This window comes from Terrirhizobium terrae (assembly GCF_030323265.1).
In the GTDB taxonomy this organism is placed as follows: domain Bacteria; phylum Pseudomonadota; class Alphaproteobacteria; order Rhizobiales; family Rhizobiaceae; genus Neorhizobium.
In genome coordinates this window covers 3528609-3642198 of sequence record NZ_CP104992.1, presented here as the reverse complement: position 1 = coordinate 3642198, position 113590 = coordinate 3528609, and the positions used below count along the sequence as shown (strand labels likewise).

Genomic DNA, 113590 nt, shown 5'->3' with positions numbered 1-113590 from the left:
TGCCGCGACCGATGGCTCGGTCAGCGCCGAGGCTCTGATCCGCTTCTCGCTGCTCTCGGCTCTGTCGACCCAGAATGATCCGCCGGAAAAGGCGTCCAAGCCGTTCAGCAAGGACCGCGACGGCTTCGTCATCGCCGAAGGCGCCGCAACGCTGGTCCTGGAATCGCTGGAATCGGCGATCGCCCGCGGTGCAAAGGTGCTCGGCATCATCAAGGGTCTCGGCGAAAAGGCCGACCACTTCCATCGCACACGCTCGTCACCGGATGGTGGCCCGGCGATCGCAACCATCCGCGCGGCGCTCGAAGATGCGGGCATGGACGAAGGCGGTATCGGCTATATCAATGCGCATGGTACCTCGACACCGGAAAACGACAAGATGGAGTATGGCTCCATGCTCGCCGTCTTCGGCGACAGCCTGAAGAGCATTCCGGTCTCGTCAAACAAGTCGATGATCGGCCATACGCTGACCGCGGCGGGTGCCGTCGAGGCGGTATTCTCGATCCAGACGATGCTGACCGAGACCCTGCCGCCGACCATCAACTACACCAATCCCGATCCGACGATCGAGCTGGATGTGGTGCCGAATACGAAGCGCAGCGGCTCGCCCAAGGCAGTTCTTTCCAACTCCTTCGGCTTCGGCGGCCAGAACGCCAGCCTTGTCATGACGCGGGAACCGGTCTAAAGGCCAGCGCGATCTGGAAGGAGCGGCCCTCACTTGCTCCCTCAGCCCTGTGGCCCTAGGGCTCTGCCCACGGAATGTCACAGGGGTCCAGCAGCGCCGCGTCTGCGGCGCGAAGGAGTCTTTTCAGCCCAAGGATTTGGGCTGGCTGGATTCCTGTGACAAGCACAGGAATGAGGGATCCTACGACAAGGAAACGAAAACATGCGCGCGCTGCAACTGATCGATGACCGCAAGCTCGAAGCCGTCGATATTCCCGAGCCCGAAGCTCCGGGCCCGGGCGAGGTGACGTTGCGCGTCAAGGCCGTGGCGCTGAACCATATCGACGTCTGGGGCTGGCGCGGCATGGCATTCGCCAAGCGCAAGATGCCGCTGACGATCGGTGCTGAAGCATCCGGCGTCGTCGAGGCGATCGGTCCCGGCGTCTCCAACGTGCTGCCCGGCCAGCTCGTATCGATCTACGGTGCGCGTACCTGCGGCCTCTGCAAGCCCTGCCGCGAAAAGCGTGACAACCTCTGTGAAAACGTATCCGGCGTTCACGGCTTCCATCTCGACGGCTTTGCCCAGGAAAAGGCGAACCTGCCGGCGCGTCTGCTGGTTCCGGCACCTCCGGGCGTCGATGCCGTCGCCGCCGCCCTTGCGCCGGTCACCTTCGGCACCGTCGAGCACATGCTGTTCGACAATGCCAAGCTCGAGGCGGGAGAGACCATTCTCATCCATGCAGGCGGCTCGGGGATCGGCTCGGCGGCTATCCAGCTTGCCAAGAAGACCGGCTGCACCGTCATCACTACCGTCGGTTCGGACGACAAGATCGAGGGGGCCAAGGCGCTCGGCGCCGACCACGTCATCAACTACCGGACCGACCGCTTCGAAGGCGTGGTCCGCAAGCTGACCAAGAAGAAGGGCGTCGATGTCGTGTTCGAGCATGTCGGCAAGGACACGTTCGCCGCCTCGATGTTCTGCCTGAAACGCGGTGGACGACTGGTGACCTGCGGCTCTACCTCGGGTGTCTCGACCGATGTCAACCTGATGATGCTGTTCCAGCAGCAGCTGAAACTGCTCGGCTCCTTCGGCTGCCGCATGGAAAACATGGCCGACGCCATGCAGAAGATGGCGCGGGGCATCGTGCATCCGGTCATCGATACCGAAGTTGCCTTCGACGAGATCTACAAGGCGCTCGAGCGCATGGAGAGCCGACAGGTCTTCGGCAAGATCGTCCTGCGGATGGACTGACACACGTGAAGATGTTCATCACCCGGATTGTGCTGGCGCTCAGGAACTTCCAGCAATGGCTGGTGGCACAGGCGACCTTCGGTCTCCTGAATTCCCTGAAGATCCTGCCGGCCGATCCGGCCATCCGATATGCCGACCGCTTCGCCCGTTTCCTCGGGCCAAAGCTCTGGCGTCACAAGCTGATGATGACCAATCTGCGCAATGCTTTCCCGGAGAAAGCTGAAGCGGAGCTTGAAGAGATCGCTGTCGCCAGCTGGGGACATATGGGGCGGCTCGCGGCCGAATATGTCTTCCTCGACCGCTTGTTCGATTTCGATCCCGAACAGGATAAGCCGGGTAGGGTGGAGGTGTCGGGCATCCCGATCTTCCTCGATCTGCGTGACAATCCGCGGCCGTTCATCGTCTTTACTGCCCATACCGGCAATTTCGAATTGCTTCCCGTCGCCGGCAAGGCATTTGGCCTTGAAGTGATGGTGCTGTTCCGGCCGCCGAACAATCCCTATATCGCCGAGAAGGTCTTCTCCTTCCGCTCCTCTCGCATGGGGCAGCTCGTTCCCTCGCATGCCGGTTCGTCTTTCGCGCTGGCGCGCAGGCTTGAGGCCGGGGGCGGGGTCGGCGTGCTGGTGGACCAGAAATTCCGCAAGGGTCTCTTGACGCTGTTCTTCGGTCGACCGGTCAAGACCAATCCGCTGCTTGCCAAACTCGTCCGCCAGTTCGATGCTGACGTCTATCCGGCGCGCTGCATAAGGCTACCGGACAACCGGTATCGGCTTGAGATCGAGCCGAAGATAGAATTGCCCCGCGACGCCAAGGGCAATCTGGACGTCCAGGGGACGTCGCAGGTTCTCAACGACAAGGTGGAGAGTTGGGTTCGCGAATATCCAGAACAATGGCTCTGGTATCACGACCGCTGGCACATCAAGAAAGAAGTCGAACGCTGAGTGCCGCTCTTTGCCTTGCACACTCCCGCTATGGTAGATTAGGCGAATATTTGCGTCGCAACTTGATAAATTGTTTAGCCAGAATCGTGTTTGATCGGATCAGTATAGTCTTCAATTGGAAGACGCCGCTTCTCGCATCTTCGGAGAGGGGTCAGTTGTGAAAGCATTAGTTGATCTGTTCTGGGCCAAGTATGGCGATCTTCGCCAGGCGGTAGAACGTGAGGATGATGACGCCGTGGAGCGGCTCGATCGCGAGCTAGATCCTTTGATCAAGGCTATTCTCAGTGGTCAGGGGCAACAGGATCAGGCTGCGATCCGCATCCAGTTCCGCTTTGCTCTCGATCTTCTCAACGAGGAAGCCGATGACCGTGGCTGCGTTAGGCGCAATGCGCATTTGCTGCAGATGCTGGTGGAACGCTATCTGGTAACCGACCAAAGCCTGTCCTCTCCGACCGAGAACGCATCCGACGACACGACCGGGCCGCCGGATGTCGCCCAGGCGATTGTCGATGGTTCGCTCGACGATTCCCTCCTCAACAAGCTGCCGGAACGGGTTGTCGTTGTCGCGCCGGGATACAGGATCTTCTATTCGAACGAGACGAATGCGCGGCGGATGGAAATGCCCCGGGAGGAGCTGATCGGGCGGCATTTTGCCGAGTTCGTCGGCCTGCATCATTTCCGGCACGACCTGCAGCCGAGCCTCGATCGCTGTTTCGAAGGCGACAACGTGACGCTGACCTACGCGGACAAAGTGGAAGGGCAGACCGTGGTCGTGCATTGCCGCATGTCGCCGATCACCCGCTCTTCGACATTGATCGGCGCACTGGTCGTGATGCAGGAAACGTCCGACCGCAGGCGCCGCCCTGCCGCCTGATGTAGTTCCGGCCAAAACAATCAGTCGCTGATGCCATGGGGTCGGCTCTCGGAGCTGAGTCCCTAGCCCATTTTCAGCGGTCGTCTGCTAGATCTCCCCAAAGTAAAAAGCGGCGAGGCGCGCGCTTTGCTGTGCCGGATCACTCTTGATTCAAGTCAAGGCGATCATCGCTGGCTGCTGCCATTTCTCCAGTTGATCGCGGCGGTGCGAGGGCAGGGGATTCGTTGTTCGGGCACCACCGCGGCGTGCAAACACGTCGTTGGGGAAACCAACAATGAACTACCCTTTGGAAACAGCAGCACTTGTTGTCGGGACTTTCCTGGCGCTGCTTGGCGCGGCCTACGCGCATGATAGCCTATTCGCAGCCCATATGTGGGTGCTTTTCTTCACGCTCGGCATCAGCAGCATCGTCATGCTGCGCCGCGTCTCCTTCGCGCCCGCAGGGGCTCCCCGCACGGTGCCGGTAAAGTCGGAATATTTCGACGAGGTCATCAAATACGGCACGATTGCCACGGTGTTCTGGGGCGTCGTCGGCTTTCTGGTCGGCGTCGTCGTGGCACTGCAACTGGCCTTTCCCGATCTCAACATCGAGCCGTGGTTCAATTTCGGCCGGACCCGGCCGCTGCATACCTCGGCAGTCATCTTCGCCTTCGGCGGCAACGCGCTTCTCTGTACATCGTTCTACGTCGTGCAGCGCACCTCGCGGGCACGCCTGTTCGGCGGCAATCTCGCCTGGTTCGTCTTCTGGGGCTACCAGCTGTTCATCGTCATGGCAGCCACGGGCTACCTGCTCGGCATCACCCAGGGCAAGGAATATGCCGAGCCGGAATGGTATGTGGACATTTGGCTGACCATCGTCTGGGTCGCCTATCTGGTGGTCTTCCTCGGCACGATCCTGATGCGCAAGGAACCCCATATCTACGTGGCGAATTGGTTCTACCTGGCCTTCATCGTCACCATCGCCATGCTGCATATCGTCAACAACCTGGCGATGCCGGTGTCGTTCCTCGGCGTGAAGAGCTATTCGGCCTTTGCCGGCGTTCAGGATGCGCTGACGCAGTGGTGGTACGGCCACAATGCCGTCGGCTTCTTCCTCACCGCAGGCTTCCTCGGCATGATGTATTATTTCGTGCCCAAGCAGGCTGGCCGCCCGGTCTATTCCTACCGGCTGTCGATCATCCACTTCTGGGCCCTGATCTTCATGTATATCTGGGCCGGTCCGCACCACCTGCATTACACGGCGCTGCCCGACTGGGCCCAGACGCTCGGCATGGTGTTCTCGATCATGCTCTGGATGCCTTCCTGGGGCGGCATGATCAACGGCCTGATGACGCTCTCGGGCGCCTGGGACAAGATCCGCACCGATCCGATCATCCGCATGATGGTCATCGCCATCGCCTTCTACGGCATGTCGACATTCGAAGGCCCGATGATGTCGATCAAGGCCGTCAATTCGCTCAGCCATTACACGGACTGGACAATCGGTCACGTGCATTCGGGCGCGCTCGGCTGGGTCGGCATGATCTCCTTCGGCGCGATCTACTTCCTCGTTCCGAAACTATGGCACCGCAACCGGCTCTACAGCCTCGCCATGGTCAACTGGCACTTCTGGCTCGCCACGCTCGGCATCGTCGTCTACGCCGCCGTCATGTGGGTCGCCGGCGTCCAGCAGGGCCTGATGTGGCGCGAATACGACGACCAGGGCTTCCTCGTCTACTCGTTCGCGGAAACGGTCGCGGCCATGTTCCCCTACTACCTGCTGCGTGCCGTCGGTGGCGGCATGTATCTCGCAGGCGGGCTGATCATGGCCTTCAACATCACCATGACCATCCTCGGCCATGAGCGGCAGGAACGCACCCCCGGTGTCGCGCCCGCTGCCCTGCAGCCGGCCGAATAAGGAGCCGAGCCATGTCACTTCTCGACAAACACCATTTCATCGAGCGCAATGCCACGCTCCTCCTGGTCGGTTCGCTGCTGGTCGTTTCCATCGGCGGCATCGTGGAAATTGCACCGCTCTTCTATCTCGAAAACACCATCGAGAAAGTTGAGGGAATGCGGCCCTACACGCCGCTGGAGCTTGCCGGTCGCAACATCTACATTCGCGAAGGCTGCTACACCTGCCACAGCCAGATGATCCGTCCGTTCCGCGACGAGGTGGAACGCTACGGCCATTACAGCCTCGCGGCGGAATCGATGTACGACCATCCGTTCCAGTGGGGCTCGAAGCGGACGGGGCCGGATCTCGCCCGCGTCGGCGACCGCTATTCCAACGAATGGCACGTCCAGCACCTGACAGAACCGCGCGATGTTGTGCCGGAATCGGTGATGCCGAGCTATGCCTTCCTCAAGCATACGCCGCTCGAGATCACCGACGCATCGATGGAGTTGAAGGCCAACCGTGTGGTCGGCGTGCCTTACAGCGACGAGATGGTCGAACAGGCCAATGCCGACCTCAAGGCTCAGGCCGATCCGAACGCCGATACCAGTGCTCTGCTGGAGCGCTATCCGAAGGCCAAGGTCGGCGATTTCGATGGCGATCCGAAGACACTGACGGAGATGGATGCGCTCGTCGCCTATCTCCAGATGCTCGGCACGCTGGTCGACTTTTCCACCTATGACGACGCAACCGGTTATCGCTGAGGAGGCTGAACATGGAAGCCTATACGGCAATGCGCCACTTCGCCGACAGCTGGGGCCTTCTCGCGATGACCCTGTTCTTCATCGGCGTACTGATCTTCACCCTTCGTCCCGGCGGCAAGGCACCGGCCGACCGGGCCGCGCAAATTCCCTTAAAGGAAGACTGAAATGGCTGACAAACATATCGACGAGATCAGCGGTGTCGAAACAACCGGTCACGAATGGGATGGCATCCGCGAATTGAACAACCCGCTGCCACGCTGGTGGTTGTGGACCTTCTATGCCTGTATCGTCTGGGCACTGGGCTACACGGTCTTCTATCCGGCATGGCCGATGCTGAACGATGCGACGAAGGGCGTGCTCGGCTATTCGAGCCGCGCCGAATTCGCGGCCGAGGTGGATGTCGCCAGGACTGCCCAGGGTGCGATGCTCGAACGGATCGCGGCGGCGACACCTGACGAAATCATCGCCAACCCGGAACTGAACCAGTTCGCAACGGCCGGTGGCGCAGCGGCGTTTCGCGTCAACTGCACCCCTTGCCACGGCACGGGCGCCGCGGGCGGACAGGGCTATCCGAACCTCAACGATGACGATTGGCTCTGGGGCGGCAGCGTCGATGCAATCTACCAGACGGTGGCGCACGGTATCCGCGACAGCGTCGACGAGAAAACCCGCGTGTCGGAAATGCCGGCCTTCGCCGACATTCTCCAGCCCGACGAGATCCGCCAGGTCGCAGCTTACGTCGTCAGCCTGACGGGAACACCGCGCGACGCCTCGATGGTCGAGCCCGGCAAGCAGCTCTTCGCCGACAACTGCGCTTCCTGCCACGGCGACAATGCCGAGGGCAATCGCGACATGGGCGCTCCGAACCTCGCCGATGCCATCTGGCTGAAGGTGCACGGCGAGGACGAGATCGCCGCTCAGGTCCGCGGCCCCAAGCATGGCGTCATGCCCGCCTGGACGACGCGCCTCGGCGACGTCACCGTCAAGCAGCTCGCAGTCTATGTCCATTCCCTGGGCGGCGGGGAGTAGGGTTCGATATCTGGCTAGGAACCATATCGAAAACATGCGGCCAAGCCTCAGGGCTTGGCCGTATTTGTTTGAGCGTCTGGCGCGCGAAGAGCGCCATCGTCAGGCGCCCTCAAGCAGGCCTTTCAACGTCTGCAGATCTTTTGTGATCGCGGCCGTATCTCTTTCAAAAGCTTCGTCATCGATGTCGGGGGCCCGAAGCAGAGTGAACATCACCTCCGCGCCATCGCCATTCGGCACGACCCTCAGAGCATTCTCAAAACGGGCGCCGTTTTCCAATGTCACCGTGTGGTCAATAACGCCGAGATCATTCTGTGGAGCGAAGCGGACACGGATCTTGCCGATCGGGCCACCGTCGCCGATCCAATCTTCGCCCTCGCGGGTCAGGCCCGAGGCCAGGCCGGCCGCCCATTGCGGCATGTTCTCCGGCTGCGACGCGAAGGCGTAAACCTCCCGCCAGGGCCTCTCGATCGGAGCGTGGACAATTCGTGCGAACATCGTGCTCAAGGCTTGTTCCTCCGTAACCATACACAGGCGCCGGCTGTGCAGCTGCACCAGATGTCGCAGCTTGACTTAAGTCAAGGAAGCGGGACCCGCGCGGTGGGAGAAGGCAGGGAACAAAGGAAGGTTCCGATGAATCTTTACTCCGCTCCCGGCGTCGGCCCGACTGACGCATCCGTTGAACGCATTGATGTGAAATCGGTTCATCCGCCCGGACAGGGCCGTGAGCCGCTCTATGAAAAGCGGAAGAAGATCTTCCCGAAACGAGCCGAAGGGCGCTTTCGCCGGCTGAAATGGCTGGTCGTGCTGGTGACCCTCGGCATCTACTACCTGACGCCGTGGATACGCTGGGACCGCGGGCCTTACGCTCCCGACCAGGCCGTATTGATCGATCTTGCCGGCCGACGCTTCTATTTCTTTTTCATCGAGATCTGGCCGCAGGAATTCTTCTTCGTCGCGGGCCTTCTGGTCATGGCCGGTTTCGGCCTGTTCCTGCTGACTTCCGCCGTTGGGCGTGCCTGGTGCGGATATGCCTGTCCCCAGACGGTCTGGGTCGATCTGTTTCTCGCGGTCGAGCGTTTCGTCGAAGGGGATCGCAACGCGCGGATAAAGCTCGATGCGGGTCCATGGACCACGGACAAGGTCGTCAAGCGGACTGCCAAGCATTCGATCTGGATTGCAATCGCCGTCGCGACCGGCGGCGCCTGGATCTTCTACTTCGCCGACGCACCGTCTCTGGCCTTCGACTTCGTTACGGGGCAGGCTCCCTATGCGGCCTATTCGACCGTCGCCATTCTGACGGCAACGACCTACCTGCTCGGCGGCCTGATGCGCGAGCAGGTTTGCATCTACATGTGTCCCTGGCCGCGCATTCAGGGTGCGATGCTCGACGAGCATTCGCTGACCGTGACCTATAACGACTGGCGTGGGGAGCCGCGCAGCCGGCACGCCAAGAAGGCGATCGCGGCCGGCCAGTCGGTCGGCGACTGTGTCGACTGCAACGCCTGCGTCGCAGTCTGTCCCATGGGCATCGACATCCGGGACGGCCAGCAGATGGCCTGTATCACCTGTGCGCTCTGTATCGATGCCTGCGACGGGGTGATGGACAAAATCGGCAAACCGCGCGGCCTGATCGCCTATGCAACGCTCGACGAATACGATTCCAACATGGCGCTGGCGACGGCTTCAGGGACGGCTGCGATCGATCCGAAGCGTGTACGCAAGCCGGACGGCGCCTTCGCGGATGGCGTTCGCCATTTCAACTGGAAGATCCTGCTGCGGCCGAGAACGCTCCTCTACATGGGCGTATGGACGGCCGTGGGCATTGGCCTCATCTTCGCGCTTCTGTCGCGCGACCGGCTGGAAATCAACGTCCTGCATGACCGCAATCCGCAGTTCGTGATGGAGTCTGACGGTTCGATCCGAAACGGATACACGATCCGGCTGCTCAACATGATCCCGGAGCCGCGCACCGTGCTTTTGTCTCTCGACGGCATGCCCGACGCGACGATGAAGATCATCGGCGTCAGCGATGTGCCGGGCCGCGTCTTCGCCATCGAGGTCCAGCCCGACAAGGCCATGGCGCTCAAGGCCTATGTGACCCTGCCCAAGTCGTCCGCGAAGAGTGAGAGCCGTTTCCACTTCATCGCCGAGGACCGTTCGAGCCATGAGCGTGACAGCTATTCGGCCAATTTCTTTGCTCCCGGAGGAAACAGATGAACACCGCATCGAACAAGGGTTTTGTCTTCACCGGCTGGCATATGGTGGCCGTCATGGTGCTCTTCTTCGGCACGATCATTTCGGTGAATTTCTACATGGCCTATAACGCCTTCACCAGTTGGAGCGGCTTCGTCGTCGAGAACACCTATGTCGCCAGCCAGCAGTTCAACGGCAAGGTGGCGCAGGCACGCGCGCTGGCTGCGACCGGCGTGACCGGCAAGCTGACGATTGCGGCGGATACCGTGCGGTATGAAATCATCGGCGCGGACGGCGCTGCCATGCCGGCCGATCACTTGATCCTGAATTTCAAGCGGCCGGTCGGCGAACATCAGGATTTCCAGCTGGAGCTTACACCTGACGGCGAGGGCGTGTTCACCGCCTCGCACCAGGTCTTGCCCGGCCACTGGATCGTCGAGGCGATTGCGGAAGATGCCGGCACCCGCATTCTGCATCACGCGGAGCGCATCTCGGTCCATGGAGCGAAGTGATGAGCTGCTGTGCCCCCGGTTCGGAAGGTGACGTGACCAGGTCGGCGCCATCCTCCGAAGAAATGCTGCTGGCCAGCCGCGACCTCGGCGAGGGCAGGAAGCAAATCGATCTAAGCGTGCCGGGCGTGCATTGCGGCGCCTGTATCGTCTCCATCGAAAAGGTGCTGCGGGCATTGCCAAGTGTCGAGAAGGCGCGGGTCAATCTTTCCACCAAGCGGGTCTCGATCGTTTGGGACAAGGGCCAGGGCAATGGCATGGTCGATCCGGCCGAATTCGTCGAAGCGATTAGCGCCGCGACGGGCTACGATTCCTATCTTTTCGACGCCTCGCTGGATGATGGTGACAGACTGCAGAGGGATCTGTTGCGCGCGGTCGCACTCTGCGGTTTCGCCGCCGCCAACATTATGCTGCTCTCGGTCTCGGTCTGGTCCGGCGCGGATGCAGCAACGCGCGATCTCTTCCACTGGATTTCGGCGATGATTGCAGCGCCGGCGCTGATCTATGGCGGACGATTCTTCTACGCCTCGGCCTGGGCGGTACTGAAACGAGGCCGCACCAACATGGATGTGCCGATCGCGCTGGCGATCACGCTCTCCTATGCGGTTTCGCTCTGGGAAACCCTGCATCACGGCGAACACGCCTGGTTCGACGCGACGGTCTCGCTCTTGTTCTTCCTGCTCATCGGCCGCACGCTGGATCATATCATGCGCGATCGGGCGAGGGCGGCGGTCAGCGGGCTTGCCCGCCTGTCACCGCGCGGTGCCATGGTGGTGCCAGCCGACGGAACGCGCGAATACCGCCCGGTCGAAGAGGTGAAGCCGGGCGACCGGGTGGCAATCGCCATGGGTGAACGGATCCCCGTCGATGGCGTTGTCGAGTGGGGCGCAAGCGATCTCGACGTCTCGATCGTTACCGGTGAAAGCGTACCGCAGGCAGTTGCTGCGGGCGCCACCGTGCACGCCGGCACGCTCAGCCTCACAGGCTCGATGATCATCAAGGTCACAGCGTCCGCAAAGGATTCCTTCCTCGCCGAGGTGATCTCGCTGATGGAGGTGGCCGAGGGGGCGAAGGCTGGCTATCGGCGTCTGGCGGATCGCGCCGCACAGTATTATTCGCCCGCCGTGCATCTCCTGGCACTTACCGCCTTCTTCGCATGGGGATTTGCCGGTGGAGACTGGAAGCGGGCGATGCTGATTGCCATTGCCGTCTTGATCATAACATGCCCATGCGCGCTCGGACTGGCGGTCCCGGTCGTCCAGGTGGTCGCGGCCGGACGACTGTTCAGGAACGGCATCATGGTCAAGGACGGCTCGGCGATGGAGCGGCTGGCGCAGGTCGACACTGTGCTTTTCGACAAGACCGGCACCCTGACCCTCGGCCGGCCGAAGCTCATCAATGCCGCGGATATCCCGGCGCAGATCCTTGCGCTCGCGGCGGGCCTTGCGGCCCATTCCCGTCACCCACTCTCGCGGGCGATCTGCTCGGCGGTCGCCGGGCCATTCCCGCTTTTCGACGATGTGATCGAGATACCGGGAAGCGGCCTGGAAGCCCGTCGAGGGGATAGTCTTTATCGGTTGGGTAATCGACGTTTCGCTTGCGGTGACGAGCGCGTCGGCAAAGACACAAGTCTTGAGGCGGTGCTTTCGCGCGACGGGATCGAAATTGCAGTCCTCCGCTTCGAGGACGCGCTTCGGGAAGATGCCGCTTCGGCCATTCGCACGCTTGCGGAAGAGGGAATGGAGCTCGGCGTGGTATCGGGCGACCGTATTCCGACGGTTCAAGCGCTTGCCGGACAACTGGCGATCGCGCAATGGAAGGCAGAGGTTTCGCCCAAAGGCAAGGCCGAGCATTGCGCTGCGCTGGCCGGGGAGGGGCGCAAGGTGCTGATGGTTGGCGACGGGATCAATGATGCACCGGCGCTGGCCGCCGCGCATGTGTCCATGGCGCCGGCCACCGCGGCGGATATCGGGCGGCAGGCCGCCGACTTCGTCTTCATGCATGAGAGCCTGAATGCGGTGCCGCTGGCGATCGGCATCTCCCGCCGCGCAGGAAAGCTGATCTGCCAGAATTTTGCGCTGGCGATCGGCTACAACGTCATCGCCGTTCCGATCGCGCTTGCGGGCTATGCGACGCCGCTCATCGCCGCCGTTGCGATGTCGACCTCATCCATCATTGTCGTGGCAAATGCGCTCAGGCTGAACCACGTCGGTGCGGAGGGCCTATTGTCGCAGCCCAGCGCGGCGGTACAGGCCGCCGAAGAGGAGATCCGCGCCGCATGAACATGCTGATCTACCTCATACCGGTCGCGCTTTTCCTCGGCGGGCTCGGACTTGTCGCATTCCTCTGGTCCCTGAGAAACGGCCAGTATGAGGATCTCGATGGCGCAGCCTGGAGGATCATGGACGACGGGGAAGATCGCCCTAGTTGAAGCGGTTCTTCCGGGTGCTGCGGAATATGGCTGAATTGGCCAAACCTCGGCTTGCTCCAGCGACATCCGGATGCCAAAAGAAGGCGCAACAAATTCGGAGGCTTCCCCGTGGAACAGGCAGAAATCGGCCTAATCGGTCTTGGCGTCATGGGCGCCAACCTTTCCCTCAATATTGCCGAAAAAGGCAACAAGATCGCGGTCTTCAACCGCACGCCCGAAGTCACCAAGAAATTCTATGCGGATGCCGGCGAACTGCAGGGCCAGATCATTCCCTGCGAGACGCTGGAAGACTTCATCAAGGCCATCCGTCCGCCGCGGCCGATCATCATCATGATCAAGGCCGGCGAACCGGTCGACCAGCAGATGGAACTGCTGAAGCCTTACCTTTCTTCCGGCGACATCATGATCGACGCGGGCAATGCCAATTTCCGTGACACGATGCGCCGCTTCGAGAGCCTGGAAAACAGCGACCTGACCTTCATCGGCATGGGCGTTTCCGGCGGCGAAGAAGGTGCACGTCACGGACCGTCGATCATGGTCGGCGGCTCGGAAGACAGCTGGAAGCGCGTCGAGAAGGTGCTGACCTCGATCTCGGCGAAATTCAACGGCGAGCCCTGCGTCGACTGGCTTGGCCCGAACGGTGCCGGCCACTTCGTCAAGACCATCCATAACGGCATCGAATATGCCGACATGCAGATGATCGCCGAAATCTACGGCATCCTGCGCGACGGTATGGGAATGAGCGCATCGGAAATCGGTGATGTCTTCGGACGCTGGAACGGCGGGCGTCTGAATTCCTACCTGATCGAGATCAGCGAGAAGGTGCTGAAGGCAGTCGATCCGATCTCCAAGAAGCCGATGGTCGACGTGATCGTCGATTCCGCCGGCCAGAAGGGCACCGGCAAGTGGTCGGTCATCGAGGCCCAGAACATGGGCGTCGCCGCAACGGCAATCGAGGCGGCCGTCGCCGGCCGCGTCCTGTCGTCGCTGAAGACCGAGCGTGAAGCCGCCGAAAAGATCTTCGGCAAGCCGGTCACCCCGGAAAAGCCGAAGGACGGCATGGCCTTCCTCGCCGATCTGGAGCTCGCGCTTCTCGCCGCAAAAATCGGCGCCTATGCGCAGGGCTTTGCAGTCATGGCCGCAGCGTCGAAGGAATTCGACTGGAACTTGCCGATGCCGACCATCGCCAAGATCTGGCGCGACGGCTGCATCATCCGCTCGCAGTTCCTCGACGAGATTACCTCGGCCTTCACCAAGGATCCGAAGGTGGCCAATCTCATCGTCACCCCGGCCTTCTCGCAGATGGTAAAGGACACAGACGCTCCGCTGCGCCGCATCGTCTCCTATGCGGCCTTGAACGGCCTTCCGGTTCCGGCACTTGCTTCCGCGCTGAACTATTTCGATGCCTACCGTCGGGGCAGGGGCACGGCAAACCTGATCCAGGCGCAGCGCGACTTCTTCGGCGCCCACGGCTTCGATCGTCTGGACGGTGTCGACAAGCATCACGGCCCCTGGGGCAGCGGCCTTGCCGATTTTGCCTGATCGGCTGGTCCTTCTCGGATCGAAGGGCGGCCCGGCTATCCGGCCGGGCGGCCCATCCCCGACCTCGATGCTGCTCGACCTTGCCGGTCGGCGCATCGTCGTCGATTGCGGCCTTGGCGTAACGCGGGGCCTCGTGGAAGCCGGCATGACGCTTCGCGAACTCGACCTCATCTTCATCACCCACCTGCATTCCGACCATGTGCTCGAACTCGGCCCGCTGATCCACACCGCATGGACATCCGGGCTCGCTCACACTGTCACCGTCTATGGGCCGCCCGGCATCGGGGCGCTCTGGCAGGGTTTTCTCGCCTCGCTCGCCTATGACATCGAAACCCGAATCGACGACGAGGGCCGCCCGGTTCTCACCGATCTGGTAATCATCCGCGAATACGGACCGGGCAGGGTGGCTGATCTCGATGGTGTCGAGGTCGAGGCGCTGCGCGTTGATCACCCGCCGGTGACTGAATGCTTCGCGCTGAAATTTAAGGCCGGCAGCCGATCCGTCGTCTTCTCGTCGGATACCGCCTATTTTCCGCCGCTGGCCGATTTCGCCCTCGGCGCCGACCTCCTGGTACACGAGGCAATGCTGCCGGCCGGGATTGACAGTCTGGTCGCGCGCACCGGCAACGGTGCGCGGCTGCGCGAGCACCTAGTCGCATCCCACACATTTGGAGCCGATGCGGGGCGTATAGCGACGGACGCAGGTGTTGAGCGGCTGGCGCTCAATCACCTCATTCCCGCCGACGATCCGAATTTCACCGAGGATGACTGGCGGCGCGCATTGGCCGAAACCTACGCAGGCGAACTGATCGTCGGGCGCGACGGCCTGGTCATCCCGCTCTAGCTTACGTGTCGTCGTGGTCGGTGGATACCTGCGTACCGGCCAGTAGTGCGAGCATCGGATCCGCGTCGATTTGACCGAGATTGTCTGGCGAGTCACCACCGCCCGCTTGCCCTGTAGATCCCGCTTCGCCTTGCGAAGACAGGTATTTTCCGAAGGCCGCGTCGTACTCGTCGTCATCCCAGCCCAGCGCCGCCATGATCATGTGGCGGATTTGGTCTTCGATGGCTTGCCGATCCTTTTCGCTCATCGCCTTGAGGTCGTCTTCGGTCATTTCCCTGTCCTCGAGGAAGAAAAAACGAAGGCGCTCTGCAATCGTCATCTCCGAAAGTTTCAGGAACTTCTCACCGAAATCGACACCCGATTTCTCGACGAGCCATGTATTCTCAGCCTTCTGGTCGAGAACGATGCCATGATCCTCCATGGAGAAACGCTCCTCCTTGAGCCCTGCTCTCTGCAACCTGGCACTATTCGACAACTCGGCAGGATCGAGGGCGAAAGCGAGCTCTCTCTGGTGCAGATCGAAATACGTTGTTTCCCCTTGCACACGCAGGGATGACTGGTGTGCCTGCGCGCTAAAATTTCTATCACCCACTATGAGCATAAGATCGGTCTCCCAAATTTCCCGCATTTTGAGGTGGCAACCTTTCTTCAGGCTTGCAACCATTGCGGCAGGGGCTTCCGGGCTTAAACGCCGCTCTCCTTCTCGCGTAGCATCGATTATCGAAGGCGTTGCATTGCGCCGGTCTCTGGTAGACGGCCTTGCCGGCTTGTTGCGTGACGTGGAGCAGCAACACAGGTCCCGTGCAGTCACCCCCTCGGCCCGATCACCGACCATGACGGCCCGTCCATGCTCTGCAGCATTTCCGGCGCGACACCGTCGATTCTTGCCAGTACCGCCTTGGCGAGTTCGCGGCCGGCATGGCGCACATCTTCGGTCACCGTCAGGATTTCCGGACGTATCCAGTTCAGGAATTCCGCCGATTGCTTGGAGACGAGATCGACGTCCTGGCCAACCTTGCGGCCGGCCGCTTCGATCCCTGCAATCATCGCGATCGAGGATGAACCGCTGAGGGATATGATCCCATCGGGCGGCTCGGGCAGGCGGGACATCCGCTCGGCATAAGCCCTTATCTCGTCGAGCGAGGTCTCGGTCGTCGTCCGTCCCATCGAAACTTCCGTCGCCTTAAAATCGACGAGACCGCGCTCGAAACCGATACGGCTATGGATGTGATAGGAAAAACGGCTCTGGGGCGCGAGCAGCGCGATGCGCTTGCGGCCGCGCTTCACCAGTTGCTCCACCGCCTGATAGGCATAGGCCTCATTGTCGAAGTCGTGGAATGGATGGGCGAGCCCCATGTCCGTGCGACCATGGGTGACGAAGGGCAGGTTCCGTTCCGTCATCAGCCGCACGCGCGGATCCTCCGGTTCGATACGCGAGATGATCACACCGTCGGCCGACCCCGTGTCGAGAATATAGCGGATCGGCACCATCGGGTCCTTCTCGAAGGAATGCGGCGTCACCACAAGGTGATACTGCGTGCCGCCCAGAACTTCCGTAATGCCCTGAACCAGTTGGTTGGTGAAACCCATCAGCTCCTGCTCTATAGAGAGGACCAACGCGATGACATTCGTCTTGCCGGTTCGCAGGCGCACACCGGCGCGGTTCGGCTGGTAGCCGAGTTGGCGGGCGACGAGGCGAACACGCTCCTTGGTGTCGGAGCCTATGTCGGGGGCATCCTTCAAGGCGCGCGACACGGTCGTGATACCGAGCCCGGTCATGTAAGCGATCGTCTTCAGGGTAGGGCGCTCGGCTGGTGCCGTCGCCGGGATTCTTTTGGTTTTCTCGTCCATCGTGCCGCTCGCACTGAAATGCGCCTGTTTAGCTCGTCATGCTCGATATCGCTACATACGGTAAAAATCTGAAACGTTACAGGTAAATTTCAAGCGCCTTTTTTACGATATTTGAGCGTGTACACAACCAATCGTTGGGATTACGCAGATGCACATATTTTTTGCACTGCAAAATAAAAGATTCTATGGATCGATCCATATCCCGAAATCGTGGAAATATTATCCTCCCATCGCGCCATTCGAACTCGACCTTTGGTTGCGCATCATTGTTGTGAGTTGATATTTCAACCATGTGGGGTTGCCACCCAACAATCTTTGCCCTAGCTTTTTACTGCAACGTTTCAGTGAGGGAGGAGACTCATGGGATTTCGTGCTTTTGCAGCTGTAATGGCTGCCACCGTGGCACTGCCGTGCATCACGCAAGCCGCAGACTTAGAAGTCACGCATTGGTGGACGTCGGGAGGCGAAGCCGCGGCGGTCAAGGAATTGGCAACAGCGTTCGATGCCACCGGCAACAAATGGATCGACGGCGCGATCGCCGGATCCGGCAGCACGGCGCGGCCGATCATGATCAGCCGCATCACCGGTGGTGATCCGATGGGCGCCACACAGTTCAACCACGGCCGCCAGGCCGAGGAACTGGTTCAGGAAGGGCTGATGCGCGACCTGACCGACGTGGCCGAGAAAGGCAAGTGGAAGGACGTCATCAAGCCGGTAAGCCTGCTCGACAGCTGCACCTTCGAGGGCAAGATTTATTGCGCGCCGGTCAATATTCATTCCTGGCAGTGGCTGTGGCTTTCCAATGCCGCCTTCGAAAAGGCCGGCGTGCCGGTGCCGAAGGACTGGAACGAGTTCGTCGCGGCCGGTCCGAAGCTGAGAGAGGCCGGCATTCAGCCGCTCGCGGTCGGTGGCTCGGCCTTCCAGGTGAACGGCCTGTTCGACACGCTGGTCATCTCGCTCGGTGGCACGGACCTCTACAACAAGGTCTACAAGGACAAGGACGAGGAGACAGCTGCCGGACCGGAGATCGCCAAGATCTTCGCGGCAGCCGACGATGCACGAAAGCTCGCCAAGGGCTCTAACGTACAGGACTGGAACCAGGCCACCAATCTGGTCATCACCGGCAAGGCCGGCGGGCAGATCATGGGTGACTGGGCGCAGGGCGAGTTCCAGCAGGCGGGACAGACCGCCGGCAAGGAATATAGCTGCCTTCCGGGCCTCGGCCTGAACCAGACCCTGACCACCGGCGGCGACGCCATCTACTTCCCGCTTCTCGACGACGAGGAAAAGTCGAAGGCGCAGGAAGTGCTGGCCGAAACGATTGTCGATCCCAAGGTTCAGGTCGCATTCAACCTCAAGAAAGGCTCGGTTCCGATCCGCAGCGACGTCGATCTTGCAGCCGCCAATGACTGCATGAAGAAGGGCATCGAGATCATATCCAACGGCAGCACTGCGATCAGCACCGACCAGCTCGTTTCTGCCGATACGCAGAAGCAGAAGGAGGACCTGATGGCCGAGTTCTTCGCCAATGAATCGATGACGCCGGAACAGGCGCAGGAGCGCTTCGCCTCGATCATCGGCTCGGCGGACTGATACCCGCCCCATCACGATCATGAACCGCACTGGCCCCGAGTGATCGGGGCCAGCAGGAAAGCCTGCGCCCGCCGCATGCCGATCGAGGAGGAACCATGGCAAATTCCGTGCCGTCACCCGCGCGGTCATCCGTCCCGCCCAAAGCCCCATCCGGCCGACCGAACCAACTCTTCCGCAATCTCCATTCCAAGATTGCGCTGACCCCGATGATCCTCGTGGCCACCGTCATCTTCTTCGGCGGCACGATCTGGACCGTGGTCTATTCCTTCACCAGTTCCAGGCTTCTGCCGCGGGCGAATTTCGTCGGACTGACCCAGTATGACCGCCTCTGGGCATCGTCGCGCTGGTGGATCTCGATCGAGAACCTGCTCGTCTACGGCATTCTCTCGCTGATCTTCTCGCTGGTGATCGGCTTCGTGCTGGCGGCGCTGATGGACCAGAAGATCCGCTTCGAAAGCGCCTTCCGCACGATCTTTCTTTATCCCTTCGCGCTGTCCTTCATCGTTACCGGCCTTGTCTGGCAGTGGATCCTCAATCCTGAATTCGGCGTGCAGGGCATCGTCCGCTCGCTCGGCTGGACGAGCTTCACCTTCGATCCGCTCTATAATCCCGACATCGTCATCTATGGCATCCTGATCGCGGGTCTCTGGCAGGGGACAGGGCTCGTCATGTGCCTGATGCTGGCTGGCCTGCGCGGCATTGACGAGGACATCTGGAAGGCCGCACGCGTTGACGGAATCCCGATGTGGCGGACCTATCTCTTCGTCGTCATCCCGATGATGCGGCCTGTCTTCATCACTACGCTCGTCCTGATCGGTAGCGGCATCGTCAAGCTCTACGATCTCGTGGTGGCGCAGACGTCCGGCGGCCCGGGCAATGCGTCCGAAGTGCCGGCGAAATATGTCTACGACTACATGTTCCAGGCGCAAAACCTGGGGCAGGGCTTTGCCGCCTCCACCATGATGCTGCTCACGGTCGCGATCATCATCATCCCCTGGGCCTATCTCGAATTCGGAGGAAGAAGCGTGGCTAACGTCTCCACTCTCAATGCGACAGGCGCCGGCATGGACGCCGTCAAGACCGAGCTTGCATCCGGGCCGCGGGGCAAGAGGCCCAAGCGCGTCCTGTCCGGCCGCAACATCATGATCTACGGCATTCTCGGCCTTGCGGCACTCTACTATCTATTGCCGCTCTACGTGATGGTCGTGACGTCGCTCAAGGGCATGCCGGAAGTGCGCCTCGGCAACATCTTTTCGCCGCCGATGGAAATCACCTTCGAACCCTGGGTGAAGGCGTGGTCGCAGGCCTGCACAGGCCTCAATTGCGACGGTCTTTCGCGCGGTTTCTGGAACTCGGTGCGCATCCTCGTGCCTTCCGTCGTCGTGTCGATCGCGGTCGCCTCGGTCAGCGGCTATGCGCTTGCCAACTGGCGGTTCAAGGGTTCGGAACTGTTCTTTGCAGTGCTGATCGTCGGCGCCTTCATCCCGTATCAGGTGATGATCTACCCGATCGTCATCATCCTTCGGGAAATCGGCATCTACGGCTCGCTGACCGGCCTCGTTATCGTCCACACGATCTTCGGCATGCCGATCCTGACGCTGCTCTTCCGCAACTATTTCGCCGGCCTGCCGGAGGAATTGTTCAAGGCAGCCCGCATCGACGGCGCCGGCTTCTGGCAGATCTACGGCCGCATCATGCTGCCCATGTCGCTGCCGATCTTCGTCGTGGCGATCATCATCCAGGTCACCGGCATCTGGAACGACTTCCTCTTCGGCGTCGTCTTCACCCGGCCCGACACCTATCCGATGACGATCCAGCTCAACAACATCGTCAACTCCGTCCAGGGGGTGAAGGAATATAACGTCAACATGGCAGCGACGCTGCTCACCGGCGCTGTTCCGCTCATCGTCTATTTCGTTTCCGGCCGGCTGTTCGTTCGCGGCATCGCCGCCGGCGCAGTAAAGGGTAAGCCTTGATGACCGACCTCTCCAATCTTTCCAACAGTGTTTCCATCCGCGATCTGTCGCTGTCCTTCGGCGCAGTAACGGTTCTCGAAAATCTCAATCTTGACATCAAGGACGGCGAATTTCTCGTCCTGCTCGGGTCATCCGGCTGCGGCAAGTCCACGCTTTTGAACTGCATTGCAGGCCTTCTTGAGCCGACCGAAGGACAGATCTTCATCAAGGACCGTAACGTCACCTGGGAAGAGCCCAAGGACCGTGGCATCGGCATGGTGTTCCAGTCCTACGCGCTCTACCCGCAGATGACGGTGGAGAAGAACCTCTCGTTCGGCCTCAAGGTGGCCGGTGTGGCGAAGGATGAGATCGACAGGCGCATCGCCCGCGCGGCCGGCATCCTGCAGATCGAGCCGCTCTTGCAGCGGAAGCCCGCGGCACTCTCCGGTGGCCAGCGCCAGCGTGTCGCAATCGGCCGTGCACTGGTGCGCGATGTCGATGTCTTCCTGTTCGACGAGCCGCTGTCCAACCTCGATGCGAAACTTCGCTCAGAACTGCGCGTCGAGATCAAGCGCCTGCACCAGTCGCTGAAGAACACCATGATCTACGTTACCCACGACCAGATCGAGGCCCTGACACTGGCGGACCGCATCGCGATCATGAAGAGCGGCGTCATCCAGCAGCTCGACGATCCGATCACAATCTACAATCGCCCGAGGAACAAGTTCGTCGCCGGCTTCATCGGCTCGCCGTCGATGAATTTCCTGACCGGCGAACTGGCGGAGGAGGGCGGTCGCCCGGTCTTCCGCACCAATGGCGTCAGCTTCTCGCTCGCCGGCTACGAGGCCTCCGAGGCGCTTGCCGCTAGACGAAAGGTCGTACTCGGCGTCCGTCCCGAACATATCAGGGTGGATGGCGATCTTTCCGACGAAGAGGTCCACGAGGCGATCGTCGATATCGAGGAACCGATGGGCGCAGACAACCTCATCTGGCTCAAGCTTGCCGGCCACACGATCTCGGTCCGCATTGGCGGCGCGCGACGCTATGCGGTCGGCTCGAAAGTCCGTCTCGGCTTCGACATGACGATGGCCTCGCTCTTCGACGCACAGACGGAGGAAAGGATTTGATTACCTGCGGCGGGATGTACCCCTCTCCCTGCTGCCGGTCCCTTGTCCCCGGCCTGACCGGGGACAAGGGACGTGTTTCCTCGATTTTTAGGGGCCATCCATGACGATCGTAAATATCAGCGAGCCAATTGGGACTGAGCAAGGCATGAGCGAGACAGGCATGATCGATCTCGCCGGGAGCTGGCACCTGTCGTCGCCGGACAGTGCCCACGCAGCGGACATGTCCATTCCCGGTGACGTGCACACGGCTTTAAAGCTCGCCGGCATCATTCCCGACCCGTATTTCGGCCGCAACGAGAACGACGTCCAATGGGTTGCCCATCAGGACTGGCAGATCGAGCGGAGCTTCTTCATCGATGAACCGGATGGCAGCTGGTATCTCGACATAACCTATCTTGACACGGTGGCGATCGTCTTCGTCAATGACGTGCCCGTTCTCTCCGCCGACAACTGCTTCCGCCGCTACCGGCCGGATGTGACGCAGGCATTGAAGCCCGGCGAGAACGTCATCCGCATTCTCTTTCATTCCAATGCGGCTGCGGGCGCAGAACGTCAGGCCAAGCAGCCCTTCTACATCCCTTTTTCCAAGAACTGCCCGATCCCCGACGGCAACATGCTGCGCAAGCCGCAATGCCATTTCGGCTGGGACTGGAATATCGCCATCGCGCCGCTTGGACTTTATGGCGATATCGCGCTCAAGCGACTCGATACGGCGCGCATCGAGCATGTCATCACCGAACAGAGACACCATGATGACGGCTCGGTCGACCTGACCGTCGCGATCACGCTGTTTGCCGATGCGCAGGGCGTCGTGCCGATCCATCTTGCTCTTGGCGATGAAAGCCTGCGTCTCGACTGCGGTATGCGGCCGGGCGAGAATGTCATCACCCATGTCTTCCATGTCGAAAAGCCGGAACTCTGGTGGCCGGCGGGCAGCGGTGCGCAGGCACTCTATGCGCTGGCCGTCGAGATACCGAGCGAGACCATCACTCGGCAGATCGGTTTCCGCACCGTCGAACTTCTGACCGACAAGGACGCGGCGGGCAGCCGCTTCGCCTTCCGCATCAACGGCCGCGAGATCTTCTGCCGTGGCGCCAACTGGATCCCGGCGGATGCGCTCTTCTCGCTGTCCAGTCCGGAAAAGACCGAGGACCTGCTGCAATCGGCGGTCGACGCCAACATGAACATGATCCGCATCTGGGGTGGCGGATTCTACGAGGACGACCACTTCTACGACCTCTGCGACCGGCTCGGCCTGATGGTCTGGCAGGATTTCCAGTTCGCCTGCAACATCTATCCCTCGACGCCTGATTTCCTCGAGAATGTCGAACACGAAGTCGAATACCAGACGAAGCGGCTGATCTCTCATCCTTCGATCGTACTCTGGTGCGGCGACAACGAACTTGTCGGGGCGCTCCTCTGGTATGAGGAAACCCGTACCAATCGCGATCGATATCTCGTCTCCTACGACCGGCTGAACCACACGATCGAGCGGGCGATGAAGAAATCGGTGCCGCAGGCGATCTGGTGGCCGTCGAGCCCGGCCTCTGGCTATCTCGACTATGGCGATGCCTGGCACGCGGATGGTTCCGGCGACATGCACTTCTGGTCCGTCTGGCACGAGAACAAGCCGTTCGAGCACTATCGCGACGTCAATCCGCGCTTCTGCTCGGAATTCGGCTTCCAGTCCTATACGTCGCTGCCCGTCATCCGCACCTATGCGGCGGAGAAGGACATGAACATCGCCTCGCCGGTGATGGAGCTTCACCAGAAGAATGTCGGCGGCAACGAGCGCATTGCCGGCACGATGTTCCGCAATTTCCGCTTCCCGACGGATTTCGCCAATTTCGTCTATCTCAGCCAGGTCCAGCAGGGCGTCGCGATCCGGACAGCCGTCGATTACTGGCGATCGCTGAAACCTCATTGCATGGGCACGCTCTACTGGCAGCTCAACGACACATGGCCCGTCGCGTCCTGGTCCAGCCTCGACTACGGCGGCGGCTGGAAAGTGCTGCATTACATGGCGAAGCGCTTCTTCCAGCCGGTCGCCGTGGCTGCCATTCCGTCGGAGGATGGCAAGGAAATTCGCCTGTCACTGGTAAACGACACGCTCGACGACGTGACCGTTACGCTCAATGCTTCGCTCCTGACACTGTCCGGCGAACGGCACTCGATCGAAAGCATAGAAGCCGTCTGCGGGCCCGATGCGGCCGTGACGGCACTGACGATCGCCTCGGACAGGATCCCCGCGGATTGCCTGCTCGCCTGGAACTTCACCGCCTCGAACGGCTCGGGCGGGGAAGGGCACCATGTCATGGATACCTACAAGGCGCTGGAGCTCGAGCCGCCCGGCCTCGAATTCTCGGTGTCTCCGGCTGGTGATGGTGCTTTCGACATCCTCGTCCAGTCGAGCGGGCTTGCGCTCTTCGTGCTGATCGAGAGCGAAACGCCCGGCCGCTATTCCGACAATGCCTTCGACCTTGCGGCTGGCGAAAACCGGCTCGTGCGCTTCACGCCGAGTGAGGCGGCAGGCGAGGCGGGGCGGCTCCGCCGACCTTCCGCATCTACGACCTTTACTCCTGCCAGTCGGCAGGCTGAGTTTCATTTCAAGGAGGATGATATGACGACGTTAGGTTTCCAGCTTTACAGCGCCCGCAATTTTCCGCCGCTGTCCGACGTGCTGAAACTGGTGGCAAGTCACGGCTACAAGGAGGTTGAAGGCTATGGCGCGCTCTATGCGACGCTGGACGAGGCAAGCCTCAAGGCGATGAAGGCAGAACTCGACGGCAATGGCCTGACCATGCCGACCGGCCATTTCGGCATCGATCTTCTGGAAAAGGAGCCGGATCAGGCGCTGCTGATCGCCAAGACGCTGGGCGTGAAGGCGATCTATTGCCCGCATCTGGTCGCCGATCAGCGCCCGACGGACGAGGATGGTTGGTTCGCCTTCGGCAAGCGCCTTCAGGAAGCCGGCAAGCGCTATCAGGACGCCGGCTACATATTCGGCTGGCATAACCACGACTTCGAATTCAAGGCGCTGCCGGACGGCTCGACGCCGCAGGAGCAGATCTTTGCCGGTGGGCCGGATCTCACCTGGGAGGCTGATATCGCCTGGGTCATCCGCGGCGGCGCTGATCCTTTTGAATGGATCGAGAAATACGGTTCGAAGATCACCGCCGTCCATGTCAAAGACATCGCCCCGGTCGGCGAAAACACGGACGAGGACGGTTGGGCCGACGTCGGTCACGGCACGGTTCCGTGGAAGGATCTGGTCTCCGCGTTGAAGGCTAAGACCTCGGCGAAGTATTACGTTCTGGAACACGACAATCCCAAGGACATCGAGCGTCTCGCTTCGCGTTCCATGGCCTCCTTCAAGACCTATTGATTTTCGAGAATTCGATCGGAGTTTCTCATGACCAAGGAACTTGGCGTCGGCATCCTGGGATGCGGCAACATTTCCACCACCTATTTTTCGCTGTCACCGCTGTTCAAGGGGATCAAGGTTCTCGCCTGCGCCGACCTCAATCCCGAGGCGGCGAAGGCGAAGGCCGCTGAATACGGCGTCAAGGCGCAGACAGTCGATGAACTGCTCGCTAATGACGAGCTCGACGTGATCGTCAACCTGACGATCCCGGATGCACATTTCGCCGTCTCCAAGGCGATCCTGCTGGCCGGCAAGCATGTCTATTCGGAAAAGCCCCTGACGGTGACGCTGGAGCAGGGCAAGGAATTGCAGGCGCTCGGCCGCGAGAAGGGTCTCGCCATCGGCTGTGCGCCCGACACCTTCCTCGGCGGCGCTCATCAGCTCGCCCGTGCTTACATCGACGAGGGCAAGGTCGGGCGGATCACATCCGGCACTTGCCATGTGATGAGCCCCGGCATGGAGATGTGGCACCCGAACCCGGGCTTCTTCTTCCTCAATGGCGGCGGCCCGATCCTCGATCTCGGCCCTTATTACATCGCCAATCTGATTAACTTCCTCGGCCCGGTAAAGCGGGTCGCGGCACTGACCTCGATGGCCAACCCGACGCGGACGATCACAAGCGAGCCGCTGAAGGGTCAGGTCATCCCGGTCGAGACGCCGACCAATATCCACGCGCTCTTGGAGTTCACAGAGGGGGCGACGATCACGCTCTCGGCAAGCTGGGATGTCTGGTCGCATCGCCATGCCAATATGGAGCTCTACGGCACGGAGGGCTCGATCTACGTGCCGGACCCGAACTTCTTCGGCGGCGTGGTCGAGGCGAGCGGCCGCGACAAGGATATCCAGCCGCTGAAGGACTGGGACCATCCCTTCGGCAAGGCCAATCAGGAGCACCCGAACGGCCCGCGCGCCAATTATCGCACGGCGGGCCTTGCCGACATGGCCATGGCGCTGATCGAGGGGCGCGACATCCGCTGCTCGATCGACCGCGCACTGCATGGCGTCGACGTCATGACTTCGATCCTGAAATCCGGCGCGGAGGGCAATTTCGTCACGACCACCACGACCTGCACCAAGCCTGCGGCGCTCGGCATAGACGAGGCTCTGGCGCTTCTCGCCTGACGCGATAAGAATGCGCCCGGCGCCGATCCGTCTCGGGAAGACATCAGGTTCGGCGCCGGTTTCATTGGAGGAATTTTCATCATGACCTGGTTCCCGGCGGAAAACCGCTACGACAGCATGACCTATAACCGCTGCGGCCGTTCTGGCCTGAAGCTGCCGGCGATTTCGCTCGGCCTCTGGCACAATTTCGGCGACGACACGCCGCATCAGCGCAAGGTCGATATCTGCCGCAAGGCCTTCGATCTCGGCATTACCCATTTCGACCTCGCCAATAATTACGGCCCGAAGCCCGGCAGCGCCGAAACCGCTTTCGGACGCATCCTGAAGGACGAGTTCGGCGGGCTTCGCGACGAGATGATCGTCTCATCCAAGGCGGGCTACGACATGTGGGCCGGCCCCTATGGCAACTGGGGCAGCCGCAAGTACCTGATCGCCTCCTGCGACCAGAGCCTGAAGCGTATGGGCCTCGACTATGTCGATATCTTCTACTCGCACCGCTTCGACCCGGATACGCCGCTGGAGGAGACCTGCGGGGCGCTGGATCACATCGTCCGCTCGGGCAGGGCGCTTTACGTCGGCATCTCCTCCTACAATTCCAAGAGGACGCGCGAAGCAGCGGCGATCCTGAAGGATCTCGGCACGCCGGTGCTAATCCATCAGCCGAGCTATTCGATGATCAACCGCTGGGTCGAAGAAGACGGCCTCCTCGACACGCTGGAGGATCTCGGGATCGGCTCGATCGTCTTCTCGCCGCTGGCACAGGGCATGCTGACGTCGAAATATCTCGGCGGCATTCCGGATGACAGCCGCGCCGCGCAGGGCAAATCGCTGCGCCCAGCCTTCCTTAACGAGAAGAATGTCGGAAACCTCAAGGCGCTCAATGCCATCGCTGAAAAACGCGGCCAGACGCTGGCGCAGATGGCGCTCGCATGGGTTCTGCGCGGCGACCGCGTGACGACCGCGCTGATCGGCGCCAGCCGGCCGGAGCAGGTGGAGGATTGCGTCAAGGCATTGGAGAAGCGCGACTTCACCGCCGAGGAACTGGCCCAGATCGACGTCCACGCCAAGGAGGCCGACATCAACATCTGGGCCGCATCCGCCGAGCGCCAGGGGCCTGCCCGCAATAAATAAGCTGCGATCTGAACCCGGCGGGTTTCCGCCGGGTATTTTTCATCTTAAGCTTGAGTTACGTACCTCAAGGAGGAATATTGTGATCCGCAACCCGATTTTACCTGGCTTCAACGCCGATCCATCCATCTGCCGCGTCGATGATGACTATTACATCGCGACCTCCACGTTCGAATGGTATCCGGGTGTGCAGATCCACCACTCCCGTGACCTCGTGAACTGGACGCTGGTCCGCCGTCCGCTGGAGCGGGCCGCTCAGCTTGACATGCGCGGCAACCCGGACAGCTGCGGTGTCTGGGCGCCGTGCCTCTCCTATGCCGACGGTCTGTTCTGGCTGGTCTATACCGATGTCAAACGGCTCGACGGCAATTTCAAGGATGCTCACAACTACATCGTCACCTCGCCGACGATTGAGGGCGAGTGGTCGGATCCGATCTATGTGAATTCCTCCGGCTTCGACCCATCGCTGTTTCATGACGAGGATGGCCGCAAGTGGTTCGTCAACATGCAGTGGAACCATCGGACAGAAAGCTATGGCGGCGCGCCCAAACATCCGGCCTTCGACGGCATCCTGCTGCAGGAATGGGATGCAGAGGCGAGGGCGCTGAAAGGCCCCATCACCAACATCTTCCCTGGTAGCCCGCTCGGTCTTGTCGAGGCACCGCATCTCTTCAAGCGCAACGGCTACTATTATCTGACCACGGCCGAGGGCGGCACGGGATATAACCATGCGGTGACAATGGCGCGGTCACGGGTGATCGAAGGCCCTTACGAGCTTCACCCGGACACCCATCTCATCACATCCAAGGACGCGCCGGATGCGGTGCTGCAGCGTTCCGGCCACGGACAGTATGTGGAGACGCCAGACGGGCAGTTCTATCACACCCATCTCTGCAGCCGGCCGTTGGCACCGCATCGACGTTCGCCGCTCGGCCGCGAAACCGGTCTGCAGAAATGCGTCTGGCAGGACGACTGGCTCTATCTCGCCCAGGGCGGTGTGGTACCGGATGTCGACGTGCCCGCTCCGGCAGATGTCGAGACTGTCACCCAGCCTGCCCGGATCGGCTACCGCTTCGACGGCAGGACGCTTCCCGCCGACTTCCAGTGGCTGCGCACGCCGGAACCGCAGCGCATCTTCAGTCTCTCGGATCGCCCAGGCCATCTGCGGCTGACCGGCCGGGAAAGTATCGGCTCCTGGTTCGAGCAGGCGCTCGTCGCCCGACGGCAGGAGCATCACAGGTTCCGCGCCGAGACGGCGGTGGAGACATTCGATCCCGATACCTACCAGCAGGCCTGCGGCCTGACTCACTACTATAACCGCCACAAGTTCCATGCCCTGGTCGTGACGCTGCATGAAAAGCTTGGCCGCGTGGTGACGATCTTTTCGTGCCCCGGTGATTTTCCAAATTCCCGAATGGTGTTTCCGGCGGGGAGCGGCGTCTCGATCCCCGATGGACCGGTCGAGCTTGCGTTGGATGTCCGTGACAACGATCTGCAGTTCTTCTGGCGCCCTGGCGGATCGAATGACTGGGAGACAATCGGCCCCGTTCTCGATGCCGGCGTCATCTCCGATGAGGGCGGTCGCGGCGAGCATGCGTCCTTCACCGGCGCCTTTGTCGGGATGTTCGCCTTCGACACTTCGGGCCGTGCACAAACCGCCGATTTCAGCCGCTTCGCTTATGAGACGATTCGATAGCGGACCACGAGAGGCTTTGCCAAATCGTTAATTTCGGTTGTAAGCGAAGCCTCTCAACTCACTAGTTTCATTACGCATATTTAATCTTGCATTCATATGGCATTCATCGTGCGCGCCCTAGTTTCCGGGTGTGTTCAATACGAGGAAACAGCCATGAAGAAGTTCGTTATTGCTCTTGTTGCCGCCACTGTTCTGGCTGGCCCGATCGCAACCACTGCCCAGGCGCAGGACTGGCGCCATGACCGCAGCCGCCACGTCGAGAAGCATGTCGACAAGCGGGTGGACAAGCGCGTCATCGTGAACAAGAAGGTCGTCGTTCACAAGCACCGCTGGTCGAAGGGCCACCGTATGACGGCTGCCGAGCGTCGCCGCATGGCCGAGATCCGCGACTACCGCCGCTATCGCCTGTCTGCTCCGCCCCGCGGTCAGCGCTGGGTCAAGGTCGATAACGACTTCCTGCTGGTCAGCATTGCCAGTGGCGTCATCGCCGGTATCGTCGCCGGCCGATAAATTGAGAAAAGCCGGCGGATGTTGGAGAACCAACGTCCGCCGGCCCGCTGCCGGAAGAATGGCCGTCAGGTGTTCCGCCCCGGCCATTTTTTGTCTCACTGAGACAGGCAGGTCTTCATCGAGGTCGCAAGGCCGCGCATCAGCTCGAAATAGAGATCCGGCCCGGCCGTCAGCGTCGCAGCTTCCGGATCGAGCGTGCCGGATTTGGCCGGTGTTCCTTCCGTGACAACGGAGACGAGCTTTGGTTCGAACTGCGGTTCGGCGAAAACGCAGGTCGCTCCGAGATCCGTCACCTTCTGATGGATCTGCTTGACCCGCTCGGCGCCAGGCATGGTTTCGGGGCTGACCGTGATGGATCCTGCAACCTTTACCCCGTAATGGTGCTCAAAGTACTGATAGGCATCGTGGAAGACGACAAACGGCTTGTCCTTGACCGGTGACAGCGTCTGCTTGATCTCGCTGTCCAAGCCGTCGATCTTCTTCATCAGCTCGGCACCATTCGCCTGATAGGTCTCCGCGTTTTCAGGATCGGCCTGCACGAGAGCCTTCTCGATCTCGGCGGCAAGGGCTTTGGCGTTCATCGGGTCTAACCAGAGATGAGTATCGAAGGCGCCATGTTCGTGGCCTTCGTGCTCATGGCCTTCATGATTATGTCCATCATGATCAGCATGGCCTTCGCCTTCATCATGATGATGCCCATGATCGCCGTGATCATGGGCTTCGAATGCTCCACCCTCGCGGAAGGGCAGTTTTTCGAGGCCCGGTGCATCCTCCAGCGTCACGACGGTTGCGTTCGAGGCCAAGGCTTCCAGAGGTTTTTCGAGAAACGCTTCCATGCCATGGCCGATCCAGAACACCATGTCAGCCCCTTGAAGGGTGCGGGCGTTCGATGGCTTCATGGTGAATGTGTGGGGGAGGCTGCACCATCGACAATCAGCTTCGGTTCGGCCACACCCTTCATGATGGAGGCGACTAGAGAGTGGATCGGCTTGATCGAGACGACCACGTCGGGAGCTGCTGCGTATGCGCTCGGCGCGGCAATCATGGCGGCCGAAGACAGGAGCAGGGCGGCGGCAAGTTTCATGGGAAGACTTCCTTGTAGGCCGACGTAATGTTATTACATCAATTGAGTTATGCTATAACGTGTGCCATGACGGGTGACAACAGGAAAATTCGTCGATCATGCTGATGACCAGCCAAGCTGCCACGGCCCCGAAAAATCAGGTAACCACCGCTGAAACGCTCGTGTCACTGTCGAATGCCGGCATCCGACGCGATGATCGGTGGTTGGTGCGTGGTATCGACTTTTCAATTGCCCGCGGTGAGGTCGTGACGCTGATCGGCCCGAACGGCGCCGGCAAATCAACCACCGCCAAAATGGCAATTGGCGTGTTGAAGTCCGACGAGGGGTCCGTCACCCGCAAGCGCGATCTGCGCATCGGCTACGTACCGCAGAAGCTCGCGATCGACTGGACCATGCCGCTTTCCGTCCGCCGGCTGATGACGCTGACGAGCCCGCTGAAAGAGCCCGACATAATGGCAGCGCTGGAAGCGACCGGCATCCCGCATCTCGCCGGATCGGAAGTTCGCCATCTCTCCGGCGGCGAGTTCCAGCGCGCGCTGCTTGCTCGGGCGATCGCCCGCAAGCCCGACCTGATGGTGCTCGACGAACCGGTCCAGGGCGTCGATTTCGCCGGCGAGGCAGCGCTCTACGATCTCATCCGCACGATCCGCAACGCCACCGGCTGCGGCATTTTGATGATCTCGCATGATCTCCACATGGTCATGGCCGGCACGGACACGGTGATCTGCCTCAACGGCCATGTCTGCTGCCGCGGCACGCCGGAAATGGTCAGCCAGAGTTCGGACTACGCAAGGCTCTTCGGCGGCAATGCGCGGTCGCTTGCGGTCTACAACCACCATCACGACCATACCCATCTGCCGGATGGCCGCGTGCGCCACTCGGACGGATCGATCACCGACCATTGCCATCCCGAGGACGGGCATCACCATGACCACGATCACGGTGCTCACGACCATGACCATACCGCTCATGATCACCATCATGCCCATGAGCACGGCGACCACGCCCACCACCATCACGATGTGACTGCAAGCAATGGGGGCGGCCGCCATGCTTGACGACTTCTTCATTCGTGCACTGATCGCCGGTATCGGCGTCGCACTGACTGCCGGCCCGCTCGGCTGCTTCGTCGTCTGGCGCCGCATGGCCTATTTCGGCGACACGATGGCCCATTCGGCGTTGCTTGGCGTTGCTCTGTCGCTGTTCTTCGAGGTCAACCTGCTTCTGTCGGTTTTCGGCGTCGCAGTCCTGGTCTCCGGCCTTCTGCTTCTCCTGCAGAGGCGCCAGTCGCTGTCGGCGGATGCGCTGCTCGGCATCCTTTCCCATTCGGCGCTCGCGATCGGGCTCGTTCTGGTCGCCTTCATGACCTGGGTGCGGATCGACCTCATCGCCTTCCTGTTCGGTGATATCTTGGCCGTGACCCCGTCGGATATCGCGCTGATCTGGGGCGGCGGCGCGCTCGTCGTCGCGGCCATGGCCTTCCTCTGGCGGCCACTGATCGCCTCGACCGTCAGCGAAGACGTGGCGGAGGCCGAGGGCATGAAGCCGGCGCAAGCGCGGCTGTTCTTCATGCTGCTGATGGCGCTTGTCATCGCCATCGCTATGAAAATTGTCGGCATCATGCTGATTACTTCGCTCTTGATCATCCCGGCCGCTACCGCACGACGCTTTTCGGCAAGCCCGGAATGGATGGCGGTGTTCGCCTCGCTGATCGGGGCGCTGGCCGTCATCGGCGGCCTTTTCGGCTCTCTCACCTATGATACGCCGTCCGGCCCTTCCATCGTGGTCGCGGCGCTCCTACTTTTCATCGTAAGTCTAGTCCCCGCCTTCGGCCGCAATACCGCCGAGCGGGCAGCCAATAAGGAGTGCGAGGATGAACGCGCCAATCGTCAATCCGGCCCTGACCAAGAACCAGGCTCTCGTCTTCGACGCGCTGAACCGCGCCGAGGGGCCGATGAGCGCCTATACGATCCTCGACAAGCTGCGCGACCACGGGTTTCGCGCGCCACTGCAGGTCTATCGCGCGCTCGACAAGCTCACCGAATTCGGCATGGTGCATAGGCTGGAAAGCCTGAACGCCTTCGTCGCCTGCGCCCATCGGGAAAGCGAATGCTGTGGTGCCGGGCATGGTCACGGCCATGGCACGGTCGCCTTCGCCATCTGCGAGAGCTGCAATCAGGTCCTGGAATTCCACGACCACGCAGTCGATCATCTTCTCAACGACTGGGCTAAGGGCAAGGGTTTTAAGCCGTCGAAGACGACCATCGAGATCCGCGGTGTCTGCGAGAAATGCGCAGCCTGATCAGTTCCTAGATCTCTTTGAGATCTCGCGAAAACCGTTTCCAGTTCTCGACGTAGCGCGCGGCGGATGCCGTCAGCTTCGCGGCCGCGTCATCATCCAGCACGCGGATCGCCTTCGCCGGCGAACCGACGATCAGTGAGTTGTCGGGAAATTCCTTGCCCTCGGTAACGAGCGCATTGGCGCCGACCAGGCAATTCCTACCGATCTTCGCACCGTTCAAAATCGTCGCCCCCATGCCGATCAACGAATTGTCGCCGATCGTGCAGCCATGGACGATTGCGTGATGGCCGATGGTACAGTCGGCACCGATCGTGACCGGGAAGGCAGGATCGGTATGGATCATCACGCCCTCCTGGATATTGGAGCGCGCGCCGACAGTAATCGGCTCGTTGTCACCGCGCAGTGTTGCGCCAAACCAGATGCCGACATCCTCGCCGAGTTCGACCTTGCCGATGACATTGGCATCCGGCGCGACCCAGAATCGGTCGGCGGCAGGGAGTGCCGGTGCGAATTCTCCGAGCGCGTAGATTGGCATCCGAAATCTCCCCGTTTCTTCGTTTCAGGCCACCGAAAGCGACAGATCGCCGACGCCGTCGACGCCGCAGGTGATCTTGTCGCCCTTGACGATGGGGCCGACGCCAGCCGGCGTACCGGTCATGATCACGTCGCCCGGTGCAAGCACGAAGAGCTTCGACAGCTCAGCGATGATTTCCGGCAGCTTCCAGATCATCTGGTTCAGGTTGCCGTCCTGCTTACGGGCGCCATTGACGTCGAGCCAGATCGCAGCCTCCTGCGGATGGCCGATCTTCGAGGCCGGCACGAGGGCGGAAACCGGCGCGGAGTTTTCGAAGGCCTTCGCCACTTCCCAGGAACGGCCCATCTTCTTCATCTGGTCCTGCAGGTCGCGGCGGGTGAAATCGATGCCGACACCATAGCCATAGACCTTGGAGAGCGCATCTTCCGGCGCGATGTCGGCACCGCCACCGGACAATGCCATCACTAACTCAACCTCGTAGTGGACGGAAGAGGTCTGAGACGGGTAGGGGAAGGTTTCGCCGTGATAGAGATTGTCGGCATTCTTCTGGAAGAAGAAGGGTGGCTCGCGCGACGGATCGTGGCCCATCTCGATCGCGTGGTCTGCATAATTGCGTCCGACGCAATAGACCCGGCGCACCGGAAACTGTTCGGTTTCGCCGACGACGTCGAGTAGCACGGGTTCGGGGGCAGGGATCACGGTGGCGCGCATGGGGATATCCTCAAATCACTGAAAGACGCTGGCGCCTTTGTCCAACAATTTCAGGGCTATTCCTAGCCCGTTTGTGTGCGAGGCTTATGAAGCTGGACAGTTTCCATGTCACCATATGGGGACGAGAGACAGGCCGGGAAATCGATGGGGAGCATCTAACGGCGCCCTTGCATACGAGCCGAATTCGAGCCACTGACTATGCCGTGCAGCACGAGATGAAAGTCTTCGACCATGTCCAAGCCTCCCCAGTCAAAGCCGCCTAAGCAGAAGCAGCCGAAAGAGCCCGCTCTCGAACATTCCGAGTTCGCCGGCGAATTCGAGGATGAGGGTATCACCGTGCTTGTGGACATCTTCCGCCCGGCCGGCACGAATGGCGACTGGACGCTCGAAGTCATCAGTCAGACCGAAGTCGTCACGACCTGGGACGAGAATTTTGCGACCGACAAGGATGCCTGGGAAGAGTTCCTTGCCACCGCCGAACGCGACGGCCTGGAAAGCTTTCTCGATGAAGAAGAAGAGCCGTCCGTTCATTGACGCCGCGAGGCGGCTCCCTTGTGATCGTGCCTCAGCCGCGGCTGGATCCGGATCTCGACAACAGGAAAGCAACCGCCGCGGTTAGTACGAGAGCGCCGACGACGGCTCCGGTTGTGGCAGACGGATGGCGACGTACGACGTCGGTTACGGCATGGCTGTCACGGCGAAACTGGCTCGCGGCCTTACGCGCCCGTGGAATGATATAGCTCGACGCATCGTCGGCTGAGGCACTTGCCTGCCTTGCAAGCGCTGAGCGTAAATCTGCAAGCTGGCTGGTCAGACGGTCGAGGTCGGCGGAGAAATCGCGGGCCATGGTGGTTCCTTGTTGGTGTGTATGCGGTCATCAACGAAAGAGCAGCGTCCCGGTTCCCGCAGCGACGAGATGACTTCAATGCTGCGCATGGGGCACAGCCTTCCTTTTCGGCTAATTGCATTGTATAGCAGCGCCCATACGTCCGGATGCCGATGGCTCCAGCGATCAATCCATCACCATTAGCGCCTTCCAAGCAGGACAATCCTGCATGGTGCAGCGCCGATTCGGAGCGAGTGATTTGAATTTCTACGAGACAGCGCTGAAGTCCGGCGAAAAGATCTTCGCGGTCGCCCCCATGATTGACTGGACTGACCGGCATTGCCGTTACCTGCACCGGCAGTTGTCGTCGCGGGCGCTGCTCTATACCGAGATGGTGGTGGCGGATGCCATCATCCACGGGCCGCGGGAGCGGCTTCTTTCTTTCTCGCCTGCCGAACACCCCATCGCTCTTCAGCTTGGTGGCTCGGATGCCGGCAAGCTTTCCGAAGCAATCCGTATTGCGTCCGACTACGGCTATGACGAAATCGGGCTCAATGTCGGCTGCCCGTCTGACCGCGTTCAATCCGGCACGTTCGGCGCCTGCCTGATGCGTGATCCCGGCCATGTCGCCGATCTCATCTCTACAATGAAGAAAGTTTCCTCCGCTCCGGTGACGGTCAAATGCCGCATCGGTATCGATGATCAGGAGCCGGCAGGTGTACTGCCTGATTTCCTTGCCCGAATGATCGGGGCAGGGGCGGACGCCATCTGGATCCACGCCCGCAAGGCATGGCTGCAGGGACTTTCGCCGAAGGAGAACCGCGAAATCCCGCCGCTCGATTACGACCTCGTGCATCGCATGAAGCGCGAAAACCCCAAAGTATTCATCGGCATCAACGGCGGCATCTCCGATCTCGATCAGGCGAAAAGTCACCTTGCGGTGATGGATGGGGTCATGCTCGGCCGCGCCGCCTACCAGAATACCGGCCTGCTTGCGGGCGTCAATGCCATGCTGGCAGGTGAAAGCACCGTTGCGACTGCCGATTTCGACTGGCTTGCGCTGCGCGACACGATGATCGCCTATGCAGAACAGGTCATCACCTCTGGTGGCCGGTTGCATCACGTTACTCGCCATATGGTCGGGCTTTTCCAGGGCTTTGCCGGCGCCCGCCGCTTCCGCCAGATCCTGTCCTCCGAAGCAACCCGCCCGGGTGCAAGCGTCGATATCATTTCTGCAGCCTTCGCCGCGGTCGATCTTGAACAGAACAGGGCGTTGGCAACGGCCTGATAACCTTGGCGGATCGGAACTCGATCCATCCTCATATATTATTGCTTTCTTAAATACGGGAATTTAAGCTGCTCATTGCAACAGTCGGTGAAATCAATCACCGCGTGAATGTGGTAGCTCGTATGTTCAAGGTCCTCGAATGCGTTGCCATCCAGCATGATCGAAGCATTGTCGCGCTGGCCGCGGTCATATGCGTCATCGGCATGTTCGCCTTCTTCCTCATCCATCGACGCGCGGTCGAGTGCAGCCAGCAGCGGCGACGCGTCTGGCTGGTGATCGCCGCAGTTACGGGTGGGCTTTCCGTCTGGGCTACCCATTTCGTGGCGATGCTCGCCTATCAGGGCACGGTGGACATCGAGTTCGATCTTCTGATCACGATCATTTCGGCCTGGATTTCAGCGGTCGGTTTCTGGGCGAGCTTGAAAGTCGCTGAAAAAGGCACCGTAGGGAGCGATATCCTGGCCGGACTGATGGCGACCGCAACCGTCGCCGCCATGCATTTCACCGGCACGGAGGCGATCCGCGCCGCTGCCACGATCCGTTACGAGATCGGAGCCATCCCGGCCGGAGCACTGCTTTCCTTTGCACTGTTCACCTTCGCCTTCCGCCTCTCGATGCGCCGCCGCGGCAAGGCGGCGATGACCGCGGCGGTACTCTCCGGGGTACTGGCAATCTGCATCCTGCACTTCACCGCCATGTCGGCAACCGAGCTCGTTCCCGATCCATCTCTACCCGCAGCCTCGCTCGACGGCAGTGGCAGGACGTGGCTGATCGGCGCGATCTCGATCGTGATGAGCGTCATCATCCTGACGACGGTCGCGGCCAGCTTCGTCGACCGCTACCTGACTGACCTGCGCGGCTTTGCCGATGCGACGCTCGAAGGGCTGGCCGTGGTCCGCGAGGGCGTCATCATCGAGGCCAATGCCCGCTTTGCCGAAATGATCGGCCTTCAGGACAGGGACGTTCTCGGCCGCAGCCCGGATCACCTCCTGGTCGCCGCGGACGGCCTGTCGCTGGCCGACCAGAGAAGCGGTGCCGTCGAGGCCGTGCCGCTCAAGGTGCAGCGGGAAGTCTTTCTCGAAGTCGCGGTCCACACGATCGAATATCGCGGCCGCGCCTGTCAGGTTCTCGCAGTCCGCGACCTCACCGAAAAGCGGATCGCCGAGCGCCGCGTCGCCCATATGGCGCGCCATGATGCATTGACGGACCTGCCGAACCGCACGCTGTTCAGCGAACGACTGGAAGTGGCATTGAAGGATGCCGCCAAGCTCAAGGAGCGGTGTGCCGTACTGGCGCTTGACCTCGATCGTTTCAAGGCAGTCAACGACGTCTTCGGCCATGCCGAGGAGACCGTGTGCTGATCAACGTCGCCGATATCCTGCGCCGCTGCGTCGGCTCGGCCGATACGCCGGCCCGGATCGGTGGCGACGAATTCATCATCCTGCAGACCGGCCTCGACCAGCCCATGGGCGCGAGCATGCTGGCAGAGCGCATTCTCGACACGTTCCGGCAGGAGATGAATGTCACGCTCGATCCGAAGGCCGTCGGCGTCAGCATCGGCGTCGCGATCTATCCGGAGGACGGCGAGACGGCGCATGACCTGCGCAACGCCGCGGACATGGCGCTCTACAATGCCAAGTTCTCCGGCCGCGGTACCGCTGCCTTCTATTCGGCGGCCATGGACCAGGAACTGCGGGAACGGCGACTGATCGAGAGCGAGCTTCGCCACGCGGTCCTGCGCCAGCAGCTCAGCCTCGTCTTCCAGCCGTTGTTCGATGCGACGGACGGCACCTGCACCGGCTACGAGGCGCTGATGCGCTGGACCCATCCGGAGCTCGGCAAGGTCTCGCCCGGCGTGTTCATCGGCGTCGCAGAAGAGACCGGCATCATCGTCACGCTCGGCGAATGGGCGCTGCGCGAGGCCTGCCGCACGGCAAGCCAGTGGGACAACGGGCTTGCCGTTGCCGTCAACGTCTCTGCCGTGCAGTTCCGCTTCCCCAATCTCGTCGAAGTGGTCACATCGGCGCTGGCCGAAAGCGGTTTGGAGCCGCATCGCCTGGAACTCGAAATCACCGAGACCTCGCTCCTTAAAGACCGCGACAAGACGCTTGCCATTCTTCTACGGCTGAAGGCGCTCGGTGTGCATGTGGTGATGGACGATTTCGGAACCGGCTATTCGTCGCTCAGCAACCTGCACAGTTTTCCGTTCGACAAGATCAAGATCGATCGAAGCTTCATCAGCTCGATGGAAGAGAACGAGAGTGCGAGAGCCATCGTTCGTGCCATCATCGGCCTCGGCAAGAGCCTCGAACTGCCGGTCGTGGCGGAAGGCATCGAGACCTTCGGCCAGCAGCGGATGGTCGTCGAGGACGGCATCGAGCAACTGCAGGGCTTTCTACTCGGAAAACCGAAGAGCGCGGACGAGGTGGAGCTGCTGTCCGGGCTCCGGCAGGTTCCACCCTTACGCAAACGCGGCTAGTGATCAGCGAGCGCCAGGCTTTGATAGACGCTGGAGATCGGCGAGTTCGTCGGCCGTCAGTGGCCGGGCGGCACCCTTTTCCAATTCCCCGAGCGCAAGGTTCCCGATCGCAACACGAACGAGCCGAAGCGTGGCGATATCCAGTACCTCCAGCATACGTCGGATCTGGCGGTTCTTGCCCTCGTCGAGTTCGATCTCAAGCCAGGAATTCTTCTCACCCTCACGCAGCTTGCTGGCCCTCTTTGCCGCCAGCATCTCGCCATCATCCATCACGCCGCGCGTCAAGGCCTGCAACGCTTCGTCATCGACAATGCTGCCCGCCTGGACGTGATAGGTCTTCGAGACATGGGTCTGCGGGTCCATCAGCGCGTTGGCGAACAGCGTGTCATTGGTGAAGAGGAGCAGGCCCTCGCTCGCCTTGTCCAACCGTCCGACGGGGGAGAGGTGCGCATGATCGAACCCCTTGAGGCAGTCGAACACAGTCGGCCGCCCTTCCGGGTCGTGACGGGTGGTAACGAGGCCGCGCGGCTTGTTGAGCATCAGGTAGACGGGTGCCTCTGCCACGACGGACTTGCCGTCCACTGCAATCCCGGCATCTTCGATATCCACCCAGGTCTCGATATCCCTGACGAAGCGGCCGTCAACGGTCACGCGGCCGGCGCGGATCAGTTCCTCAGCCTGCGTGCGGGAACAGTAGCCGAGCTTGGAGAGCGCGCGGGGCAGGGTGGCGCGCTTGCCGCCTGACGGGCCCTGCGCCTTCTGCCGGCCCGCCGGGCTACGGCTTCTGCCTCTGTCCTTCATCGCTCTTCCTCTTTGCCGGCTCGCATATATTCGCCTCAATGAAGCATGTTGATGATCACGGCAGGCTTCGGTATCGGTTGACCCGCTCGCCCTTGCCATTCTAAAGGCGGGGCCGTCCAGCCCAAATATGCGCTGGCGATAGACGAGACTATGCCCGAGCGGCGACGAAGGGCGGCTATGAAGGTGAGAACAAGTTGAGCCAGGACGACATCATCCGCGAACTCGTGACGCTGCGCGACTACTGGCGCTACGCGATCTCCCGCTTCAATGAAGCCGAACTCAGCTTCGGCCACGGCACGACGACGGCGGGCGACGACGCGGCCTTCCTACTGCTCGATACGCTCAACCTGCCGATCGACGCGCTCGATCCCTTCCTCGACGCCCGCCTGCTGCCCGCCGAGCGCAAGCTGCTTGCCGAACGTATCGAGACGCGAGTGACAACGCGCAAGCCGACCTCCTACATTACAGGCCATGCCTATATCCAGGGCGTGCGCTTCCATGTGGATGAGCGGGTGATCGTGCCGCGCTCCCATATCGGCGAAATCCTGTTCTCGGAATATCTCGGCGAACAGGGCTCGGCCTACCTGCCCGATCCCTTTGCGGTGGAGAGTGCCGTCGACATCTGCACGGGCTCCGGCTGCCTCGCGGTGCTCGCCGCAAAATTCTTCCCGAATGCGGCCATCGATGCCGTCGATCTTTCGGGCGATGCGCTGGAAGTCGCGAAAATCAATGTCGATGAGCACGAGGTCGCGGAACAGGTATCGCTCTATCGCGGTGATCTGTTCGGGCCGCTGAAGGGCAAGACCTACGACCTGATCATCACCAACCCGCCCTATGTCGACCATGCCTCGATGGACAGCTTTCCGGCCGAGCACCGGGCGGAGCCAGCCATGGCCCATGACGGTGGCGAAGACGGGCTCGATCTCGTCCGCAAAATCCTCGCCCAGGCGGCCGACTATCTCAATCCCGAGGGCGGGATGATCTGCGAGATCGGGTCAGGACGCGAGATCCTCGAAGAAGAATTCCCGCATCTGGAATTTCTCTGGCTTGAAACGGCGGAATCCCAGGACGCAGTCTTCTGGATTTCAGCCGAAGCGCTCGGCGTCACCGAATAAAGCCGCCGTCAGAGCGGCCAGATGAAGAACATGCTCGAAGCGATAACGGCTACGAGGGCAAGGTTGACGCCTATATAGAAGGCCCAGTCGTGATTATGCTTGGATGGCTTGTACATCGTGATTTCCTCCGCCTACCTAACTGGCGAAGGACACGCAAGTTCCTGTCAAGAATGGCGGGCCAACGCTACCATCTTGCCCATTCGTGATCGCGGTCGTGGAACATTACGTCGCGACGGAGGAAATATCGGATCGAGCGGTTTCAATGGCGCCGATGGCATCCTGAACGGTCAGGATCGTATCGAGAGTGTCATCGGGGACATCGATGGAAAATGCCTCTTCAAAGGCGATGATGAGTTCCATCTTAGCCAGAGAATCCAGATCTAGATCCTCCGAAAACGATGTCTCATCTTTGAGTTCGACAGGATCGATGTCCAGATAGTCCGCGATGATTTTTTTGGTACGCTCTGCGGTTTCGCTCATACTTGTCCCTGCAGTTGTGAGCGAGAGCAGATCATTACCCCCAGCCGCCGCAGCTCATGTCCGCACGACGATTATTAGGTATGTAGTATGTTGCGGCGCAATGTCGAGGTCGTAGCGTCGCGAACAGTCTATTTCCTACGCAGCAGGCAAGCATCGCCGCAATACGTCTCCGGAAGTATCATTGCTGTGGCCTGAGTGTGATCACCGTCAACTCGGAGGGAACACCGAGCCTCAGCGCAAAGCCGATCCACAGCGCCGTGCCGTTGTTGACGTAGAGCTGCATTCCATCGACGTCATAGAGGCCCGAGACGAAACCGTTGTTGAAGCGTGCGACAAGCCTGTCGAAGCCTTTGATCATGCCGCCATGGGTATGGCCGGAAAGCTGCAGGTCGGCGCCAGCGGCCGCCATGATCCGCGCCTCGCGCGGCTGGTGGTTGAGGAGGATGACAGGAGCTTCTGATGGAGCACCGGCCAAAGCCTTTCCGATATCCGGAGCCTCCAGGCCGAAGCGGGTCGCCGCAAGGTCGTTGACGCCGGCAAGCGTCAGTTTCGCACTGCCGCGCTGAAGAACGACATGGCCGTTCGAAATCGTCTTGAGGCCAAGTGCCTGGTATTGCGCCATCCAGCCGTCATGGCCGAAATAATATTCGTGATTGCCGGGGATGGTGTAGACGCCGTCTGCTGCGGTGAGCTTTGCTAACGGTGCGACATCGCGGGCGCGGGCCTGGAGGTCGCCGTCGATCAGGTCGCCAGTGATGACGATCAGGTCGGCGTTCTGGGCATTCGCCTTCGCCACCGTCTCCTCCACCCAAGGAGCCTGGAAGAGGCGGCTGATATGCAGATCGGTGAGCTGAATCATGCGGTAGCCGTCGAATTCGCGCGGCAGGTCACGCACCCTTATCTCGACCTCCTTGACCGGCGGTACGCGGATCGCCTGGCTGACGGCAAAGGCGGCCAGCGACAGGGCGATGGCACCGATCCCGTAGCGCAGTTTCGGCGCTATCCGCACGCGGCGGCGTTTCACGGCGGCAACTAAGAGCGTGAGGACATCGGTCGCAAGCTGGAAGGCGGACAGAAGCAGCACCGAACCGGCCATCCAGTTGACCGCGATCATCACCACCCGCGGCACTTCCGGCGAGAACATCGTGCCGAAGACGAGCAGGCTGATCAGGCTGTGCTGGAACACCACCATCAGCACGACGGCGATCAGCCCCTTGAACCATCTTGGCCAGGGCAGCGGCAGGATGAAGCGGGTGACGACGTAGAGGCAGAGAATAGCTTTGGCGAGATGAAACAAGGAAGGACTACTCAAAGGAGGGGCTTTGCCATCCCTCTTCTTCGAAAAGGCCAATCACCTCAAGCACCTGACGGAATTTTGATCGCGTTTACTTGAGACTGATCAGTGCCGTGCCGATGATCGCGAGCGCCGCGCCACCCCAGGCGGATGCGCGCGGCATCTGCCGGCTCTTCAGCCAGACCATGGGCAGTATGACGATCGGGGTCATCGAGGACAGCGTCGAGACGATGCCGACATTGCCGATCGCCAGCGCGGCCATCAGCAGCGACATGCCGAGCGCCGTACCGAAGAAGGCGGCGGTGACGGCAAGTCCGAGGTCTCGCTTGGCGAAGGGCGCAGGATCCCGCCGAAGCGCCGGGAGGGCAAGGATCGCCCAGAAGACGATGACCGCGAAACCGGAGCGGACCGCCATGGCCGTGAAAGCCTCTACGCCGGAGGCCATGGCGGGCCGCGCGAGCGTGCTTCCGAGCGCCTGTCCCAGGGCGGTGATAACGCCGAGCGTGATGCCGATCAGCGAAGGCGTCTGTGTGGGCGGGGCAGGGGCTTCGATCGGCTCACCGTCGGCCAGCGGGATCATCGGCGGCGGGCGCCGGCGACGCACACCGATCGCGATGACGATGCCGACAAGGATCAGCACGACGCCGAGCCCCTGCAAGCCGTTAATCGTCTCGCCAAATGCCAGATAACCGAAGAGCAGCGCGAAGGGTGAGGCCAGCGAGAAGAGCAGGGCGGTTACCCGCGGTCCGGCCACATAGATGGCGGCAAAATAGGTGGTCGAGGCGACAACGATCCCGGCGAGGCTGGAACCGATCAGCGCCTCCACCTGCCACCAGCCGAGCGTCGACCAGCCGCCGACAATAGTGGCGGCCAGCGCGGTCAGAATGAAGGCAGACGTGAGCTGCCAGCGGGCCAGCCGCATCAGCGGCACGCGGCCATTCAGCTCGTTGATGAACATCGAGCTCAGGGCGATGCAGACAGCCGAGCCGATGGCCAGCGCTTCGGAGAGGAACACGGGATCTTACCTGATATTGATCGCCCGCTATCGCTCAGGTCTCATGCAAAGGCAAGATGGAGATCGCGTCTGATCGCAGTGCGCCCTGATGCTTCAACGGCTATCTCGCAGCAGGCCGCTCGCCAGTTGCTGGAACGCATCGACCACCTTGGCCAGCACATCCTGCGGGTCTTCAGCGGCAGCGATCCATAAAGCGGCGTTCAGGGCGGCACCGTTGATCAGCCTTGCCGCAGCCTCCGCGTCGACCGGCTTCACCGTGCCTTCCTCGATCAGCGCCGTGATTGTCTCGGTGGTGGTGCGCAGGCAGGCATTCTGGTTCGGCCACTGCGAAGGGTCACCGAGCACCGCGGGACCATCGAGCATGACGATCCGCTGGATTTCCGGCTCTATCGCCATCTCGATATAGGCGACACCCTCAGCAACGAAGACCTCCCACAGGCTTCCGCCCTTCGCCTTGGCGGCGGCACGCATGCGGGCAAGCATCTCGGCGTCGATCTGGTCGATCACCGCTTGCAACAGCCCCTTCTTGTCGCCGAAATTGTGATAGAGCGCGCCGCGCGTCAGGCCGGCCGCTGCGGTGAAATCATCCATGGAGGAGGCGGCATAGCCCTTTTCGGCAAAGGACTTACGCGCGGCCTGGATGAGCTTTGCCCGCGTTTCCTCCATCATTTCGGAACGCTTTCTGGCAACCATTATCGATCTCCTGCGTCACATACGAAGGGTATGTGTATTGACATACGCAACGTATGTTAACTATATATCCACATACGAAGCGTATATCAACATCGCTTCGAGACGTGAAGGGCAGGGCACCGCAAAGAAATGCCCTCCCGGTCAGACAGGAGCAGAAACATGACCAAACGTGACGTTGTATTCCCCGCCGGCCGTCAGGATCTCTACGAGACCAACCGCTATTCGGCAGCAATCCGCTCGGGCGACCTCTTGTTCGTTTCCGGGCAGGTCGGCAGCCGCGAGGACGGTACGCCGGAGCCGGACTTTGAAAAGCAGGTGATGTTGGCCTTCGATAATCTTGCCGCCGTGCTGAAGGCCGCCGGCGCCGATTTCAGCGACATCATCGACGTGACCTCGTTCCATACCGATCCCGAAAACCAGTTCGAGACGATCCAGGCCGTGCGCATGAAGGTGTTGGGCGAAAAGCCCTATACGAACTGGACTGCCATCGGGGTGAACTGGCTTGCCGGTTTTGATTTCGAGATCAAGGTCATCGCCCGCATCCCGCAGGCGGCATAATCCGCCGGGCCTGCAGAGAACCCGAAGCTGGCCGCTCTTGCGGCCAGCCTTCAAACTTCAGTTCAGTACCCGCAAACCTCAGGCCTGCTTATTGCGGCGACCGATTGCACGCGCAGCGATGACGCCACCGGCCAGCGCGATGACCACGGACATGGTCATGTTCTTCACGCCGTCATCCTTGACGATCGGGCGCACGGTCACCGTGCCGGGATCATTGCTCGGCTCGGCATAGACCGGTCCGCGAATGGTATAGAAAAGCTGGGCTGCCCCGAAGATGACGACGGCAGTGATAATCCCGCCGACGAGCGGGCTGATCTTCCTGGATTTTGCATTATTCAAAACGGTATTTCCTCATGCATGCTTATGACTTCAAAACCCGTGGTCCTCGGTAAGACCAGCAGGTAGAACCCAGTTAAAGGAACTATCGAAGTCCGGGCAACCGCATGTATGTGGGGCGACAAAAAAACCGCCTATAATCCGCCAATAACAAGGGGATAAAGAAACAGGCGCTCGTATCACGCGGCCGCGAGCTGGCGCAGCAATTGCTTCAGTTCGGTCGACTCCGGAAGCTCTTCGGGCGGCTCCGTTTTCATCAGCGCGCGATCGCCGAGTTCGAACTGATACCAGTTGAAAAGCCCGGCGGCGATAAACTGTGCCTGCTCGCTCTCAGGGCTGACGTCGTTTTCCTCGCACCATGCCTCGAGAAATTTCTGCAAGAGTTCGAGGTCATCCGAACCGAGCACCATGGTCGACGAAGTATTGTCCTGAAGCATTTCATCCTCACATGCAAAGCTTGCTCTCCCGTGACCCAGCATCCTGATGCCGTAGAAGGGAAGGCGGCGAGTGTCTCGCATGACATGACACCCATGGACTGCACAGGGAGCGCCCATATGCAATCGGCCTTGGGCCAATAACGCGAAACCTGCGAAATGGTTCAAATGCAAGCTAAATATGTGAAATAGGTCTTGAGCGGTAAGACGAAAGCCGCGGGTTACTTGGCGGCGGAGGGTCGACCACGCTTCTTCTGGACTACGGGCTCAGCGAGCTTTCTTGCCGCATCCTCTTCCTGCTGTGCGAGGCGCAGCGCACGCAGCTTTTCCGTCTTCTTGTCACGGGCAGAGACCTCTGCATCAAGAATTTCCCGCACGACAGAGTTGGTCTGCTCGGACTTGGCCTGCGCGGACATCTTGGCGGGCTTGAAGAACTGATCCTTGGTCGCTGTCATGCAGTGCTTCCTGCCCGTTCTCGTCCAAATATTGCGACTGCCGTACAGCGTTGGGGAGTGCAACAGCACATCACCCAAGCTGCATCTATCGGGGCATTAGCGACCGCGAGCGATCACTTTCTTCTTCGGTGCCGGCAGCAGTCCTTCGCGCTGTGCCTGCTTGCGAGCAAGCTTGCGCGAGCGTCGAATGGCCTCGGCCTTTTCGCGCGCACGCTTTTCGGACGGCTTCTCAAAAGCCTGGCGAGCCTTCATTTCACGGAAGACGCCTTCGCGCTGAAGCTTCTTCTTCAGGACGCGAAGCGCCTGTTCGACATTGTTGTCTCTGACTAGTACCTGCAAGAAATCTCCTGACGCGGCGAACCGCTTGCTCTTGGTTGGATGGTCGCGTGTATGAACGATAAGTTCGCCGAAGGAAAGCCGGCTACGTCACCAGATCGAGGTTTCGTACATTCCGAAAGTAGGCCATCGGCTGCTAAGGCAGACAATAACGCCTGGGCATGATCCTGTCACCGCCCGGTTGCAGGGGTGCCGACCGTGCGCCAATCCAGAAAAAACAAAAGGCCGGGAGATGAACCCCGACCTTCCATAGTCATCGCACAATACGCGCCAGTACCTCCGTGGTCGCGTCGCGCAATAACAAAATCAGGCAGCCTGAAGGTTGTCGGCCGAGCTCTTGCCCGAACGCTTGTCCTGGACGATCTCGTAGCTGATCTTCTGGCCGTCATTGAGGGTGCGCATGCCAGCGCGCTCAACGGCCGAAATGTGGACGAAAACGTCCTGGCCGCCGTTATCCGGCTGGATGAAACCAAAACCCTTGGTGCTGTTGAACCACTTTACGGTGCCCGTGTTCATAACGATTTCCTTTCAATCGCTGCAGTTACCGGACCAATGTCCGGCGGTAGATCGACGATGAGAGAAAATCAGTAAGCACCGAGAGGCGCGGACGAGTCACTAGCAAAGTTCGATAAAACCTAAAATAGCGAAGAATTGCGCCGAGACAAGGGCAGGTCGAGAATATTGAAAGGCCCGCGCGAGGCGGGCCTTTCAAGCATCGGATCTGATGACTGCAATGCTTACTCAGCCGCTTCCGCGTAATCTTCCAGCGGCGGGCAGGAGCAAATCAGATTGCGGTCGCCATAGACGTTGTCGACGCGGTTGACCGGCGACCAGTATTTGTCCACTCGGAACGCACCCGGCGGGTAGCAGGCCTGTTCGCGGCTGTAGGGACGATCCCATTCACCGACGAGGTCTTCCACCGTATGCGGCGCATTCTTCAGCGGGTTGTTGGTCTTGTCCATCCGGCCGTCCTCGATGGCGCGGGCCTCCTCGCGGATCGCCAGCATCGCCTCGCAGAAGCGGTCGAGCTCGGCCTTGGTTTCCGATTCCGTCGGCTCGACCATGAGAGTGCCGGCAACCGGCCAACTCATTGTCGGGGCGTGGAAACCGCAGTCGATCAGGCGCTTGGCCACATCGTCGACCGTGACGCCGGCAGAGGCGTTGAGCGGACGTGTGTCGATGATGCATTCATGCGCCACACGGCCGGCTTCCGACTTGTAGAGCACGTCGTAAGCGCCCTTCAGGCGGGCCGCGATGTAGTTGGCGTTGAATATCGCCACCTTTGTGGCCTGCGTCAGGCCTTCGCCGCCCATCATCAGGCAGTAGGACCAGGAGATCGGCAGGATCGACGGCGAACCGAACGGGGCAGCAGACACTGCACCTTCACGACCGTCCCACTGGGGATGACCGGGCAGGTGAGCGGCCAGATGCGCCTTGACGCCGATCGGGCCCATGCCGGGACCGCCGCCACCATGCGGGATGCAGAAGGTCTTGTGCAGGTTCAAGTGCGACACGTCCGAGCCAATGTCACCGGGGCGCGACAAGCCGACCATGGCATTCATGTTGGCGCCGTCGAGATAGACCTGGCCACCATGCTTGTGGGTGATGTCGCAGATCTCCTTCACCGTCTCCTCGAACACGCCGTGCGTGGAAGGGTAGGTGATCATGCAGCAGGAGAGGTTCGCCGCATGCTGTTCGGCCTTTGCGCGGAAATCGTCGAGGTCGATATCGCCGTTTTCACGCACCTTCACCACCACGACCTTCATGCCGACCATCTGGGCCGAGGCCGGGTTGGTGCCATGCGCGGAGGTCGGGATGAGGCAAACGTCGCGATGCGTGTCGCCATTGGCAATGTGGTAGTTGCGGATGGTGAGCAGGCCCGCATATTCCCCTTGAGCACCCGAATTCGGCTGCATGGAGAAAGCGTCGTAACCGGTGACCTGGCAGAGTTTCGCCGACAGGTCGTCGATCATTTCCTTGTAGCCCAGAGCCTGATCCTGCGGAACGAACGGATGGATATCCGAAAATTCCGGCCAGGTGATAGGCAGCATTTCCGCGGTGGCGTTGAGCTTCATCGTGCAGGAGCCGAGCGGGATCATCGCCCGGTCGAGCGCGAGGTCGCGGTCCGACAGACGGCGGATGTAGCGGGTCATCTCGCTTTCGGCGCGGTTCATGTGGAAGATCGGATGGGTCATGTAATCCGATTTTCTGAGAAGCGCGTTCGGCAGGCGATACTCGACCTCGAAGTCCGAGACCTTGAAGTCGCCGCCAAAAGCGCGCCAGACGGCTTCCAGCGTTGCCGGGCGGGTGCGCTCGTCGAGCGACATGCCGATCTTGGTCTCGCCGACCTTGCGCAGGTTGACGCCTTCCGCGACGGCTGCGCGCAGGACGAGGCCCTGCATATGGCCGACATCGACGGTGATCGTGTCGAAGAACGTGTCCGGCTCGATAGTGAAGCCGAGCTTTTCCAGGCCCTTGGCCATCAGCACGGCCTTCTTGTGCACGGCCTGGGCGATCGCCTTCAGGCCCTGGGGGCCGTGAAAGACGCCGTACATGGAGGCCATGACGGCGAGCAGGACCTGCGCGGTGCAGATGTTCGACGTCGCCTTTTCGCGGCGGATGTGCTGTTCGCGGGTCTGCAGCGACAGGCGATAGGCGCGGTTGCCGCGGGCATCGACCGAAACGCCGACCAGACGGCCGGGCATGGCGCGCTTATGCGCATCCTTGACGGCCATATAGGCGGCATGCGGGCCACCATACCCGACCGGAACGCCGAAGCGCTGCGAGGAACCGATGGCGATATCGGCACCCATTTCACCCGGGGATTTCAGAAGCGTCAGCGCCAGAAGGTCGGCGGCGACGGCCGCAACCGCACCAGTCTGGTGCAGGCGGGAGATCAGGCCGGTAAAGTCACGGACTTCGCCGTTGGTGCCCGGATACTGGAAGATCGCACCGAAGACGTCGACCGGATCGAGATCGGTCATCGGATCGCCGATGACGACAGTCCAGCCGAGCGGCGCAGCGCGGGTTTCGATCAACGCTATCGTCTGCGGATGGCAGGCCTTGTCGACGAAGAAGGCGGTCGCCTTGGTCTTCGCCTGACGCTGGCAGAGCGCCATGGCTTCGGCGGCGGCGGTCGCTTCGTCGAGCAGCGAGGCATTGGCAACATCGAGGCCGGTCAGATCGGAAATCATCGTCTGGAAGTTCAGGAGCGCCTCGAGGCGGCCCTGGCTGATTTCCGGCTGGTAGGGCGTGTAGGCCGTGTACCAGGCCGGGTTTTCCAGGATGTTGCGCTGGATGACCGGCGGCGTGACAGTGCCGTAATAGCCCTGGCCGATCAGCGAGGTCAGGACCTGGTTCTTGTTGGCCGTCTCGCGCAGCTTGTCGAGCGCTTCGCGTTCGGTCAATGCCGCACCCCAGGCCAGCGGGTTCTGCTGGCGGATGGAGGAGGGCACCGTGGCGTCGATCAGGGCATCGAGCGACTTGTAGCCGATGACCTTGAGCATGTCGGCCATCTCAGTCGGCGAGGGGCCGATATGACGCCGGTTGGCGAAGTCATACGGATTGTAGTCGGTAAAATGGAAGTCGGTGCTGTCGTTCATCCGATCAGGTCCTTGTAGGCTGCTTCGTCCATCAGGGCGTCAGCGTCGGCAACATTCTTCAGCTTCAGCTTGAAGAACCAGGCGGCGCCCTGCGGATCGGAATTGACGAGCGACGGGTCGTCGACGATTGCCTGATTGACCTCGGTCACTTCGCCGTCGAGCGGCGCATAGACGTCGGAGGCGGCCTTGACGCTCTCGACGGTCGCGGCATTGCCGTCCTTGGTAAGCTCAGAGCCGACTTCCGGCAGTTCGACAAAGACGAGGTCGCCGAGCTGCTCGGCGGCGTGCGCAGTGATGCCGACGGTGGCGACATCGCCTTCAAGCTTCAGCCATTCGTGTTCAGCGGTAAATTTCAGCATCTTGTTCTCTCCGGAGGGTTTTTAGCGTTTGTAGGTGGGCGTGATGAAGGGCAGGGCGGCGACGGTCATCGGCAGGTACTTGCCGCGCACCTCTGCATAAACAGTGGTGCCGGCGGCAGAATGGCTGACGGGCAGATAACCCATCGCAACCGGTCCTTCGACCGACGGGCCAAAGGTGCCGGAGGTGACTTCGCCGAGTTCCGTATTGCCCTCGGCATCCGCATAGAGTTTGGCGTGCGAACGCACCGGTGCCTTGCCTTCCGGCTTCAGGCCGACACGTCGGCGGGTGGTGCCGTTTGCCAGTTCACCGAGAATGCGCTCGGCGCCCGGAAAACCGCCCTCGCGATCACCGCCGGCCTTGCGCGCCTTCTGGATTGCCCATTCAAGCGAAGCCTCGATCGGCGAGGTCGTGGTGTCGATATCATTTCCGTAGAGACACAGGCCGGCTTCGAGGCGCAGGCTGTCGCGCGCGCCGAGACCGATCGCCTCGCAATCGGGATGGCCGAGCAGCGCCCTGGCGATTTCCTCTGCCTTGTCGGCGGGAATGGAGATCTCGAAACCGTCCTCGCCGGAATAGCCCGAGCGGGAGATGATGCAGGGCACGTCATGCAGCGGCACTGCGCGCACATCCATGAACTTCATGCCCGAAACGCCGGCCCAGAGTTCGGCCAGCACCGCCTGCGCGCGGGGACCTTGAAGCGCAACGAGAGCGCGATCGTCGAGAAGGGTGACGTCGCAATCCGGCATGTTCGCCTTCATATGGGCGACGTCCTGATCCTTGCAGGCGGCGTTAACGACGACCAGCAGATGGTCGCCGCGATTGGTGATCATCAGGTCGTCGAGGATGCCGCCGTTTTCGTCGGTGAAGAAGCCGTAGCGCTGGCGGCCTTCCTTCAGGCCGAGAATATCGACGGGGACGAGCTTTTCCAGTGCGAGTGCCGCGTCCTCGTAGGAACCGGACTTCGCCTTCACGATCACCTGGCCCATGTGGGAGACGTCGAACAGGCCTGCGGCGGTGCGGGTGTGAAGATGCTCCTTCATCACGCCGAGCGGATATTGCACCGGCATGTCATAGCCGGCGAAAGGCACCATTTTCGCGCCGAGCGAGAGATGCATTGCGTGCAGCGGGGTCGTGTGAAGAACCGATTGATCGTCCAAAAGACGCCTCCAGGTTTGGCGGGCCCGGATACCAGGTCGCACGCCGGCTCAATATCTGGCGCGTTTCCGCGCCGTTTCGAGCCCCTCTGTCCTTGTCGCCTGAGATTGTTATCCCTTCGGCGAGCCCCTTGCGGAAAGCTTCTCTCCAGAGTTCCTGCAGTCTTCCCGTGGTCCTTTTGCCTGAGAGTTTCCGGGGCGGTTGCTCCTTCGGCACCGCATCGAAGCGGCTTCTCCCAACGGGTCTGCGGCTCATTATCGTTGGAGCGGTCGCTTTGGCAAGGGCAGAATGTCGCGGCCAACATGATTTCCGTTGCAGAACGGCGGCGAGTTGTTCGGGTTCGGAGCTGGTACGCCTATCTCGGCGCCTTGGACTGGGCGCTCCGGCATCTCTCACCCGGTAAGGTGCAGATGGAGATGACCGTATGCCGGCCGATCGAGAGCGGTGAGGAAGCTTACGACCTGCTGGGTGACCGACGGCGACGACAAGCAATCCTGAAGCAACTGGGCGGTGCCGTGCTCCGGATCTGATCCCGGAAAGACGTTCCAGTCGAAGAGAGGATTTCAGTCTTCCAGATCGCGATAGGCGGCCTCGACCTGGCGGACAGGAATGTGCTGTTGCGGCTGCCGTCCCGCGGTCATCAGTTCGAGCCCGATCGTGACGGCCGGCACCATGGCGTCCAGCGCAAGGGGGTCACTTACGTTCTCGGCACGCTTGGCGTTCTTCTCCGCGTCCGCCTTGACATCCTGCACCTGGTCCTTCACCGAGATACGGCGCGGCGTGCGGAGCGCTTCGATATTCATCGCCGCCGTGTTGGCGGATATGGCTACTATCTGGGTCATCGGCTTCTCTACCTTCGATCTTACAGATTTAAGGTCGGCCTTCTTGTCCGGAATTTAAGCAAAACCGGCGCATTTTAACGAGATGGCGTTTTTCGCCGGATTATCAAGATTTCCCACACCAACGAGTTGAATAGATGATGAATATGCTGATCGTTGCTTTCGGCGGAGCGGTGGGATCGGTCTGCCGATACCTCGTTGGTGCATGGACGCTGCGCCGCTTCGGACCGGCTTTCCCATGGGGAACATTGACGGTGAACATCGTCGGCTGCTTCGCCATCGGCCTTCTCACGGAAGTCATCGCACGGCGGCTGAACGCTTCGCCGGAAATGCGTCTCCTGCTGGTGACAGGCTTTCTCGGCGGTTTCACGACGTTTTCGGCCTTCTCGCTGGATGCATTGGCATTGTTCGAGCGCGGGGCGGCCATGGAGGCCGGGCTCTATATTGCCGCCAGCATCATCATCTCACTGATTGCCGTTTTCGGCGGGCTGGCGCTCGGGCGGGCAATGCTCTAAAGACCGGCCATCACAGAGATATAAGAAAGAGCTTTGATGGCAGGCATCGAGCATATCGCCGTCGAGGCGGACGAGGCAGGCATGCGCCTCGACCGCTGGTTCAAGATCCATTACCCCGGTCTTGGCTTCGGCCCGCTGCAAAAACTTCTCCGGTCCGGACAGGTACGCGTCGATGGCGGCCGCGTGAAGACGGATACGCGCATCCAGCCTGGACAGATGGTGCGGGTGCCGCCGATCGATACCGACATCAAGAAGGGACCGATCGCCGGCAAGGATTTGAAGCATGGCGGTGACTACGAGCTTCTGCAGCGCATGGTCCTGCATGAGGACGACAAGGTGATCGTGCTCAACAAGCCCGCAGGCCTTGCCGTGCAGGGTGGTTCCGGCGTGACCCGCCATATCGACCAGATGCTCGAATCCTGGATCAACCAGAAGGGCGAGAAGCCGCGCCTCGTGCATCGCCTCGACCGCGATACGTCAGGCGTGCTCGTCATCGCCCGTACCCGCGGCGCGGCACAGAAGCTGACCGCCGCTTTCCGCGAACGCGATACCAAGAAGACCTACTGGTCGCTGGTCAAAGGCGTGCCGCGCAAGCGTGAGGACAAGCTTTCCTCATGGCTCGTCAAGGAGCAGACACCGGACGGTGACCGGATGCGGATCGCCAAGCATGGCGAGGAGGGGCAGATCACGCCATCTCCTATTACCGCGTGCTGGAAACCGCAGCCCAGGCGCTCGCATGGCTGGAGATGGAACCCTATACGGGCCGTACCCACCAGCTTCGCGTCCACGCACTCTCGATCGGTCATCCGATCATCGGCGATCCGAAATATTTCGACGATGACATCAACTGGCCGTTCCCGGGCGGCATCCAGAAGAAGCTGCATCTGCATGCCCGCCATATCGACATCCCGCATCCGTCGGGCGGTCGCCTGAAGGTGACGGCGCCGCTGCCGCCGCACATGGTGCAGAGCTGGAACCTTCTCGGTTTCGACATGGAAAACGGCGCAAGGGACGACGACGAATGAAGCTTGTTCTATTCGATTGCGACGGCACGTTGGTCGACAGCGCCGGCCTGATCCACGAGACCATGCGGCGCACCTTCGTCCATTTCGGCAAGCCTGAGCCGAGTTTCGAGGACACGAAGGCGATCATCGGCCTGACGCTCGACATCGCGATCGCTCGCATGCAGGGCAAGCAGCATGTCGATGACGAGGCGGTCGAGATGATGGCCTATTACAAATCGCTGTTTTCTGTGGTCCGCGCCGATCTCGATTATCGCGAACCGCTGTTCGACGGCATTCGCGAACTGATGGACACGCTTGAGGCGCGCGACGAGATCCTTCTCGGTGCCGTGACGGGCAAGTCTCGCCGCGGCCTGGATAGCGTCAAGCAGACCCACGGCTTCAAGTTCATCGCCTCGCGCACCGCCGACGACTGCCCGTCCAAGCCGCATCCGGCCATGGTGACGGAATGCTGCGACGAGACCGGCATGCAGGCGGCCGATACTCTTGTCATCGGAGACGCCGTCTACGATATGCAGATGGCAAAGGCGGCAGGCGCCACCGCGATCGGCGTCTCCTGGGGCTATGCCTCGGTCGAAGAGCTGAAAGCCGCCGGTGCCGACGTCATCGTTAATCATCCGAGCGAGATACTGGCCCATATCGGCTGAGGAATAAAAGCATGCGTGAACTGTTTCCCGATCCGTCCGAGGCGATGAGCCACCCCGACCCGACGCGCCGCGCGCAGATCCAGATGCAGAAGCCGCTGCCGAAGCGTTTCTACACCGAGGTCTCGGTCGTCGAGGGCGAAGAAGGTCAGGCCGTGCATCTCGATGGCCGCCCGGTGAAGACGCCGGCCAAGAATGCGCTTGCCGTGCCGACGTCGCGCCTTGCCGAACTGCTGCGTGACGAATGGGCGAACCAGGTCGAGGTGATCGATCCGCGCACCATGCCGATCACGCGGCTCATCAACACGGCAATCGACGGCGTCGCCACCGAGCCGCAGGCCGTGTTCGAGGACATCCTTCGCTTCTCTTCCAGCGACATGCTCTGCTATCGCGCGGAAAATCCGGAAAACCTCGTGCTCCGTCAGCAGCAACAATGGGACCCGATCCTCGATTGGGTTTCCGAGCAGCATGGCGCGCGCTTCGAACTGATCGAGGGCGTGATGCCGAAGGAGCAGCCGCGGGAGGCAACCGCAGCGTTCTCCTCGGCGCTCCGGAAATACGATACGCCGATCGAGCTTGCCGTTCTCCACACGGTGACAACACTGACCGGCTCGGCAATCCTGGCACTTGCCTTTGCCGATGGCCGTCTCGCCGCCGACGAGGTCTGGCAGCTCGCCCATCTGGACGAAGACTGGACGATCGAGCATTGGGGCACGGATGCCGAGGCCCAGCATCGACGCCAGCAGCGCCAGGATGAATTGCAGGCGGCGACCGCTGTTTTTCATGCCCTGAGGCCCGCCGCTTAAGCCTTCCCTAACCCTAAGACCGCAACATGCAGGCCCGTTGTTCCGGATGCCTGCATGTTGTTTTTCTCATCGCGTATCGCAGCAGTTTCGTTGGCCCTTGTCCTGCTGACGGGTTTCCGCATGCCCGAGAAAGAGGATGCGGCGGAGCGGATGCTCTATGACGTGCGTGGCGCCTTCGTCACCGCCCAGGCGGATGTGCCGCCGGAACTCATCGCCTGGACCGATAGTCTCGTTGATGCCTCCATCCAGGCAACCACGCGTTCCTTCATGCTCCCGCGCGCGATATTGACCGTGAAGATCGGCGAGGCAAAGCGCGTGCCGGCACTTCTCGGCACGCGCTATTCCGCAGCCGTTACCGTCAAGGCCATTTCGGTCGGGGCCGGGGAGCCTATCGCCGAGGGATCGTTCGACATGTCCGTCCTGCGCTTCGGCGAGGAGGGCGCCGACAGAGTGCTGGCGGGAAAGATCGCCGACCGGATCGCTTCGGAATTCCACCTCAAGGATCCGAGACGCAGCGCCGTGCTGACCGCACTTTCGGAAAATCAGCGACACTAGCCACGCTGATCGGTCGCGACAGACACCGCTATATCGCATATCAGCGATCGGTGCCATAAATGTGATTTCTGGCGAATCCAACTCAAGTTTATCGCTGGAGCGCATTGCAACCCGGGAGAGCTAAATGGGTTTCTTCGATCGTCTGGCCGCTTATAGGGACCAAGGTCTCGCGGCCCTGAGAATTATGACTGGCCTGCTGTTCATCGAGCATGGCACGATGAAGCTGTTCGCCTTTCCAGTGCCGCAGGGCGAGGGCGGAAGTCTACCGCCGCTTATCCTTTTTGCAGCTCTTCTGGAATTCGTCGGCGGCATCCTGATCACGATAGGTTTCCTGACACGTCCGGTGGCCTTCATCCTGTCGGGCCAGATGGCGGTTGCCTATTTCATGGCGCATGCGCCGCGCGGCTTCTGGCCGGCACCGAATGGCGGCGAGCCCGCCATCCTGTTCTGCTTCATCTTCCTCTACCTGGTTTTTGCAGGGGCGGGCGCCTTCTCGGTCGATAACCGCAGCAAGATCTGAAGCATTCCGAATGCCCGGCCGGCGGCCAATCCGCCGGCGGGTTCTCCGCGTCAGCGATCAGCCAAGCCGCTCGGCATGCCAGCGCAAATGATCGTCCATGAAGGTGGAGATGAAATAATAGGAATGGTCGTAGCGCTCGTGCATCCGAAGCGTCAGACCGATATCGGTGCCCTTCACCGCTTCTTCGAAAAGCCAGGGCCGCAGTCCGTTTTCTAGGAAACTGTCGGCCTTGCCCTGGTCGATGAGGAATTCGGGGAAGCGGGCGCCATCTTCCACCAGCGCACAGGCATCATACTGCCGCCACGCGGCCTGATCGGCGCCGAGATATTTTTCGAGCGCAGGCGCGGACCAGTCGGCCGTCGACGGTTCGACGATCGGGGCGAAGGCCGAGCAGCTCTTGAAGCGGTCGGGGTGTTTCAGCGCGATCGTCATGGCGCCGTGGCCGCCCATCGAATGGCCGAAAATGCCCTGGCGGCTCATGTCCACGCGGAACTGTTCGCCGACAAGCTTCGGCAGTTCCTCGGTGATGTAGGTATACATGTGGTAATTCTCGGCCCAGGGCTTTTCGGTCGCATCGAGATAGAACCCCGCGCCCTTGCCCATCTGCCAGTTGGTCAGTTCGTCCGGCACGTCATTGCCGCGCGGGCTCGTGTCGGGGCACACGATGATCAGGCCGAGCTCGGAGGCCATCCGGCGATACTCGCCCTTTTCCATGACATTGGCATGGGTGCAGGTGAGGCCGGACAGATACCAGAGGACCGGACGCGGTTCGCTGATCGCCTGCGGCGGCACGAAGACGGCGAAGGTCATCTCGCATTTGCAGGCATCCGAATCGTGGGCAAAGACGCCCTGCATGCCGCCGAATGCGGTGTTCTGGGAGAGGATCTTCATGGCGATCGGTCCTTTCGGGCTTGCGGCTTGATTGAGGTCAGGTCGCCAGCGAGACGACCGCATTGACTGCAGCGGCTACCAGTACCGTGTTGAAAAAGAAAGACACGACGGAATGCAGCAGGTTTATTCTACGCATATCGGTCGCGGTGATCCCGACATCCGATGTCTGCGCCGTCATGCCGATCACGTAGCCGAAATAAAGAAAGTCCCAGCCGCCCGGCCGGTCGGTGCCGGGAAAATCGAGCCCGCCGAGCGAGACACCATCATCCTTCTCACCGGGACGCCAGTAAAGATGCGCGTAATGGACAGAGAACATCATATGGATAGAGAACCATCCGAGGATCACAGCCGCAAAGCCGACCGCGACATCCAGCACGCCGCTCGTCTGTTTGTCGTTCAGGGCTTCGAACAGGGTCACCAGCGCCACAACCGCAGCCAATAGAGTGACGGCCAGGATGATCGGCGCGGGCTCGTCGGTATTCTGCCCGCTCGCCTCAAGTCGATCGGCGTCAAGATTAGGAATCCTGAGCGCCATGAGGCCCAGATAGACGACGAAGAAGAGGATAGCCGTCAGTGCTGCCGCGAGGTCCGGTACTAGCCAGAGCAAAAAGGGCAGGGCGATCACGGCTACGATTGCTGCCATGAAGAATGGCCCGTGGCGGTGATAGCGCCAGCCTGCCGTTCGATGTGAAGTCTTACCGCCGTGATCGTGTGTCGCCATCGACGGCCTCCCAACCGTGCGAAGTCCTATCCGCCTGATTTCGCCCGGCGGCAAAGCCGGTCCAGGGTTTCGAGGAAGGAAGACCGGTCCTTGGCCGAGAAGGCCGCATTGTAGCCCTTGCTTTCACCGGTCTCGCGCAGATGCTGGCCGAGATCGCGCATGGCCGTCGCCATGCCGATATTGGCCTGGTCGAAGACACGACCGGTCGGTCCGGTGACGAATGCACCTGCGGCCACGCAGCGCCCGGCAAGCGGCACGTCGGCAGTCACCACGATGTCGCCGGCGCCGGCACGCTCGGCAATCCAGTCGTCGGCCGCGTCGAAGGCGCCCGACACGATGACGTTCTTCACCATCGGATCACGCGAGGGGCGAAGGCCGGAATTGGCGACAAGCGTCACTTCGAGGCCGTGGCGCTCCGCGACCTTGAGGATTTCCGGCTTTACCGGGCAGGCATCGGCATCGACATAGATCAACGGTATTCGCCTTCTTGCGGTTTAGAGTTCACAGGAAGGCGAATTAGCACATCAAACCGTTGCCGTCGTCTGGTCGTCGACATTTGCGCCGGGGGCATTCTTCTTGATGGATTCGATCGCGGCCATGGCAGAGGCCTTGGCGGTATAGCCTTCGGACGAGAACATGCTCTGGCCGTTATTGGCCTTGAACCGGAACCGGAATTCGCCTGCCTTGTCCTTGTAGACTTCGAACTTATACATGCTCTTTTCCTTTCTTAGCTTCCCATTGGCGAAGATAGATCGAGCATGTCGAATGGCAAGCGAGCCGTTGGCCACATTCGCGGCCATCGGTTGATGTATCAGCCGGCCCGCCTCACCATGTCCACATGGGGAATGCCGTCTTCGAGATACTCTTCCGACGTTGGCTGGAAACCGAGCGAGCCGTAGAATTTCTGCAGATGCGCCTGGGCGGAGATCTCGATCTCTTCGCCCGGATAGATTTTTGCGCATTCGGCGATCGCCTCTCGCATCAATGCCTCGCCGAGACGCTTTCCGCGATGGTCCGGCGATACCGCCACGCGGCCAATGCGGGGAAGAACGTCGGGCGTCGGCCGCCAGAGGCGGGCGCAGGCCAGAAGATCGTCACCGTCGAGAAGCCGTAGATGCAGGCAATCGGGATCATTTCCGTCGAGTTCGGGATAGGCACAGATCTGCTCGACCACGAAGACGTCGACACGCATTTTCAGCATGGCATAGAGGTCGCGTGCGGAAAACTCGTCGAGCCTCCGCACATCGACCGTGTATTCCGTCGCCGGCGTTGAAGGGTCGATACTCAATAGACCACCACGCCGCGGATGCTTTCGCCCGAATGCATCAGCTCGAAACCCTTGTTGATGTCGTCGAGCGGCATGGTGTGGGTGATCATCGGGTCGATCTGGATCTTGCCTTCCATGTACCAGTCGACGATCTTCGGCACGTCGGTGCGGCCACGCGCGCCGCCGAAGGCCGTGCCCATCCAGTTGCGGCCGGTGACCAGCTGGAACGGACGCGTCGAGATCTCCTGGCCAGCGCCGGCGACCCCGATGATCACCGACTTGCCCCAGCCGCGATGGGAGCTTTCCAGCGCCTGGCGCATCACCTTGGTATTGCCGGTGCAGTCGAACGTGTAGTCGGCACCGCCGATCAGGTCGTTGCCGCGCTTCGTCATGTTGACGAGATAAGGCACGATGTCGTCGCCGACCTCCTTCGGATTGACGAAATGGGTCATGCCGAACTTTTCGCCCCAGGCTTTGCGGTCAGGATTGATGTCGACGCCGATGATCATGTCGGCGCCGGCCAGTCGAAGCCCCTGCAGCACGTTGAGGCCGATGCCGCCGAGGCCGAAGACGATCGCCGTCGAACCGATCTCGACCTTGGCCGTGTTGATGACGGCACCGATGCCGGTGGTTACACCGCAACCGATATAGCAGATCTTGTCGAAGGGTGCGTCCGGATTGACCTTGGCGACCGCGATCTCCGGCAGCACCGTGTAGTTGGCGAAGGTCGAGCAGCCCATGTAATGGTGGATCTTGTCCTTGCCGATCGAAAACCGGCTCGTGCCATCAGGCATGACTCCTGGCCCTGGGTCGCACGGATGGAGGTGCAGAGATTGGTCTTGCGCGAGGTGCAGGAATAGCATTCGCGGCATTCCGGCGTGTAGAGCGGGATGACGTGGTCGCCCTTCTTCACCGAGGTGACGCCCGGGCCGACATCGACGACGATGCCTGCCCCCTCATGGCCGAGGATGGCCGGAAAGAGGCCTTCCGGATCGGCACCCGACAGCGTGAAGTCGTCGGTGTGGCAGATGCCGGTCGCCTTGACCTCGATCAGCACCTCGCCGGCACGCGGGCCGTCAAGCTGGACCGTCATCACTTCCAAGGGCTTGCCTGCCTGTACGGCGACTGCGGCGCGGACATCCATCGTGTCTCTCCATTATCAATCAATTAGAATCTGCGCGGACTTTTGCACGGTCCGGCGGATCAGCTCAAGCCGGAACCGGACGTGTTATGCCGCAAAAAGACGTCAGCCGATCACGCTTCGATCAGCGGCACATGCGGAGCAGCCTCGCGCGGCATGCGCCCATCGAGGCGGGGGTCATCGCAGACCTCGACCATGAAGGCATAGGGCCTGAAGCCGGAGCGCTGATAGAAGGCGAGGGCGGCGGGGTGGTCAAAATTGCAGGTATGAACCCAGAAGCGGGCGATCGGCCTCGACCACGCGTGTTCGATCGCAGCGTTCATCAGCACGCGGCCGGAGCCCTGGCCGATCGCTTCCGCGACGATACCGAAGAAGGCGATCTCGCACTCTCCTCTTCGCGAAAATCGAGTTCGAGAAGTCCGAGACGACGCGCGCCGTCAGTCAGCACATAAACTTCGACCAACGGGTCCCCAATGATCGCCCGCAACTCCTCGTCCGGCATGATGAGGCGGGACACCCAAAGCCACTCCTCGCCGACGCGCCGGTAGAGATCGCGATAATCGTCCAGCGATGGCTCGGCCCAGCGCTCGACCCTCAGCCCGGTTTCCGGCGGCTGCGGACGCGCCGGGGGCGGCCATGCATTTCAAGGCAGGTGACCATGTTGGCGAGCTTGCCCGCAGGGATCGGGGAATAGCCGAAGGGAAGCGTGGGATTCGAGGTTTTCATGCAGCCTTTGGACCGCGTCACGCGGATGATGTCAATCGATCCGACGAAAGGTTCCTGTCCGCGAAAATAGCTTACTCAGACGAATTGCGGATGGTGCGACGGCGCAGGCTCGGGCATACGGAACCAGGGGCGTCGGCGCAACCTCGCCGCTCCCCGCCCTCCGGTGACATGTTCCATGACGTCTGCCCAGCCGGGATGGTTGTCGCGGCCTTCCACAAGACCGTTGATCATCTGCAGGATCGAGGCCTCCAGTGGAGACAGCGACAGGCGCCCGTCGTCAACGGCACCTCTCAGAATCCGCCAGACATAGGCGATGTCATGGCCTGCAATGCCGTCGCGATAAGGACGACCATTGCGATAGGCGCTGACCGGCGTGTCACAGAGCGCAAGGCGCAATTGATCCAGCGCGAAGGCGGACAGTATTTCAGGACAGGAAACGGCACGCTCCATGGCGTGCAGCAGGAATTCGAGATGCAGCGGATCCTCGATCGCACCGTCAAGCGCCAGTGTCTGGATCAGCCATGCGGATTTCAGCGCATCGATGCTGCCATGCGGGGAGATGCCATCGACAATGAAGTCGCTCAGGGTCTCGATGAAATAGACAGGCCACTCCTCGCAGCGCTCCGGGCACATCTCGTTGAGCGCCAGCATCAGCAGGGCGTCGTCATAGGTCGTCACCCCCTCCGCAAATGTGTATTTGCGCAGGATCAGGAAATCATGCCTGTCGATGCGGCCCTTTCCGGCGATGACGCATGCCGGAAAAGAAAAGCGGATACCGCCCATCTGTCTCTCCGTTTCATCATGAAACTGGATATGGGCCATAAGGGGCAGAAGTTGAGGGCAAGCAAAGGAGCGCGGTTAACGCCTCCTAGCCAACCGGCGGTTCGGCTGCCAGCTGTTTCACCCTGGCACGCTCGCGCCAGATGATGAACAGGCCGGATGCGACGATGATGGCTATGCCGAGCCATTTCGACAGGGTTGGAAAATCGGCAAACAGAAGATAGCCCAGCACCGTCGCCGAGATGATCTCGAAATACTGGAAGGGTGCGAGCAGCGACAACGGCGCCATGCGGAAGGCGCGCACGACCAGAAGATGGACGTAGCCGGATATGCTGCCGAGGATGACAAGGAGCAGCAGGCCCATGGACGACGAGGGCAGGGAGGCTTCGAACTCGACCGGATAGACGAAATGGCCGAGCAGCAGTCCCACCGTCATGAACAGCGTGCCGCCGACACCGGCGACGAACTGCATGGTGAGCGGCAGATCGGCGTCGCCGATCGCACGATTGAGGAAGAGGTAGAGCGTGTAGAGAAAGGCGCAGACGACGGGCAGAAGTGCCGTCCAGCCGAAGATCGCATAGCTCGGCTGGATGACAATCATCGCGCCGCCGAAGCCGATGACGATTGCGAGCCACCTTCGCCAGCCGACTTTTTCGCCGAGGAACAGCGCCGACATCATTGTCAGCATGAAGGGTTCGACGAAATAGATGGCGAAGACATCCGCCAGCGGCATGTATTTGACCGCCATGAAGAACATCAGGCTTGCCGCCGCATGCAGCGCGCCGCGCAGGAGGTTCATGAAGGGCCGCTTGCCGCCGCGCAATGCGCCCGGCACGAAGAAGGCGATGGGAAGAAGCGCCAGGAACTGGAAGAAGAATCGATAGAAGGTCACCTGGCCGGGCGACATGGTCTCGAAGGTCGCCATGTATTTGGCGATCGCGTCCATCATCGGCAGCACGACCATGCAGCCGGCCATGATCGCCATGCCCTTGATCGGGTTCTGCGGGGAAGAATCGGGCATCGGCGTCACTCTTTGAGGCTCGATTCCTTCAATCACAGGCGACCGACCGGTTCAAGCCGAGCGGCAACAGGAACCGTCAAGCAAGCCTCGCACAGGGCCAGTGGCATATTCTCGACTGTACACGCCCCGGTTTTGCGCCGACAGTTTCCCTATTGATTCGAGGGGATTTCGATGACGTTCATCTTGCCGCTAGCACGGTCTCTGACCATGGCCCTGGGGATTGCCCTTTGCCAATCCCCATTCGCCACGGCCGGAGAGATCGTCGACGAGGTTCGTTTTGGGGCCGGCGGCGTCATCGAGGGAGACGGCTCGAAGGACAAGGGGGCGGTCGGATCGCTGGAACTTTATTTCGCACCGTTCGGATCGTCTGAGACGGGACTGGCAGGCGTTCTCACGCAGCCCCGCATCGAACTCGGCGTCTCTGGCGGCGCTGACGCGACCGATCAGGTCTATGCCGGGCTGAACTGGCATCTGCCGTTGGGCGAAACGTTCTTTGCCGAAGCGGGGTTCGGCGGCACGGTCCATAACGGCAATCTCGACGGCGGCGACGGCCCGCGCCTCGGCTGCCGGCTGCTGTTCCGCGAGCAGGTGGCGCTCGGCATGCACATCACCGACAGGGTCAATCTGGTCGCGAGCGCCGACCATTCCTCCCATGCCAATATCTGCGACGGACCGAATGACGGTCTCACCCATGCCGGACTGGCGCTCGGCGTGAAATTCTAAATCTCATCCATACGCCCGCGCGCCTCTGGTGCGGCGATACCACCGCACCTATCTGCCTGTCGGAACACAGGAGATCATGGTGTCGGAATTCATCAGCTATCTATTCGCCATCTTTGTTGTCACGCCGCTTCAGGCCGAGATGACGCAGCGCCTTCAAGGCGTCCCATCGCAGGAGCTGATCGAGGCGGGCAGGGCCTGCATCTCCGTCGAGGGACCGCAGCTTCTGCGCTATGCACAGGACAATTGGGGCTGGGCGCTGGCCAACGGCCTTGGCGTCAGTGCCGGTCTGGTGGACCCCATCACGCTTTTGCCGCAGGGCAACGACAATTGCCGTCTCGTCATCCAGTCGCTGGCTGTGGAAGGATCGCGCAACGCCTGATGTCACGGCGGGCGCACCGCCAGATACATCCTGGCAATCGACATGAAGAAAAGATCGCAACCGACTAGTAGAAAAGAAAAACCCGGCCGAAGCCGGGTTTATTTGGTGCGGTCGAGAAGACTCGAACTTCCACGGGTTGCCCCACAGCGACCTCAACGCTGCGCGTCTACCAATTCCGCCACGACCGCATCGTGGTAGAGCCGATTTGCGTCGGCGAGGGAGCATCTAGCAAAAGGATTTGGGCTGCACAAGTGTGCCGTGACAGTTTTTTGAAGGATAAAAACAGGAACCCACAGCCCCTATATAAAACCAGTCGACAAAGCGCCGGAAAAGCGGGCGTCTTGCCAAGCACCGATCTTGTTGCCAGAAGGCTATCATGCTGACCAGAACCGATCTCGACCACCTTATGCTGCCCGCTTCGGGCTCCCCGCCCGTGCGCTGGCGCATTACGGACTGTCCCGTGCCCTATGAAGAGGCCATGGCAGTGATGGAGCAGGAAGTGGCCGATATTGCCGACGGCCGCGCCGACGAACTCGTCTGGCTGCTCGAACACCCGCCGCTTTATACCGCCGGAACGAGCGCCGATGCGTCCGACCTGATCGAGCCGAACCGATTCCCCGTCTACGCGACGGGGCGCGGTGGCGAATATACCTATCACGGTCCCGGCCAGCGCGTGGCCTATGTTATGCTGGACTTGAAGCGCAGAAGACAGGACGTGCGCGCCTATGTGGCAGCGTTGGAAGAACTCGTCATTCGCACCCTGGACCTGATGAATGTCCGCGGCGAACGGCGCGAGGACCGCGTCGGCGTTTGGGTTCAGCGGCCGGAAAAGCCGCGTCTCTTCGACGGCAGCATGTCGGAGGACAAGATCGCCGCACTCGGCATCCGCCTGCGCCGCTGGGTGAGCTTTCACGGCCTGTCGATCAATGTCGATCCGGATCTCACGCATTTCTCCGGCATCGTACCCTGCGGAATCAGCAATTACGGCGTCACCAGCCTTGTCGATCTCGGCATGCTGGTGATGATGCAGGATGTCGACGTGCGGCTGCGACAGGCATTCGAGGACATTTTCGGACCGACCGTCGTCGAAAAGGCGTGACAATGGTGGATGTGAAGATCAAGGCACGGCCGATTGGCGCGACCGCCGAGTTAAAGCGAAATGGTCACCCGACGGTGACAAGCCGTACCGGCGGTCAGGCGACTGTCGTCACAGGCGCTTCGGAAGAGGGCTTCAATCCGCTCGACCTGATGTTCGCGTCGCTCTCCGCTTGTCTGGCGCTCAGCGCCCGGATAGCCGCCAGCAAACTCGGCATTCTCGACCGATCTCGAAAGCGTCACTGCTGAAGTCACGGGGCAGAAATCCGCTGAGGAGCCATATCGGATCGAGCGTTTCTCCGTGTGGATAAAGATCAAAGGCGACTTCAGCGAAGCAGAGCGTTTCAAGATCGTCGAGATGGCGGAAGAGATCTGCACCGTCAGCAACACGCTGCACACACCGCCGACCATCTCGATCGAAGTCGACTAATTCACTGCCGGATCAGTCCTCGTCGGGGATCCGGCTGTCCACGCCGACAAGGCGCAGGTGATTGGCGATCTTGCGCACACCTTTCACTGCCTGAACGTGGCGAATGATCTGCTGAGCCGTCGGCGCATCATCCACTTCGCCCTCGATCGTCACGATGCCGCGCTCGACATGCACGTCGATCAGGTCCATGTCGATCACGCCAAGCGCATCGATCGCGTCGGTGACGCGTTCTTCGAGATCGTCAGCGTCCTCCAGCCCAACCGTTCCGGGGCGAAGACTGTCCTTCAACGGCTCTTCCAGTCCGTCAGCACCTGCACCGTCGATCATGAAGCCGGGATTGCGGTCCTTTTCGGCATTGGCGCCGGACGTGCCATAGGCGGCATTATCCACCGGGCCGGAACCCGCGCCGGGCTGGTCCGCGTAGGGCCAGCCCTCATCGATGTTACGGTCGTCGAAATCGCGAAAATCCTCTTCGCGCGAGGTGTCGTCGATGCTCTTCTTCAGTGGCATGGAGGCCTCCTTGCCTTTATCCATAAGGGCTGTAGTTCGGACGCGCGGAATCTGCGACGGTCAAGCCATCGCGGCCACTTGTCGGTGCAGCTCAGTTCGGCTTGCCGGTCAGGGTCAGGTGGTTTTCCACGTCATGCACCCCGTCCACTGTCTCCGCGGCCAGGATGATCTTGCGCGCCGAAATGATTGTGTCGACCGAACCTTCCAGAACCACCGTTGTTCCGTCGAGCCTTGCATCGACCGCCGATACGTCGACGTCCGGCAGCGACGACAGGCGGGCTGCGACTTCACTACCAAGGTCATTGCCATCAATCTTGGATGTTTCCGTCATGGTCTTGCTCCTCTCGTAACCATGTCGCGACAACGCACGAACCGGGCAGGGTTCTACCCGAGAGCTATTTTTCCTTCTGCCATTTGCGCACCAGCCGTTCCCGCTTCACCCGGGACAGCCGACGAAGCCAGAATATGCCGTCCAGCTGGTCGATCTCGTGCTGGATGCACACGGCGTGAAAATCCTGCGCATCCGCCTCGATGACCTTGCCGGCAAGATCCTGGTACCTCACCCGAACCTGCTTCGGGCGCTCGACCTCGTCGGTCGCGCCCGGCATGGAGACGCTGCCTTCCATGTGGCGGATGGTCGCGTCACTGGCGCTCAAGATCTCCGGATTGATGTAATAGAGCGGTCCCTGTTCCGGTGAGAGTTCCAGCACGAAGAGGCGTTGGAAGACGCCGATATGGGCAGCCGTGATGCCGACGCCCGGGGCCGCGCGCATCGTGTCCAGCAGGTCCGCAGCAAGCGCTGCAAGCTCGTCGCTGAATTCGGTGACCGGTTGGCAGATCGTCGACAAGCCGGGATCGGGATATTTCAGGATGGGACGGACGGCCATGGGCTCTCGCTTTCTGCGGCATGATTTCAGCCGCGTCTCAACCTCTGCTGATCATCAGCAAAGGACAGGTCGCGGCGGTCGATAGGATTGCTTCAGTCTTTCATGCTATCTGATTGTTGGCTATATGCTTTCCGTTGCCATTCGGCGACCGGCAGCATGCGAGGCGAGGGCGGTTGATGAGCGATATCCAGGACGACACCCTCATCCGCAACAAGGCCGGCGATGACGGCCACGACATCTATTCCGAAGACGGTTCGATCAAGTCGGATTTCCTGCTGCGCGTCGGCGCAGCGGTTGCCGATCGCGACGTTCTCTTCCTGCGCCAGCATGTTGCCAAGCTGCATGAATCCGAACTCGGCGACCTTCTCGAATCGATCCTGCCGGAACAGCGTCAGGCGCTGGTGCGGCTGCTCGGCAAGGATTTCGACCTTACCGCACTGACCGAGGTCGACGAGGCGATCCGCCTCGAGATCGTCGAGCAGATGCCGAATTCGCAGATCGCCGCGGCGATCGGCGATCTCGATCTCGGACGACGCGGTCTACATTCTTGAAGACCTCGATAAGCAGGACCAGGAAGAGATCCTTGCGCAGCTGCCGTTTACCGAACGGGTGAGGCTCAGGCGCGCGCTCGACTATCCCGAAAGCTCGGCCGGTCGCCGCATGCAGACGGAATTCGTCGCCGTACCGCCATTCTGGACGGTCGGGCAGACGATCGACTACCTGCGCGACGAGGAAAACCTGCCGGAAAGCTTTTCGCAGATCTTCGTCATCGACCCGACCTTCCGGCTGCTCGGCGTCATCGATCTCGACCGCATCCTGCGCGCCAAGCGCGTGATCCGCATCGAGACGATTATGCGGGAGACCAATCACCCGATCCCGGCCGATATGGACCAGGAAGAGGCGGCGCAGATCTTCGAGCAGTATGACTTGCTCTCCGCCGCCGTCGTCGACGACAACGACCGGCTCGTCGGCGTTCTCACAATCGACGACGTCGTCGACGTCATCCAGGAAGAGGCGGAAGAAGACCTTCGCCGCCTTTCCGGCGTCGGTGACGAAGAACTTTCCGACTCGGTCAAGGACACGTCGCGCTCCCGCGTGCCCTGGCTGATGGTGAACCTCGTCACCGCCTTCCTCTCGGCCTCGGTGATCAGTCTGTTCGAGGCGACGATCGAGGAAATCGTGGCGCTTGCCATCCTTATGCCGATCGTGGCGGGCATGGGCGGCAATGCCGGCTCGCAGACGATGACCGTGACGGTGCGGGCGCTCGCGACCCGCGACCTCGACATCCACAATGCCTGGCGCGTCGTGCGCCGCGAGGCGGGCGTCGGCATCATCAACGGCGCGCTGTTCGGCACGCTGGTCGGATCCGTCGCCGGCTGGTGGTTCGGCGATATCCAGCTTGGCATGGTCATCGCATCGGCCATGATCATCAACATGATCGCAGCCTCCATGGCCGGCATGATGATCCCAATGCTGCTCGACAAGGCAGGGACCGACCCGGCTGTGTCATCGGCGGTCTTCGTCACGGCCATCACCGACATGACCGGCTTCGTCAGCTTTCTCGGCCTGGCCACGATCTGGCTGCTGCACTGATCGGAAAGACCGGCACCAATATGTCTCCTGTGCGTCATTTGACTGTTACGTAAAAGTCAATTATTTTCCGCTGATCGCAGCAGGGATTTGACGTGGATAAATATTACAGCATCACCGAGCTTACCCGGGAATTCGGCGTCTCGACCCGGACCCTGCGTTTCTACGAGGATGAAGGCCTGCTGCAGCCGGAACGCCGTGGCCGCACTCGCCTGTTCCGCGCTGCCGATCGCCGGCTCCTGCTCGAAATCCTGCGCGGCCGACGCATCGGCTTCACTATCGCCGAAATCCGCGAGATCATCCAGGTCTACAAGGAGCCGCCGGGCGAACTCGGCCAGCTCAAGCTTTTGATGAAGCGTGTCGACGAAAAACGCGACGAGCTGCGCCAGAAGCGCAAGGATATCGACGAGACACTGGTCGAGCTCGACAATGTCGAGGAAGCCTGCCTGACGCGCCTCGCCGAAATCGGCGTCGGCACCTGATTCTCAGCCACTCGTCGCCTCAATAGGGTTCACTGGGCCGGAATTGCCGCCGAGCATTCCTGCGCGATGATCTGGATACGGTTATCCTGGGCACTGATCTCGCCGCCCTGCAGCGGTGTCATCAACTGCTGGCCGATCAGCGCATCGGCGGTACAGCCGCAGAACTGCCGGCATGTCGCTTCGTCCGCTTCCTTCACGCAGCTCATCTGGCAGCTAGACATATAGTTCACCCGCGGATCGACCGCAGGCGGCGGCGAGACCAGCGAAAACAGATAGACGAGGCCGATCAGGACCGGCTGGTGCACGAGATAGACGACCAGGCTGTGCCGGCCCGCCTTGGCCAGCAGCGTATCGCGGCGCTGGACATCGGCAAGCCTGAAGTTCCAGCCACGCGCGATGGCGATCCGGGCGATTGCGACACCGGCGAGCAGCGCCGCCAGCCACGGAAACAGCGGCACATAGTCGTTGGAACGCGGCGGCAGTTCGGCAAAGCCGATCCAGCTCAGCCAGCGCGTATCGAAGGCAGGCGAATGAAGGAAACCGGGCATTACGCTCGCGTCGGCAATCATCGCCACCACGATCACAAGCGGCACGATGATACCGATCGCCAACGGCAGCTGAAGGAAGAGCACGCCTATGACGCTCGATACCGCGATATTGTGCAGAATGCCGAAATAGATCCATTCATGCGGGAAAGCGATATAGGTCGCGATACTGATCGCGGCGGCCGCCCCGGCGACGATGGCGAATCGCTTCCAGAATGAAGTCCAGCGAATGCCCCGGCCATGGGCCAGAACGAGGCTGACGCCGGCGAGAAACAGGAAGGAACTGGCGATCGAGCGGGCATAGATGCGGAAGAAGCCCTGCGTCGCCGTGCCCGGATCGAGATAGCCGAAGAATTCCAGATCCCATGTCAGGTGATAGGTCGCCATTGCGATGAGCGCGATGCCCCGCAATGTGTCGATGAGAAGGATACGGGGCGATTTCGGCGCTGTGGCCTGGCTGTCTGCTGGAATGCTCAATTGAATACCCTGGGATTACCTTGGAGGTTCTCGGGACCGCTATGGCTGCTTGTTGGCTTCCATGATCGCCAGCCGCGCCTCGGAAAAATACTGGCGGCGGGTCAGGACCACGATGATGAAGATCGTCATGCCCATGAACATATAGGGCCCGACGAACCAGCCCAGATAGCCGACCGACAGGAACAGTGCTCTGAGACCGGAATTGAAATGGCTGGCGGCGATCGCATTCATCCGCACCACCTGGTCGGCGGCGGCCTCGGCCGCTGCCCGATCCGCATTGGTATCGTGCATCATCGGCAGCGCGCCGAACAGGATGGTGCAGTAGTTGAACAGCCGGTAGGACCAGCCGAACTTGAAAAAGGCGTAGCCGAACAGGAAGGTCAGCCCGACAACCTTGAGCTCAAAGGCGGTGCGGCCGGCATAGGCGACGAAGGCGAGGTCACGGAAGACCGCCTCGACCTGGTCCGTCGCACCGAGCAGCGCGAAGCAGCCGCCGATGGCGAAAATCGAGGTGGAGGCGAAGAATGCGGTGCCGTTCTGCAGGCCGGCAAGGATCTGCGTGTCGATCATCTTCAGGTCGCGACGCAGCGAATTGTAGATCCAGTGCTTGCGCCGTTCCGCCATGGCCCGATTGAGGCTCAGCCGTGGAAAGAATCTCGCGCCGGAGCCGGCTGTCAGCCAGGAATAGGTTACCCAGGCAAGCACGAAGACTGCAAAGGCAACATAGTCGGCAACGGTCATATGTCCTCCACCAGATTCGACAGGCCCTGCCGTCTTGCGCGGTTTCCGCTTTGACGGCAAGGGGCAAGACAAGAGCTAGGCGCAGCCCGCAGCCCGGCAACCGCCGTCGAAGGAATTCCGCTCTTGAATATCCATAAGCCTCGGCGCATAGGCTAGCGTCGCGTCATGTCGTTGGCATCAAAACCCGTGTCGGCCCGCCACCATGACGCCACGCTCACTTGGCATAGGCTAAGACAATCAGTCGGCATTCTGGACACGCGCCCCCATGTTTCTTTCCGTCTTCGACGTCTTCAAGATCGGCATCGGTCCGTCCAGCTCCCACACGATGGGGCCTATGTCGGCGGCAAACCGCTTTCTCGACCTTATCCTCTCCGACGAATGGCCGCGCCCGTCCGGCACTCATGTCGCCGCGCTGCAGGCGTCGCTGCACGGCTCGCTCGCCTTTACCGGGATCGGTCACGGCACGGGCAGGGCGGTCATCCTCGGCCTGATGGGTGAGGCGCCGAATAGCGTTGACCCCGACCGCATGGATGAGATCATCGACGAGGTGGAGCGCACCGGTTGCGTTACGCCTCCCGGCCACCCATCCTACTTCTTCCAACCGAAGACCGACCTGATCTTCGATAAAAAGCAGCCGCTGCCAGGCCATGCCAACGGCATGAGTTTTTCCGCGCTCGACCGTGACGGCCGCCTGCTGCTCAAGCGCGTCTACTATTCCATCGGCGGCGGTTTCGTCGTCACCGATACCGAGCTTGCCGCGATGCGCGCAGCCAAGGATGCCGGCTCCGGCGAACGCGTGCCTTATCCGTTTGCCAGCGCGAAGCAGATGCTCGACATGTCCCATGGCGCCGGCCTCAGCATTTCGCAGATGAAGCGCGCCAACGAACTGACCCGGATGAGCGAGCAGAAGCTCGAAGACGGGCTTGATTCGATCTGGGGCGCGATGAGCGGCTGTATCGACCGCGGCCTCAAGGTCGACGGTATCATGCCCGGCGGGCTGAAGGTCAAGCGCCGGGCGCGCGCGATCCACGACCGGCTGAACGAGGAATGGCGCAGCAACCGCCACAACCCGCTCCTCGCCAATGACTGGCTCAGCGTCTACGCCATGGCCGTCAACGAGGAGAATGCCGGTGGCGGACGGGTCGTCACCGCGCCGACCAACGGTGCAGCGGGCGTCATCCCGGCGACGCTCAAATATTTCCTGCATTTCCACGAGGACGCGACGCGGGAGGACATCCACGACTTCCTGCTGACGGCAGCCGCCGTCGGCGGCATCATCAAGCATAATGCTTCGATTTCCGGCGCCGAAGTGGGCTGTCAGGGCGAGGTGGGTTCGGCGGCCGCGATGGCGGCTGCGGGCCTTGCCGCTGTCATGGGCGGTTCGCCGGAGCAGATCGAGAACGCGGCTGAAATCGCGCTCGAACACCATCTCGGCATGACCTGCGATCCTATCGCCGGTCTCGTCCAGGTTCCCTGCATCGAGCGCAATGCGCTCGGCGCGGTCAAGGCGGTGACGGCCGCCTCGCTCGCCATCAAGGGCGACGGTACCCATTTCGTGCCGCTCGACGCCTGTATCGAGACCATGCGCCAGACCGGAAACGACATGAGCGAGAAATACAAGGAAACCTCGACCGGCGGTCTTGCCGTCAATGTCGTGGAGTGCTGATCGGCCTCGTCACTGTGGACAGGCCGACCATTGGCACTTGACGCATCGGGCCTGCGGGTCTTCAAGCAAAGCCATGGCTCTTCATCTGATCAAGCTCTGCGTCGGCGCGGACAGCATCCAGGATCTGCGGGACTGGGTGGCCGAACGGTCTCTCACCGCAATGGCCGCCGGGCTGGAACCGCACAGCATCCATACGACCCGCATGGTGCCGAAGCGCGTCGACGAACTGCTCGATAACGGCTCGCTCTACTGGGTCATCAAGGGGCAGGTCGCAGCAAGGCAGAAGCTTCTGGATATCCGCACCTTCACCGGCGGCGACGGCATCCAGCGCTGCGAGCTGGTGCTCGGGCCCGAAGTGATCGAGACCGCTTCGCAACCGAAGCGGCCGTTCCAGGGCTGGCGCTATCTGAAGGACGAGGAAGTGCCGCGCGATCTCGGGGCACTTGGCGAGGATGTCGCGGCGCTGCCCGAAGACCTGCGCCGCGAACTAGCCGATCTCGGCCTCCTCTAAATCCTATTCGACTCAGTCTGCCTTCGGCAGTGCCATCCGCACCGGCGCACGGCCGGAATGGGCGGCGACGTGAAGGTGGATACCGGCCACCGGCTGTCCCTGACGCCAGGCGCGCGCGCCGTGGCTGAGCAGCATGGACACGAGGTCCTTGGTCTTTTCCTTCGACCGGTTGAGGCCGAGGCCGGCAAGCCGCATGGCTGCCTCGTGGAGCGGGTTGAGCGCTACGCCCCGTGCCCGCGACATCTGCACCATTCCGAAATCGATGCTGTTTTCATTCATTCCCATCGGAAACCCCGTTTACACATTACAAACTCGAGATTTCTCCGGGCCGTCGCCGGCCCGGCGGTGAGACAGGCGGGCTTGTCGCCCGCTGCCGTTACTGCATGGAAGCCCAGCAGCCTACGCCCTTCTTCTTCAAAGCATTGCAGGCATTGACCGCGTCCTTCTGGTCGTCGAAACCGCCGAACCGGGCGCGGTAGATCTGCTGGCCGCCATTGGAGAAGGCGACCGTGAAAGGTTTGGCGGTACGCAATACCTTGCCGCCTTTATCCTGCGCACTCTGCAGGAGTTCGTTGGCCATCTTCTCGTTCGGAGAGACGCCGATCTGAATGACCCAGCCGGACATGGCCACGGACTTGGTAGCCGTGCGGGTCGAAGCCGTGGTGACTTCATCAACAGAAGCCTCGGGCAGATCACGCTTCAGGGAAGCCTGCTCGCGCTTCGGCATGTATTCGGGAGCCGGCGAAGGGATCGCTGCGGGCGGAGACATCGCCGCGCTCATCGCCTGGTCGACGGACCGGCTCTGGGCTGACTGGCCGGCATAAGCCGAGGCAGACGCGGTTTCGACTGCAGCCGGGGCCTGGCGCTGGGTGTAGCGGGCATCCGGAAGCGGGCCATTGTCTGGCAGATCGAACGCAGCCACCTGGCGACCTTCGGAAGCCTGAGCGGTTACGGCTGGAGCACGGGCAACGGGGGTCGCAGGAGCCGCCGGAGCAGTCTGCGCGATCAGGTTGGAACGACCGCCACGGGAAGCCTTGGGAAGGTATTCGGCGACCAGCTTGCGCATCGTTGCGTCACGGGCAGCACTGGAGCGACCGCCGAGAACAACGGCAACGATCGAGCGGCCGTCAAGTTCAGCCGACGTGGCAAGGTTGCTGCCTGCAGCACGGGTATAACCGGTCTTGATACCATCGACGCCCCTGACCGTGCCGACGAGGCGGTTGTGGTTGCCAATCGTGACCTTGCCATACTGGAAGGAGCGAATACCGAAATACGGGTAGTATTGCGGAAAGTGCTGGCGAAGAGCGATACCGAGGCGAGCCTGGTCGCGGGCCGTCGTCATCTGCGCCGTGTTGGGCAGGCCATGCGCATTGCGATAGGTCGTGCGGGTCATACCCAATGCGCGAGCCTTGCTCGTCATCAGCTGGGCAAAGCGCGCCTCCGAGCCGCCGACATATTCACCGAGAGCGGTCGCGATGTCGTTTGCGGAGCGCGTCACCAGAGCACGGATAGCCTGATCGACGGTCACGCTGCCGCCTGCCTTGACGTAGAGCTTCGACGGCGGCTCCTTGGCGGCATTGGCCGAAACAGGAACCTTGGAGTCGAGACTGATGCGGCCGGATTCGAGCGCTTCGAAGGTGAGATAAAGGGTCATCATCTTGGTCAGCGACGCCGGGTAGCGCAGACCGTCAGGATCTTCGCCGTACAGGACCTTGCCCGACTTCGCATCAACGACGATGCCCGCATATTTCGGCGCCGCTTCAGCTGCCGTTGCCTGCCCGAGAGCAGACAGGGCCATTGCCAATGCGAAAAAATATCCGAGACGCTTTGCCTTCACTGCACCCTTGGGAGAGGATGCGAAGAACATGGTTTTCAACACTGCCGCACTCATCGCTTTAATCATTGCCATCAGATCCGGACGCGCCCCCGCCAGACCGTTGTCGGCCAATATAGGAGATCAGCGTTACCAAGTGGTTTATGATGAACGGCTGGTTTCTTCGATCTGACGCATTTTAGTTCGTCTTCGTCCCGATCCTGCCCGCAGGCTCTGCAAGCCGCGACCGGACAAAGGATTTAACTGCGGCATCAATATGGTCCCAGTCCTTCAACAGCGTGCTGGAGAAGCGATAAAGAACCGTCAGGTCGTTTCCGATGTGGATATCGCGCTGGCAGTCGGCGCCGGTCGCCTTTGCGCCGGGTGCGGGAATCAGGCAGCGGACCACATAGGGCAGGGCACCATCGCCACGATCCGCGGTCAGAACAACCTCATCGCCATAGCCGCTGTCGGCACGCAGATGATGGAGGGTCAGGCCGCTGATATAGGTTTGGGCCTCGCCCTCGAACAGTTGCGCATAAACCGGCCCGAGCCTTCCGGACATTTCCTTGGACATCGTGCTCTGGGACAATTGCAGGAAGATCAGCAGGTTCGGCTGCTCGACTGAGTCGAAACTCTTGCGCATAGCTTCGCTATAGCCTTCAAGGCCCGGCCAGGTGAGGTAGACGTCGAGACGTTCCGCGACACCGGACCTCCGCTGGTCGGCGAAGCGGATCATGTTGGCGGGAACACGCAGCGTATCCTCGCCGATCGTCACCGCCATCACCTCCTGGCTCTGCGAATGACCGCCAAGCGCAATGCGCTGCCCCAGCCAATGGCCTCCCACGCTGATACCGATCGTCGCGATCACCAGCAGGGCGATGACTATCGCCAGGCGAAAGATGAATCGCTGGGATATGAGCGGGAGATCGTCCTCGACGGGCGCGGATGTCCGGTTCGACATTTGATCCTGTGTCCTTCAGCAGCAATGCGGGGACCAAACAGGATACAGGGGGCCCAGTCGCTTTCGCCGGCGATACTCCACCCGCCATCGTTAACGCTTCGTAAAGCGCCTGAATGCGCAAAGCCGGCGCCGACATGATCGGCCCCGGCTTGACGGTATCGGCGGCTGGGCGCTGTGCCCGGCGTGACTTACTGGCTGACGCTGCCGACGGCGACGGCGCGGCCGTCCTGGAGCTTGACCCAGCGCGACGGATCGCTTGCGTCCTGGCGCTTGAGATAGGTGTATTCGGTATCGGTCCAGATCATGACCTTGTTGCGCATATTGTCGAGAATATAGTCGCCGCGGTCGGTGCGGACGGTGAGCACCGCATGACCTTCGCCGCTCGGCTGCAGAACGACGGTGATCAGCAGGTCAGAGGCGTCGAAGCCCTTGGCCATCAGCATCTTGCGCTTCAGGAGAACGAAGTCCTCGCAGTCGCCGACGGTGCGAGGGTAGGCCCAGCGTTCCTCGACGCCGTAGATTTCCTGGTCGGTCATCGGGGTGATCGAGGTGTTGACGGTGTAATTGACGTCGAGAAGCGTCTTCCACTTGTCTTCCGTCAGCTTGGCCGGGCCGGCATCGCGGCCGAGCGGCTGGCACTCGCTGGCGTAGGTCTGGCAGAATTCGTAGTGACCGATCGGCGGGTTGGCCTTGCCGATGATCCGCATCGCGCCGGCCGGCATTGCCAAAGAAGGTGCCGCTGCTGCAAGAGCGATGGCTGCCGTCAGAACTACCCGTACAAATGTCTTCGGAAGCATGATCTGCTGTCTCCCCGTTCGTTGGGAGGACAGTGCCAGAGGGCATTTTCCAGAGCGCAAAATAGCGTCGTAAAATCAAACGCTTATTGTAATCGAACTTGAGACAAATACGCATAAAACACGCGGAAAATTTAATTCAAATGCCGCGCAAATTCGCGGCAAATTTGATTAAAATACCGATCAAATCCGACCGTTCGCATCGCAAGACATTGAGACTCCTGACGTCTTCGTCAGCGATCGACGGGCGGCATAACCATCATGCAGTGTGTTAAGCGGCGCTTCCGAAGTCGTGAGAGCCCGACGCATGGCGGAAATCCTGGGCGAAATGGGTCAAAGTCACGCCGAAAACGCGCCCAAAAAAATCCCGAAAAGGCACATTTTTTTCGAGCGGGTCCTGTTTTCGAACAACAGGATACGAAAACGCCCCGTCCTATGTGCCGCAAACGGACAAAGGAAGAGGCGTCGAACGTCTGATTTATAAGATAGGGAACGCTTCTTACAGGAAAGCCGTCAATGCTTCGCGGGACTGGACCGAGGCGAACTCGATCGCGACACCTTCCATGAAGTGACGGACGACGCGGCCACGCATGTTGCCGAGCCGGACCGGCGTTCCGAGCGGAGGACGCACTTCGAGGTCGACGGCAGCGCCGGATAGCGAAAGGTCCATGATGCGGCAGGCATAGCGCGTGCCGTCTTCGAGCGTGAGCTCGGAAAGGGTGTTGCGCGGCGTCAGACGATCGTGACGACGATCTTCCGGCAGGCCGAGCTCGTGCTTGTTGGCGATCCAGGTCAGCTGCGCGGCGAGTTTCTCGCGCTTGCGCTCAGTCGCGTTGATCGACATGACGAAGCCGTCGTCGGACAGGCTGACGACATTGCCTTCAAGGCGGCCGAGATGATCGAGATAGGCGATGACGCGCTCATTGACGCGTGGACGGCCGACGCAGGTGAAACGCACATCTCCGGGCGACATATCGATGGCCGAGCAGGCGTATTCTTCATGACTGGCCAGCATCAGACGACCTTCGACATTGACCGTCACGCGCTGAAACGACCGCTGCTGGACAACGGCGGGCTGCGTCGGTTGTGTCGTGGCCGGCTGAAAAGAATACATTTAGAAATCTGCTCTGGGTCTGACCGTCAACTATAGAGATATCACCAGCCAGTTAACAGATGGTTCTCTGAGGGCACCTGAAGGCTGTTGCCGGTCGCTACCGTCGAGCCTGGACAAACCGGCTATTGGCAACCAGCCGCTGAAGCAGCGTCACCGGGGATTGCGCTAGCGGCTCCTCATGTCTCAAACGAGGAATGGCGCCATCGGCTTCGACAAAGGCCCAGTTCTCCAGGGAAAGTGTCTTGACGGGCACCAGACGCGGCGGCGGCGAACGAAAGCGCGGTATCAGCGCGCCGAGGACCCGGTCGCTGACATGGCCGATAGTGCGCAGCGGCATCAGAAGCAGATCATGGGGGCGATCGTCACCATCCGGAGATAGCCTGACCTCGAGGAGCGCGGCGCGCTCGTAGAGCAGCACGTTGTCGATGATTTCCTTGGGGCGCCCTCCGGCACCTTCCCCCAGATCGCCTGATAGTCGGTGCCACGAAGCTCGCGATCGAAGAGTTCGCAGATCCTGGTGCCGGCAAGAGCGAAGGAGAGGGTAGCCGGTGCGGACCCGGTTACGATGAACAGATTTGGCAGGAAATGGCGCAGGGCGGACGGATCGAGATCTGCGCGCAGCGGGGCAGGGCGCGCGCCTCTCAAGCCGTTCCAATAGTTAAGGATTTCTTCCGTTGCTCTAGTCCGCATTCAGCCTGTCCTGTTCGATTATGATCCAGATCGCCCCTTTTGACCCCTTGGATATATTAGGATTAGCGAAAATCGTGCCAGTTGACCGATAGGCCGGTGAAGGCGGCTCATGAAATGGTGAAGGCTGCGGGCGGAAAGCCATTGCCTCCGCACATTGCCGTTGCAGGGATGCTGCTGTATGCCTTGGCTACATGCGCAGAAAGGAATGGCCATGGACGATCGGCCCGACATGGCCCCGGACGATGCTTTCGAAGAGAAGGAGAAGCGGCCTTCGCCGCCGGCCTTCAATCTGCCGCGCATCCTGCTGTTGAGCCTTGCACTGCTCGCCGGCCTCTATGTCGTGCAGGAGTATATCCTCAGCGGCGACCAGCGCCTCGCCTTCATCGTCGAGCTCGCCTTCACCCCGATCCGCTATGCCTATCCGCTGGGAGACCAGGGTTACGAGTGGCTGTGGACTCCGGTCACCTATTCTCTGCTTCACGGGGGCGTCGAACATATTGCCTTCAACGGCCTGTGGCTTGCCGCATTCGGCGCGCCTGTCGTGCGGCGCATCGGTGCCGTCCGCTACCTGCTGTTCTGGGCATTCTCAGCCGCAGCGTCCGCGTTCTTTCATGCGGCGATCCATTGGGGCGAGGAAACCCTGCTGATCGGTGCCTCGGGCGTCGTCTCGGCATTGATGGGCGCCGCCTGCCGGTTCGCCTTTCCCTCGGGCGGCGGGTATGACCGCAATTTCGGCCACCTCCATCCGCGCCTGTCGATCGCCCGCGCGCTTTCCAATCGCACCGTTCTCATGTTCACCGGCATGTGGCTGCTCGGCAATATGCTGATCGCCTTCGGCCTGCCGCTGATCGGCAGCGATGTGGGCGAGATCGCCTGGGACGCCCATATCGGCGGCTTTCTCTTCGGCTTCCTGCTGTTTTCGCTTTTCGATCCGATCCGCTACCGGGAGCTGTGATCACAGCCGCTTGATCTCGGAATCCGCCCGTCCTACAATCTTCGCGATACGAAGAGTGCCCCGGGAGAGAGTTTTCAGGAGGGCCCGCGGCACGTTGATAGGCAGGGAGGAAGCCATGTCGACTACCGTAAGAATGATGCTGGAAGCGAAGGGCCGCGACGTGGTGACCGTCGAGCCCGAAATCACGCTGCTCGAAGTTGCAGGCATCCTCAATGACAGGAAGATCGGCGCAGTCGTGGTCGCCGGCATGGAAGGCCGCATTGCCGGCATTTTCACCGAGCGCGATCTGGTCCGCAGCATCGCCACCAACGGCGTCGGCGTACTCGATCAGCCGGTCCAAGCCATGATGACGACCAATGTCCAGCGCTGTCGCGAGGAGCAGACGGTCGACGAGGTGATGGGCATGATGACGTCAGGCCGCTTCCGTCACGTGCCGGTTGAAGCGCAGAGCCGGCTTGCCGGCATCATCTCGATCGGTGACGTGGTGAAGGCGCGCATGCGCGAGGTCGAGATCGAGGCCGAACAGATGAAGGCCTATATCGCCGGCTGACGGGCGGCAGTTTTCAAAAAGGAAAAGGTGGCGCCCGCAAGAATCAGCGGGCGAACACTTCCTGCATGCGCTTCAGCGCCGAGATCTGCGCCATGGTTTCCTCATAGCCGCGCTCGATCGCTTCGCCGGCGCGGTGGAATTCGGACAGGCCGATATCGCTGAGGCGCGGATGCAGCGCCAGATCCGGCGGATCGCCGGCAAGCCGTGCGCGCGAGATGCGTTCCTGGATTATGTTGAAGGCCTGGACCATGGTTCCGGTGACGCTGACCCGCACTTCATCCGACTTTTCGCGCAATACCTCGTCAGGCGTCTGGAATGTGGCATTGTGCTTGATGACGGCCGACCTGCCGAAGACGTCGTAGTTGAGGTTGACGGCAACGACGAGGGGCTGCTCGTATGCGCGGCAGACGGAAGTCGGCACCGGATTGACCAGCGCACCGTCCATCAGCGTGCGATTGTTGCATTTCACCGGCTCGAATATGCCGGGCAGGGCGTAGGATGCCCTCAAGCCCGTGATCAGCGAGCCGCTGGAGATCCAGACCTCGTGGCCGGTCAAAAGTTCGGTCGCAACCGCAACGAAGGGACGGTCAAGATCCTCGATCGACAGGCCTTCCAGATGTTCCTGCATACGCTTGGTCAGCCGCATGCCGCCGAGCAGTCCACCGCCACCGATCGTGAGATCCAGCAGGGCCGCGATGCGACGCATGGTGAGCGAGCGGGCGAAGCCTTCCAGCTCGTCCAGCTTGCCGGCCAGATAACAGCCGCCAACGAGCGCGCCGATCGAAGTGCCGGCAATCATGCCGACTTCTATACCGGCCTCATCCAGCGCGCGCAGCACGCCGATATGGGCCCAGCCGCGGGCAGCGCCGCCACCGAGAGCGAGGGAAAGTTTTGCCTTGCGGGGAGCGATCGCGACCGTCGGGACTGGCGGTTCGGACCGCGCGAGGTCGACATCCTGCGAAGCAGCCTGTCGCGCCTGACGGTTCCAGTTCCAGTTCAGCATCGCTCCATCACCTCCATGGCCAGTTAAACGGCTTGACGACCCGCGATCCGTCATTAACGCACCGCATGGTTGCGAAATCGTTTACTCAGGCTGGGAGTGGATCAGAACGAGACTTAAGCCTGGTTCATGTCCTTGCTGGAATAGACGGCTTCAGGATCAAAATTACGCTGATCATCCTCGATTTCAAGGACGATCCCACCGTCAACTTTTCTTACCGAGCGATAAAAACAGGAGCGGCGTCCGGTATGGCAGGCAGCGTCATGGCCGGCCATGGATATCTTCAGCCAGACGACGTCCTGATCACAATCAGTACGGATTTCGTGAACCGTCTGGAGGTTGCCGGAGGTCTCGCCCTTCTTCCAGAGCGACTGGCGGGAGCGGCTGTAATAATGGGCGATGCCGGTCTCGACTGTGAGGCGCAGCGCCTCGGCATTCATGTGGGCGACCATCAGCAGCTCGCCGTCGCGAATATCGGTCACGACGGCGGTCACGAGACCGGCCGAGATCGAAACGGGGCGTGAAATCGCCGGCGCCCTCGAGCTCGGCCTTGTCGGCCGAAGGCGCCGGAAAGTGATTGTCGCACATGCCTGGTTTTACCGGTTGCGGGCGAGGGTGAAGAAACGCGCCTGCTCGGCGGCATTCGTCTTGAACTCACCGGTGAAGGTGGTGGTCAGCGTATGCGAACCCTGCTTTTCGACGCCGCGCATTTCCATGCACATATGTTCGGCCTCGATCAGCACGGCAACGCCGCGCGGCTTCAAGGTTTCCTCGATCGCCTTGGCAATCTGCGCCGTCAGGTTTTCCTGGGTCTGCAGACGGCGGCCGAAGATCTCGACAACGCGGGCGATCTTCGACAGGCCAAGGACGCGGCCGCTCGGCAGATAGGCGACGGTCGCTTTGCCGATGATCGGCAGCATGTGATGCTCACAGTGGGAGAAGAACGGGATGTCCCGGACGAGAACCATGTCGTCATAGCCGGAGACTTCCTCGAAGGTGCGGCCAAGCACTTCCTCGGGCGACTGGTCATAGCCGCCGAAAAGCTCCTTATAGGCCTTGGCGACGCGCTTCGGGGTATCGAGCAGACCTTCACGGGCCGGATCATCGCCCGCCCAGCGCAGGAGAACGCGTACTGCTTCCTCGGCTTCCTGCTGGGTCGGCTTGGCCGACGTCTGGCTCGAAGCCGGGAAATTCTTCACAATTGCATCCATTTATTGTCTCCCGATGCGGTTCAAGGCCGCATCCGACGCACACCCGACCGTCACATGAGCGTGAAACAGGCCGGACAAATTTATCTTCGTGGGCGTTATCTGATCTCTGAGAGGCCTTTTGACAAGGCATTCCCTTCTTAACAACGATCGAATTTAGCAAAAACTCGAGTTCTTGATCGCCAACTCACGCCATCACATATAAAAGCGACGAAACCCCGTCGATAGATCTTGTTACGATACGATCCGTTCACCGGATCACGATGTCGGATAGATAATCGCGGGGAATGTGACTTCAGCGGGCGACATGCAATGGACGATATCTACAACACGAAGATCCTCGAATTCGCCGGCAACATCACCCATGCGGGCGCGCTTGCCGATGCCGATGCCATATCGGAAAAGCATTCGAAACTCTGCGGATCGAAGGTGAAGGTCTATCTCAAGATGGACGGAGACCGCGTTTCCCAGTTCTCCCATGAAGTGCGCGCCTGCGCGCTGGGCCAGGCCTCGTCCTCGATCATGGCCCGCCATGTGATCGGCGCGACGGCGGACGAAGTGCGCCAGGCCCGGCTCGACATGCTCGCCATGCTGAAGGAAGGCGGGGAGGGGCCGGTCGGCCGTTTCGAGGACATGCGCTATCTCAAGCCGGTCAAGGACTACAAGGCCCGCCATCCCTCCACCATGCTGACCTTCGACGCCGTGGTCGACGCCATCGACCAGATCGAGGCGGGAGCGACGGCCAGGGCCGCCAACGGCTGAACCATGTGCGGCTCCCCGGACTGTAAGCATGAAGCTGGAAAGAGTGGCCGAAACCGTTCCCGGAACTGGCAGGGGCATTTTGCCAAGACGCCCGGGCGCCTGCTCGGCATGGGCTTCATTCGCTTCTACCAGCTCACGCTTTCCGGCTTTATCGGCAATTCCTGCCGCCATATCCCGACCTGTTCCGAATACGGCTACGAGGCGATCGCCCGCCACGGTTTCTGGCCGGGCGGATGGATGACGCTGTTTCGCGTCGCCCGCTGCGGCCCGGGCGGCACCGGCGGGCTCGATCCGGTGCCTGATGCGCTTGCCGCAAGACAACACTGGTGGACGCCCTGGCGCTATTGGAAACGGCATTGAACGGCGCTATCACGGGCGGCATGTTTCGTTGATTGCCGAATCCTCCCGGAATGCACCGCCCACCATGGACACCACCATCTATCACAACCCGCAATGCGGCACGTCGCGCAATACGCTCGCGATGATCCGCAACGTGGGCATAGAGCCTAATGTCATCGAATATCTGAAGACGCCGCCGAGCCGCGAGCAACTGGTGAGGATGATCGCGGATGCGAGCCTGACGGTGCGGCAGGCGATCCGCGAGAAGGGCACGCCCTATGCGGAACTCGGCCTCGACAATCCGGCTCTTTCCGACGACGAATTGCTCGACGCGATGCTGGCGCATCCTATCCTGATCAACCGTCCCTTCGTTGTGACGTCGCTCGGGACGCGGCTGGCGCGTCCGTCGGAACTTGTGCTCGATATCCTGCCGGACACCCACAAGGGCGCATTCGCCAAGGAAGACGGCGAAGAGGTTCTCGATGCCGAGGGCAAGCGGATTGTCTGACCGATTGCCGATCGCCCCCATCGTGGCGCTCGGCGTCACCCAGATCATCGGCTACGGCACGCTCTATTACAGTTTCAGCATCCTCGCAGCCGATGTGGCGGCGCATTTCTCGTGGCCGGTCGAATGGATTTTCGGCGCCCTTTCGGCCGCACTGCTGATCGGCGGGCTGACGGCGCCATGGCTCGGAGTGATGTTCGACCAGATCGGGGCAGGGCCGGTGATGACGATGGGCTCGGCGATCGCGGCCGCAGCGCTTACCGCCTGCGCGCTTTCGCCGAATGCCATCGTCTATACGGTCTCGCTGACGGTGCTGCAGATCGCCGCCAACCTCGTGCAATACGGCGCGGCCTTCGCGCTGCTCGTCCAATTGAAGCCGCAAGTCGCGGCCCGCAGCATCACCTATCTGACACTGATCGCCGGTTTCGCCTCAACCATATTCTGGCCGATCACCGCATGGCTGCATGCCCATCTGTCATGGCAGAGCATCTATCTCGTCTTCGCCGCCATGAACCTGATCATCTGCCTGCCGTTGCATGCGTGGCTGGCGCAGGGCGCCCGCAAGGGCGTGTCGCCAACCATGCCGCAACGCCCGACGTCGATCCATCCCTGCCGGAAGGAAGCCGCCGTCTCGGGTTCATGCTCATGGTCGCCGGGTTCTCGCTCATCGCCGTCAGCTGCTCGGCGGTGCTGGTCCATATGGTGCCGCTGCTGACCGGCCTCGGGCTTGGAAGCTCGGCGGCACTTGTCGGCGCGCTGTTCGGCCCGGCGCAGGTAGCGAGCCGGGTGATCAACATGGTTGCGGGCCGAAACTTTCCGGCACTCGGGCTTGCCATGCTGTCCGCGCTCCTGATCGCCAGCGGCATTCTCGTGCTGCCGGTCACCGCACCATCAGCCATCGGCGCCATGGCCTTCGCCATCCTGTTCGGCATGGGCAACGGCCTGCTCAGCATCGTCACCGGCAGCCTGCCGCTGCAGCTTTTCGGCAGCCGCGGCTATGGCAAGCTGCAGGGCAAGACGATGTCGGCACGGCTGGTCCTCTCGGCCGTAGCACCCTTCGTCTTCGCCGTCTCGATGACCGGGATCGGCGTCGCGCCGTCCCTCGTCGTGATCGCCGTTCTCGGCGCCATTGCAGCGGCGAGCTTCCTCGTCATCGGACGGCTTGCCGCCAACCCGAAATAGCGCCCTCCAGCTTTACTAACCTCAAGAAACCCAGTATCACGCGGCCGTTCGTTGCCGGCCATTCGACACGCTTTGGCCGGCCCTATTTGACCACCCGCATTCGTTGGCGGGACTGGACAGGAGATAAGACATGTCCCAGGCTGTTTCCCTTACATTTCCCGATGGCTCCGTCCGCGCGTTCGACGCCGGCACGACGGGTCTTGCCGTCGCCGAATCCATTTCCAAGTCGTTGGCCAAGAAGGCCGTCGCAATCGCACTCGACGGCGAGCTGCGCGATCTCTCCGATCCCGTCGTCGACGGTCGGATCGAGATCGTCACCCGCACGGATCCGCGCGCGCTCGAACTGATCCGCCACGATGCCGCCCATGTCATGGCCGAGGCCGTGCAGGACCTGTGGCCCGGCACGCAGGTGACGATCGGCCCGGTCATCGAAAACGGATTCTATTACGACTTCAAGCGCGTCCATCCGGATAGCAGAGAAGACTGGCCCTTCACGCCCGAAGATCTGCCGAAGATCGAAAAGAAGATGAAGGAGATCATCCAGAAGAACGCCGCCTTCACCAAGGAGATCTGGAGCAGAGAAAAGGCCAAGGACGTGTTTGCCGACAAGGGCGAGGCCTACAAGGTCGAGCTGGTCGACATGATCCCGGAAGGCCAGGAGCTGAAGATCTACAACCAGGGCGGCTGGTTCGATCTCTGCCGCGGTCCGCATATGGCGTCCACGGGCCAGATCGGCACCGCCTTCAAGCTGATGAAGGTTGCCGGCGCCTATTGGCGTGGCGATTCGACGAAGCCGATGCTGACGCGCATCTACGGCACGGCCTGGGCGACCCAGGAAGAGCTGGACCAGTATCTGCACGTTCTCGCCGAAGCCGAAAAGCGTGACCACCGCAAACTCGGCCGCGAGATGGATCTCTTCCATTTCCAGGAAGAAGGTCCGGGCGTGGTGTTCTGGCACGGCAAGGGCTGGCGCATGTTCCAGACCCTGACGGCCTATATGCGCCGTCGTCTGGCCGGCACCTATGAGGAAGTCAACGCACCGCAGGTGCTCGACGCCTCGCTGTGGGAAACGTCCGGTCACTGGGGCTGGTACCAGGAAAACATGTTCGCGGTGAAATCCGCCTACGCCTTCACCCACCCGAAGGACGAGGAAGCGGATAACCGCGTCTTCGCTCTGAAGCCGATGAACTGCCCGGGTCACGTGCAGATCTTCAAGCATGGTCTGAAGTCCTACCGCGAACTGCCGATCCGCCTTGCGGAATTCGGTCTCGTGCATCGCTACGAGGCTTCCGGCGCGCTGCATGGCCTGATGCGCGTGCGCGGCTTCACGCAGGACGACGCCCATGTGTTCTGCACCGACGAGCAGCTGGCGATGGAATGCCTGCGCATCAACGAGCTGATCCTCTCCGTCTATGAGGATTTCGGCTTCCAGGAAGTCGTCGTCAAACTGTCCACGCGTCCTGAAAAGCGCGTCGGTACCGACGATCTCTGGGATCGCGCCGAAAACGTGATGATGGAAGTGCTGAAGACGATCGAGGAACAGTCGGGCGGCCGCATCAAGACCGGAATCCTGCCGGGTGAGGGTGCATTCTACGGTCCGAAGTTCGAATATACGCTAAAGGACGCAATCGGCCGCGAATGGCAGTGCGGCACGACGCAGGTCGACTTCAACCTGCCGGAACGCTTCGGTGCCTTCTACATCGACCAGAACTCGGAAAAGACGCAGCCGGTGATGATCCATCGCGCAATCTGCGGCTCGATGGAGCGTTTTCTCGGCATCCTGATCGAGAACTTCGCCGGCCACATGCCGCTGTGGTTCGCGCCGACGCAGGTCGTCGTGGCGACGATCACCTCGGATGCGGACGATTACGGCCGCGAGGTCGCCGAGCAGCTGCGCGAGGCAGGCCTGCAGGTCGAGACCGACTTCCGCAACGAGAAGATCAACTACAAGGTCCGCGAGCATTCGGTTGCCAAGGTGCCGGTGATCATCGTCTGCGGTCGCCAGGAAGCCGAGCAGCGTTCGGTCAACATCCGTCGCCTCGGCTCCCAGGCCCAGACGGCGATGTCGCTCGACGAGGCGATCGCTTCGCTGGTCGACGAGGCAACGCCGCCGGACGTCAAGCGTCGCAAGGCGGCCCGCATCGCGGTGGCCTGAGGTTAAAAGATCGACAGCGCCCGTCATGCACGGGCGCTGTCAGAATTCTGTCACCGATCCGAAATATTCTATCCCCTCATCAATGGCGGATATTCCGCGGAGACTGATTTGCGCTTCAAGGAACTTTCCTACGCCAACGAGCGGGATCCCAAGCTGAAACGCTGGTTCATCCGTTCGATCGAAGGCCTCTCCGGCCGCGACCGCTACGCCCGCCTCTACGACATCTGGCGCACCGACATCGTCGGCAAGACCGACCGCGTGTTCGGCAAGATGCTCGATCTGATCGATGTCGAGCTCGACGTGCAGGGCTCCTGGCTTCCGCCGGTGGAAGAGGGGCGGCCGCTCGTCATCGTTGCCAACCATCCCTTCGGCATCGGTGACGGCATTGCAGTGCTCGCCATGGCCGAACAACTCGGCCGGCCGTTCCGCGTCCTCATCAACGACGAATTGCTGAAAGTGCCGGAAATGGCGCCTTATTCGCTGCCCGTCTCCTTCGAGGAAACGAAGGAAGCGCTGGCGATCAACATGAAGACCCGCCACGAGGCGCTGCGCCTTCTGCAGGAAGGCGTGACGATCATCATCTTCCCGGCCGGCGGCGTCGCCACGGCCAAGAAGGGTTTTGGCGCCGCGCAGGACCTGCCTTGGAAGATCTTTCCGGCCAAGCTCGTGCAATCGGCCAAGGCCGATGTCGTGCCGGTCTATTTCGAGGGCCAGAACGGGCCGCTCTTCCATATCGCCAGCCGGCTTTCGCTGACGCTTCGCCTGTCGCTCCTTATTCGCGAGTTCAAGCGGCTGTCGGGCTCGACCATCCGTGCACGCGCCGGCGCGATGATGCGCTGGGAAGAACTGTCGGCCATCAAGGACCGCAAGGACCTGCTGACCGTGCTGCATGAGGCCGTCTTCTCGATGCGTCCGGTCAAGCGTTCGAAGCTGGCCGAGTTTCAGGAACGGCGGTTGGCTGCGAAAGAGGCGCTCCGCAGAGAGGCGGCCTGATCCTTTAGTCCAGATCCGTCTGTATCCAGCGCGTCGAGTGATGGATATCGATCGTCTGCAGCCGTCCGGGACCGAGATTCTCGAACCGATGCGGCACGCCGGCGGGCCCGAGCACCGCTTCTCCCACGCCCGCCTCGATCACATCGTCACCGACGAAAAACCGCGCCCGGCCTTCGATAACGACGAAGGTCTCGTCATAGGGATGGACATGCAGTTTCGGTCCCTGTCCAGGCGTGTCGTTGCCATAGGCGAGAACGGTGACCGGACCGCCGATAACCTCGCCGAAGAGCGAGCCCCGCCAGGCGCCTTCCTTCTGGGGATCGAAGACCTTGCCCTTCGCCGGAGGCCGTCCATCGGGCGTCACAGTTTCGGGGTCGAAGTCTCTCCGGGTCATCACGTCCCTCCCTAAGGTATGTGCCATCTCAATGCCCGCATGGGGTTGGACAACTTAGCGTCAAAAAGACCAGCGCACGTCAGTAGAAATAAACCCTATCAAGATCGACGTCGTATGGATCCGTAATGATCGGGCTCCCGTCTTCCTTGTATATCTCAAGTTCGGAAATCCTGCCGTTCGTCACATGCAAAGCCAGCCGAACCAGTCTCGCGACGCTTAGTGGACGGCCGTGATCAGCAGCATCATCATAAAAGCCTTCGACGGGTATAAAATCGTTATCACGCGAGGATGGAGCATCATTGTCCATCACATCTGCCAACGGTCCGTCAGTCCGGAACCTTAGGCTCCCTTCCGATGTGAGGCGTACCACCTCTGCAGAGGTCATTTGCTGGAGGATTTCCGCTTTCCCTTGGAATTCCCTCGCAGCAAATGCATCAACAGAGCGCGTTCTCTCGAGGTGATCGGCCTCCAGTTCTGCAATTCATCGGCCATGCTCCTACCTCCGATGTATCAAACTCGGTTGCTTGAATGTGGTGAGAAATCTGAGCGCGACCTTGCGGACGCAAATGATCTTCGATGGCATAAAATCGTCGGAGAGTGCGACCGGTTTGCCGCTTGCTCTCCGTCATCCTCGGGCTCGTCCCGAGGATCTAACCACCGAGCATAGAACCGAAACGTTGGCAGATGCTCGGGACAAGCCCGAGCATGACGACTGGGAAGGCCAAGCCGACCTTTAGCTAATCAATCCTGCGGCGCGACCGCGGCCGTCTCGCCGGAATTGCGCGGGTTGCGCATCAGCACCTCAACGTCGGAATTGCGGCCGGCCTTCACGGTGAATTCGCGCTGGTAGATCTTGTCCTTGTTGCGGGCAACCGCGAGGTAATTGCCTTCCGACAGGACCATGGTGGAGAAGGCGCTGACGCTTTCGTTGACCACGTCGCCCGCTTCGGTCAGCACCGACCAGGCGGTATCTGCGATCGCCTCGCCGCCCGGCTGCGAGACGAGCTTTAGGGTGATCTGGGCAGCCTTGTGCTGCAGCACCGCCTGGGTGAGCTTGCCGGCCTCGACCTGGATGTCGGCGCGCACCACGGCGTTGATGTCACCATATTCGGAGACGACGTGATAGGTGCCGGCATTGAGGCGGACGATCGTGTTCGGCTTCACATCGGCCATGACGAGCGCACGGTCGCCATTGTCGCGCACTTCGGAGGAATAGATCGAGAAGCTTAGCTGGCTCGTCGGAATGCGCTGGTCGGTGCCGGCGACAGCATTGAGCAGGAAGCCGCCTGCATCGAGAACCAGCGTCTGTTCCTTGACGTCGCCATCCTCGGGCACGGTCACCTTCTTGGTGATACCGGCGCGGCCGAAGGCGACATTCACGAAATAGTCGCCCGGCGCCAGCTGGAAATCAGCTGAACCGCCATCGGAGCTTGCCACGAGCGGCAGCTTGCCGTCCTCGCCCGCGATCGGGCTGAACACGCGCCAGGCAAGTCCGTCCTGCATCGGCTCGCCGTCATTGGTCAGCTTGGCGGCAAAGCGGACATCCTTTGCCACGGCCGCCTTGGGCAGGATAGCCGTCGCGGAGAAGGCATTGAGCTTCGGCATCTTCGTGGTGCTGTCGAGCTGTCGGAAACTCTTGAACGCGTCGCCATCCTGCGCGTATCCGGCGGTGACCAGAAGAAGCAGGATTGCCTTTGCGGAAAGCATGCGGCGGGCGATAGAGATGCCTGACATTCGAAGAACCGGTTGACTCTTGTTTTCTGACTGGCCACTTGAAACGCATGGCAAAGGCAATTTCAAGGCCTCATTCTACCACACCCCACCGAATGAAAGCTTCCGACATGAATAAAGACGTAAAGCTGATCGATTACCTGCGCGAACGCCACTCTACACCCGTCGCACAGATCAAGGGTCCTGGTCCGGAAGAGGCGGAACTCGAAGAGATTCTCACATCAGCCGTGCGCGTGCCTGACCATGGCAAGATCGCACCCTGGCGCCTGGTCGTCTATCGCGGCGACGTCTGCAAAACCCTGGGTGAAAAGTTTTGGAGCTGGCACTCGAGCAGAACCCCGACATGACGGATGCAGCAAAGGAGGCGGAACTCGTCCGCTTCACCCGCGCGCCTATTGTCGTCGGCGTGATCAGCACGGCCGCGCCGCATGCAAAGATCCCGGAATGGGAACAGGTTCTCTCGGCCGGCGCTGTCTGCCTCAACATGCTGATGGCCTGCGAAGCGCGCGGCTATGTCGCCAACTGGCGCACGGAATGGGTATCCTATGACGCCAAGGCACTGGCGATCCTCGGCGTGAAGGAGGGCGAGAAGGTCGCCGGCTTCATCCATATCGGCTCCAGCGACTTCCCGACGCCGGATCGGCCGCGTCCGCAGCTTTCCGACATCCTCACCTACGCGTAAGGGCAGACCCGCATGTTCTACCGGACGGACAAGAATGATCACGGCATGGCGCACGATCCCTTCAAGGCGATCGTGGCGCCGCGTCCGATCGGCTGGATCGGCACGAAGGGCAGGGATGGCTCACTCAACCTGTCGCCCTATTCCTTCTTCAACATCGTGTCGGACAAGCCGAAGCTCGTGATGTTCTCGTCCTCCGGCCGCAAGCACAGCCTGAAAAATGCGGAGGAGACCGGTGTCTTCACCGCAAGCCTCGCCAGCCGGCATCTCGCCGACCGGATGAACGCCTCCTCGGCACCGGTCGACTACGGCGTCAACGAGTTCGATCTCGCCGAACTGACGGCGAAGATGGGCGAGGTTGTGGATGCTCCCTATGTGGCGGAAGCCTATACCGCGCTGGAATGCCGGCTGACCGAGGTCATCCAGCCGAAGGGCCTCGATGGCGAGGGCGCGGAATCATACATGGTCTTTGGCCAGGTGGTCGGCATCCATATCAGCGAGGAGATCATCCGCGACGGGCGAATCGCCATGGAACTTGCTCGCCCGATGGGAAGAATGGGCTACCGTGACTATACCGATGGTGGTGCAAGCGTCTTCGAACTGGACCGGCCCGGTGCCAAACGGCAGTAAAACGAGCCGAAACACAAGGTTAAAGAACATGGTGAACCAATTTTAACCTTTCCTGCCTAATGTTCCTTTCAACCGGTCGAGATTAGGCCGGCCAAGGGTTCAGAGGCGCATTGTGATCGTACAGGCATTTCTACGTTGGGCAGAGACGGCGCGAGCCGGTGACCGTTCGCGGGCCGCTGGTGCGCTGGTGCGCGCCTACCTCCAGTCCGACATGGGTTCGGAGGAACATCGCGCCGCCGGCATGGCGATGACCTATCTGCTCGACGATCCGTCGCCCAAGGTCAGGCTGGCACTGGCCGAGGCGCTTGCGCTGTCTTCCGAAGCGCCGCGGGCCATCGTGCTCGCGCTCGCCGAAGACCAGCCGGAAATCGCCTGCACCGTGATTGCCATGTCGCCGGTTCTGCGCGATGCGGATCTTGTCGATCTCGCCGGGCGCGGCCATGGTTTCACCCGCGCGCTGATCGCTGCCCGTCCCGGCCTCGGCCGCAGTGCTGCCGCCGCCATCGCCGAGATCGGCGAGGAATCGGAAGTCGCGCTGCTTCTCGAAAATGAAACGGCCTCGATCAGCCGCCTGTCGCTTCGTCGCATTGCGGAACGGTTCGGCCATGAGGCTGGCATCCGTCATCTTCTGCTGGGGAAAGAATCATTGCCCGGCGATGCCCGACATCTGCTCGTCGCCCATATCAGCACTGCACTCGCCGGCTCGGGCCTTGTTCAGGCGACGATCAGCCGGAGCCGCATCGAAGTTCTGACCCGGGAAGCCGGCGATGAGGCGGCCGTTGCCATTGCCGGCTCCGTATCCCATGACGAGATCGAGCCGCTGGTGGAGCATCTGCGCGCCAGCAATCGCCTGACGCCGGCGCTTCTCATCCATGCACTGTGCGGCGGCAAGGTGGATTTCTTCGCCTGCGCCATCGTCTCGCTCGTCAATCTCGACGAACGCCGCGTGCGTGCGATCCTTGCGACCGGCAGGACGCATGCGGTCAGGGCACTGTTCGAGGCGGCCGGCATCGGCAGGGATATCGTCGCGGTGTTTGTCGAGGCGGTCTTCCAGTGGCGCCGGATGGCTGCCCATGGTGGGCCGGAAACCTGCTATCTGGCACTGATCGAAACCTTCGGCGACGAAGAGAGCGGCACGCCGGTCGGCGAATTGATCGAAATGATCGAGCACCTGCATCGCGGCGAACTGCGCCGCCATGCCCGCTCCTATGCCGGTGATATTTCGCTGGTCGCCTGATCTTCTAGAGCCGTTCCGCTTTTCCTCGAATCGCGAAACCGCTCTGATATTCTGATTTTGCGCAGTTCCGGACGCAAAACCGCTACGCACTTTTGCTGGAACCGCTCTATCGATCGAACCGCCGCGCGACCCAGGAATAACCGTCCTCGACGAGGCGCACCGGCTTTACCATCAGAGTTTTCACGCCCTCCGTCGTCGGCAGAACATTGCGGACGCGCTGGATGGCGCGCCCGGCCAGCGTCTCGGCTTCTTCGGGGCTCACCTCTTCGGTGACGAACGGGGCCGGGGCTGCCTGTTCCGTGCCGGCCGATTCCGCCACGGTTTCAGGCGGACGGCTTTCGGGCACGGCCGCTGCCGCAGCGTTCGCCTCGGCAACGCCTGCCGCCTGCGGGTTTTGGCAGACGGAAATCAGCACGGGGTAGGGCTGGTTGGCGTATCTGGGCAGATGATCTTCCGACACCGCGTCGCACATGGCGACCGTTGGCCAGCGCTCGCTTGCGGTCGCGATATAGTGGCAATCGGTGCCGCTGTCGTTGCAGCCGAGTATGGTCATGACGATGAGGGCGGCGTTCATCAGGCTCTCCGTTCGGTTCAGACGACCCTATAGCAAGGATCGTGGCCCGATGAAGGCCGACGACCTATCAGGTCGCCGGGTCCCAGATCAGGGTGCGGATACCTTGCGGGAGGCGGGCAGGTCGTCCTGCAGCTCGCTGGAGCCCGGCAGGATCAGGTGCTCGGACGTGCCTTCCGCCTGCTCGGAAACCTTGGCCTCCCGAACCCATTCGCGCCAGATGGACACAAGCAGCGCCATCAGAACCGGACCGATGAACAGGCCGAGGAAGCCCATCGTCTTCACGCCGCCGACGAGGCCGAAGAAGGTGGGAAGGAAGGGCAGCTTGATCGGCCCTCCGACGAGACGCGGACGCAGGGTCTTGTCGACGATGAAGAGTTCCACCGTACCCCAGACGAACAGGCCGATGCCTTCGACATAGGCGCCATTGGCGACGAGGTAGACCGATACCAGCGTGAAGGACAGCGGGGCGCCGCCCGGGATCAGCGCCATCACACCGGTGATGACACCGAGCGTGACCGGCGAGGGGACGCCGGCGATCCAGTAGGCAACGCCGAGCACGATGCCTTCGCCGATCGCAATCAGGGTCATGCCCGTGACGGTGGAGCTGATCGTTGCCGGAACGACGCGGGAAATGCGTTCCCAGCGGCCCGGCAGGATGCGCTCGCCGAGCGAATCGATCTGTTTGCTGAAGGATGCGCCATCGCGATAGACGAAGAACAGCGCGATCAGCATGAAGAGCAGGGTGAGGAACAGATGGAACGCGCCGTTGCCGGCAGCGACCACGGCCCGATAAATGTTGCCGATATTGGCACCGCTGACGAGCTGGATCAGTTCGCCGATCGCACCCGGTGATCCGACATGCGTCGTCCATTGGTTGCCGAGCCAGGCGCCCGCCCAAGGCAGGCCGACGATCCATGCGGGCGGCGGGGCACCGGACTTGTTCACCTCCGCGGCCCAACCGATCCATTGCTGGACTTCGTGCGCCGTGTAACTGATGGCGATGCCGATCGGGACGATGAGGAATGTCAGGATGAAGATGATCGCGAGCGTCGCGCCTATCGTGGTGTTGCCGCCGATACGGCGCAGGAGTTCACGATAAAGCGGCCAACTGGCAAAACCGATCACCAGCGCGGCGAGTACCGGGACGAGGAATCCGTGAAAGAAATAGATGCCTGCGGCAACGACCAGAACGAGCAGCCAGCGTGCGGCCGAAATCGGCGGCACAAGCGCTATACGGCTTGGGCTCAAGGGTCCGAGCCAGCGCGGCTCGGTGCTATTACGGTTGCTGCTACGGCTCACTTGATGTCCCTGTCACAAAACCAAGACGTTATATGGCCTTCCAAAGGCTCGGAAGCAAGCGCCGCGTCGACTCGTTGCGCGCGGCTTACTTGCTTGCGGTAGCCGCTAGATGCGATAGAAATATGAAATTGCCAATTGGCAGGGCCGCTCCATTTATCGACGGCAGAATTTAAACTTTCCGTTGCTGTTATTTGGCGAGCGGGAAACGGGAGGGTCCACGTCCGCGTTGGCGGGGATCATCAAGGACAGATTGATGCCCCACACAACAGCGGTCGACCTTACCAATTGTGACCGCGAACCCATCCATATCCCCGGCTCTATCCAACCCCACGGCTGCCTCCTGGTCTGCGATGGCACCGGCTCGATCATCCTGCAACGCACGGAAAATCTCTCCGATATACTCGGCGTCGAAGATGATGTTCTCGGCAAGCGGCTGGAAGAAGTGCTGGGTGGACAGATCGCCCACTCGCTCAGGAACGCACTTGCCACGTCAGACGATCCGGCCCGCCCGGCTTTGCGCCATGGACTGAAGCTCGCCTCGGGCCGGGCCGTCGATGTCGCCCTGCATCGGTTCGGCTCCAAGGTCATCCTGGAATTCGAGCCGGCATCAGTCGATAACGACCAGCCGCTCGAAGTGGCCCGCATGCTGGTCAGCCGCATCCGCAACGTCACCAGCCTCGACCGCCTTGTCGAGAGCGCCACGCGGCTGATGTATGCGATGCTCGGTTATGATCGCGTCATGGTCTACCGTTTCGAGCAGGACGGCTCCGGCAAGGTCATCAGCGAATACAAGCGGCGCGATCTTGAAAGCTTCCGCGGCCAGTATTTTCCGGCAGGCGACATCCCGAAACAGGCCCGTGCGCTCTATATCAAGAACACGATCCGGGTCATCTGCGACGTCGACTACCAGGGCGTTCCCGTGGTTCCCGAATTGGACGAGGACGAGCAGCCGCTCGACCTTTCCTTCGCGCATCTGCGCAGCGTCTCGCCGATCCATTGCGAATATCTGCGCAACATGGGCGTCGGCGCCTCGATGTCGATCTCGATCGTGCTCGACGGCGAACTCTGGGGCCTGATCGCCTGCCACCACTATTCGCCTAAGGTTCTCACAATGCCGCAGCGCGTGGCGGCGGAAACCTTCGGGGAATTCTTCTCGCTGCATCTCTCGGCTCTCAGGCAGAAGGAATTGCATGAGACTGCACGGCAGGCGCGGCGCTCACTCGACCGCTTCCTGCAGGAGGCCTCGCATCACCGGGACATCAGCGCATTGCTGCGCAGTTCTCTGCATGACTTCGCGGCGATGATGCCTTGCGATGGTGTCGGTCTCTGGCTCGACGGAGTGTGGACGGGTGAGGGAACGACGCCTCCGGCGAATATGATTGCAGAACTGTCGGAGGCCGTCGGACAGGTCTATGGCGGACGCGTGTGGTCGACCTTCCAGCTATCGCAATCCCTGCCGCAATCGACCATTTCGCCCGACGACGCGTGTGGCCTGCTTGCGATACCCCTGTCGCAACGCCCGCGGGACTATCTGTTCTTCTTCCGCAAGGAAGTGGTGCAGACGCTGGACTGGGCCGGCAATCCCGACAAGTCCTATTCCACCGGGCCGATGGGCGACCGGCTGACACCGCGCAAGAGTTTTGCGATCTGGAAGGAAACCGTCAGGCTGCAGGCTCAACCCTGGACCGATGGCGACCGCGAGACCGCGGAGGCGATCCGCGCCGTGCTGGTGGAAATCGTGCTGCATCACAATGAACTGCTCGCCGACGAGCGCGGCAAGGCGGATGTGCGCCAGCGGATGCTGAACGAGGAATTGAACCACCGGGTCAAGAACATCCTCTCGATCATCAAGGCACTGGTCGGCCATCCGGTCGAGAGTGGCCGCAGCATCACGGACTATGTCGGCTCTCTCAAGGGCCGCATCCAGGCGCTGGCCTTTGCCCATGACCAGGTGGTGCGCGGCGGCGATGGCGGCTTCCTGCTCGAGCTTCTGGAAGCCGAACTGCGCCCCTATATGGAGGGGACGCGGTCGGTGAGCCTGGACGGACCGCGGGTCTGGCTGGACAGCCGCGCCTTCTCCGTCATGGCGCTGGTTCTGCATGAAATGTCGACCAATGCCGCGAAATACGGCTCGCTCTCGGTCGCCGACGGCAGGCTCGACGTCCGCTGGATACGCTCCGCCGATGGCGGCTGCGAGCTTTCCTGGATCGAAACGAACGGCCCACCGGCAAAGGCGCCGAGCCGGACAGGATTCGGCAGCGTGCTGATCGGCAGAAGCATCCCTTACGAACTGGAAGGTGAGGCAAGCGTCGACTATCCGACCGAGGAGTGCGGGCCCGTTTCGTCGTACCCGCCAAGCATCTCCATACCGAGGAAGAGACGCAGACGCTGCAGAACTCCGACGTGGAGGTCGCCGACGAGCAGGCCAGCGGCCTGCCGCCGCTTACCGAGCTGGAAATACTTCTGGTGGAAGACCAGATGCTGATCGCGGCCGATGTCGAGGCGATGCTTGCCGATCACGGCATTACGAAAGTGACGACCGCGCCTTCGGTGGCGGAGGCGATGCGGCGGCTGAAGACGTTCACTCCGAACGCCGCCATTCTCGACGTCAATCTCGGGGCAGGAACATCGCTGCCGATCGCCGAGGAACTGGCAAACCGAGGCGTCCCCTTTGTCTTCGCCACCGGCTACAGCGACCGCTCGATCATCCCGCCGCATCTTGCAGCCCCGATCGTGCGCAAGCCCTACGAGGCTGCGACCCTGGTCACGGCACTGACGAAGCTTTTCGAGACCCGCTAGGCTCTAGACAGAAACGACTTCAAGCGGCGCCGGGTTCACGAAATCGTCCTGCGCGGCGATCATGTTGAGTTCGCGCCGGCCGGCGGCCAATGTCTTCTCGAACAGGGCAAAGACGCTTGATGCGGTCTTCGACAGCGCCTGGCCCAGCGGCGCGCCGGACACGATGTGGCCGAGGAAGAGCGCCGAGGTGCAGTCGCCTGCACCGTTCGGAGCCGGGTCCATCATCAGCCGCGGGGTCGTGACCAGGAACTGCTCGCCGGATTTCGCCGATGCCAGCATCTGGATCTCGTCATCGCGGGTCGCATCGTGGATCAGCGAGGTTAGGAGCACGATTTCCGGCCCCATCTCGTGGGCCATCCGACAGGCCGCCTTTGCATCATCGAGCGTCAGGATCTGGCGGCCGGCGAGATATTCCAGTTCGAACTGGTTGGGCGTGATGATGGAGGCGCGGGCCAGCGCCTTCTGCCGGAAATAGTCAGGAATGCCGGGCCGGACGAAGAAGCCTCTGCCGACATCGCCCATGACGGGATCGCAGAGCCAGCGGACACCTTTCGGCAGCCGGTCCAGAACCGAGAGAATGATGTCACCGATCGCCGGGTCGCCGAGATAGCCGGTCAGAAGCGCATCCATCTTTTCCAGCGCGCCGAGGCTTTCGAGGCCGTCCAGCACGTTTTCGATATGCGCTGCGGTGAAAACCTCGCCGGTCCATTTCTGGTAGCCGGTATGGTTGGAAAACTGCACCGTGTTGATGACGGAGACTTCATGGCCGAGGCGCTGCAAGGGCAGGGTGGCGGCGCGGTTGCCGACATAGCCGTAGGCGACATGGGACTGGATGGAGAGGATCTGCTTCATGGCCGTGACATGCTTTTCTGGCGGGAAATCACTTCCAGCGGTGAAGCACGCCACGCAGGGCCTTGCAATCCTCTCTTTGGATTAAATGTCCAGATTGTCGGCGAAGGCCGCGCGATCCTGAATGAAACGGAAACGCGCATCCGCCTTCGTGCCCATCAGGTTGTCGACGGCCTCGCGGGTGCCCTCGAAATCCACCTCGTCGATCTCGACGCGCAGCAGCGTGCGCTTTTCGGGATCCATGGTGGTTTCCTTGAGCTGCGACGCCATCATCTCGCCAAGGCCTTTAAAGCGGCCGATCTCGACCTTCTTGCCCTTGAATGTGGTCTCCATCAGCTCGGCGCGGTGGGCGTCATCGCGGGCATAGACCGTCTTGCCACCCTGGCGGATGACATAGAGCGGCGGCACGGCGAGATAGAGATGGTTGCCGCGGATCAGCTCCGGCATTTCCTGATAGAAGAAGGTGATCAGCAGCGAGGCGATATGCGCGCCGTCGACGTCGGCATCGGTCATGATGATGACGCGCTCGTAGCGCAGGTCTTCCTCGCGGTACTTCGTCCGCGTGCCGCAGCCGAGCGCCTGGACCAGATCGGCGATCTGCTGGTTGGCGGAAAGCTTTTCGCGGCTTGCAGAACCGACGTTCAGGATCTTGCCGCGCAGGGGCAGGATCGCCTGGTTGGTACGGTTGCGACCCTGCTTGGCCGAGCCACCTGCCGAGTCACCCTCGACGATGAAGAGTTCGGCGCCTTCCGCGGTGTTCTGCGAGCAATCGGCGAGCTTGCCGGGCAGGCGCAGCTTGCGCACGGCCGTCTTGCGGTTGACTTCCTTTTCCTTGCGGCGGCGAAGGCGCTCTTCGGCGCGCTCGATCACCCAGTCGAGAAGTTTCGCCGCTTCGTGCGGGTTGCCGGCGAGATAGTGGTCGAACGGATCGCGCAGCGCGTTTTCGACGAGGCGCTGGGCCTCGACGGTGGCGAGCTTATCCTTGGTCTGGCCGACGAATTCCGGTTCTCGGATGAAGACGGACAGCATGCCGACAGCCGAGATCATCACGTCGTCGGTGGTGATTTCCTTGGCGCGCTTGTTCTGCGTCAGCTCGGCGTAGTTCTTCAGGCCCTTGGTGAGCGCTATGCGCAGACCCGCCTCGTGCGTACCGCCTTCAGGCGTCGGGATGGTGTTACAATAGGAGTGGACCTGCGGATCACCGCCATACCAGGTGATCGCCCATTCCATCGCGCCGTGGCCGCCGGTCTTATCGGTGCGGCCGGCGAAGATTTCGCGGGTGACGGTGAAGTCCTTGCCGAGCGTAGCCGACAGATAGTCCTTCAGGCCACCAGGGAAGTGGAAGACGGCCTTGTCCGGGATCTCGCCACCTTCGGCAACGACGCCCGGATCGCAGCTCCAGCGGATTTCGACGCCGCCGAAGAGATAAGCCTTGGAGCGGGCCATGCGGAAGATGCGGCCGGCATCGAATCTCGCGTGCTCGCCGAAGATCTGCGGATCGGGATGGAAGCGGACGCGCGTGCCGCGACGGTTATGAACGTCGCCCAGTTCCTGCAGACCGCCCTGCGGAACGCCGCGGGAGAAGGTCTGCCGGTAGAGCTTGCGATTGCGGGCAACCTCGACTTCCAGAATATCCGAGAGCGCATTGACGACGGAAACGCCGACGCCGTGCAGACCGCCGGAGGTCTCGTAGGCCTTGCCGTCGAACTTACCGCCGGCATGGAGCTTGGTCATGATGACTTCGAGCGTCGACTTGCCGGGCACTTGCGGATGGTTTTCGACCGGGATACCGCGGCCGTTGTCGCTGACCGTCAGGCAACCTTCGAGATCGAGATGAACCTCGATGAAATTGGCGTGTCCGGCAACCGCTTCGTCCATCGAGTTATCGATGACTTCGGCGAAGAGGTGGTGCAGCGCCTTTTCGTCGGTACCGCCGATATACATGCCGGGACGCATGCGCACCGGCTCGAGGCCTTCGAGAACGCGGATCGAGGAAGCGCCGTAGTCGTCACCGCCGGCCTGCGAGGGAGCAGCGGGGGCAGGGCGGGGCGTGGACGGTTCAGCCGCGATCGCCGGCGCAGGCTGCTGCGCAACCGGCTTTGCAGGTGCGGGCTCGGAATTGGCCGGTGCCGCGCCGAAAAGATCGTTATTGTCGTCCATCTGGTCTTTCACTGCTGCCTGTCGAGGCGCCGAGGAGGAAGCCATGCCCGTCTCATATTGTTTCGAATCACTTGCGATTCTGCCAAAAACCGGCTTTTTCGCGATGCCGTATAACAGACGGCTTTGCTTGCCAGCAATGCTTGGCAGGTCCTGCGATGGCAAGCTTTCTACAGCGAAGGATCCGAATGAAACCCCGCATGTCCACAGTTCATTTCATTTTCGGCACGTTTCTTGCCATTTCCATGTCATTCATCGGTGACGTCGCTTTTGCCCAGCAAGGGCCCATCAAGCCGTTCAAGGATGAGCTGTTTTCGCGCTTCAAGGTGCTGGAGAGCGCCGATGGCGGCGCTTACGAAGTGATCGACTACCAGGAGATGCGCGATATCAACGGGCGCGACAGCGAGCCGGAGCGGCGGGTCAAAAGCGCCTATGTGTCACTCGGTGTGCGCCGCGCGCAGGAGAACGAGACGCTCTCGCTCTCCGGGCGGAAACTTGACGTGACGCGGGTAGGGGAGGCGCAGGGCGCGGCCTTTACCGTGATCTTCATCCACGGACGCGGCGGCGACCGGCGCCTCGGCGTTAACGACTATACGTTCGGCGGCAATTTCAACCGGCTGAAGAACCTCGTGACGGCCGGTGGCGGCACCTATTATTCGCCGAGTGTGAAGTCCTTCGACGGCAATGGCGCGGCGGATATCGGTGCGCTGATCCGCTACGCTTCGGAGCAATCCGGTGGCAAGCCGGTCTTTCTCGCCTGCGCCTCCATGGGCGGCATCATCTGCCAGAACGTGGCGCGCGATGCCCAGGCGGTGCGCGCGCTCGGCGGCATGATCCTGCTCGGCGGACCGCCGGATGCGGGACTTTCCGGCACGCCACTCGCCAAGGCAAAGCTGCCGATCTACTTTGCCCATGGCAGCGCCGACAGCGTCTACAAGGCCGAGGACCAGATCGGAATCTACCGCGGATTGTACAAGAGTGGATATCCCACCCGCTTCACCCTGTTCAACACGGGCGGCCACGGAACCCCGATACGAATGGTGGATTGGCGCGAAGTGCTCAATTTCGTGCTAATTTCCCACAGATAAGGGAGATAATGGCAAACCCGGCTTCTGCGGCACCTCAAAACGATTGAATCATCGGCTGGCATCTCGATGCCTCGATTTTGAGAACGCTGCTGGCCGTCCATCGACCGCATAAAACAGAGCAAGCGCTTGATTTAAGTCCATTTTCAAGCGTACCAAGGACCAAGAGGGCAGTCGGGAGGCTGCCCGTTTGCACGCGGAGGCAGCGATCCTCCACCTGGATCGCAAGACGGAGAGGATGAGACTGCCGATGACCCCAGATGTTCGCCCGCTGGTCGCAGGAAACTGGAAGATGAACGGGACGCGCCAGTCCCTGGGCGAGATCAAGGCGATGGCGGAAGGGGTGCTCGGACCACTGTCGGAAAGGGTCGACACGCTGCTCTGCCCGCCGATGACGCTGCTCTATGTTGCGACAGCGCTCTGCACCGACAGCCCGCTGATGGTTGGCGCGCAGGATTGCCACCAGAAAATATCAGGTGCCCATACCGGCGACATTTCGGCGGAGATGATCGCCGATTGCTTCGGTACCCATGTGATCCTCGGCCATTCCGAGCGCCGCGCCGATCATGGCGAGACCGACCATATCGTTCGCGACAAGGCGAAAGCCGCGTATGAGGCAGAACTCACCGCCATCATCTGCATCGGCGAGACGGAGCATCAGCGCGACGCCTACGAGACGCTCGATGTGTTGCGCCGTCAGTTGCTCGGATCCGTGCCGGAGGGGGCAACGGCTGAAAACACCGTGATCGCCTATGAGCCGATCTGGGCGATCGGATCCGGTGTGACGCCGACCGCGGAAGACATCGCCGTGGCCCACGCCTTCATGCGCTCGGAACTGACCCGCCGCTTCGGCGAGGAGGAAAGATGATGCGGCTTCTCTATGGCGGATCGGTCAAGCCGGACAATGCGGCCAAGCTGATGAGCATCGACAATGTCGACGGTGCACTGATCGGCGGAGCGAGCTTGAAAGCGGCAGACTTCCTCGCCATCTACGGCGTCTATGAGGGTCTGATTGCCGAAACCTTGTAATCAAGGCTTGGAAAGCGCGAAGGCCTCATGTAAAGACCCGCCAAACTCTTGATTGTTGCCCCGCGCGGGGCAGGGACCCGATACATGCAGACCGTACTGATCGTCATTCATCTCATGATCGTGCTCGCCCTTGTCGGCGTTGTGCTTATCCAGCGTTCCGAAGGCGGTGGCCTCGGTATCGGCGGCGGATCCGGCTTCATGTCGGCCCGCGGCACGGCCAATGCGCTGACCCGCACGACCGCGATTCTGGCGACACTGTTCTTCATCACGTCGCTCGCACTCGGCATCATGGCCCGCTACGGCTCGCAGCCGACGGACATTCTGAACCGCATTCCGCAGAGCCAGCAGGGCCAGGGCAACGGCATTCTCGACCAGCTCGGCCCGGCACCGGCAACGCCGCCGGCTCCGGCACAGCCGCAGTCCAGCAACGGCGTTCCGTCCGACTCTGGCGCCAGCGCTCCGGCGCAGGCTCCGGCCGCAGCACCTGCTCCGGCGACAGGCGAGACGCCTGCGGCACCGGCTGCTCCTGCCGCTCCGGCAGCGCCGTCGGACAGCGTTCCGACCGGCCAATAAGGGCCGCGTCAAGACTTCAAGCTCCGGCAGGCCAAAAGCCTGCCGGTTTTATTTTGTGAAGATTCCACAGCCGTTTTAGCGTTTGGCAAAATTAGGTCTGGCGGAATCGTGTATGAAAAGGTAACCGGTGACTCCCATGGCGCGATATGTATTCATCACAGGCGGCGTGGTTTCCTCCTCGGAAAAGGAATTGCGGCCGCGGCCCTCGGAGCTCTGCTCCAGGCGAGGGGTTACCGGGTTCGGCTGAGGAAGCTCGATCCTTATCTCAACGTTGATCCGGGCACCATGAGCCCGACCCAGCACGGCGAGGTCTTCGTGACCGACGACGGCGCTGAGACGGATCTCGATCTCGGCCACTACGAACGCTTCACCGGGCGTTCGGCGACCAAGACCGACAACATCACCACCGGCCGGATCTACAAAAACATCATCGACAAGGAACGCCGCGGCGATTATCTCGGCGCGACCGTCCAGGTCATTCCGCATGTGACGAACGAGATCAAGAATTTCGTCACCGAGGGCAATGACGATTATGACTTCGTTCTGTGCGAAGTCGGCGGCACGGTGGGCGACATCGAGGCGATGCCGTTCATGGAAGCGATCCGCCAGGTGAAGAATGACCTGCCGCGCGGAACTGCAATCTATCTGCATCTGACGCTGATGCCGTACATCGCCGCAGCGGGCGAGCTGAAGACCAAGCCGACACAGCATTCGGTCAAGGAACTGCAGGCACTCGGCATTCATCCCGACATCCTGCTCGTTCGTGCCGATCGCGAGATCCCGGAAGCCGAACGCCGCAAGCTGTCGCTGTTCTGTAACGTGCGCCCGAGCGCCGTCATCCAGGCGCTCGACGTCGCCAACATCTACGACGTGCCGATCGCCTATCACAAGGAAGGCCTCGACTCGGAAGTTCTGGCCGCCTTCGGCATCGAACCGGCGCCGAAGCCGCGCCTCGACGCCTGGGAAGACGTTGCCAACCGTATCCGCACGCCGGAAGGCGAAGTGACGATCGCGATCGTCGGCAAGTATACGGGCCTCAAGGATGCCTATAAGTCGCTGATCGAGGCGCTGCATCACGGCGGCATCGCCAACCACGTCAAGGTCAATCTCGAGTGGATCGAATCGGAAGTCTTCGAAAAGGAAGACCCGGCGCCTTACCTCGAAAAGGTCCACGGCATTCTCGTTCCCGGCGGTTTTGGCGAACGCGGCTCCGAGGGCAAGATTCTTGCCGCCCGTTTCGCCCGTGAGCGCGAGGTGCCGTATTTCGGCATCTGCTTCGGCATGCAGATGGCGGTCGTGGAAGCGGCCCGCAATCTGGCCGGCATCGAGAACGCATCCTCGACCGAGTTCGGCCCGGCCAAGGAACCGGTCGTCGGCCTGATGACCGAATGGGTCAAGGGCAATGCGCTGGAGAAGCGCGCGGCAGCCGGTGATCTCGGCGGCACGATGCGCCTCGGGGCCTATGACGCGAGCCTGAAGAAGGACACGAAGATCGCCGAGATCTACGGTTCGACCGATATCTCGGAGCGTCACCGCCACCGTTACGAAGTCAATATCGACTACAAGGACCGGCTGGAAAGCTGCGGCCTCGTATTCTCCGGCATGTCGCCGGACGGCGTGCTGCCGGAAACGATCGAATACCCGGACCACCCGTGGTTCATCGGCGTCCAGTACCACCCGGAACTTAAGAGCCGCCCGCTCGACCCGCACCCGCTCTTCGCCAGCTTCATCGAAGCGGCCCTGGAACAGAGCCGCCTTGTATAAGGCTTCCGCAGATGCAGCAGTTACAAAGACCCGGCCTCGGCCGGGTCTTTTCGTTTGGGGTCAGCGTTACGCAGCCTGCGGCAGCGGGCCGACATAGGCGGAGCGGGGACGGATCAGCCGTCCCTCCTGCGCCTGCTCGCGGGCATGGGCAATCCAGCCGACGGTGCGACCGATCGCAAAGACGCCGGTAAAGGCCTCGCGGGGGAAACCGAGCGCTTCGAGCAGCAGAGCGGTATAGAACTCAACATTGACGTCGAGCGGCCTGTCCGGCTTGCGCTCCTTGAGTATGGCCAGCGCGGCACTTTCCACCGCCTGCGCAAGCCCTTGTCTTTCCGCTTCCACCTGCCCGGTCGCGGCCAGCGGTCCGAGGGCGCCTTTCAGGGCGTCCGCACGGGGATCGCGTACCCGGTAGATGCGGTGCCCGAATCCCATCAGCCTTTCCTTCCGGTCTAGCGCTCCTCCAAGCCATGCCTTCGCATTGGCTTCTGAGCCGATCGCATCCAGCATGTCGAGAACCGGGCCCGGCGCACCGCCATGAAGGGGACCTTTCAGCGCGCTTAGCGCCGCGAGCACCGACGAGGTCAGTCCGGCTCCGGTGGAGGCGACGACGCGGGAGGCGAAGGTCGAGGCGTTCAACCCATGATCTGAAATGGTCATCAGGTAGACATCGAGCGCCGCAGCCTGTTCCTTGCTCGGCCTTGCTCCGGTCAGCATCGACAGGATGTCCGCGGCCTGGGAGAGCGAAGGGTCCGGCGCCACTGGCGCTTCCTTGCCTCCAAGTCTGAGAAGCGCCGGCAGGAAAACGGCGGGGGCGGCGAGAAGCCGGAGTGCAGTATCGAAATCATCGCCATCCGGCAATCTGGCAATCAGGGCACGCATCGCGTCGACCGGCGGCAGCGCAAGAAGGCTCTCGTCGATCGAGCGGACGTGATCGAACACGCTGGCACGGGCCTGGCCGAGGCGTGCTCTCAGCGTAGCCGCCTTGATCTCTTCGCCGAAAAAGCCGGCGAGGAGGAGGGCCGCGGTTCCTTCATAAGTCTCGGCGGCGACAAGCTGGTCCAGCGACAGGCCGCGAATGATCAGGCGGCCGCCTTCGCCATCCACATCCGACAGCTTGGTCTCGGCCGCGATGACATCTTCCAGTCCGTTCTTCATGGGTGTTTCTCCTTTACGGAAGAAAAGATCGTATCTAGTTTGATTGACGTCAATCTTGATGAAATAGATCAATATGCAAACAGTCTGGATCAATGCCGAGGACGCTCTTGCGCTGCTCGGCACCAAGCCGCAGACCCTTTACGCCAATGTCAGCCGTGGGCGGATAAGGGCGAAACCGGACCCGACGGACTCCCGCCGAAGCCTCTATCAGGTGGAGGACGTGAAGCGGCTTGCAGAGCGTCATGCAGGGCGCCGTCAGGCCTCGGTGGTCGCAGCGGATGCGATCCGCTGGGGTGATCCCGTCATGCCGACGGCCATTTCCGCGATTATCGATCAGAGGCTTTTCTATCGCGGTCGGGATGCGGTGGAACTGGTCAGGGATCTGGCCCTGGAGGACGTCGCGACACTTCTGTGGAACGGCCCGACGCACGGCATTTCGATCCCGGCCGGCGGCGTAGATACCGGCTCCCGCATGAGCGCGGCCTTTGCGGCGCTTGCTGCGCGGGTCATGTCCGATCTCCCGACGCTTGGGCGGAACCCGGCAGTGCTGCAGACCGAGGCTGCGGACGTGCTGGCGACCGTTGCATCGGCTCTCGCGCCCTCTTCGGAAGCCTTGCCTCTGCACGAGCGCCTGGCCCGCGGCTGGGAGCGGCCGGATGCTGCCGAGCCGATCCGCACCGCGCTGGTGCTTGCCGCCGAGCACGAGCTCAATGTTTCGACATTTGGCGCACGGGTCACGGCGTCCTCCGGCGCGGCACTTTCGGCCGCGGTGCTTTCCGGTCTCGCGGCGTTGACCGGCCCAAGGCACGGATGTGCCTGGATGAGCGTCATCACGCTCAAAGCCGTTGCGGACACGATTGGGGCGCGCGAGGCCATCCGCGGAATATTGTCTTCGGACGGCGTCGTTAGGGCCTTCGGCCACCGGCTCTATCCGGACGGAGATCCGCGCGCCAGGGCGCTGATGGCGAGTTTCGAAGCGCCGCCCATCTATCGCGAGCTGGCCGCAGCCGGTGAGGAAATGCTTGGCGAACCGCTGAACATCGATTTTGCGCTGGCGGCACTCGCCGACAGTTTCCGACTGCCCGAGGACGCGCCACTCGTCATCTTCGCCCTGGCGCGGACCGTCGGCTGGCTGGCGCATGCGATGGAGCAGGTGGAGAGCGGCGAGCTGATCCGGCCCCGCGCCCATTATGCAGGGCCGGCCAGCTGATCGACTACAGTCGCATCATGGGGTGGTTGCAGCAGCCGCCGCATTCGCCTCGCTGATCGCGCTCAGAAGTGCCACCAGCGCCGCGTTCAGCGGCACCGGAATGCCGTGGCGGCCTGCGGCAGCTACAACTGCGCCGTTGAGAGCTTCGATCTCCAGCGGGCGGTCGGCGAGGCAGTCGAAATACATCGAGGTGCCTGCTTCGGGCGGATAACCGAGGAATGTCGCGAACATCGTCTCCGCCTCGTCTTCGTTCAGCTTGGCGCCCTCGGCACGGCCGACGGCGACGGCTTCGCGCAGGACGCCGAGCGAAAGCTCCTCTATGTCGGCCCGGCGAAAGACCGCGAGCCTCTGACGGGTGAGGGCGGTGATCGGGTTGGCGATGACATTGATCAAAAGCTTGCGCCACTGGAAGGTCAGGAAGGCATCGCTTGCACCGACATCGATCGGGCTGCCGACGAACAGTTTCGCAAAACGATCTGCCAGCGGCCCGGCCGGGACGAGCAGGTCATGGCCGCGGATCTGGCGAAGCCGCATGTGGTCGGGCGCAATGCGCTCGCCGTTGTAGTAGACGATCGCCGGAAGCACCGCTGCACCATTTACGTGAGGCGCAGTGCGCTCTTCGTGACCGATGCCGTTCTGCAGGACGGCCACTGTCGTGTGCGGCGTGCAGAGGCGTTCCAGCCACGGGGAAGCAGATGCGGTGTCCTGGGTCTTGGTGCAGAGCAGGACCCAGTCGGCGGGTCTTGCCTGCTCAGGATCAACGAGAGTGTTCAGGTCGATACGTGTGCTGTCGTCATTGTGATCGAAGGTCAGCGCATCGATGGGCCGGCGGGCGCAGACCGTGACATCGTTGTCCGCCGACAGGCTGAGGCAGGCCGCAGCGACGCCGCCGATCCCGCCAAGCCCCACGACCGCAACCTTGGTGCGAGCCATCATTCTCTCCCGTCCGATATGATTGTCACCATGAGATTATGCCCGGGACAAGAGAATGGAAGAAGGGCGCGGGCTACAAATCAAACGAAAAACAACGCGCGTCTTCAGCCCCTCAGCGCCTTGTAGGCGGCAAGCGCCCGGTCGCGGGCAAAGCCGTGATCGATGATCGGCTTCGGATAGGTCTTTCCGAGTTCGATGCCGGCCTTTTCAAGCACATGGGCTGGTGCCTGGAACGGCTTGTGGATGTATTTCTTCTCCAGCTTCTCGAGCTCCGGAACATGCTCGCGAACATAGTCGCCATCCGGATCGAATTTTTCGCCCTGCAGGATCGGGTTGAAGATGCGGAAGAAGGGCGAGGCATCGGCGCCGGAGCCTGCCACCCATTGCCAGTTGGCGGAATTGTTGGCGGGGTCGGCATCGACCAGTGTGTCACGGAACCACTTTTCGCCCTTCCGCCAGTCGATCATCAGGTCCTTGATCAGGAAGGAAGCGGTAATCATGCGGACGCGATTGTGCATGATGCCGTATTTCCACAGCTGCCGCATGCCGGCATCGACGATCGGATAGCCGGTCATGCCCTTCGTCCAGGCGCGGAATTCCTTCGCGTCATAGTGCCATTCGAAGGGATCGAATTTGTCGTCCCAGTTCTTTGCATCGAGCTCGGGGAATTCGATCAGCAGGCTGTAGCAGAAATCCCGCCAGGCGAGTTCGCGGCGGAAGTGGGAGACGTTTTCGGCAGCCTTGCGCGGCAGTCCGCGCACGGCATGCCAGATGCGGGCAGGGGAAATCTCGCCGAATGCCAAATGCGGGGAGAGGTTCGAGGTAGCTTCGATCGACGGAATGTCGCGGCCGGTCTTGTAGTCGTGCAGTTCCTGGTCGACGAAGTCCGACAGTCTCTCCTGCGCGCCGTCTTCTCCCGGCGTCCACATCGATGGGAAATCCTTGGCCCAGTTCGGCCTGGTCGGCAGCAGGTTCCAGCTGTCGAGGCTTTCGGAGCGCGGGAAATGTTCGGGCGCCGGGATGGAGGAGGGCGTGTCCATCGGCTCATAGGGCTCATGGAGCTTCTGCATGGCGTTCCAGAACGGCGTAAAAACCTTGAAGGCATTGCCGGAGCCGGTGCGGATCGACTTCGGCTCATGCAGCAGCTGGCCGTGGAAGGCGCGGATGGCTATGCCCTTTTCCTTCAGGGCGATGGCGATGTCACGGTCGGTCGCGGTCCGCTCATAGGCGCGATTCACGTAGATCGTTTTTGCGCCGGTCTTTTCCGCGATATCGGCGAGCATATCCTCGGCCTTGCCGGAGACGAGCGACAGGTCACTGCCGAGGGACTTGAGCGCGGATTTCAGGCCGTGCAGAGAATGATGCAGCCACCATTCCTGCGCGCCGCCCAGCGGGCCGATATTCAGCGCCTCGGGCTCGCGGATATAGACGGGAATGACCGGGCCGCCGGCATCGATTGCGGCATGCAGGGCCGCGTTATCGTCGAGGCGGAGATCCTTGCGGAACCAGAGGATGGCGGCAGCGCCATTTGCGGCGGTCTTCTTGTCGGGCACGATCTACTCCGTCGGGGCATTCTGTTGATGCCCCAGGCTACGGATTTCATTCCAGTCCGGATCACCGGAAGATGGCAATCAGGGAAGGGGCGGATCAGCAATATGGGGCAGGGGCGCCCGCTGCCAGTTCCGGAGCATGGGGCGCGCGCACGATCAGGCCATCGGCATGGGCGAAGATCTTCATCATCGAGGAATCCTGCTTGTCGTAGGATGCTGCCACCAGAGCGCCAGCCTCGTTGCGCGAGAGCGTTGCACGCAGATAGTCCTGCCGCTGGTCGTTTGGCTTCAACGTCCGGGCCGTGACACCGTCCACCTCACGAACGCGCTCAGGCAGACGCGCCAGCCTGCGCAGCAGCGGCTCAAGGAAGAGCATTCCGGTGACCATGCTGGCGACCGGGTTTCCCGGCAGGCCGAGAACGTGGATGCCATCCAGCGAGCCGACCATCAGCGGCTTGCCCGGCCGCATGGCGATGCGCCAGAAATCGAGCTGCATGCCGGCGGATTTCAGCGTCGACTGGACGAGGTCGTGGTCGCCGACGGAAGCGCCACCGAGCGTCACGAGAACATCGACGCCAGCGAGGCGCGCGACCTGGAGTGCCGCCTCGATCCGTTCCGGGTCGTCGCGGACGATGCCGAGGTCGAGAACCTCAGCGCCATTGTCACGTACCAGCGCACCGATGCCGAATGTGCTGGAAGCGATGATCTGTGCTACGCCGGGATGCGTTCCCGGTGGGACGAGTTCGTCGCCGGTGGCGAGAACCGCGACCACCGGCTTGCGATAGACCGAAAGCTCGGCATGGTTCATCGCGGCGGCAACGGTGAGATGGGAGAAATCCAGCAGCGTGCCAGCCTTCAGCACCGCCTCGCCCTCGGCGAAATCCTGGCCGCGGGGGCGGATATGGCGACCCTTGACCACCTCGAATTTCGTGCGGATGCGGTTGCCGTCGAGCCTTTCGGCATCCTCCTGGATGAGGATCGAGATCGGCGCCTTCCGGCACCGGCGCACCGGTGAAGATGCGGATGGCCTCGCCTCGGCCCAGCGTGCCGTCGAAGGCATGGCCTGCGGCAGCGCTGCCGACGACGGTCAGTTCCGAGCCGATCGCCGGAGCATCGGCGGTGGCCAGCGCATAGCCGTCCATGGCGGAGGCGTCGAAGGGCGGCTGGGTCAGGCGGGCGAGCACGTCTCGGGCAAGGACACGGCCTGCGGCTTGCGCCAGCGGCACCTTTTCGATCTGTGCGATCTCCTTTGCACTGGCCAGCAGACGGGCCTTCGCGTCCGACACGGGCAGCAGCGACATGGAAGCTCTCCTTACGATTCGGCGTGATAGGTGCCGGACTTGCCGCCGGTCTTTTCGAGCAGCCTGACGCCGCCGATTTCCATGCCCTTGTCGGCCGCCTTGGCCATGTCATAGATCGTCAGACAGGTGACGGAGACGGCGGTCAGCGCTTCCATCTCGACGCCGGTCTTGCCGGTGAGTTTTGCGGTTGCCGTGACGCGCAGGCCGGGCAGGGCGGCATCCTCGGTTATCTCGACCGAAACCTTGGTCAGCATCAACGGATGGCAGAGCGGGATCAAATCGCTGGTCTTCTTGGCGGCCATGATGCCGGCGAGCCTTGCGGTGCCGATCACGTCGCCCTTCTTGGCATTGCCTTCACGGATCAGCGCCAGCGTTTCCGGCAGCATCCGCACATAACCTTCGGCAGTCGCCGAGCGGCTGGTCTCGGCCTTGTCGCCGACATCGACCATATGGGCCTCGCCGGCGCTGTCGATGTGGGTCAGACTGGATGCGCCCTTGGACATTTACTCGGCCGCCATCGTGCCGGCCTCGCCGGTCAGCAGCAGACGGGTCGCGGCCGCGACATCGTCCTTCCGCATCAGGCTTTCGCCGACGAGGAAGGTGTCGATATTCACCTTCTGCAGGCGCAGGCAGTCCTCATGGGTGAAGATGCCGCTCTCACCGACCAGCAGGCGGTCGTCGGGCACCATGGCGGCCAGGCGCTCGCTGGTGGCCAGGCTCACCTCGAAGGTGCGCAGGTTGCGGTTGTTGACGCCGATCAGCGGGGAGGGCAGCTTCAGCGCCCGTTCCGTCTCTTCCTCGTCATGGACCTCGATGAGGCTGTCCATGCCGAGTTCGGTCGCGGTCTCGTAGAGCGCCAGCGCCTCGTCGTCAGTCAGCGACGACATGATGATGAGGATGCAGTCGGCGCCCCAGGCACGGGCTTCGTAGACCTGATAGGGCTCGAACATGAAATCCTTGCGCAGCGCCGGCAGCGCGCAGGCATTGCGTGCGGCGACGAGGAATTCCGGCGCGCCCTGGAAGCTCGGCGTATCGGTGAGCACGGAGAGACAGGCGGCACCGCCGGCCTCGTAGGCGGCAGCCAGTGCCGGCGGGTCGAAATCCGGGCGGATCAGGCCCTTGGAGGGGCTTGCCTTCTTGATCTCAGCAATCAGGCCGAAACGGCCTTCGCTCTTCTTCGCCTGCAGCGCCTTCAGGAATCCGCGCGGGGCGGACTGGTCGGCGGCCTGCGCCTTCAGGTCGGCAAGCGGGGTCGCGGCCTTGGCGGCTGCGATCTCTTCGCGCTTGTAGGCTTCGATCTTTCGAAGAATGTCAGCCATCGTCTAATCCTTCTCGTTGGAAACCGCGACCAGCCTGTCGAGGGCCGCAGCGGCGGCGCCGTCGTCGAGCGAACGGGCGGCGAGCGTCATGCCGTCCTTCAGCGTCCCGGCCTTTCCGGCGACGACGAGAGCGGCAGCGGCATTGCAGAGAGATGTCGCGATAGGCATTTTTCGCACCGCCGAGGACGGCACGCAACGCGGCGGCATTCACAAGGCCGTCACCGCCCTTGATGTCCGAGAGTGCGGCAGTCGGAACGCCGAAATCTGCGGGCGTCAGCTCGAAGGAGCGGATCTTGCCGTCTTCCAGCGCGCAAACGTGCGTGACACCGGTCGTGGTGATCTCGTCGAGGCCTTCGCCATGGACGACCCAGACGGTTTCCGAGCCCATGTCGCGCAGCACCTCGGCGATCGGCGTCAGCCATTGCGGCGAGTAGACGCCGAGCAGCTGGCGCCTGGCGCCGGCCGGATTGGACAACGGGCCGAGCAGGTTGAAGATCGTGCGCGTGCCGAGTTCGACACGGCTCGGGCCGACATGGCGCATGGCGGCGTGGTGCATGGAGGCGAACATGAAGCCGATGCCGGCCTCACGGATGCAGCGGCCGATCCTGTCCGGGCCGATTTCCAGATTGACGCCGAGCGCCGAGAGCGCATCGGCAGTGCCGGATTTCGAGCTCAAGGCGCGGTTGCCGTGCTTGGCGACCGGAACGCCTGCACCTGCGACGATGATCGAGGCGAGGGTGGAAATGTTGTAGGTGCCGGCGCCATCGCCGCCGGTGCCGACGATATCGACCGCATCGGCAGGCGCCTCAACCGGCAGCATCTTGGAACGCATGGTCGAGACCGCGCCGATGATTTCCGGCACGGTTTCGCCGCGCACGCGCAGCGCCATCAGGAAGCCGCCGATCTGCGAAGGCGTCGCTTCGCCTGACATCAGGATCTCGAAGGCCTCGCGGGCCTCCTGGCGATCCAGGCTCTCGCCGTTGGCGACCTTGGCAAGTAACGGCTTCAACTCAGGCATAGGCGCAGATCCCGGCCGTTACTGGACAGTGGACGAAGACTGCTGCAGGGCAGTCTGGTTGATGGAGACGCCGTAGCGGTTCTTCAGGCTGTTGACCATCTGGTCGAGCATGTCGTCACCGGCGGAATCGGCCAGGCGGTTGAGCTGCTCGTCATTGGCCGGTGCCGCCGCAGGCGCCGCTTCGATCGCGGTGACCTTCATCAGCAGGCGGCTTTCGCCGTCGGCCGCCAGTGCCGTGCCGGTGATGTCGACCGGGCCGGAGAAGGCGACGCCGGTTGCTTCCGGTCCGAAGATCGGGTCTTCGGCATTGCGGCGCAGGCCGGTCTTGGTCTCGACGGCAATGCCGAGATCCTCGGCGATCGCAGCCAGCGTCTCGCCCTTGTCGACGCGGCCCTTCAGCTCGGTGGCCTTGGCGGTCAGGGCTTCCTTCTGCTGTTCGGCGGTCCAGTCGGCGACGGCGCGGTCGCGAACCTCGTCAAGCGCGCGTTCGCGCTCCGGGATGACATTGCGAACCTCGAACCAGACATAGCCGGTATTGCCGAGATTGACCGGCAGGCTTTCCTGACCGGGCTCGGTGCGGAAGACTTCCGTCAGGAGGTTGTTGGCGGCCGGCAGG

General features: G+C 61.6%; 110 protein-coding genes, 1 tRNA gene, 16 pseudogenes and 1 riboswitch (2 of these 128 only partly in view). Of the genes and pseudogenes, 65 read left to right on the top strand and 62 right to left on the bottom strand.

What is annotated here, in order from left to right:
* From N7E02_RS25995 to ccoP, 8 genes are all read left to right on the top strand, one after another.
* Positions 1 to 682, top strand: the 3' portion of a protein-coding gene (locus tag N7E02_RS25995) for a beta-ketoacyl-ACP synthase (protein WP_286580599.1). Its footprint begins 605 nt before the window's first position; the window shows 682 of its 1287 coding nt (coding positions 606-1287); its start codon lies off the left edge, out of view; the stop codon is at positions 680 to 682.
* A gap of 201 nt (positions 683 to 883) precedes the next feature.
* Positions 884 to 1912, top strand: coding sequence for a zinc-binding dehydrogenase (locus N7E02_RS25990; protein ID WP_286580598.1), 1029 nt, complete (start codon positions 884 to 886; stop codon positions 1910 to 1912).
* Between the two features lie 5 nt (positions 1913 to 1917).
* Positions 1918 to 2853: a lipid A biosynthesis lauroyl acyltransferase gene (locus N7E02_RS25985; RefSeq protein WP_286580597.1), complete on the top strand. Its 936-nt coding sequence runs from the start codon at positions 1918 to 1920 to the stop codon at positions 2851 to 2853.
* A gap of 157 nt (positions 2854 to 3010) precedes the next feature.
* Complete coding sequence (locus N7E02_RS25980) at positions 3011 to 3727, top strand: PAS domain-containing protein (protein ID WP_286580596.1); 717 nt, start codon at positions 3011 to 3013, stop codon at positions 3725 to 3727.
* A 274-nt stretch (positions 3728 to 4001) separates the two neighbouring features.
* Positions 4002 to 5624, top strand: coding sequence for a cytochrome-c oxidase, cbb3-type subunit I (gene ccoN, locus N7E02_RS25975; protein ID WP_286580595.1), 1623 nt, complete (start codon positions 4002 to 4004; stop codon positions 5622 to 5624).
* Positions 5625 to 5635: 11 nt separating this feature from the next.
* Positions 5636 to 6367 (top strand): cytochrome-c oxidase, cbb3-type subunit II, encoded by a 732-nt coding sequence (ccoO, locus tag N7E02_RS25970; RefSeq protein WP_286580594.1) that lies wholly within the window; start codon positions 5636 to 5638, stop codon positions 6365 to 6367.
* An 11-nt stretch (positions 6368 to 6378) separates the two neighbouring features.
* Complete coding sequence (locus tag N7E02_RS25965) at positions 6379 to 6531, top strand: cbb3-type cytochrome c oxidase subunit 3 (RefSeq protein ID WP_286580593.1); 153 nt, start codon at positions 6379 to 6381, stop codon at positions 6529 to 6531.
* Between the two features lies 1 nt (position 6532).
* Positions 6533 to 7396: a cytochrome-c oxidase, cbb3-type subunit III gene (gene ccoP / locus N7E02_RS25960; protein WP_286580592.1), complete on the top strand. Its 864-nt coding sequence runs from the start codon at positions 6533 to 6535 to the stop codon at positions 7394 to 7396.
* 99 nt (positions 7397 to 7495) lie between these two features.
* Here ccoP and N7E02_RS25955 read toward each other — a convergent pair whose 3' ends face one another.
* Positions 7496 to 7900: an SRPBCC family protein gene (locus tag N7E02_RS25955; protein WP_286584044.1), complete on the bottom strand. Its 405-nt coding sequence runs from the start codon at positions 7898 to 7900 to the stop codon at positions 7496 to 7498.
* 126 nt (positions 7901 to 8026) lie between these two features.
* On the opposite strand from N7E02_RS25955, the gene ccoG reads away from it, so the two are divergent.
* The 6 genes from ccoG to N7E02_RS25925 all read left to right on the top strand — a co-directional run bounded on the left by ccoG (position 8027) and on the right by N7E02_RS25925 (position 14915).
* Positions 8027 to 9613, top strand: coding sequence for a cytochrome c oxidase accessory protein CcoG (gene ccoG, locus N7E02_RS25950; RefSeq protein ID WP_286580591.1), 1587 nt, complete (start codon positions 8027 to 8029; stop codon positions 9611 to 9613).
* Positions 9610 to 10101 carry a FixH family protein gene (locus N7E02_RS25945; RefSeq protein WP_286580589.1) on the top strand — a complete coding sequence of 164 codons (492 nt, stop codon included), beginning with the start codon at positions 9610 to 9612 and terminating at the stop codon, positions 10099 to 10101. The genes ccoG and N7E02_RS25945 overlap by 4 nt, the downstream gene beginning before the upstream one ends.
* Positions 10101 to 12380 (top strand): cation-translocating P-type ATPase, encoded by a 2280-nt coding sequence (locus N7E02_RS25940; RefSeq protein ID WP_286580588.1) that lies wholly within the window; start codon positions 10101 to 10103, stop codon positions 12378 to 12380. The genes N7E02_RS25945 and N7E02_RS25940 overlap by 1 nt, the downstream gene beginning before the upstream one ends.
* A complete protein-coding gene (gene ccoS, locus N7E02_RS25935) occupies positions 12377 to 12529 on the top strand; it encodes a cbb3-type cytochrome oxidase assembly protein CcoS (RefSeq protein ID WP_286580587.1) in 153 nt (50 codons plus the stop codon). The genes N7E02_RS25940 and ccoS overlap by 4 nt, the downstream gene beginning before the upstream one ends.
* A gap of 108 nt (positions 12530 to 12637) precedes the next feature.
* Positions 12638 to 14071, top strand: a complete 1434-nt coding sequence (gnd, locus tag N7E02_RS25930; protein WP_286580586.1) for an NADP-dependent phosphogluconate dehydrogenase — start codon at positions 12638 to 12640, stop codon at positions 14069 to 14071.
* Positions 14064 to 14915 (top strand): MBL fold metallo-hydrolase, encoded by an 852-nt coding sequence (locus N7E02_RS25925; protein ID WP_286584043.1) that lies wholly within the window; start codon positions 14064 to 14066, stop codon positions 14913 to 14915. Before gnd ends, N7E02_RS25925 begins: the two co-directional genes overlap by 8 nt.
* Position 14916: 1 nt before the next feature.
* Here N7E02_RS25925 and N7E02_RS25920 read toward each other — a convergent pair whose 3' ends face one another.
* Together N7E02_RS25920 and N7E02_RS25915 are read right to left on the bottom strand one after the other, a co-directional pair.
* A complete protein-coding gene (locus N7E02_RS25920; RefSeq protein WP_286580585.1) occupies positions 14917 to 15579 on the bottom strand; it encodes a hypothetical protein in 663 nt (220 codons plus the stop codon).
* A gap of 143 nt (positions 15580 to 15722) precedes the next feature.
* Positions 15723 to 16766: a LacI family transcriptional regulator gene (locus N7E02_RS25915; protein WP_286580584.1), complete on the bottom strand. Its 1044-nt coding sequence runs from the start codon at positions 16764 to 16766 to the stop codon at positions 15723 to 15725.
* 360 nt (positions 16767 to 17126) lie between these two features.
* On the opposite strand from N7E02_RS25915, the gene N7E02_RS25910 reads away from it, so the two are divergent.
* From N7E02_RS25910 to N7E02_RS25865, 10 genes and pseudogenes are all read left to right on the top strand, one after another.
* On the top strand, positions 17127 to 18359 hold the full coding sequence (locus tag N7E02_RS25910; protein ID WP_374730664.1) for an ABC transporter substrate-binding protein: 1233 nt from the start codon (positions 17127 to 17129) through the stop codon (positions 18357 to 18359).
* Positions 18360 to 18454: 95 nt separating this feature from the next.
* A pseudogene (locus N7E02_RS25905) lies at positions 18455 to 19381 on the top strand (carbohydrate ABC transporter permease); the annotation flags it as partial.
* 3 nt (positions 19382 to 19384) lie between these two features.
* Positions 19385 to 20335 (top strand): carbohydrate ABC transporter permease, encoded by a 951-nt coding sequence (locus tag N7E02_RS25900; RefSeq protein WP_286584039.1) that lies wholly within the window; start codon positions 19385 to 19387, stop codon positions 20333 to 20335.
* On the top strand, positions 20335 to 21441 hold the full coding sequence (locus tag N7E02_RS25895) for an ABC transporter ATP-binding protein (protein WP_286580582.1): 1107 nt from the start codon (positions 20335 to 20337) through the stop codon (positions 21439 to 21441). Before N7E02_RS25900 ends, N7E02_RS25895 begins: the two co-directional genes overlap by 1 nt.
* A 100-nt stretch (positions 21442 to 21541) precedes the next feature.
* Positions 21542 to 24039 (top strand): annotated as a pseudogene (locus N7E02_RS25890) (beta-mannosidase).
* Between the two features lie 22 nt (positions 24040 to 24061).
* Entirely contained in the window at positions 24062 to 24826 is a 765-nt protein-coding gene (locus N7E02_RS25885) for a sugar phosphate isomerase/epimerase family protein (protein ID WP_286580581.1), read from the top strand.
* A gap of 27 nt (positions 24827 to 24853) precedes the next feature.
* Positions 24854 to 25987: a Gfo/Idh/MocA family protein gene (locus N7E02_RS25880; RefSeq protein ID WP_286580580.1), complete on the top strand. Its 1134-nt coding sequence runs from the start codon at positions 24854 to 24856 to the stop codon at positions 25985 to 25987.
* A gap of 81 nt (positions 25988 to 26068) precedes the next feature.
* Positions 26069 to 27118 carry an L-glyceraldehyde 3-phosphate reductase gene (gene mgrA, locus N7E02_RS25875; protein ID WP_286580579.1) on the top strand — a complete coding sequence of 350 codons (1050 nt, stop codon included), beginning with the start codon at positions 26069 to 26071 and terminating at the stop codon, positions 27116 to 27118.
* A 79-nt stretch (positions 27119 to 27197) separates the two neighbouring features.
* Positions 27198 to 28811 (top strand): glycoside hydrolase family 43 protein, encoded by a 1614-nt coding sequence (locus N7E02_RS25870; RefSeq protein ID WP_286580578.1) that lies wholly within the window; start codon positions 27198 to 27200, stop codon positions 28809 to 28811.
* Between the two features lie 153 nt (positions 28812 to 28964).
* Entirely contained in the window at positions 28965 to 29321 is a 357-nt protein-coding gene (locus N7E02_RS25865) for an RcnB family protein (RefSeq protein WP_286580576.1), read from the top strand.
* Positions 29322 to 29416: 95 nt separating this feature from the next.
* On the opposite strand, the pseudogene znuA reads toward N7E02_RS25865, so the two are convergent.
* A pseudogene (znuA, locus tag N7E02_RS25860) lies at positions 29417 to 30405 on the bottom strand (zinc ABC transporter substrate-binding protein ZnuA).
* 104 nt (positions 30406 to 30509) lie between these two features.
* Here znuA and N7E02_RS25855 point away from each other — a divergent pair.
* From N7E02_RS25855 to N7E02_RS25845, 3 genes and pseudogenes are all read left to right on the top strand, one after another.
* A complete protein-coding gene (locus N7E02_RS25855) occupies positions 30510 to 31463 on the top strand; it encodes an ATP-binding cassette domain-containing protein (protein ID WP_286584037.1) in 954 nt (317 codons plus the stop codon).
* Positions 31456 to 32229: pseudogene (gene znuB / locus N7E02_RS25850) on the top strand (zinc ABC transporter permease subunit ZnuB); the annotation flags it as partial. The gene N7E02_RS25855 and the pseudogene znuB, both read left to right, overlap by 8 nt.
* A 61-nt stretch (positions 32230 to 32290) precedes the next feature.
* Positions 32291 to 32707, top strand: a complete 417-nt coding sequence (locus N7E02_RS25845) for a Fur family transcriptional regulator (protein ID WP_286584035.1) — start codon at positions 32291 to 32293, stop codon at positions 32705 to 32707.
* 7 nt (positions 32708 to 32714) lie between these two features.
* On the opposite strand, the gene N7E02_RS25840 is transcribed toward N7E02_RS25845, so the two are convergent.
* Positions 32715 to 33242 carry a gamma carbonic anhydrase family protein gene (locus tag N7E02_RS25840; protein ID WP_286580575.1) on the bottom strand — a complete coding sequence of 176 codons (528 nt, stop codon included), beginning with the start codon at positions 33240 to 33242 and terminating at the stop codon, positions 32715 to 32717.
* Positions 33243 to 33266: 24 nt separating this feature from the next.
* Complete coding sequence (locus N7E02_RS25835) at positions 33267 to 33953, bottom strand: fumarylacetoacetate hydrolase family protein (RefSeq protein ID WP_286580574.1); 687 nt, start codon at positions 33951 to 33953, stop codon at positions 33267 to 33269.
* A 231-nt stretch (positions 33954 to 34184) separates the two neighbouring features.
* On the opposite strand from N7E02_RS25835, the gene N7E02_RS25830 reads away from it, so the two are divergent.
* On the top strand, positions 34185 to 34487 hold the full coding sequence (locus N7E02_RS25830) for a hypothetical protein (protein ID WP_286580572.1): 303 nt from the start codon (positions 34185 to 34187) through the stop codon (positions 34485 to 34487).
* Positions 34488 to 34518: 31 nt separating this feature from the next.
* Here the strand turns inward: N7E02_RS25830 and N7E02_RS25825 are convergent, their stop codons facing one another.
* Complete coding sequence (locus tag N7E02_RS25825; RefSeq protein ID WP_286580571.1) at positions 34519 to 34800, bottom strand: hypothetical protein; 282 nt, start codon at positions 34798 to 34800, stop codon at positions 34519 to 34521.
* Between the two features lie 295 nt (positions 34801 to 35095).
* Here N7E02_RS25825 and dusA point away from each other — a divergent pair, with 295 nt between their 5' ends.
* From dusA to N7E02_RS30135, 3 genes are all read left to right on the top strand, one after another.
* Entirely contained in the window at positions 35096 to 36067 is a 972-nt protein-coding gene (gene dusA / locus N7E02_RS25820; RefSeq protein WP_286584033.1) for a tRNA dihydrouridine(20/20a) synthase DusA, read from the top strand.
* 122 nt (positions 36068 to 36189) lie between these two features.
* Positions 36190 to 37428, top strand: a complete 1239-nt coding sequence (locus N7E02_RS30140; protein WP_374730663.1) for an MHYT domain-containing protein — start codon at positions 36190 to 36192, stop codon at positions 37426 to 37428.
* Positions 37422 to 38546 carry a putative bifunctional diguanylate cyclase/phosphodiesterase gene (locus N7E02_RS30135; RefSeq protein WP_374730662.1) on the top strand — a complete coding sequence of 375 codons (1125 nt, stop codon included), beginning with the start codon at positions 37422 to 37424 and terminating at the stop codon, positions 38544 to 38546. Before N7E02_RS30140 ends, N7E02_RS30135 begins: the two co-directional genes overlap by 7 nt.
* A gap of 3 nt (positions 38547 to 38549) precedes the next feature.
* On the opposite strand, the gene N7E02_RS25810 is transcribed toward N7E02_RS30135, so the two are convergent.
* Positions 38550 to 39347 (bottom strand): pseudouridine synthase, encoded by a 798-nt coding sequence (locus tag N7E02_RS25810; RefSeq protein WP_286580570.1) that lies wholly within the window; start codon positions 39345 to 39347, stop codon positions 38550 to 38552.
* 194 nt (positions 39348 to 39541) lie between these two features.
* On the opposite strand from N7E02_RS25810, the gene prmB reads away from it, so the two are divergent.
* Positions 39542 to 40462, top strand: coding sequence for a 50S ribosomal protein L3 N(5)-glutamine methyltransferase (prmB, locus tag N7E02_RS25805; protein ID WP_286580569.1), 921 nt, complete (start codon positions 39542 to 39544; stop codon positions 40460 to 40462).
* A gap of 222 nt (positions 40463 to 40684) precedes the next feature.
* Here the strand turns inward: prmB and N7E02_RS25800 are convergent, their stop codons facing one another.
* From N7E02_RS25800 to N7E02_RS25785, 4 genes are all read right to left on the bottom strand, one after another.
* A complete protein-coding gene (locus tag N7E02_RS25800) occupies positions 40685 to 40942 on the bottom strand; it encodes an acyl carrier protein (protein WP_286580567.1) in 258 nt (85 codons plus the stop codon).
* 178 nt (positions 40943 to 41120) lie between these two features.
* Entirely contained in the window at positions 41121 to 42239 is a 1119-nt protein-coding gene (locus N7E02_RS25795) for a metallophosphoesterase (protein WP_286580566.1), read from the bottom strand.
* Positions 42240 to 42327: 88 nt separating this feature from the next.
* A complete protein-coding gene (locus N7E02_RS25790; RefSeq protein WP_286580565.1) occupies positions 42328 to 43251 on the bottom strand; it encodes a DMT family transporter in 924 nt (307 codons plus the stop codon).
* A 93-nt stretch (positions 43252 to 43344) separates the two neighbouring features.
* Entirely contained in the window at positions 43345 to 43944 is a 600-nt protein-coding gene (locus tag N7E02_RS25785; RefSeq protein ID WP_286580564.1) for a TetR/AcrR family transcriptional regulator, read from the bottom strand.
* A 159-nt stretch (positions 43945 to 44103) separates the two neighbouring features.
* Between N7E02_RS25785 and N7E02_RS25780 the strand changes: the two genes are divergently transcribed.
* Complete coding sequence (locus N7E02_RS25780; RefSeq protein WP_286580563.1) at positions 44104 to 44502, top strand: RidA family protein; 399 nt, start codon at positions 44104 to 44106, stop codon at positions 44500 to 44502.
* Positions 44503 to 44580: 78 nt separating this feature from the next.
* Here N7E02_RS25780 and N7E02_RS25775 read toward each other — a convergent pair whose 3' ends face one another.
* The 8 genes from N7E02_RS25775 to gcvT all read right to left on the bottom strand — a co-directional run bounded on the left by N7E02_RS25775 (position 44581) and on the right by gcvT (position 51140).
* Positions 44581 to 44841, bottom strand: a complete 261-nt coding sequence (locus N7E02_RS25775) for a hypothetical protein (protein WP_286580561.1) — start codon at positions 44839 to 44841, stop codon at positions 44581 to 44583.
* Between the two features lie 176 nt (positions 44842 to 45017).
* Positions 45018 to 45248: a hypothetical protein gene (locus N7E02_RS25770; protein ID WP_286580560.1), complete on the bottom strand. Its 231-nt coding sequence runs from the start codon at positions 45246 to 45248 to the stop codon at positions 45018 to 45020.
* Positions 45249 to 45493: 245 nt separating this feature from the next.
* Positions 45494 to 45727 carry a hypothetical protein gene (locus N7E02_RS25765; protein WP_286580559.1) on the bottom strand — a complete coding sequence of 78 codons (234 nt, stop codon included), beginning with the start codon at positions 45725 to 45727 and terminating at the stop codon, positions 45494 to 45496.
* Positions 45728 to 45823: 96 nt separating this feature from the next.
* Positions 45824 to 46066 carry a 30S ribosomal protein S21 gene (gene rpsU, locus N7E02_RS25760; RefSeq protein WP_286580558.1) on the bottom strand — a complete coding sequence of 81 codons (243 nt, stop codon included), beginning with the start codon at positions 46064 to 46066 and terminating at the stop codon, positions 45824 to 45826.
* 303 nt (positions 46067 to 46369) lie between these two features.
* Positions 46370 to 46579 (bottom strand): cold-shock protein, encoded by a 210-nt coding sequence (locus N7E02_RS25755; RefSeq protein ID WP_286580557.1) that lies wholly within the window; start codon positions 46577 to 46579, stop codon positions 46370 to 46372.
* 221 nt (positions 46580 to 46800) lie between these two features.
* Positions 46801 to 49665, bottom strand: a complete 2865-nt coding sequence (gene gcvP / locus N7E02_RS25750) for an aminomethyl-transferring glycine dehydrogenase (RefSeq protein WP_286580556.1) — start codon at positions 49663 to 49665, stop codon at positions 46801 to 46803.
* Complete coding sequence (gcvH, locus tag N7E02_RS25745) at positions 49662 to 50024, bottom strand: glycine cleavage system protein GcvH (RefSeq protein ID WP_286580555.1); 363 nt, start codon at positions 50022 to 50024, stop codon at positions 49662 to 49664. Before gcvH ends, gcvP begins: the two co-directional genes overlap by 4 nt.
* 21 nt (positions 50025 to 50045) lie before the next feature.
* Positions 50046 to 51140 carry a glycine cleavage system aminomethyltransferase GcvT gene (gene gcvT, locus N7E02_RS25740; protein WP_374730747.1) on the bottom strand — a complete coding sequence of 365 codons (1095 nt, stop codon included), beginning with the start codon at positions 51138 to 51140 and terminating at the stop codon, positions 50046 to 50048.
* 200 nt (positions 51141 to 51340) lie between these two features.
* Positions 51341 to 51429, bottom strand: a riboswitch (glycine riboswitch).
* Between the two features lie 53 nt (positions 51430 to 51482).
* Here gcvT and N7E02_RS25735 point away from each other — a divergent pair.
* Entirely contained in the window at positions 51483 to 51710 is a 228-nt protein-coding gene (locus tag N7E02_RS25735; protein ID WP_286580553.1) for a hypothetical protein, read from the top strand.
* 33 nt (positions 51711 to 51743) lie between these two features.
* Here N7E02_RS25735 and N7E02_RS25730 read toward each other — a convergent pair whose 3' ends face one another.
* Positions 51744 to 52022: a hypothetical protein gene (locus N7E02_RS25730; protein ID WP_286580552.1), complete on the bottom strand. Its 279-nt coding sequence runs from the start codon at positions 52020 to 52022 to the stop codon at positions 51744 to 51746.
* Between the two features lie 134 nt (positions 52023 to 52156).
* Between N7E02_RS25730 and crcB the strand changes: the two genes are divergently transcribed.
* The 6 genes and pseudogenes from crcB (at position 52157) to N7E02_RS25700 (ending at position 56081) form a co-directional block, all read left to right on the top strand.
* Positions 52157 to 52534, top strand: a complete 378-nt coding sequence (crcB, locus tag N7E02_RS25725; RefSeq protein ID WP_286580551.1) for a fluoride efflux transporter CrcB — start codon at positions 52157 to 52159, stop codon at positions 52532 to 52534.
* 36 nt (positions 52535 to 52570) lie between these two features.
* Positions 52571 to 53559: pseudogene (locus N7E02_RS25720) on the top strand (RluA family pseudouridine synthase).
* Positions 53556 to 54203 (top strand): HAD-IA family hydrolase, encoded by a 648-nt coding sequence (locus tag N7E02_RS25715; protein ID WP_286580550.1) that lies wholly within the window; start codon positions 53556 to 53558, stop codon positions 54201 to 54203. The pseudogene N7E02_RS25720 and the gene N7E02_RS25715 overlap by 4 nt, the downstream one beginning before the upstream one ends.
* 11 nt (positions 54204 to 54214) lie before the next feature.
* Positions 54215 to 55006, top strand: coding sequence for an ATP12 family chaperone protein (locus N7E02_RS25710; RefSeq protein ID WP_286580549.1), 792 nt, complete (start codon positions 54215 to 54217; stop codon positions 55004 to 55006).
* Positions 55007 to 55060: 54 nt separating this feature from the next.
* Positions 55061 to 55561: a hypothetical protein gene (locus N7E02_RS25705; RefSeq protein ID WP_286580548.1), complete on the top strand. Its 501-nt coding sequence runs from the start codon at positions 55061 to 55063 to the stop codon at positions 55559 to 55561.
* A gap of 124 nt (positions 55562 to 55685) precedes the next feature.
* Positions 55686 to 56081: a DoxX family protein gene (locus N7E02_RS25700; RefSeq protein WP_286580547.1), complete on the top strand. Its 396-nt coding sequence runs from the start codon at positions 55686 to 55688 to the stop codon at positions 56079 to 56081.
* Between the two features lie 57 nt (positions 56082 to 56138).
* Here N7E02_RS25700 and fghA read toward each other — a convergent pair whose 3' ends face one another.
* The 10 genes and pseudogenes from fghA to N7E02_RS25655 form a co-directional block, all read right to left on the bottom strand.
* Positions 56139 to 56972 carry an S-formylglutathione hydrolase gene (gene fghA, locus N7E02_RS25695; protein WP_286580546.1) on the bottom strand — a complete coding sequence of 278 codons (834 nt, stop codon included), beginning with the start codon at positions 56970 to 56972 and terminating at the stop codon, positions 56139 to 56141.
* Positions 56973 to 57009: 37 nt separating this feature from the next.
* A complete protein-coding gene (locus N7E02_RS25690) occupies positions 57010 to 57693 on the bottom strand; it encodes a DUF1345 domain-containing protein (protein ID WP_286580544.1) in 684 nt (227 codons plus the stop codon).
* A gap of 26 nt (positions 57694 to 57719) precedes the next feature.
* Positions 57720 to 58166: a YaiI/YqxD family protein gene (locus tag N7E02_RS25685; RefSeq protein WP_286580540.1), complete on the bottom strand. Its 447-nt coding sequence runs from the start codon at positions 58164 to 58166 to the stop codon at positions 57720 to 57722.
* A gap of 51 nt (positions 58167 to 58217) precedes the next feature.
* On the bottom strand, positions 58218 to 58406 hold the full coding sequence (locus N7E02_RS25680; RefSeq protein WP_286580538.1) for a YegP family protein: 189 nt from the start codon (positions 58404 to 58406) through the stop codon (positions 58218 to 58220).
* A 98-nt stretch (positions 58407 to 58504) separates the two neighbouring features.
* Entirely contained in the window at positions 58505 to 58981 is a 477-nt protein-coding gene (locus N7E02_RS25675) for a GNAT family N-acetyltransferase (protein WP_286580537.1), read from the bottom strand.
* Positions 58978 to 60104: pseudogene (locus N7E02_RS25670) on the bottom strand (S-(hydroxymethyl)glutathione dehydrogenase/class III alcohol dehydrogenase). Before N7E02_RS25670 ends, N7E02_RS25675 begins: the two are co-directional and overlap by 4 nt.
* 110 nt (positions 60105 to 60214) lie before the next feature.
* Entirely contained in the window at positions 60215 to 60451 is a 237-nt protein-coding gene (locus tag N7E02_RS29930; RefSeq protein ID WP_353622930.1) for a GNAT family N-acetyltransferase, read from the bottom strand.
* Entirely contained in the window at positions 60424 to 60618 is a 195-nt protein-coding gene (locus N7E02_RS29925) for a hypothetical protein (RefSeq protein ID WP_353622852.1), read from the bottom strand. Before N7E02_RS29925 ends, N7E02_RS29930 begins: the two co-directional genes overlap by 28 nt.
* 284 nt (positions 60619 to 60902) lie before the next feature.
* Positions 60903 to 61610, bottom strand: coding sequence for a hypothetical protein (locus N7E02_RS25660; protein ID WP_286580535.1), 708 nt, complete (start codon positions 61608 to 61610; stop codon positions 60903 to 60905).
* Between the two features lie 85 nt (positions 61611 to 61695).
* Entirely contained in the window at positions 61696 to 62628 is a 933-nt protein-coding gene (locus tag N7E02_RS25655; protein WP_286580534.1) for a DMT family transporter, read from the bottom strand.
* Between the two features lie 171 nt (positions 62629 to 62799).
* On the opposite strand from N7E02_RS25655, the gene N7E02_RS25650 reads away from it, so the two are divergent.
* Together N7E02_RS25650 and N7E02_RS25645 are read left to right on the top strand one after the other, a co-directional pair.
* The gene (locus tag N7E02_RS25650; RefSeq protein ID WP_286580531.1) at positions 62800 to 63351 is read left to right on the top strand and encodes an acyloxyacyl hydrolase; all 552 of its coding nucleotides are present in this window, start codon (positions 62800 to 62802) and stop codon (positions 63349 to 63351) included.
* Between the two features lie 79 nt (positions 63352 to 63430).
* Positions 63431 to 63730: a hypothetical protein gene (locus N7E02_RS25645; protein WP_286580529.1), complete on the top strand. Its 300-nt coding sequence runs from the start codon at positions 63431 to 63433 to the stop codon at positions 63728 to 63730.
* A 103-nt stretch (positions 63731 to 63833) separates the two neighbouring features.
* Here the strand turns inward: N7E02_RS25645 and N7E02_RS25640 are convergent.
* Positions 63834 to 63918: transfer RNA gene (locus N7E02_RS25640), tRNA-Leu, on the bottom strand.
* 188 nt (positions 63919 to 64106) lie between these two features.
* Here N7E02_RS25640 and lipB point away from each other — a divergent pair.
* Together lipB and N7E02_RS25630 are read left to right on the top strand one after the other, a co-directional pair.
* Positions 64107 to 64829, top strand: coding sequence for a lipoyl(octanoyl) transferase LipB (lipB, locus tag N7E02_RS25635; RefSeq protein ID WP_286580528.1), 723 nt, complete (start codon positions 64107 to 64109; stop codon positions 64827 to 64829).
* A gap of 2 nt (positions 64830 to 64831) precedes the next feature.
* A pseudogene (locus N7E02_RS25630) lies at positions 64832 to 65255 on the top strand (OsmC family protein).
* 12 nt (positions 65256 to 65267) lie between these two features.
* Here the strand turns inward: N7E02_RS25630 and N7E02_RS25625 are convergent.
* The 3 genes from N7E02_RS25625 to N7E02_RS25615 all read right to left on the bottom strand — a co-directional run bounded on the left by N7E02_RS25625 (position 65268) and on the right by N7E02_RS25615 (position 66652).
* Entirely contained in the window at positions 65268 to 65765 is a 498-nt protein-coding gene (locus N7E02_RS25625; RefSeq protein WP_286580526.1) for a BON domain-containing protein, read from the bottom strand.
* Positions 65766 to 65856: 91 nt separating this feature from the next.
* Positions 65857 to 66096, bottom strand: coding sequence for a BON domain-containing protein (locus N7E02_RS25620; RefSeq protein ID WP_286580524.1), 240 nt, complete (start codon positions 66094 to 66096; stop codon positions 65857 to 65859).
* Between the two features lie 64 nt (positions 66097 to 66160).
* Positions 66161 to 66652 (bottom strand): peptide deformylase, encoded by a 492-nt coding sequence (locus N7E02_RS25615; RefSeq protein WP_286580522.1) that lies wholly within the window; start codon positions 66650 to 66652, stop codon positions 66161 to 66163.
* 176 nt (positions 66653 to 66828) lie between these two features.
* Between N7E02_RS25615 and mgtE the strand changes: the two are divergent.
* Together mgtE and N7E02_RS25605 are read left to right on the top strand one after the other, a co-directional pair.
* Positions 66829 to 68245: pseudogene (gene mgtE / locus N7E02_RS25610) on the top strand (magnesium transporter).
* A gap of 92 nt (positions 68246 to 68337) precedes the next feature.
* Positions 68338 to 68724, top strand: coding sequence for a MerR family transcriptional regulator (locus tag N7E02_RS25605; RefSeq protein WP_093000192.1), 387 nt, complete (start codon positions 68338 to 68340; stop codon positions 68722 to 68724).
* A gap of 29 nt (positions 68725 to 68753) precedes the next feature.
* Here the strand turns inward: N7E02_RS25605 and N7E02_RS25600 are convergent, their stop codons facing one another.
* Together N7E02_RS25600 and N7E02_RS25595 are read right to left on the bottom strand one after the other, a co-directional pair.
* Positions 68754 to 69746: an acetyltransferase domain-containing protein gene (locus N7E02_RS25600; RefSeq protein ID WP_286580519.1), complete on the bottom strand. Its 993-nt coding sequence runs from the start codon at positions 69744 to 69746 to the stop codon at positions 68754 to 68756.
* Between the two features lie 39 nt (positions 69747 to 69785).
* Positions 69786 to 70487 (bottom strand): DUF599 domain-containing protein, encoded by a 702-nt coding sequence (locus N7E02_RS25595; RefSeq protein WP_286580517.1) that lies wholly within the window; start codon positions 70485 to 70487, stop codon positions 69786 to 69788.
* Positions 70488 to 70752: 265 nt separating this feature from the next.
* On the opposite strand from N7E02_RS25595, the gene N7E02_RS25590 reads away from it, so the two are divergent.
* Positions 70753 to 72153 carry an L-serine ammonia-lyase gene (locus N7E02_RS25590; protein ID WP_286580515.1) on the top strand — a complete coding sequence of 467 codons (1401 nt, stop codon included), beginning with the start codon at positions 70753 to 70755 and terminating at the stop codon, positions 72151 to 72153.
* Between the two features lie 73 nt (positions 72154 to 72226).
* Complete coding sequence (locus N7E02_RS25585; RefSeq protein WP_286580512.1) at positions 72227 to 72664, top strand: DUF1489 family protein; 438 nt, start codon at positions 72227 to 72229, stop codon at positions 72662 to 72664.
* Between the two features lie 12 nt (positions 72665 to 72676).
* Here the strand turns inward: N7E02_RS25585 and N7E02_RS25580 are convergent, their stop codons facing one another.
* The 7 genes from N7E02_RS25580 to N7E02_RS29920 all read right to left on the bottom strand — a co-directional run bounded on the left by N7E02_RS25580 (position 72677) and on the right by N7E02_RS29920 (position 78039).
* Positions 72677 to 72949 carry a hypothetical protein gene (locus N7E02_RS25580; protein WP_286580510.1) on the bottom strand — a complete coding sequence of 91 codons (273 nt, stop codon included), beginning with the start codon at positions 72947 to 72949 and terminating at the stop codon, positions 72677 to 72679.
* Between the two features lie 91 nt (positions 72950 to 73040).
* Positions 73041 to 74564 (bottom strand): SPOR domain-containing protein, encoded by a 1524-nt coding sequence (locus N7E02_RS25575; RefSeq protein ID WP_374730746.1) that lies wholly within the window; start codon positions 74562 to 74564, stop codon positions 73041 to 73043.
* Positions 74565 to 74676: 112 nt separating this feature from the next.
* Positions 74677 to 75441: a hypothetical protein gene (locus tag N7E02_RS25570; RefSeq protein ID WP_286580507.1), complete on the bottom strand. Its 765-nt coding sequence runs from the start codon at positions 75439 to 75441 to the stop codon at positions 74677 to 74679.
* 188 nt (positions 75442 to 75629) lie between these two features.
* On the bottom strand, positions 75630 to 76238 hold the full coding sequence (locus N7E02_RS25565; protein WP_286580505.1) for a transglutaminase-like cysteine peptidase: 609 nt from the start codon (positions 76236 to 76238) through the stop codon (positions 75630 to 75632).
* A gap of 496 nt (positions 76239 to 76734) precedes the next feature.
* Positions 76735 to 77349 (bottom strand): PilZ domain-containing protein, encoded by a 615-nt coding sequence (locus N7E02_RS25560; RefSeq protein ID WP_286580503.1) that lies wholly within the window; start codon positions 77347 to 77349, stop codon positions 76735 to 76737.
* Between the two features lie 97 nt (positions 77350 to 77446).
* Positions 77447 to 77767 carry a hypothetical protein gene (locus N7E02_RS25555; protein WP_286580502.1) on the bottom strand — a complete coding sequence of 107 codons (321 nt, stop codon included), beginning with the start codon at positions 77765 to 77767 and terminating at the stop codon, positions 77447 to 77449.
* A complete protein-coding gene (locus N7E02_RS29920; RefSeq protein ID WP_353622851.1) occupies positions 77686 to 78039 on the bottom strand; it encodes a PAS domain-containing protein in 354 nt (117 codons plus the stop codon). Before N7E02_RS29920 ends, N7E02_RS25555 begins: the two co-directional genes overlap by 82 nt.
* Before the next feature lie 229 nt (positions 78040 to 78268).
* On the opposite strand from N7E02_RS29920, the gene N7E02_RS25550 reads away from it, so the two are divergent.
* Positions 78269 to 78994, top strand: coding sequence for a rhomboid family intramembrane serine protease (locus N7E02_RS25550; protein ID WP_286584032.1), 726 nt, complete (start codon positions 78269 to 78271; stop codon positions 78992 to 78994).
* A gap of 115 nt (positions 78995 to 79109) precedes the next feature.
* Positions 79110 to 79544, top strand: coding sequence for a CBS domain-containing protein (locus N7E02_RS25545; RefSeq protein WP_286580500.1), 435 nt, complete (start codon positions 79110 to 79112; stop codon positions 79542 to 79544).
* 43 nt (positions 79545 to 79587) lie between these two features.
* On the opposite strand, the gene N7E02_RS25540 is transcribed toward N7E02_RS25545, so the two are convergent.
* From N7E02_RS25540 to folE, 3 genes and pseudogenes are all read right to left on the bottom strand, one after another.
* Positions 79588 to 80547 carry a patatin-like phospholipase family protein gene (locus N7E02_RS25540; protein WP_286580498.1) on the bottom strand — a complete coding sequence of 320 codons (960 nt, stop codon included), beginning with the start codon at positions 80545 to 80547 and terminating at the stop codon, positions 79588 to 79590.
* Between the two features lie 113 nt (positions 80548 to 80660).
* A pseudogene (hisI, locus tag N7E02_RS25535) lies at positions 80661 to 81132 on the bottom strand (phosphoribosyl-AMP cyclohydrolase).
* An 8-nt stretch (positions 81133 to 81140) separates the two neighbouring features.
* On the bottom strand, positions 81141 to 81755 hold the full coding sequence (folE, locus tag N7E02_RS25530) for a GTP cyclohydrolase I FolE (protein ID WP_286580496.1): 615 nt from the start codon (positions 81753 to 81755) through the stop codon (positions 81141 to 81143).
* Positions 81756 to 82064: 309 nt separating this feature from the next.
* On the opposite strand from folE, the gene N7E02_RS25525 reads away from it, so the two are divergent.
* The 6 genes and pseudogenes from N7E02_RS25525 (at position 82065) to N7E02_RS25500 (ending at position 87688) form a co-directional block, all read left to right on the top strand.
* On the top strand, positions 82065 to 82514 hold the full coding sequence (locus tag N7E02_RS25525; protein ID WP_286580494.1) for an iron-sulfur cluster assembly scaffold protein: 450 nt from the start codon (positions 82065 to 82067) through the stop codon (positions 82512 to 82514).
* A gap of 3 nt (positions 82515 to 82517) precedes the next feature.
* Positions 82518 to 82874 carry a membrane protein insertion efficiency factor YidD gene (gene yidD, locus N7E02_RS25520; RefSeq protein ID WP_286580492.1) on the top strand — a complete coding sequence of 119 codons (357 nt, stop codon included), beginning with the start codon at positions 82518 to 82520 and terminating at the stop codon, positions 82872 to 82874.
* Between the two features lie 64 nt (positions 82875 to 82938).
* Positions 82939 to 83361, top strand: a complete 423-nt coding sequence (arsC, locus tag N7E02_RS25515; RefSeq protein WP_286580490.1) for an arsenate reductase (glutaredoxin) — start codon at positions 82939 to 82941, stop codon at positions 83359 to 83361.
* Positions 83336 to 84540: pseudogene (gene arsK / locus N7E02_RS25510) on the top strand (arsenite efflux MFS transporter ArsK). Before arsC ends, arsK begins: the two are co-directional and overlap by 26 nt.
* Positions 84541 to 84670: 130 nt before the next feature.
* Entirely contained in the window at positions 84671 to 86695 is a 2025-nt protein-coding gene (gene thrS / locus N7E02_RS25505) for a threonine--tRNA ligase (RefSeq protein ID WP_286580488.1), read from the top strand.
* A 108-nt stretch (positions 86696 to 86803) separates the two neighbouring features.
* Positions 86804 to 87688: a lysophospholipid acyltransferase family protein gene (locus N7E02_RS25500; protein WP_286580486.1), complete on the top strand. Its 885-nt coding sequence runs from the start codon at positions 86804 to 86806 to the stop codon at positions 87686 to 87688.
* Between the two features lie 4 nt (positions 87689 to 87692).
* On the opposite strand, the gene N7E02_RS25495 is transcribed toward N7E02_RS25500, so the two are convergent.
* The 3 genes from N7E02_RS25495 to N7E02_RS25485 all read right to left on the bottom strand — a co-directional run bounded on the left by N7E02_RS25495 (position 87693) and on the right by N7E02_RS25485 (position 89816).
* Entirely contained in the window at positions 87693 to 88082 is a 390-nt protein-coding gene (locus tag N7E02_RS25495; RefSeq protein WP_286580483.1) for a cupin domain-containing protein, read from the bottom strand.
* Between the two features lie 79 nt (positions 88083 to 88161).
* Positions 88162 to 88467: a hypothetical protein gene (locus tag N7E02_RS25490; protein ID WP_286580481.1), complete on the bottom strand. Its 306-nt coding sequence runs from the start codon at positions 88465 to 88467 to the stop codon at positions 88162 to 88164.
* A gap of 356 nt (positions 88468 to 88823) precedes the next feature.
* The gene (locus tag N7E02_RS25485) at positions 88824 to 89816 is read right to left on the bottom strand and encodes an RgsD C-terminal domain-containing protein (RefSeq protein WP_286580477.1); all 993 of its coding nucleotides are present in this window, start codon (positions 89814 to 89816) and stop codon (positions 88824 to 88826) included.
* A 107-nt stretch (positions 89817 to 89923) separates the two neighbouring features.
* Between N7E02_RS25485 and N7E02_RS25480 the strand changes: the two are divergent.
* The 3 genes and pseudogenes from N7E02_RS25480 to N7E02_RS25470 all read left to right on the top strand — a co-directional run bounded on the left by N7E02_RS25480 (position 89924) and on the right by N7E02_RS25470 (position 92359).
* Positions 89924 to 90495, top strand: a pseudogene (locus N7E02_RS25480) (nitroreductase family protein).
* Between the two features lie 12 nt (positions 90496 to 90507).
* Positions 90508 to 91122 carry a flavin reductase family protein gene (locus N7E02_RS25475; protein ID WP_286580476.1) on the top strand — a complete coding sequence of 205 codons (615 nt, stop codon included), beginning with the start codon at positions 90508 to 90510 and terminating at the stop codon, positions 91120 to 91122.
* A 112-nt stretch (positions 91123 to 91234) separates the two neighbouring features.
* Positions 91235 to 92359, top strand: a complete 1125-nt coding sequence (locus N7E02_RS25470; RefSeq protein ID WP_286580474.1) for a DUF2336 domain-containing protein — start codon at positions 91235 to 91237, stop codon at positions 92357 to 92359.
* Positions 92360 to 92465: 106 nt separating this feature from the next.
* On the opposite strand, the gene N7E02_RS25465 is transcribed toward N7E02_RS25470, so the two are convergent.
* Positions 92466 to 92933 carry a hypothetical protein gene (locus N7E02_RS25465; RefSeq protein ID WP_286580473.1) on the bottom strand — a complete coding sequence of 156 codons (468 nt, stop codon included), beginning with the start codon at positions 92931 to 92933 and terminating at the stop codon, positions 92466 to 92468.
* An 87-nt stretch (positions 92934 to 93020) separates the two neighbouring features.
* On the bottom strand, positions 93021 to 94232 hold the full coding sequence (locus N7E02_RS25460; RefSeq protein WP_286580471.1) for an AI-2E family transporter: 1212 nt from the start codon (positions 94230 to 94232) through the stop codon (positions 93021 to 93023).
* A gap of 253 nt (positions 94233 to 94485) precedes the next feature.
* Between N7E02_RS25460 and N7E02_RS25455 the strand changes: the two are divergent.
* Positions 94486 to 97031: pseudogene (locus N7E02_RS25455) on the top strand (HWE histidine kinase domain-containing protein).
* A 3-nt stretch (positions 97032 to 97034) separates the two neighbouring features.
* On the opposite strand, the gene pdxY reads toward N7E02_RS25455, so the two are convergent.
* Positions 97035 to 97883 carry a pyridoxal kinase PdxY gene (pdxY, locus tag N7E02_RS25450; RefSeq protein WP_286580469.1) on the bottom strand — a complete coding sequence of 283 codons (849 nt, stop codon included), beginning with the start codon at positions 97881 to 97883 and terminating at the stop codon, positions 97035 to 97037.
* 81 nt (positions 97884 to 97964) lie between these two features.
* Positions 97965 to 100040, bottom strand: coding sequence for a DNA topoisomerase IV subunit B (gene parE / locus N7E02_RS25445; protein ID WP_286584031.1), 2076 nt, complete (start codon positions 100038 to 100040; stop codon positions 97965 to 97967).
* A 197-nt stretch (positions 100041 to 100237) separates the two neighbouring features.
* Here parE and N7E02_RS25440 point away from each other — a divergent pair, with 197 nt between their 5' ends.
* The 4 genes and pseudogenes from N7E02_RS25440 (at position 100238) to pyrG (ending at position 104488) form a co-directional block, all read left to right on the top strand.
* Positions 100238 to 101125 carry an alpha/beta hydrolase gene (locus N7E02_RS25440; RefSeq protein WP_286580467.1) on the top strand — a complete coding sequence of 296 codons (888 nt, stop codon included), beginning with the start codon at positions 100238 to 100240 and terminating at the stop codon, positions 101123 to 101125.
* Positions 101126 to 101372: 247 nt separating this feature from the next.
* Positions 101373 to 102151: pseudogene (gene tpiA, locus N7E02_RS25435) on the top strand (triose-phosphate isomerase).
* 84 nt (positions 102152 to 102235) lie between these two features.
* The gene (gene secG, locus N7E02_RS25430; protein ID WP_286580464.1) at positions 102236 to 102724 is read left to right on the top strand and encodes a preprotein translocase subunit SecG; all 489 of its coding nucleotides are present in this window, start codon (positions 102236 to 102238) and stop codon (positions 102722 to 102724) included.
* A 136-nt stretch (positions 102725 to 102860) separates the two neighbouring features.
* Positions 102861 to 104488 (top strand): annotated as a pseudogene (pyrG, locus tag N7E02_RS25425) (CTP synthase).
* A 66-nt stretch (positions 104489 to 104554) separates the two neighbouring features.
* On the opposite strand, the gene N7E02_RS25420 reads toward pyrG, so the two are convergent.
* Positions 104555 to 105643 carry a citrate synthase/methylcitrate synthase gene (locus N7E02_RS25420; protein WP_286580461.1) on the bottom strand — a complete coding sequence of 363 codons (1089 nt, stop codon included), beginning with the start codon at positions 105641 to 105643 and terminating at the stop codon, positions 104555 to 104557.
* Positions 105644 to 105716: 73 nt separating this feature from the next.
* Here N7E02_RS25420 and N7E02_RS25415 point away from each other — a divergent pair, with 73 nt between their 5' ends.
* On the top strand, positions 105717 to 106853 hold the full coding sequence (locus N7E02_RS25415; RefSeq protein ID WP_286580460.1) for a citrate synthase: 1137 nt from the start codon (positions 105717 to 105719) through the stop codon (positions 106851 to 106853).
* A gap of 15 nt (positions 106854 to 106868) precedes the next feature.
* Here the strand turns inward: N7E02_RS25415 and N7E02_RS25410 are convergent, their stop codons facing one another.
* From N7E02_RS25410 to N7E02_RS25380, 7 genes and pseudogenes are all read right to left on the bottom strand, one after another.
* Positions 106869 to 107786, bottom strand: a complete 918-nt coding sequence (locus N7E02_RS25410; protein WP_286580458.1) for a 2-dehydropantoate 2-reductase — start codon at positions 107784 to 107786, stop codon at positions 106869 to 106871.
* 104 nt (positions 107787 to 107890) lie between these two features.
* The gene (locus tag N7E02_RS25405) at positions 107891 to 109339 is read right to left on the bottom strand and encodes a cryptochrome/photolyase family protein (protein ID WP_286580457.1); all 1449 of its coding nucleotides are present in this window, start codon (positions 109337 to 109339) and stop codon (positions 107891 to 107893) included.
* Between the two features lie 86 nt (positions 109340 to 109425).
* A pseudogene (locus tag N7E02_RS25400) lies at positions 109426 to 110637 on the bottom strand (molybdopterin molybdotransferase MoeA); the annotation flags it as partial.
* An 11-nt stretch (positions 110638 to 110648) separates the two neighbouring features.
* Positions 110649 to 111140, bottom strand: coding sequence for a cyclic pyranopterin monophosphate synthase MoaC (moaC, locus tag N7E02_RS25395; protein ID WP_286580453.1), 492 nt, complete (start codon positions 111138 to 111140; stop codon positions 110649 to 110651).
* Positions 111141 to 111956: an indole-3-glycerol phosphate synthase TrpC gene (gene trpC, locus N7E02_RS25390; protein WP_286580451.1), complete on the bottom strand. Its 816-nt coding sequence runs from the start codon at positions 111954 to 111956 to the stop codon at positions 111141 to 111143. It abuts the gene before it with no gap.
* Positions 111957 to 111959: 3 nt separating this feature from the next.
* Positions 111960 to 112974: pseudogene (gene trpD / locus N7E02_RS25385) on the bottom strand (anthranilate phosphoribosyltransferase).
* An 18-nt stretch (positions 112975 to 112992) separates the two neighbouring features.
* A protein-coding gene (locus N7E02_RS25380) for a peptidylprolyl isomerase (protein ID WP_286580450.1) crosses the window boundary here: on the bottom strand, positions 112993 to 113590 show its final stretch. It continues 1292 nt past the right edge of the window; only the last 598 of its 1890 coding nucleotides appear in the window; the start codon falls outside the window, past its right edge — the gene reads right to left on this strand; its stop codon occupies positions 112993 to 112995.

Bases quoted from the DNA above. Each gene is read 5' to 3' on its own strand.
- N7E02_RS25990 (WP_286580598.1), top strand. From the start codon at position 884: ATGCGCGCGCTGCAACTGATCGATGACCGCAAGCTCGAAGCCGTCGAT.
- ccoN (WP_286580595.1), top strand. From the start codon at position 4,002: ATGAACTACCCTTTGGAAACAGCAGCACTTGTTGTCGGGACTTTCCTG.
- ccoO (WP_286580594.1), top strand. From the start codon at position 5,636: ATGTCACTTCTCGACAAACACCATTTCATCGAGCGCAATGCCACGCTC.
- N7E02_RS25965 (WP_286580593.1), top strand. From the start codon at position 6,379: ATGGAAGCCTATACGGCAATGCGCCACTTCGCCGACAGCTGGGGCCTT.
- ccoP (WP_286580592.1), top strand. From the start codon at position 6,533: ATGGCTGACAAACATATCGACGAGATCAGCGGTGTCGAAACAACCGGT.
- ccoG (WP_286580591.1), top strand. From the start codon at position 8,027: ATGAATCTTTACTCCGCTCCCGGCGTCGGCCCGACTGACGCATCCGTT.
- N7E02_RS25945 (WP_286580589.1), top strand. From the start codon at position 9,610: ATGAACACCGCATCGAACAAGGGTTTTGTCTTCACCGGCTGGCATATG.
- N7E02_RS25940 (WP_286580588.1), top strand. From the start codon at position 10,101: ATGAGCTGCTGTGCCCCCGGTTCGGAAGGTGACGTGACCAGGTCGGCG.
- ccoS (WP_286580587.1), top strand. From the start codon at position 12,377: ATGAACATGCTGATCTACCTCATACCGGTCGCGCTTTTCCTCGGCGGG.
- N7E02_RS25920 (WP_286580585.1), bottom strand. From the start codon at position 15,579: ATGGTTGCAAGCCTGAAGAAAGGTTGCCACCTCAAAATGCGGGAAATT.
- N7E02_RS25915 (WP_286580584.1), bottom strand. From the start codon at position 16,766: ATGGACGAGAAAACCAAAAGAATCCCGGCGACGGCACCAGCCGAGCGC.
- N7E02_RS25910 (WP_374730664.1), top strand. From the start codon at position 17,127: ATGGGATTTCGTGCTTTTGCAGCTGTAATGGCTGCCACCGTGGCACTG.
- N7E02_RS25895 (WP_286580582.1), top strand. From the start codon at position 20,335: ATGACCGACCTCTCCAATCTTTCCAACAGTGTTTCCATCCGCGATCTG.
- N7E02_RS25885 (WP_286580581.1), top strand. From the start codon at position 24,062: ATGACGACGTTAGGTTTCCAGCTTTACAGCGCCCGCAATTTTCCGCCG.
- N7E02_RS25880 (WP_286580580.1), top strand. From the start codon at position 24,854: ATGACCAAGGAACTTGGCGTCGGCATCCTGGGATGCGGCAACATTTCC.
- mgrA (WP_286580579.1), top strand. From the start codon at position 26,069: ATGACCTGGTTCCCGGCGGAAAACCGCTACGACAGCATGACCTATAAC.
- N7E02_RS25865 (WP_286580576.1), top strand. From the start codon at position 28,965: ATGAAGAAGTTCGTTATTGCTCTTGTTGCCGCCACTGTTCTGGCTGGC.
- N7E02_RS25855 (WP_286584037.1), top strand. From the start codon at position 30,510: ATGACCAGCCAAGCTGCCACGGCCCCGAAAAATCAGGTAACCACCGCT.
- N7E02_RS25840 (WP_286580575.1), bottom strand. From the start codon at position 33,242: ATGCCAATCTACGCGCTCGGAGAATTCGCACCGGCACTCCCTGCCGCC.
- N7E02_RS25835 (WP_286580574.1), bottom strand. From the start codon at position 33,953: ATGCGCGCCACCGTGATCCCTGCCCCCGAACCCGTGCTACTCGACGTC.
- N7E02_RS25830 (WP_286580572.1), top strand. From the start codon at position 34,185: ATGTCCAAGCCTCCCCAGTCAAAGCCGCCTAAGCAGAAGCAGCCGAAA.
- N7E02_RS25825 (WP_286580571.1), bottom strand. From the start codon at position 34,800: ATGGCCCGCGATTTCTCCGCCGACCTCGACCGTCTGACCAGCCAGCTT.
- dusA (WP_286584033.1), top strand. From the start codon at position 35,096: ATGATTGACTGGACTGACCGGCATTGCCGTTACCTGCACCGGCAGTTG.
- N7E02_RS30140 (WP_374730663.1), top strand. From the start codon at position 36,190: ATGTTCAAGGTCCTCGAATGCGTTGCCATCCAGCATGATCGAAGCATT.
- N7E02_RS25810 (WP_286580570.1), bottom strand. From the start codon at position 39,347: ATGAAGGACAGAGGCAGAAGCCGTAGCCCGGCGGGCCGGCAGAAGGCG.
- N7E02_RS25800 (WP_286580567.1), bottom strand. From the start codon at position 40,942: ATGAGCGAAACCGCAGAGCGTACCAAAAAAATCATCGCGGACTATCTG.
- N7E02_RS25785 (WP_286580564.1), bottom strand. From the start codon at position 43,944: ATGGTTGCCAGAAAGCGTTCCGAAATGATGGAGGAAACGCGGGCAAAG.
- N7E02_RS25780 (WP_286580563.1), top strand. From the start codon at position 44,104: ATGACCAAACGTGACGTTGTATTCCCCGCCGGCCGTCAGGATCTCTAC.
- N7E02_RS25770 (WP_286580560.1), bottom strand. From the start codon at position 45,248: ATGGTGCTCGGTTCGGATGACCTCGAACTCTTGCAGAAATTTCTCGAG.
- N7E02_RS25765 (WP_286580559.1), bottom strand. From the start codon at position 45,727: ATGACAGCGACCAAGGATCAGTTCTTCAAGCCCGCCAAGATGTCCGCG.
- N7E02_RS25755 (WP_286580557.1), bottom strand. From the start codon at position 46,579: ATGAACACGGGCACCGTAAAGTGGTTCAACAGCACCAAGGGTTTTGGT.
- gcvP (WP_286580556.1), bottom strand. From the start codon at position 49,665: ATGAACGACAGCACCGACTTCCATTTTACCGACTACAATCCGTATGAC.
- gcvH (WP_286580555.1), bottom strand. From the start codon at position 50,024: ATGCTGAAATTTACCGCTGAACACGAATGGCTGAAGCTTGAAGGCGAT.
- gcvT (WP_374730747.1), bottom strand. From the start codon at position 51,140: ATGCATCTCTCGCTCGGCGCGAAAATGGTGCCTTTCGCCGGCTATGAC.
- N7E02_RS25735 (WP_286580553.1), top strand. From the start codon at position 51,483: ATGATTTCCGTTGCAGAACGGCGGCGAGTTGTTCGGGTTCGGAGCTGG.
- N7E02_RS25730 (WP_286580552.1), bottom strand. From the start codon at position 52,022: ATGACCCAGATAGTAGCCATATCCGCCAACACGGCGGCGATGAATATC.
- crcB (WP_286580551.1), top strand. From the start codon at position 52,157: ATGATGAATATGCTGATCGTTGCTTTCGGCGGAGCGGTGGGATCGGTC.
- N7E02_RS25715 (WP_286580550.1), top strand. From the start codon at position 53,556: ATGAAGCTTGTTCTATTCGATTGCGACGGCACGTTGGTCGACAGCGCC.
- N7E02_RS25710 (WP_286580549.1), top strand. From the start codon at position 54,215: ATGCGTGAACTGTTTCCCGATCCGTCCGAGGCGATGAGCCACCCCGAC.
- N7E02_RS25705 (WP_286580548.1), top strand. From the start codon at position 55,061: ATGTTGTTTTTCTCATCGCGTATCGCAGCAGTTTCGTTGGCCCTTGTC.
- N7E02_RS25700 (WP_286580547.1), top strand. From the start codon at position 55,686: ATGGGTTTCTTCGATCGTCTGGCCGCTTATAGGGACCAAGGTCTCGCG.
- fghA (WP_286580546.1), bottom strand. From the start codon at position 56,972: ATGAAGATCCTCTCCCAGAACACCGCATTCGGCGGCATGCAGGGCGTC.
- N7E02_RS25690 (WP_286580544.1), bottom strand. From the start codon at position 57,693: ATGGCGACACACGATCACGGCGGTAAGACTTCACATCGAACGGCAGGC.
- N7E02_RS25680 (WP_286580538.1), bottom strand. From the start codon at position 58,406: ATGTATAAGTTCGAAGTCTACAAGGACAAGGCAGGCGAATTCCGGTTC.
- N7E02_RS25660 (WP_286580535.1), bottom strand. From the start codon at position 61,610: ATGGGCGGTATCCGCTTTTCTTTTCCGGCATGCGTCATCGCCGGAAAG.
- N7E02_RS25655 (WP_286580534.1), bottom strand. From the start codon at position 62,628: ATGCCCGATTCTTCCCCGCAGAACCCGATCAAGGGCATGGCGATCATG.
- N7E02_RS25650 (WP_286580531.1), top strand. From the start codon at position 62,800: ATGACGTTCATCTTGCCGCTAGCACGGTCTCTGACCATGGCCCTGGGG.
- lipB (WP_286580528.1), top strand. From the start codon at position 64,107: ATGCTGACCAGAACCGATCTCGACCACCTTATGCTGCCCGCTTCGGGC.
- N7E02_RS25625 (WP_286580526.1), bottom strand. From the start codon at position 65,765: ATGCCACTGAAGAAGAGCATCGACGACACCTCGCGCGAAGAGGATTTT.
- N7E02_RS25620 (WP_286580524.1), bottom strand. From the start codon at position 66,096: ATGACGGAAACATCCAAGATTGATGGCAATGACCTTGGTAGTGAAGTC.
- N7E02_RS25615 (WP_286580522.1), bottom strand. From the start codon at position 66,652: ATGGCCGTCCGTCCCATCCTGAAATATCCCGATCCCGGCTTGTCGACG.
- N7E02_RS25595 (WP_286580517.1), bottom strand. From the start codon at position 70,487: ATGACCGTTGCCGACTATGTTGCCTTTGCAGTCTTCGTGCTTGCCTGG.
- N7E02_RS25590 (WP_286580515.1), top strand. From the start codon at position 70,753: ATGTTTCTTTCCGTCTTCGACGTCTTCAAGATCGGCATCGGTCCGTCC.
- N7E02_RS25585 (WP_286580512.1), top strand. From the start codon at position 72,227: ATGGCTCTTCATCTGATCAAGCTCTGCGTCGGCGCGGACAGCATCCAG.
- N7E02_RS25580 (WP_286580510.1), bottom strand. From the start codon at position 72,949: ATGGGAATGAATGAAAACAGCATCGATTTCGGAATGGTGCAGATGTCG.
- N7E02_RS25570 (WP_286580507.1), bottom strand. From the start codon at position 75,441: ATGTCGAACCGGACATCCGCGCCCGTCGAGGACGATCTCCCGCTCATA.
- N7E02_RS25565 (WP_286580505.1), bottom strand. From the start codon at position 76,238: ATGCTTCCGAAGACATTTGTACGGGTAGTTCTGACGGCAGCCATCGCT.
- N7E02_RS25560 (WP_286580503.1), bottom strand. From the start codon at position 77,349: ATGTATTCTTTTCAGCCGGCCACGACACAACCGACGCAGCCCGCCGTT.
- N7E02_RS29920 (WP_353622851.1), bottom strand. From the start codon at position 78,039: ATGCGGACTAGAGCAACGGAAGAAATCCTTAACTATTGGAACGGCTTG.
- N7E02_RS25550 (WP_286584032.1), top strand. From the start codon at position 78,269: ATGGCCCCGGACGATGCTTTCGAAGAGAAGGAGAAGCGGCCTTCGCCG.
- N7E02_RS25545 (WP_286580500.1), top strand. From the start codon at position 79,110: ATGTCGACTACCGTAAGAATGATGCTGGAAGCGAAGGGCCGCGACGTG.
- N7E02_RS25540 (WP_286580498.1), bottom strand. From the start codon at position 80,547: ATGCTGAACTGGAACTGGAACCGTCAGGCGCGACAGGCTGCTTCGCAG.
- folE (WP_286580496.1), bottom strand. From the start codon at position 81,755: ATGGATGCAATTGTGAAGAATTTCCCGGCTTCGAGCCAGACGTCGGCC.
- N7E02_RS25525 (WP_286580494.1), top strand. From the start codon at position 82,065: ATGGACGATATCTACAACACGAAGATCCTCGAATTCGCCGGCAACATC.
- yidD (WP_286580492.1), top strand. From the start codon at position 82,518: ATGTGCGGCTCCCCGGACTGTAAGCATGAAGCTGGAAAGAGTGGCCGA.
- arsC (WP_286580490.1), top strand. From the start codon at position 82,939: ATGGACACCACCATCTATCACAACCCGCAATGCGGCACGTCGCGCAAT.
- thrS (WP_286580488.1), top strand. From the start codon at position 84,671: ATGTCCCAGGCTGTTTCCCTTACATTTCCCGATGGCTCCGTCCGCGCG.
- N7E02_RS25495 (WP_286580483.1), bottom strand. From the start codon at position 88,082: ATGACCCGGAGAGACTTCGACCCCGAAACTGTGACGCCCGATGGACGG.
- N7E02_RS25490 (WP_286580481.1), bottom strand. From the start codon at position 88,467: ATGACCTCTGCAGAGGTGGTACGCCTCACATCGGAAGGGAGCCTAAGG.
- N7E02_RS25485 (WP_286580477.1), bottom strand. From the start codon at position 89,816: ATGTCAGGCATCTCTATCGCCCGCCGCATGCTTTCCGCAAAGGCAATC.
- N7E02_RS25475 (WP_286580476.1), top strand. From the start codon at position 90,508: ATGTTCTACCGGACGGACAAGAATGATCACGGCATGGCGCACGATCCC.
- N7E02_RS25465 (WP_286580473.1), bottom strand. From the start codon at position 92,933: ATGAACGCCGCCCTCATCGTCATGACCATACTCGGCTGCAACGACAGC.
- pdxY (WP_286580469.1), bottom strand. From the start codon at position 97,883: ATGAAGCAGATCCTCTCCATCCAGTCCCATGTCGCCTACGGCTATGTC.
- parE (WP_286584031.1), bottom strand. From the start codon at position 100,040: ATGGACGACAATAACGATCTTTTCGGCGCGGCACCGGCCAATTCCGAG.
- N7E02_RS25440 (WP_286580467.1), top strand. From the start codon at position 100,238: ATGTCCACAGTTCATTTCATTTTCGGCACGTTTCTTGCCATTTCCATG.
- secG (WP_286580464.1), top strand. From the start codon at position 102,236: ATGCAGACCGTACTGATCGTCATTCATCTCATGATCGTGCTCGCCCTT.
- N7E02_RS25420 (WP_286580461.1), bottom strand. From the start codon at position 105,643: ATGAAGAACGGACTGGAAGATGTCATCGCGGCCGAGACCAAGCTGTCG.
- N7E02_RS25415 (WP_286580460.1), top strand. From the start codon at position 105,717: ATGCAAACAGTCTGGATCAATGCCGAGGACGCTCTTGCGCTGCTCGGC.
- N7E02_RS25410 (WP_286580458.1), bottom strand. From the start codon at position 107,786: ATGGCTCGCACCAAGGTTGCGGTCGTGGGGCTTGGCGGGATCGGCGGC.
- moaC (WP_286580453.1), bottom strand. From the start codon at position 111,140: ATGTCCAAGGGCGCATCCAGTCTGACCCACATCGACAGCGCCGGCGAG.
- trpC (WP_286580451.1), bottom strand. From the start codon at position 111,956: ATGGCTGACATTCTTCGAAAGATCGAAGCCTACAAGCGCGAAGAGATC.